Origin of the sequence: Actinospineispora spinosispora DSM 44797, assembly GCF_000429025.1 — a bacterium.
Lineage (GTDB): Bacteria > Actinomycetota > Actinomycetes > Mycobacteriales > Pseudonocardiaceae > Pseudonocardia > Pseudonocardia spinosispora.
In genome coordinates, this window is record NZ_KE386834.1 from 329950 (window position 1) to 445021 (window position 115072).

Below are 115072 nucleotides of genomic sequence, written 5' to 3' on the forward strand. Positions count from 1 at the left end.
CGTTACTTTGAAGAGTTCGAGGTCGGCGCGATCTACAAGCACTGGCCGGGCAAGACGGTCACCGAGTACGACGACCACCTGTTCTGCCTGCTGACCATGAACCATCACCCGCTGCACCTGGACGCGCATTTCGCGGCGGAGACCACCGAGTTCGGCAAGAACGTTGTGGTCGGCAACTACATCTACTCGCTGCTGCTCGGCATGTCGGTGCCGGACGTGTCGGGTAAGGCGATCGCGAACCTCGAGGTCGAGTCGCTCAAGCACGTCAAGCCGACGTTCCACGGTGACACGATCTACGGCGAGTCCGAGGTGCTGGACAAGACCGAGTCGAAGTCGAAGAACGACCGGGGCATCGTGTACGTGGAGACCCGGGGCCACAACCAGGACGGTGTGCTGGTGTGCGTGTACCGGCGCAAGGTGATGGTGCCGAAGCGTTCGTACGGCGAGGCGCGCGGCGGCGAGCAGCCGGGCCGTCCCACCCCGGTCAGCTAGTCCGGGGTCGCCCCGCGCGGTCGCGATCGCGAACAATCCGGCGACGGATCCGCGCGGGGCAGCAGGCGCCATTCGGCCAGCAGCTCGGTCAGACCCTCGACCATCGGCAACGCCGCGTAGTCGTTGGCGGTCACCCACCGGGCTTCCTCGGCGTCGGTCGCGGCGGTCAGAGCCGAGGGGCCGTCTAGCTCGCACCGGTACTCGGCGATGTCGAACACGTCGCCGTTCGGCGCGGGTCTGCGGACCCGCGCGAGCAGCTCGACCGGTCGAACCCGCAGGCCGGTCTCTTCGGCCACCTCACGGCGAACCGCCTGGTGATCAGTCTCACCCTGCTCGACCCGGCCGCCCGGAAACGACCAGCGGCCCTTGCCGGGTTCCTGTCCGCGCTTGATCAACAACAGCCGACCCTCACGATCGTGCACTATCGCGCCCACGCAGGCGACAAGTCGGCTACTGTCTGTCACAATGGACTCCTGTTAACTCTATTGGCGTATGCCCGCCTGTCGGATTCACAACCATGCCTTGCGTGCTGTAGAACAAGATCCGACAGGGCTGGGCGGGCGTCGCACTATCGGATGGTGGTTCACGGTGAATCTCAAGAAGCTCGTGGGCTTTGTTGTGGTCATCTTCGTGTTGTTCTGGATCATCTCGAAGCCGGCGCAGGCCGGTAGCTCGGTGAACGGGGTGCTCGGAAACCTGCGTGAAGCCGGCAACTCGGTCACGACCTTCATCACCAGCGTTCTCTAGGCCGGGCGGACTGAGCGTCCACCATGCTCGCACCCAGGGAAATCGACGAGTACATTCTGCCGACCGAGCGTCGGGTCATCAGGGTGCGCCAGCACTGGTCGGTGATGCTCAATCACATGACCCAGACCGCGCTGGTGCTCTTTGTCCTGGTCGCGCTGGACACCTACCTGCCGCCGAGTCTGATCCTCGACAACCTCACCTGGTACGGCGGCCTCGTCGCCGTACTACGTCTGACGATCTTCATCGCCGAGTGGTGGGTCGAGCGGATCGTGATCACCGACAAGCGAGTGATGCTGTCGAAGGGCATCCTGACGCACAACATCGGCATGATGCCGCTCGGCAAGGTCACCGACCTCACCTTCGAACGCACGATGACCGGCCGGATGATCGGCTACGGCACGATGATCATCGAGTCGGCCGGTCAGATTCAGGCGCTCAACCGGATCGACTACATGCCGCAGCCGGAGGAGATCTACGAGGCGCTCGCCGAGCTCATCTTCGGTGACAAGAAGCGGACCAGGTCCCACCTGCTGGCGAAGCCGCGTCGCCGGGGATAATCGGCTACTTGCGAATCGACCTGCACACTCATTCGGACAGATCCGACGGCACGGACGAACCTGCTGAGCTGATGCGTGTCGCGGCCGAGGCAGGCCTCGACGTCGTCGCGCTCACCGATCACGACACGACCGCGGGCTGGGTCGAAGCGGCCGAGGCACGCCCGGACGGGCTGCGGCTGGTCCGGGGTGCCGAGCTGTCCTGTGAGAGTCCGGACGGGCGTGGCGGCAGGGTGTCGGTGCACATTCTCGCGTACCTGTTCGACCCGGAGCATCCCGCGCTGCTCACCGAGCAGACGCGGTTGCGCGGCGAACGGCGTGAGCGGTTGACGACGATGGTCGGCCGGATGGCCGCCGACGGGTACCCGGTCGACCCGGAGACCTTCATGGCCGGGCTGCCGCCGGAGCTGCCGGCCGGTCGTCCGCACCTGGCGAGGGCGCTCGTCGAGCAGGGTGTGGTGGACAGCGTGAACGAGGCGTTCGCCAAGCTGCTGAACAACTCCAGCCGCTACTACATCCCCCGTGCGGACACCCCGGTCAGTGTGGCGCTGGAGATGATCGCCTCGGCGGGCGGTGTGTGCGTGTTCGCGCATCCGTTCGCCCGGCGCCGGGGCCGGATCGTCGAGCCGTCGGTCATCATCGACCTCGCCGTCGAGGGCCTCGCCGGGGTCGAGGTCGACCACCCCGACCACGCGCCTGAGGACCGGGCCGCCCTGCGGGCCCTGGCCGCCGACCTGAACCTGGTGACGACGGGCTCCAGCGACTACCACGGCACGAACAAGACGACGCCGATCGCGGCGGAGACGACGGCCCCCGACATGTTCGACCGCTTGGTTGCGAAGGCAACCGCAACTCCCGTCCTGGGCTGAGCTAGCGCGGTGCACGGGCCCACACCGCGCACCTTGCGTCCACACCGCGCCATGTGCACACCGCGCGGTGTGGACGCAAGGTGCGCGGTGTCATGGGCGGCGACGGGCCCGGGCCCGGGCGCGGTGCCAGCCGGCGGCGATCTCGGCGAAGTTGTCCAGGTCTGTCCAGGTCCAGCGCACCACCTCCCACGACTCCGCTCTGATCGCATCCTCCCGTCGCTTCTCTTCGAAGACCGCGTCGCCCGCCGACTGGCCCGGACGGAGCAGCCTGCCGTATTTTGTCCGGCCATCGAACTCACCGATGATTCCGTCCTCCGGCCACATGAAGTCGGTGCGGCCGACGAGCCGGCCGTGACGATCGCGGATCTCCCGCTGCAGCTCTGGGCGCGGCAGACCAGCGAGAGCGATCTTGATCCGGCTGAGTGACTCGCCCACACTCTCTGCGCCGCCGTCGGCGAAACCCGCGACGCGCCGCGCCTGGGGGAGCCCTTGCCGTCGTACCAGGTGCCCCAGCAGATCGGTCAGTTCCTCGTGGCCGACGCGGCCGGTCGCCAACGCCGAGTCAGCGATGACGACGGCCTGCTCGAACGACACGGTCCGTGCCAGGTCGATCACCGTCCTCGCAACCGAGGTGGTCGGCACTCCATTGACCAGCATGACGTCTGGCCCGTCGAGACGTGCCGTGTGCAGGTGCAGTGAGCGAGACCTCCTGCCGTGCTCGCGCCGGTCCTTGGTGACGTGCACCCGATCGAGCGGGACCGTCCAGGTCGCCAGTCCGTGCAGCACCGCGGCTGAGACGTGACTGACGACCGCGCCAGGGCCCAGCTCCCGCATCGCGCTCCGCACCACCAGCCGGTGGCGGGCATCGGGGCTGTCGGGAAGCACACCGCCGAAGTAGGTACCCCGCCGAACCGGCGACAGCTCACTGGCCCCGAGCAGGCGGCGAACGTCGTAGTAGGAGTAGCCGTTCGCGCGTAGTGCGCTCATCGAGTACAGATGATCGGTCACCAGGACAGCCTGGCTCGTCGGGCCGAGGCCCGAGCCCATCGCGGCCGCACCTGTGGACAACCCGCCTCAGGGGACGCCCAGTTCCGCCCGATGTGGACAACTGGACGCACACCGCGCACCTTGCGTCCACACCGCGCCATGTGCACACCGCGCGGTGTGGACGCAAGGTGCGCGGTGTGGCAGCGAGCTGCGCTGTGTGGCGGCTGGGCGCGCGGTGTGGCGGTGGGGTGCACGGTGTCGGGGCGGGTGCCGTCCTGGGGTTGTCGGGGGTGGGGGCTACCGTTGGTGGAGTGGATGGGCAGTTGAGCCTCGAGGGGATGCCTCGCAGGCTGTTCAAGGTCACTCCGTCGCGGCTGTCCACCTGGATGGACTGCCCGCGCCGGTATCGGATGACCTATCTCGATCGGCCCGCTCCACCTCGGGGTGGAGCGTGGGCGCACAGCACGCTCGGTGCGGTCGTGCACAACGCGTTGCGCGCGCTGTTCGACCTGCCGCCCGCGTCGCGTACCCCGGAGCAGGCCGCGCGGCTGGTCGACAAGCACTGGTCGGGCGAGGGTTTCCGGGACGACGAGCAGATGGCGCTGCACCGGGAGCGGGCGCGAGGCTGGGTGTCCGACTACGTGACGCACACCGACGTGAGTGATGACCCGGTGGGGCTGGAGCGCTGGGTCTCCACGCCGACCGGGCGGATCGTCGCCGAAGGGCGGGTCGACCGGATCGACGAGCGCGACGGCGAGCTGGTGATCATCGACTACAAGACCGGCAGGCACGCGTTGAGCGTCGACGACGCGCGTTCCTCCCAGGCGCTCGCGCTGTACGCGTTGGCCGCCAGACGCACCCTGCGCCGCCCGTGCCGCCGGGTCGAGCTGCACCACCTGCCGACCGGGGAGATCGCCGCCTGGGAGCACAGTGAGGCCTCGCTGCAACGGCATCTGACGCGCATGGAGGAGGCCGCGGACGACGCGGCTCTCGCCACCGACACGCTGGCCGCCGGGGGAGACCCGGAACAGCTGTTCCCCCCGGTCCCTTCCGGTCGTTGTTCCTACTGCGACTTCCGCCGAAGCTGTGCCGAGGGGCGGGACGCCGCACCGGAGAAGCAGCCGTGGGCGCTCCTCACCCCGTGACCCCGAGGGTCCTGCTGCGCGGGCTCGCCGGGGCACTCACCGCCGGCCTGGCCGTGCTGCTGGTCGTGCTGATCGGTTCCTGGGTGGCAGGCGTCGCCGCCGGCACCCGAGGGCCCGGTGGGCTGATGCTCGGTGGGCACGTCGCCGCCGTGTGCGCCGCGGTGGTGCTGCAGCGGGTCGCCGACCGGCGCGGTGACGGCGTCGGAGCGGCCGCCGCTGTGGGCGTGCTCGCCGTGACGGCCGTGGTGGTCATCGTGTTCTGGTGGAGCTGACCCACCCCTAGACGGGTCTAGTGCAGGGCCACCAGCGTGGGGCCGCGTTGCTCAAGGAGGATCGGGCCCAGCGCGGCTGTACTCACCGGACCCTGGTAGGCGCCCCGGTCGACCGGGATGGCGCGCACGACCGCGCCGGTGGCCGGGTTCACGACCAGCTGCGCGTTCGGGACCGGGATGAGCGGCGTGCCCGCCATGACCGTGCCGGGGCCCAGCGCGCCGGGCAGGGTCCACAGGGGATGCAGGTCGGTCGAGTCCAGGGCGATCGTGCTCGAACCGGTCCACCACAGCACCGCGCCGGGAACGGAGAACGTCGGGACGACCTCGCCGGGCGGGTCGCCGGCCAGGTCCTCGGGCGGCAGGGCCAACGGGTAGACGGCGGTCTCGGCTCCGCCCGCTCCCCGAATGCTGAGCCGGGGCGGGTTCGGCATCAGGATCGCCTCGCGGGCGCCGGAGTCGCTGCTGGTCACGGCGACCACGCGGGTGCCGGCCGACTGCAGGACGGTACTGAACTCCTGGACCGGCTTCTCGGACTCGTCACCGTCCGGGTGCAGCACGGTGAGCCGGTCGCCGGGCTCCTTCGGGCATCGCTCGACGACCGCGACCCGGCCACTCGTGACCGCGACGGAGGTGTGACGGCATTGGGGCCTCGGCTGGGTGTCCGGCTGGAGATCGGCACGCAGCGCGCCGTACTCCTGGGTCTTGACCAGGTCGGAGCGCCACGTCTCCAGGTGGTCCGACCCGGTCGCGGTGACCAGATAGCCGTCGTCGAGCAACCGGGTGTCCGGCCGGACGTCGGAGTTGCGCTGCGGACCCCTGGCGCCGGTGTCCGGCTGCAGCGCGGTGACCTCGCTGCAGTACTCACCGTTGCGAAACACGGCCAAGGCCATGTTCCACGCCGACCCGACCGTGCACAGCGGCAGATCCCGCCGGTAGCTCCAGCGCTCGGCACCGGTCAGCGGGTCCCGGCCGATCACCGACTCCCCGTCACCGGTCACCACGGCGGGACCGACCGCGACCGGGCCGCTCGTCGCCGCGCTGGGTGCCCGCCACGCCTCGGTGAGCGCGGCGGGCACCGCCGGCGGATCGGCGGGCGCCTGGAGCGGCGGAACAGCGGTGATCGACGTCGTGTGTGAGACAGGGGCGAGCAGCGCGATCAGACCCGCGCCGAGCAACACCACCGCCACCAGCACGGCGGCCGCCACCAGGTCACCCCGGCGGCGGCGCTCCGCACGGAGCACTGCGCAACAGTTCCTTTCGGGTCAGCTGGCTGCCGCGTCGGGAGCCGACTCGGACGACCCGCCGCCGCGACGGCGACGGCGCGGACGCCTGGTGCGGCCGGCGGTGGCCAGCTCCGGGACGTCGTTCTCGGCTCCCTGAACGTTCTCGACGACCTCGCTGCCCTCACCGCTGGACACGGTGGTCTCGGCGGAGTCCTCGCCCGCGATCGTCACGCCGGCGCGACGACGCCTGCGCTGACGCGGCGGGCGCGGCTTGCGGGGTGTCTCGTCGCTGTTGGCGCTCGACTCGGACCGCTGGCTACGGTCGACCGCGCTGTCACCGTCGTGGCGACCCGAGGTGCGCTTGGCGCCCCGGCCACGGCTGCGATCGCGCGAACCGCGCCTGCCCCGAGGACCGTCGTCCTCGATGCGTTCCGCGTCGAGACCCTCCCTGGTGCGCTGCGAACGGGGCAGCCGCCCGGTCGCGTCGGTCGGGATGCCCAGCTCGGCGAACAGGTGCTCGGACGTCGAGTAGGTCTCCACCGGCTCGTCGATACCGAGGGACAGCTCGTCGCTGATGAGCTTCCAGCGCGGGCACTCGTCCCAGTCGACCAGTGTGACCGCGACGCCCTCACGCCCGGCCCGACCGGTGCGGCCGATCCGGTGGATGTAGGTCTTGGAGTCGTCGGGGCACTGGTAGTTGACCACGTGCGTGACGCCGGTGACGTCGATGCCCCTGGCGGCCACGTCGGTGGCGACCAGCACGTCGACCTTCTCCGAGCGGAACGCGCGCAGCGCCTGCTCACGGGCACCCTGCCCGAGGTCGCCGTGGACGGCGGCGACCGCGAAGCCGCGCTCCTCCAGATCGTCGGCGACCCGCTGCGCGGTGCGCTTGGTCCGCGTGAAGATCATCGTGAGGCCGCGGTCGGAGGCCTGCAGCGCCTTGGCGAGCAGCTCGACCTTGTCCAGCGCGTGCGCCCGGTAGACCAGCTGCCGGGTGCGCTCGTGGATCGCGCTCGCGTCCGACTCCTCGGCGCGGATGTGCGTCGGCTGGGTCAGGAACGTGCGGGACAGCGTGATGATCGGGCCCGGCATGGTCGCCGAGAACAACATCGTCTGACGCTGTTCGGGCAGCATCCGCAGGATGCGCTCGACGTCGGGGAGGAACCCGAGGTCCAGCATCTCGTCGGCCTCGTCCAGCACGAGGGCCCCGATCCGGCCGAGCACGAGGTGACGCTGCTCGGCGAGGTCCAGCAGGCGGCCGGGGGTACCGACCACGATGTCCACACCGCGCTGCAGCTCGGCGACCTGCGGCTCGTACGGACGGCCGCCGTAGATCGCGGTGATCCGGGCGCCGAGGTGGCGGCCGGCGTCGGCGAGGTCGCGGGCGACCTGCACACACAGCTCGCGCGTCGGGACGACAACCAGCGCCTGCGGCACGTCACGGTCACCCGTCGACGGGTTCAGCCGCTGCAGCAGCGGGACGCCGAAGCCGAGGGTCTTGCCGGTACCGGTGCGGGCCTGTCCGATGACGTCCTCGCCGGCGAGCGCCAGCGGCAGGGTCAGTTCCTGGATGGCGAAGGTACGTTCGATGCCGACTTCGTTCAACGCTCGGACGATCTCCGGGCGCACGCCCAGCTCGGCGAACGTGGGGGCGTCCGGCTTCACCGGGGCGGTCGCCTGCAACGGCTCGGCGTCCGCCAACCCCTCTGCCGCGTCGGCCGCGGCGCTGATGGAATTATGCTCGATGGGCTCGTCTGTCGTGGTCTTGTCGGTCAGGGCAATCGCCTCTCTCCGGCGCGCGGAACCCGGGCTATCTCGTCGACCGCCGCCGCACAACTGCTAGAACTTCCAGTGCGGGCCGGGCGGGAGAGACGGCGAGGCGCTGCACGCGCACATGTCGTCGCGGGCCCGGACTGTCCGGAGCTCAAGGGCCCTGTATGGCGGCCCTGAGTCGGAATTTCGAGCTTCCGCCGTTACGCGCGCCGAGTGTCAGCGCCGCGTTGGCCCACATCATAGCGTGTGTCAATCGGTTTGGGACAGTGACGCTCCGCTCGCGTGGTGGCCTAAGGTCTCTTTCGTGGCGGACCAGGGCATGACGGCCAATTCGACGGACTCTCCCTCCGATTCCTCCGGCGAGGTCTGGCAGCCCAGCGATGCCGCGCTCGCCGACCTGCTCGGCGCGCTGGCCTACGGCGAACTGTCCGCGTTCGACCGGCTCGCCGAGGACGCCCGGACGGCGCCGACACTGGTGACCCGCGCCGCGCTGGCGAAGATGGCGGGCGCCGAGATCGGCCACTACCGCCTGCTCGAGGAACATCTGCGCACACTCGGCGTGGCGGCGGAGACCGCGATGGCGCCGTTCGTCACCGCGCTCGACGGCTACCACCGCTCGACCGCGCCGCACGACTGGCTGGAATCGCTGGTCAAGGTCTATCTCGGTGACGGTCTGGCCGCGGACTTCTACTCGGCCGTGGCCGGCTGGCTACCCGAACCGACCGGTTCGCTCGTGCGCAAGGTCCTAGCCGACACCGGGCACGGCGCCTTCGCCGAACGCGAGGTCGCCGCCGCGATCGAACAGAACCGCCAGGTGCGCGACCGGCTCGCGCTGTGGGGACGCCGGTTGCTCGGCGAGGCGATCACCCAGGCGCAGTACGTCGTGGCCGACCGCGACGAGCTCGCCGAACTGTTCGTCAGAGGATTCGGCGACATGAGCGGCATCGCGGTGCTGTTCAAGAAGCTCCAGCTGCAGCACAACCGCCGGATGGGGGCTCTGGGGCTGGCTTGATTTCCGGCTGGCCTCCGCGCGTCGAAAGTTTCCGGTCGGGACCCCGCTCCGCTTCGCTCCGGGGGCCCGCAACCGGAAACTTGGGCGGCTACGCCTCTCGCTTCGCTTCGGGCTTCGCTGCCCTCGCTTGACGCGCGCTTGTCTGGTTGCGTTCTGCTTCGCCCGTTGCGTTTTTTGCAGTGCTTCGCACTGAACCCCCTGCGGGGAGACTCGCGGAGCGGACGGAGCGGAGCGGGCGCACGTCGCAGGCCTTCTGGCGCACCTCGCAGAGGCTCGTGTTGTGTCGCAGATGTTGCAACATCTGCGACACAACACGAGCCTCTGCGAAGTCACCCAGCCCCCTCCCGGGGCGCGCTGCAGCAGGTGGGGCGCGGCGCAGCCGTGGCCCTGTGAGCGTGCAGTCTTCCCCCATCCCCGCGATCCTGGCCTGCACTTGGTGTGGTCGGGCGGGGTCAACCCTGGAACCTCGCCCCTGAACGCGTGCACCAGGAACGAGTGCGAGGCCGGCGAAGCCGGGGGTTGAGGCCGCCCGACCACACCAAGACACTTGACGGCCAGCGGGGACACCCCGAGAACCCGTGAAGCCAGCGGGGACACCCCGAGAACCCGTGAAGCCAGCGGGGACACCCCGAGAACCCGCGAACCGATGGCTGAGGTTGTGCTCTGGGCGAACCTTGCGGGTCCGCTCCCACCCGCCGGGCTCCGCTCGACTAGCCTGGCGAGCGGAGTAGTAGACGTGTGACGACCTGGAGGTTCGGCGTGGAGGTCAAGATCGGCGTCGCGGAAAGCCCGCGCGAGCTCGTGGTGTCCAGCGCGCAGTCGCCGGACGAGGTCGAGGCGCTGGTGAGTGACGCGCTGAAGAACCCCACCGGGCTGCTGAGCCTGGTGGACGAGAAGGGCAGGCGTTTCGTTCTGCCGTCGGCGAAGGTCTCCTACGTGGAGATCGGCCCGGCCGACACGCGTCGTGTCGGCTTCGCCGTGGGTAGCTGATTCACAGATCGTCGTCCAGCGGTACCGGTTCCAGCTCGAACGGTGGCTGGCCGGTGCCGCTGACGCGGTAGCGCCCCCACGGGTCCGGATCGCCGACCTTGCCGTCGGCCTCGCCGCCCGGGGTCGCCACCCGCACATCCGCGTTCGTCCCGTTCAGCAGCGAGTGCAGGGCCTTGTCCGCCTCGATCCGGCCGGACCAGTGCAGCTTGCCGTCCACCGGCTGGTGCACCGCGATCAGCCGCACCTGGACCGGGACGTCGTTCCCGTCGATGGTGATCGTCGCGGGTCCGGCGTAGTCCTCGTCATGATCCGTGTCGTGGTCCATGGTCATCCCTTCTGATCCTCGCCTGCCACCAGTCGCAGCGGTGGCTCATCCGATTCCGGCTTGTCCGCCGGTCGCTCGCCGAGAACGCCGACGAGGCCGCCCCAGATCAAGCTCGTGAGGTAGTCGGTCAGCGCCGCCCGGCTCATCGTGCGCCGCTGCAACCACCAGTCGCCTGCCGTGTAGACCATTCCGGCCAGCCCGTAGGCCCACGCCTCGGCGCCGCCCGCGTCCATGTTCCTGGCGCGCAGCTCGTCGACGAGTGTCGCGGTCAGCAGGCCCGCGACCAGCGAGATGTTGTGCGCGACGACGTCGCTGGCAGCCTCCCCGCCCGGGTTGTGCACGACGAACCGCCACAGTTCCGGCTCCTCCTCGGCTCCGGCGAGGAAGGCCTCCACGATCGATCGGATCCGCTCCGTCGGCGCGCGCTCCACACCCAGCTGGGGCAGCAGCTTGCTCAGCAGCAGCTGCGCGGCCTTGTCGCTGACCGCGCGCTGAAGGTCGGCGCGGTCGGTGAAGTGCCGGTACAGCACCGGCTTCGTGACACCGGCCTGCGCCGCGATCGTCGCGATGGACACACCGGCGCCGTGCTCGCGGATGGCGTCCATCGCGGCCTCGATCAGCTCTTCGCGTCGCTGCACGCGGTGCTCGGCCCACCGGGCGGAGCGGCCACGTGAGCCCTTGGGCTTGACAGGTCCTTCATTCACGTTACCCTTGGTAACAGTTACCGGCGGTAACGTCAAGCCGAGAGGAGCTACGCCGATGAGCACCGAGACGCTTCGGACAGCCACCAAGAACGCCACCAAGAGCAAGACCCCTGACCGTGAGGCCACCGCGCAGCGGCTGCTCCGCAGCTCGCTGGAGCACTCTTACGAGCCGAGCCTGGACATCGACTGGGACGCCCCGCTCGCCGACGGCGCCTACGGGATGCCGGCGCACCGGGTGTCGATCTACGGCACCGAGCTGTGGGACCAGCTGACCGAGGAGCAGAAGGTCACGCTGTCGATCCACGAGGTGTGCAGCATCGCGCGGGTCGGGCTGTGGTTCGAGATCATCCTGATGCAGATGCTGCTGCGGTACTCCTACGACCGCGACCCGCGCAGCCAGCACATCCAGTACGCGCTCACCGAGATCGCCGACGAGTGTCGGCACTCGATCATGTTCGCCAAGATGACCGAGCGCTACGGCGTGCCGGACTACCGGCCGAGCTGGCTCACCCAGCAGGCCGGGCGGCTGTTCAAGACCGTCGCCTACGGTCCCGCGATGTTCGCCGGCACCCTGGTCGCCGAGGAGATCACCGACCAGCTGCAGCGTGAGGGGATGAAGGACGAGAACGTCCAGCCGCTCACCCGGATGGTCAGCAAGATCCACGTCACCGAGGAGGCCCGGCACGTGCGGTACGCGCGTGAGGAGCTGTCCCGCATCATGCCGAAGGCCAACTTCGCGCAGCGGGTGATCGCCCGGTGGCTGACCGCGCTGTCCGCGCACCAGATCGCCACCAACCTGATCCACCCGGACGTCTACCGCAGTGTCGGTCTCGACCCGAAGGAAGCGCGCAAGGTCGCCCGCGCGAACCCGCACCACCAGGAGACGTTCCGCTGGACCGCGCGCAAGCTCGTGCCGTTCCTGCGCGAGCAGGGTGTGCTCGGCGGGATGAGCGAGGTCCTGTTCCGGAAGGCGTTCCTGGTCTGATGGGCAGCAACCACGCCGTGCGGACGAGCACCGGCGTCACCCTGCACGCCACCGTGGACGGACCGGCCGATGCGCCGTCCACGGTGGTGCTCGCGCACGGCTGGACCCTCGACTCCCGCAGCTGGGAGCCGGTCGCCCGGACGCTGACCTCGCCGAACGGCCCGGCGGCCAAGGTCATCCGGTACGACCACCGGGCGCACGGCCGCAGCGACATGGTCCCCCGCGAGGACATGACGATCGAGGCGCTGGCCGACGACCTCGCCGAGGTCATCGGTGAGCTCGCGCCGAGCGGTCCGCTGGTGCTCGGGGGGCACTCGATGGGCGGCATGACGATCATGGCGCTCGCCGAGCGACACCCCGAGCTGGTGGCCTCACGGGTCGCCGGGGTCGCGCTGGTGTCGACAGCGGCGGGTGGCCTCGCGGACACCACGCTCGGGCTCTCGGTACGGATGCTGGGCCTGATCCGCAAGGGCGAGGCTCGGCTGGCGAAGGCCGCGTGGGTGGACAGGCGTGCCGCGCTGAGCCGCCGTCCGTGGCTGCTGGCGCCCGGGATGCGGGCGCTGCTGGTCGGTCCGTACGCCGACCGGGGCGCCACGATGACCACCGCGCGGTGCGTTGCGGCGTGCCGACCGGCGACGATGGTCGGCTTCCGGCCGACGCTCGACGCGCACGAACGGGACGCCGCGCTCGCCGCGTTCGAGACCATCCCGACCGAGGTGCTGGTGGGCACCCGCGACAAGCTGACCCCGCCCGGTCAGTCCCGGCGGATCGTGGCCGCCGCGACGAAGGCCCGGCTGACCGAGTTCCCTGGTGCGGGGCACATGGTCCCGCTGGAGCGGGTGCACGCGGTCAGCTCGCGGATCTCAGGATTGGTCGAGGCGGCCCGCTGACGGCATCCTGTGCCGATGGCTCGCGACATCAGGATCAGTTTCATCGGAGACTCGCTGATAGCCGGGGTGGGCGATCCAGAGCACCTGGGGTGGGTGGGGCGCGTCTCGGCCCGCGCCGGGACCAAGGGGCTGCCGCTCACCGCGTACAACCTCGGGATCCGGCGGGACACCTCGGTCGATGTGGCGGCCAGATGGCGATCCGAGATCGGGCTGCGGGTCGCCGAGGGGGCCGACAACCGGGTCGTGCTGTCCTTCGGGATCAACGACATCCATCAGGGTCTGCCCGCCGAGGCGTCGATGTCGTCGTTGACCGACGTGCTGGAGGGGCTCGCCGGGTGGGGCTTACCCACGTTGATGGTCGGGCCCACCGCCGTGCTCGACGAGTCGGAGAACGCGAGCATCGGTGCGTTGAGTGCGCAGTTCGCCGCCGTGTGTCTGCGGCGTGGAGTTCCTTACGTGGAGACGGTTCATTCACTGGCGGGGGACCCGGTGTGGATGTCTCAGCTGGCTGAGGGCGACGGGGTGCATCCCGGGGCCGAGGCGTATGCGCAGCTGGCGGAGCTGGTGTTCGACCGGTGGTGGGAGTGGGTGGTCCGGTCTACTACCTCGTGAGTGGCGAGTGGTCCTATAGCACCACTCGCCACTCACGACGAAAAGCGTGTCGTGAGTGGCGAGTGGTGCTACGCCTTCGGCGCCGCTTCGCGGTAGAACCACTCGCCACCCACGGGGTGGGTCAGTCGTGGATCATGGGGAAGTGGGAGAGGCCTCGCCAGGCCAGGCGGTACATGAGCTCGACCGCCTCCTCCTTGGGGACCGAGTGGCCCGAGTCCAGCCAGTAGCGGGCCGTGACCTGGCTCAGACCCACCAGACCCACCGCCAGCAGGCGTGCCCGGTCGGCGTCGAGGCCCGCGTCCTGCGTGACCACACCCGCGACCAGGTCGATGCACTCGGTGAGGGCCTTGTCCAGGATCTCGGCCGCCTCGGGCTCGCTGCGCAGGTCGGACTCGAACACCAGCCGGTAGGACTCGCCGTCGCCGGTGACGAAGTCGAAGTACGCGGAGACCGCGGCGCGCACCCGCTGCTCGTTGTCGGTGAACTCCTCGATCGCACCGCGCAGGCGTCCGACCAGCTCGGCCGCGTAGGTGGTCAGCAGCGCCTGGTAGAGCTCCAGCTTGCTGGGAAAGTGCTGGTAGAGCACCGGCTTGCTGACCCCGGCCCGCTCGGCGATGTCGTCCATCGCGGCGGCGTGGTAGCCCTGCGCGGCGAACACATCCCGCGCTGCGCCGAGCAGCTGGGTGCGCCGCGCGTCCCGGGACAGTCGGGTGCCGCGTGGCGCGGAAGGTACGGCCTCCGTGGGAACGGGCGGGTGCGCGGTCTCGGTCATCCCGCTCAGCCTACCGGCGAGTTCGGTTATCGCCGGTCACCCTCGGAGCATTCGATGAATCAGGTGTCCAGTACATGGACGACCGACTATGAGACGGTGTACGCAAAGTGTGGCGAACGTGGCGCGTCTCCCGCATGCTAGAGGGATGGCGCTCCCCACTCTCCTCGGTACTTCGCGAACCGCCGCACCCGGACAGTCGGTGCCGGCTCGCGTTGCCCCGTTGGCCGACGCCGATCAGCTCCCCGAGCTCGATCTGCACCAGCGGCCGTGGCCGGGGCGTGAGATCGCCGCCGGCGGTATCACCATGCACGTCAGGGAAACCCCTGGTCCCGCTGGTGAGACGCCCGCCGTGTACCTGCACGGGCTGTCCGGCTCGGCGACCAACTGGACCGACCTCGCGGCGCAGCTGGCGCCGCACGCGCCGGGTATGGCGCTGGACCTTCCGGGTTTCGGTCACTCGCAGCCGCCGGCCACCGCCGTCTACGGTCCGCTCGCGCAGGCTGAGGCGGTACTGAGCTTCCTCGAGGGTCTGGACCGGCCGGTGCACCTGCTGGGCAACTCCCTCGGCGGGATGGTGGCGTTGATGGTCGCGGCGCGGCGCCCCGAGCTGGTGCGCAGCCTCGCGCTGCTCGCGCCCGCCATGCCGGACCGGCGGCCCGACCCCCGGCGGATGTCCGATCCGAGGATGGCGCTGGCCGCGATCCCGTTCCTGCGCGCCCGGATCGCCCGGCAGCTCGCTGAGATGACGCCGAGGCAGCGCGTCGAGCAGATGCTGCAGCTGTGCTGGGGTGATCCCGGCTCGGTGAAGGAGCACCGCATCGAGGAGGCGATCGCCGAGGGCGACGCGCGCATGCGGGTGCCGTGGGTCGGCGACGCGCTGTGGCTCACCACCAAGGCCATGGTGCGCGTGTGGTTCGCCGGGCCGAACCTGTGGTCGCTCGCCGCGAAGGTGAACACGCCCGCGCTCGTCGTCTGGGGTGGCCGGGACAAGCTGGTCTCTCCCCGCCTGGCCCGCCGGACCACGGCGACGCTGCCGAACGGCCGGCTGCTGGCGTTGCCCGAGGTCGGGCACGTTCCGCAGATCGAACGGCCGGTCCCGGTGGCGCGCGCCGTTCTCGGTATGTGGCAGGCGGTCGAGTCCGGACGCTGGTGAACAAGCTCCCACGGGGTACGGCGGTGCGTGGGAAGATTGGTACCGGTTCGGGCGTTACAGCCCGTAGGACGTTGTAGATCCGAAGGAGAGCGAGACCCCGATGTCACTACCGCCGCTCGTTGAGCCGGCCGCAGAGCTGTCCAAGGAAGAGGTCGAGCGCTACAGCCGCCACCTGATCATCCCGGACGTCGGGATGGCCGGTCAGAAACGGCTGAAGAACGCGAAGGTCCTCGTCGTCGGTGCCGGTGGTCTCGGTTCGCCCGCGCTGCTGTACCTGGCCGCCGCCGGGGTGGGCACGTTGGGCATCGTGGAGTTCGACGAGGTCGACACGTCGAACCTGCAGCGCCAGATCATCCACGGTCAGTCCGACGTCGGCCGTCCGAAGGCCGAGTCGGCGCGGGACTCCATCAAGGAGGTCAACCCGCTCGTCGAGGTGCGGCTGCACCAGGTCCACCTCGACTCGTCGAACGTGCTGGACATCTTCCGGGACTACGACCTGATCCTGGACGGCACCGACAACTTCGCCACTCGCTACCTGGTCAACGACGCCGCCGTGCTGCTGGGCAAGCCGTACGTGTGGGGCTCGATCTTCCGCTTCGAGGGCCAGGCCTCGGTGTTCTGGGAGGACGCGCCCAACGGGCTCGGCCTGAACTACCGCGACCTCTACCCCGAGCCGCCGCCCCCCGGCATGGTGCCGTCCTGCGCCGAAGGCGGCGTGCTGGGTGTGCTGTGCGCGTCCATCGGCTCGATCATGGTGAACGAGGCGATCAAGCTGATCACCGGCATCGGTGAGCCGCTGCTGGGCAGGCTGATGGTCTACGACGCACTGGAGATGAGCTACCGCACGATCAAGGTCCGCAAGGACCCGGCGACGCAGCCGATCACCGAGCTGATCGACTACGAGGCCTTCTGCGGCGCGGTGACCGAGGACGCGCAGAACGCCGCCGCCGGCAACACCATCACCGCCGCGGAGCTCAAGGAGATGATCGACGCGGGCAAGGACTTCGCGCTGATCGACGTCCGGGAGCAGAACGAGTACGAGATCGTGAACATCCCCGGTGCGGTGCTGATCCCGAAGGACCGCATCCTGTCCGGTGAGGCGCTGTCGGAGATTCCGCAGGACAGGCCGGTGGTGCTGCACTGCAAGTCGGGTGCGCGCTCCGCGGAGGCGCTGGCCTCGCTGCACAAGGCGGGCTTCAAGGACGCCGTGCACGTCGGCGGCGGGGTCCTGGCCTGGGTCAAGCAGGTCGACCCCTCGCTGCCCACCTACTGAGCGAACACGTCGAGGTCCGGCGCCGTCTCCCTCGGCGCCGGACTTCGCACATCTCGGTGTTGCTTCGCAGACGTTCGGACATGTGCGACGCGACACGAGCGTGTGCAAGGTGTCAGCGGGCGAGCTCCGCTGCCAGTGTCGACGTGGTCACGCCCGGGGTGTCGTGGGCCCGTAGTTCCGCGTAGGTGACCACCATGGTCGCGGCGATGTACACGAATGCCGGCAGCGACAGGAGCGAGGCGATGATCGCTCCGGCCGTGACCGCGACGGTCACCCCGACCGTCATGCCGAGACCCACACCGATCAGCCCCGCGATCAACGCGACCACCACGCCGTACCCCCACACGACCAGCATCATGATGGCGACCCGGCCCGCGGTCGCCCAGAACCGGCCCCGGGTCAGCACGAAACACCGGCCGATCCCCGCGCGTTCGACCACGACGACACCGGCGAGCGGGACCAGGAGCGCGACCAGCAGGTAGACGCCCGGAGCGATCAGCAGAATCATGCCGAGGTAGGTCAGGACCACGCCGAGAAGTGTCCAGCCGAGCAGCGGCGGATAGCGCTTCATGGCCACGGGCAGCGCATCCACGGCGGAGGTTCGCCGGCCCGATGCGTTGCGGATGATCACACAGTAGGACACGGCCGCCGCCGCCACGCCGAACAGGAAGATCGCCGCGTAGGTCACGAGAAAGCCGGGGCTGAGCGTCGCCAGCTGGTCGGCTCCCGGCTGCACGGCTGCGGGGTCGAACGCACCGGACCGAGCGGCCGCGGCATTGGCCTGTGCGACGGCCATCGCCCCGGTGAACTGATCGACGGCCAGGTTGCCGAGCATGACCAGGTAGACGGCGTTGGCGATCACCGGCAGGAACTGCACGATCGCGAGCTGGGTGAAGTGCTGCCTGACGATGGCGATACTGCGCTGGAACCAGCCGGAGAAGTCCGACGGCATCAGCGGGTCGTGCACGGTCGACGAGTTCCAGCCCGAGGGCGCGGCCGGCTGGACGGGGTGCGGGTACGGCTGATGTGGGTAGGTCTGCTGAGGGTGGGCAGGCTGCGCGTACGGGTGGACCTGATCGGGTGCGTTCTGCTCCGGGTGCGGCGTCGACATGGCGGGAACGTAGCGACCGACGGGCCGAGGCGTGGGCACTTCGGGCAAAATACGTCGGCACGGCGAGTAGGGAGCGTCCGTCACCTGCCCACTCCTTCGAGTGATCAGGCTTTTGCGTGGCGTGCCGCTGAAGTGGCATTTTCGCCGGTACCGTGGCTGACTGTGAGCACTGTGGCAGATCACCTTGCTGAATACGGCTTCGACGTCACCGAGTCGGGTTCCGATCGTGACGGATTGCCAACGCATGTGCACAACGCGTTCGGCGTGCGCGACATCCCGGCGGTGCCGGTGCGCATCGCCGGCATGCCCGCGTGGCACTGCGGGGACGTGCTCATCAGACCGGTGACCGACAACGCGCTCGCCTCCTGGTCGGCGCGGGTGCTCGACACGCTGGCACCGGACGGGCTGCGGGTGGCGCGGCCGCTGCGCAGCTCCGACGGCCGGTGGGTCGTGTCGGGCTTCTCGGCCTGCCAGTACCTCGGTGGCCAGGAGGAACCCCGCTACAGCGAGATGGTGGCGGCGTCGCTGCGGTTGCACGCCGCGACCGCGTCGGTCCGCAGGCCGAGGCTGCTCGACGACCGGGACGACCTCGTGTCCCGAGCGGACGCCGCGGCGTGGGGCGAACGGACCATCACACTGGACCCGGCGACCGGTGGGCTGCTGTTCAACGAGCTGGCCAGCTACCGGACGAAGCTGCGGCTGGCGTCGCAGGTCGTGCACGGCGACCTGTTCGGCACCGTGCTGTTCGACGGCAACGCCGCGCCGATCGTGTTCGACCTGCTGCCCTTCTGGCGTCCGGTCGAATGGGCCGCCGCCGTCATCGTGGTCGACGCGCTGGCCTGGGGCGGAGCGCCACCCGAGCTGGTCGGCGAGTGGTCACACCTGGACGCGTGGCCGCAGGCACTGCTCCGCGCACTGCTGTTCCGGGTCGCGCTGCACGCGCAGCACCCGGCCGCGACGACCGAGTCGCTCCGAGGCCTGGAGTACGCCGCTGACCTGGTGCTGGCCCGCCTGTAGAGCACGGGGTGGGGCTAGCCCCACCGGGGACCGGCGGGCGCACCGGATGGGAAAGAGCTGGCGCTGCTCATAGCGTCGGGCACCATGAACACCATGCCCGCATCGTCGGTCGCGCCCGGCGCCGAAGCCACGCTCGCCACCGCGCGGCGCCCCGCCCGAGGCCGCCTGGCCACCGTGGCGAGCGACTCCGCCTACGTGCTCACCGGATGGATCATCGCGGTCGTCGGCTTCGCGCTGATCATGCCGCTGTTCTCGGCGGGCCTCGGCACCGTGGTGATCGGTGTCGGCTTCCTGCTGCTGTTGCTGGTGCTGTTCGTCGCGCAGGGATTCGCGACGCTGGAACGGACCCGGATCCGGGTGGTGACCGGGATCGACGTCCCGGAACCGGCCTATCGGCGGTCACCGGAAGGCACACGGCTGCGTGGCCGGGTCTGGAACGTGCTGTCCGACGGCCGACGGTGGCTGGACCTGCTGTACGCGTTCCTGGCGCCCATCCCGAACCTCGTGGCGTTCCCGATCGCGCTGGCCTGGTGGGCGACGACGGTGGTCGGGCTCGCGTACCCGCTCTACGACTGGGCGCTGCCCTACGGGCCGGACAACCATAGCCTCGCCGACCTGATGGGGTTCGGGCATTCGGCGACCGCTCGGATCACGGTGAACTTCGGTGTCGGTCTGCTCGCGGCGCTCACCCTGCCGTTCGTGCTGCGGCTCCTCGCGGTCGTGGTGGCCTCGTTCGGCCGGGGTCTGCTGACCCGGCAGCGCGCGGCCGTCCTCGCGGAGCGGGTGTCCGCGCTGACCGAGAGCCGCGCGGCCGCCGCATCGGCGGAGGCCAACGCGCTGCGCCGGCTGGAGCGCGACCTCCATGACGGCCCGCAGCAGCGGCTCGTGCGGCTGGCGATGGACCTGGGCACGGCGCAGCGCAGGCTGCACTCCGACCCGACCTCGGCGGGACCACTGATCAGCGGGGCGATCGACCAGACCAGGGAGACCCTGGAAGAGCTCCGCGCGCTGTCGCGGGGGATCGCGCCGCCGGTGCTCGCCGACCGGGGGCTGCCCGCCGCGCTCGCGGCGCTGGCCGCGCGCTGCCCGGTGCCGGTCGCGCTGCGGACCGAGCGGGTCGAGGCCGGCCTGAGCTCCGCGACCGAGAACGGCGCCTACTTCGTGGTGGCCGAGGCGCTGACGAACGTCGCCAAACACAGCGCGGCCACCGAGGCGACCGTGCACGTCGTCGAGGACAACGGGGTACTGAGCGTGACGGTCACCGACAACGGCACCGGCGGGGCGCATCCCGCCAAGGGGCACGGGCTGGCCGGGCTGATCGACCGGGTCCACGCCCTGGACGGCGGCCTGCAGGTCCACAGCCCGCCAGGGGGCCCGACCGTGCTGGCCGCTCGGCTGCCGGTCGTCCCGGATCGGGCGCGCAGCTGATGCGGGTGGTGCTCGCTGAGGACTCGGTGCTGCTGCGGGAGGGTCTGATCCGGCTGCTGGAGGAGGCGGACTGCCAGGTCGTCGCCGCCGTCGCGGACGGGCCGGGCCTGATCGCGGCGGTCGGCGAGCACCGGCCGGACGTGTCCGTGGTCGACATCCGGATGCCGCCGACGCACACCGACGAAGGGCTGCGCGCCGCGGTGGAGGTCCGGCGGCGCCAGCCCGGCGCGAAGATGCTCATGCTGTCGCAGTACGTCGAGGTGACCTACGCCGGAGACCTGCTGGCCGACCGCGCCGGGGGTGTCGGGTACCTGCTCAAGGACCGGGTCGCCGACGTCGACGAGCTCACCGACGCGCTGCGCAGGGTCGCCGCCGGCGGCACCGTGCTGGACCCACAGGTCGTCGCACAGCTGTTCGCCGCGCGCCGCGACCCGCTCGCCTCGCTGACCCCTCGGGAGCGTGAGGTGCTCGGGTTGATGGCCGAGGGCAGGACGAACACCGCGATCTGTGCGCGCCTGGTGATCAGTGAAGGTGCCGTGGAGAAGCACATCGGCAACATCTTCGCCAAGCTCGGGCTCGCTCCGTCCCAGGGCGACCATCGCCGGGTGATGGCGGTGCTCACCTATCTCCGGATCGGTGAATGAGAACCACTTTTCACAGCTGTCACGTGGCGCCATCTGCCGGTAACGGCCGCTTCCTACCGTTCGCGCCATGACTCAAGCAGCAAAGAAGTCGGGGGCATTCGAGGACCGGAGCATCGCGCCACCGGTCCGTCGAGGACGGTGGATCGACCACTGGACGCCCGAGGACCCCGACTTCTGGGCACGCACCGGCGCGAAGGTGGCGAACCGCAACCTGTGGTTCTCCATCTTCGTCGAGCACGTCGGGTTCGCGGTGTGGTCCCTGTGGTCGGTGTTCGTGCTGTTCATGGGGCCCGAGTACCACATCGACGCGGCGGGCAAGTTCTTCCTCGTGTCCACCCCGACGCTGGTCGGCGCGGTGCTGCGGGTGCCCTACACGTTCGCCGTGGCGCGGTTCGGCGGACGCAACTTCACCGTGGTCAGCGGCCTGCTGCTGCTCATCCCGACCGTCGCGGCGGCGTCAGTGCTGCACCCCGGCACGTCGTACACGACGTTCATGCTGGTCGCGGCACTCGCCGGGTTCGGAGGCGGCAACTTCGCCTCGTCCATGACCAACATCAACACACTGTTCCCGGAGGGCCGCAAGGGGCTCGCGCTCGGGCTGAACGCGGGTGGCGGCAACCTCGGTGTGGCGGTGGTCCAGCTGATCGGGCTGCTGATCATCGCGGTCAGCGGAGCGGCACACCCGAGGCTGATGCTCGTGGTGTACATCCCGCTCGTGGTGGTCTCCGCGCTGTGCGCCGCCCTGTTCATGGACAACCTGAGCACGGTGCGCAACGACACCGGCGCGGCGAAGGCGGCGGTCAGCGATCCACAGACGTCGATCATGTCGCTGCTCTACATCGGGACGTTCGGGTCGTTCATCGGCTACAGCTTCGCGTTCGGGCTGGTCCTGCAGAGCCAGTTCGGGCGGACGCCGCTGCAGGCGACAGCGGTGACCTTCATCGGGCCGCTGCTCGGTTCGCTGATCCGTCCGGTGGGCGGCTGGCTGTCCGACCGGGTCGGCGGCACGCGCGTGACGTTCTGGAACTTCCTGCTCATGGGGATGGCGACGCTGGTCTGCATCCTCGCGTCGGGTTCGAAGTCGTTGGCGCTGTTCACGATCGGGTTCATCGCGCTGTTCGTGTTCTCCGGGCTCGGCAACGGGTCGACCTACAAGATGATCCCGGCGATCTTCCGGGCCAAGGCGCTCGCCGAGATCGACGCGGGGGAGTCCAGCGAGACGGCGCTGCTGCGGGCGCGGCGGATCAGCGGCGCGGCGATCGGGATCATCTCGGCGGTCGGCGCGCTCGGCGGGCTGCTGATCAACCTGGCGTTCCGGCAGTCGTTCGCCGTGGCGAAGAGCGGAGTGCCGGCGTTCTACGGCTTCCTGGCGTTCTACGTGCTGTGCGCGGCGGTCACCTACGTCGTCTACCTGCGCAAGGTCCGCACGGTCGCCGAGCCGTCCGGCGCCGCAATGGCCTACGCGAGCGTCTGAACACCCGTGAGTGGCGAGTGGTCCGATAGGACCACTCGCCACTCACGGGTTACAGGGCGTCGATGCTGTCGATCGAGGCCAGGATGTGCGGCGCGAAGCCTTCCGAGCGGGTGTGCGCGAGGCTGACCCGCAGCAGCTCGTAGGGCTGCAGCCGGCGCTCCGCCCGCAGCCGTTCGATGATCTTCCAGCGGAACGTCTCGAGTTTGCCGCCGATCGGGGTGTCGTCCCAGCGCTTGTTGAACCGGGGAAGCACCAGGTTCTGGAACGCCCCGGGGTGATAGCGCTCCTCGTGGATCGAGTAGACGCGCAGCGTGCGCAGGAGGCTGCCGTCGACGTCCTCCACCTCGACCTTCGTGCGCAGGTTACGGCCGCTGAAGCTGCGCTGGTGGTCGTCGGTGGCGCGGTCCTGCTGGCAGAAGTCCCGCACCGAGCGGGAGTTGCCCGCCGCGCTCGCGGTGAGCTTGGGGTTGTCCGCGACCAGGATCCAGTCGAGCGCCGCGACGGACGCGACGCGCAGGTCGATCGCGTACTCACCCTGGTTCGGTGCCCAGGCCATCGTCGGGTCCGGTTCGTCGGACCACATCATGATCCGCTGGGTGAACACGGTGTGCTGGTCGTCCAGGCCGCGTTCGCGCCAGATCCGGCTGCGCCGCTCCAAGGCGTCCAGGCTGGCCCGTGCGCTGCCGGGCAGCGTGGACACCGCGCTGAGCACCTCGTCCAGCCAGCTGAAGTCCGGGATCACGATCATGACGTCGACGTTGGTCGCCGCCGGCCCGCCCCGGACGCTGAAGTACCGGCCGTAGTTCATCGAGCCGCCCAGGATGCACGAGGTCGGTAGATCCCCGAGCACGCCGCGCAGCTGGTTCAGGTCGTGGTAGCGGCGTGCCGTCTCCACGAGCGTCTCGAACGGGCGCGGCCTGCGCCGTCCCTCGCTCGACCCCGGCCCCGGTGTGTACTGGACGAACCGGTCGAACCGGGTGTCGGTGTAGAGCTGGGTGAACAGCGCCGGCGTGATCTTGTCGGCGTGCTCGGCGTTGCCCAGGATGCTCAGGCCGTGCAGGATCAGCTCCTGCTCCCGGCCCTGGTAGTTCGACGAGATGCGCCCGAGTGCCTTGGCGAAGAAGCCCGGCAGGTCGTCCGGCATCAACCGGCCGTGGTGGTCCGTGGCGATGTCCACGCACTGCCGGTACACGCCCTCGACGAGGTCCCAGTCGGCGTTGGCGTGCGCGGTGCGCAGCAGGCTCGCCACGTGCTGCTCGCCGCTGAACACCTGGATTCGCGGCTTGTGCTCCGCGACCGGCTCCGGGCGGCGGATCGCGCCGGGCCGCTCACCGTGCTGACGGCTGAGCAGACCCAGGATCTCGGTCGCGATCTGGTCGATGAGCTCCGGTTCGTAGCTGCGGCGGAACCGCTCGACGCTCACCCCCTGCGCGCTCGCCGCGGACCGGCGTCGGTCCGCGGCCTTGGCCATCTTCATGCCGGTTCGCAGGCCGAACGTGCGCGCCGCCGGGTCGATCTCGGGACTCTCGCCCAGCCGCCCGACCGCCTCGCGCAGCAAGGCCTCGATCGCCAGGTCCGGCGGGACGTCCGCGTTCTGGTGACCGAGTGCGGCGGCCGCGCCCAGGAGGGCGGGGACTTCGAGCGTGCGGGTTCGGGGCACACCGTTCAGACGAACGAGGCGCAGGTCAGCACACAGATCCGCGTGTTGCGGCTGGGCGCCGTTGCCGTGTGTGCCGTTCGGTGCCCCCATGACCTGATGTTGCCTCAACCGGGACCAGCCTTCAACCGCTGGTCACCAGCCTTCGACCAGGTATGACCAACCTGTGACCAGCTTTTCCGGCTGGAATGGGACCCGGAGGTGGTTCCCATGGCACTGATCATCCTGGCCTTGGCCGCCGGCGCGATCCTGCTGCTCGGCTTCGCGGCCGGCACCCGGTTCTCCGAGATCAACCTGGAGCGCCGGGAGCGCGAGCTGGCACGCCAGCGTCGTGAGCTCACCGAGGCCGCTCGGGACGCCGCACGGCGCGCGCGTCGGGAGGACAGACCGACGGTGGGCGTCTGACGGCGGCCGTCCGGCCGAGCGAAAAGATTGGAGTCTTGAAGTATTGTTGAACGATAAGATATGGTCTATGTCACCACGCTGACAGCCGACGAGGAGGGGTGGTCCTCATGGCATTGACGATCCTGCTGGTGGTGGCGGGGGTGATCCTGGTGGTGGGGTTCGTGATCGGGGTGCGGTTCTCCGAGGTCAACCTGGAGCGCAGGGAGCGCGAGCTGGCGAGGCGTCGCCGGGAGCTGACCGAGGCGTCGCGCCGGGCCCGCGAGCCGCAATCCGGTGAGAACGGTCCCCGGACTCCGACCTGACGGGACGGGGGCGCTCACTGTGAGCGCCCCCGTGCACGTACGCAACAGCGTCGCAACATGTCGGTCATGCGAGGCGCCCAGGATGGGCGACCATGGCCGCCCCGACGATGATTCCGCTCCACCAGACGCGTGCCGCCGCCACGCACTGCCCCTACTGCGCGTTGCAGTGCGGCATGTCGGTGACCGCGCCGACCCCGGGTGCAGGTGGTCCGGCGATCGTCGATCCGCGCCAGTTCCCCACGAACCGGGGCGGGCTGTGCCAGAAGGGCTGGTCGGCCGGCGCACTGCTGGATCATCCGGAGCGGCTCACGACCCCGCTGCTGCACGGCACACCGGTCGACTGGGACCGGGCGCTCGAGTACGTCGTCGACCGGCTGGCCGCACTGCGATCCGAGCACGGTCCGGACTCGGTGGCGGTGTTCGGCAGCGGCGGACTCACCAACGAGAAGGCCTACCTGCTCGGCAAGTTCGCCAGGGTTGCGCTCGGAACGTCGCAGATCGACTACAACGGCCGGTTCTGCATGTCCTCGGCGGCTGCGGCCGGCAACCGGGCGTTCGGCATGGACCGGGGTCTGCCGTTCCCGGTGACCGACCTCGACGACGCCGAGGTCGTCGTGCTGGCCGGCGCGAACGTGGCGGAGACCATGCCGCCGCTGCTGTCCCACCTGCGCGGCGCCCGCCAGGTGGTGATCGACCCCCGGTACAGCGCCACTGCCCGGCAGGCCGTCGAAGCGGGTGGCCTGCATCTGAGGCCCGCGCCCGGAACGGACCTGGCGCTGGCTCTGGGAATGCTGCACATCGCGGTCGCCGAGGGGTACCTGGACCACGACTACCTGGCGGCGCGCACGAGCGGGGTCGACGCGGCGTGGCGGGCGGCGGCACAGTGGTGGCCGGAGCGGGCCGAACGGGTCACCGGGGTGTCGGTCGCCGACCAGCGTGCGGTGGTCCGGATGCTCGCCTCGGCACGCAGGAGATACCTGCTGACGGCACGCGGCGTCGAACAGCACGCGCGGGGCGTCGACACCGTCACCGCCTGGATCAACCTGTCACTGGCGCTGGGCATGCCCGGTACGCGCGGTAGCGGCTTCGGCACGATCACCGGCCAGGGCAACGGCCAGGGTGGGCGCGAACACGGGCAGAAGGCCGACCAACTGCCCGGCTACCGGCGTATCGACGACCCGGACGCGCGCGCTCACGTGGCCGCCGTCTGGGGCGTCGATCCCGCGTCCCTGCCCGGGCCCGGACGCAGCGCGGTCGAGCTGCTCGATGCGCTGGGACGCGACGGCGGACCGAGGGCGATGCTCGTGTTCGGCTCGAACCCGGTGGTGTCCGCGCCGGACGCGCGCGCGGTGGCCGAGCGGCTGGAGTCACTGGATCTGCTGGTGGTAGCCGACCTGTTCGTCTCCGAGACCGCATCCATGGCCGACGTGGTGCTGCCCGTCGCGCAGTGGGCGGAGGAGGAAGGGACCATGACGAACCTCGAGGGCCGGGTACTGCGACGGCGCCGGGCCATGCCTCCGCCGCCCGGGGTGCGGACCGACCTCGACGTGCTGGCCGGGCTCGCCGACCGGCTGGGTACCGCGCCGCAGGGAGCGTTCCCGACCGATCCGGAGACGGTGTTCGACGAGCTGCGCGCGGCGTCGGCCGGTGGGCCCGCCGACTACAGCGGCATCAGCTACGCCAGGCTGGACGACGGCGACGAGCTGTACTGGCCCTGTCCGTCGACCGATCACCCGGGCACACCCCGGGTGTTCCTCGACCGCTTCGCCCATCCCGACGGCCTCGCGAGGCTCGTCGCGGTCGACCACTCGGGCCCGGCCGAAGACCTGGACCAGGACCATCCGCTGTGGGCGACGACCGGTCGGGTGCTCGCGCACTACCAGTCCGGCACCCAGACCCGGCGGGTCGACGAACTGGCCGCCACCGAGCCGGAGTCGTTCGTCGAGGTCCACCCGGACACCGCCGCGCGCGCCGGTCTCGCCGACGGAGCGTGGGCCAGGGTGATCTCCCGGCGCGGCGTGGCGGTGGCGGTCGTCCGGTACACGGCGGGAATCCGGCCGGACACGGTGTTCCTGCCGTTCCACTTCGCGGCCGGGCAGTCGGCGAACCTGCTGACCAATCCGGCGCTGGACCCGATCAGCCGCATGCCCGAGTTCAAGGTCAGCGCGGTCCGCCTCGAACCAGCCTGACCCCGGCCGAAAGTCGGTCAGCAGCTCGCCTTCGCAGAGCTTCGTGTGGTGTCGCAGACACTGCAGCATCTGCGATACGACACGACGCTGTGCGAGGCGACGCTGACCCAGCCATGCGTGCTGTTCGTCACGGATCACCGCAGGTAGATGAGCGGAGTGACCGGAGCGTAACGCTGGCGTCACGTGAGGGAGCACGGACGAAACGTGGGCTTCCTAGCGTGAGCCCGTGCCCCGCCACATAGTTGTCATCGGCCACGGGATGGTCGGTGCCCGGTTCGTGGAAGAGGTCCGTCGCCGTGATCCTGACGGCGATCGCGCCAGGATCACCGTGTTCGGTGCGGAGCGGCATCACGCCTACAACCGGGTGCTGCTGTCGACCGTGCTCGCCGGCGGACTGACCCCCGAGTCGATCCGGCTGCACGACACCGAATGGGCCCAGACCCATCGCGTCGAGCTGCGGACCGGCGTCGCGGTGACCGGGATCGACGTCTCGACCAGGAGCGTGCACCTCGGCGACGGCGCTGGTCATCGGTACGACGAGCTGGTGCTGGCCACCGGCAGTCGCGCCTGGGTGCCGCCGATCGACGGGCTGCTGACCGACGACGGCGCGCACGCCGAAGGGGTCGCGGTGTTCCGGGATCTCGACGACTGCGCCCACATCCTGCGCCTGGCCCGGCCGGGTAGCCGCGTCGCCGTACTCGGCGGGGGGCTGCTCGGCCTGGAAGCCGCGCGAGGGCTGGTCGGGCGGGGCGTGCGGGTGAGTGTTCTGCACCCGGTCGGGCACCTGATGGAACGTCAGCTCGACGCGGGCGCCGGGGCGGTCCTCGGCGCGACCATGGGCAGGCTCGGTGTGGACGTGCGGCTCGGTGTCATGGCCAAGCGGTGGACGCCGGAGGTCGGTCTGGAGTGCGACGACGGGTCGCTGCTGTCGGTCGACGCGGTCGTCGTGGCGGCGGGTGTGCGCGCTGAGACGTCGCTGGCAGCCGAAGCGGGCGTCGAGGTCGACGGCGGGATCGTCGTCGACGACCGGATGGGCACGTCGAACGACCGGGTGCACGCGATCGGTGACTGCGCGCGGCACCCGGGCACGGTGTCCGGGCTGGTACAGCCGGGATACGAGCAGGCCGCCGTCCTCGCCGATCTGCTGACCGGGACGGACCCGTCGGCCCGCTACCGGGGCACCCCGGTGGTGACCAGGTTGAAGGCCAAGGACATCGACCTGGCGGCCGTGGGTGACGCGCACGCCGAGGACGACGGCACGTCGGAGGTGCTGCGGCTCGAGGACCCGCATCGCGGCCGCTACGCGAAGATCGTGGTGCGCGACGACCGGCTGATCGGCGCGATCATGGTGGGTGTCCCGGACGCGGCGGCCTCGGCGATCCAGCTCCACGACAGTGGCGCACCCGTGCCGTCCGACCGGCTGGCACTGCTGCTCGGCCGGGCGCTGCCGTCCGAGGCAGGCGGCGCCATCCGGCCGGACTCGCCGGCGCGGCTGCCCTCGGCGGCGGTGATCTGCCGGTGCAACACGGTCAGCAAAGCCAAGTTGGTCGCCGCGTGGCGGGCCGGAGCGAAGGACGTCGACGCGCTCAGTCGCGTGACCAGGGCAGCCACCGGCTGCGGGAGCTGCCGGGACGCGGTGAGCGGGGTCTGCGACTGGCTCAATGCCGCCGAGCCCGGCGAACCGGAACAGGAGGGAGCGGCGTGAACAACCCGAGAACGCTGGTCATCGTCGGTCACGGCATGGTCGGGCACCGGCTCGTGGAGGCACTGCGCGCCCGCGACGACGCCGATACGTGGCGGATCGTCGTGTTCGGTGCGGAGACTCGCGCCGCCTACGACCGGGTCGCCCTGTCCAGCTACTTCGAAGGCGTCGGCGAGGACGAGCTGAGCCTCGTCGGCGACGACGTCCACGCCGACGAGCACGTGGACCTGCGGCTCGGCGAGCAGGTACTCGACATCGACATCGACGCCAGAACGGTGCGCAGCACCACGGGCACCACCCGGTACGACGCGCTGGTGCTGGCCACCGGCTCCACACCGTTCGTGCCGCCGGTGCCAGGGCGTGAGCTGGACGGCTGTTTCGTCTATCGCACGCTCGACGACCTGGATGCGATCAAGGCGGCGGCGTCGGCGGCGGTCGAGGCCGAAGGGCCCGGTCGTCGTTCCGGTGTGGTGATCGGTGGGGGGCTGCTCGGGTTGGAGGCCGCTCGGGCGCTGCGGCTGCTCGGACTGTCGCCGCACGTGGTGGAGATCGCGCCGAGGCTCATGCCCATCCAGGTCGACGAGGGCGGCGGCGCGCTGCTTCGGCGGCTGGTGTCCGAGCTCGGTGTGGCGGTGCGCTGCGGAACGTCGGTCCGGACGATCGAACGGGGACCGAGAGGGCTGGTGGCCACACTGTCCGACGGCGTCGAGCTGGACGCCGACGTCGTGGTGTTCTCGGCCGGCATCCGGCCGGCCGACGAACTGGCCAGGGCCGTCGGGCTGCCGATCGGCGAGCGCGGCGGTGTGCTGGTCAACGAGTACTGCCGCACGACCGACGACCGGATCTACGCGATCGGCGAGTGCGCCGCGCTGGGTTCGTCCGGCGGCCGCACCTACGGCCTGGTCGCTCCCGGCTACGCGATGGCCGAGGTGGTCGCCGACCGGCTCCTCGGCGGGAACGCCTCGATACAGGACAGCGACCTGGACATGTCCACCAAGCTGAAGCTGCTGGGTGTCGACGTCGCCAGCTTCGGCGACGCGCACGCGGCGAGCGAGGGCGCGTTGGAGGTCGTGCTCAACGACCCGGTCGCGGGTTCGTACCAGAAGCTCGTCGTGTCCGACGACGCGACGACGCTCCTCGGCGGGGTGCTGGTGGGCGATGCGTCCCGCTATGCCACGCTGCGCCCGCTCGTGGGGCAGCCGTTGCCGGCCGATCCGGTGGCGATGATCGCGCCCGGCGGTGTGGAGCTGGGCGCCGACGCACTGCCGGACAGTGCCCAGGTCTGCTCCTGCAACACGGTGACCAAGGGCGCGCTGCGGGCCGCGATCGCCGATGGCGCGCACGACGTGCCGGCGCTCAAGTCCTGCACCCGGGCGGGCACGAGCTGCGGCTCCTGCGTCCCGATGCTGAAGACGCTACTGGCGAAGGAAGGCGTCGAGGTGTCGACCGCGCTGTGCGAGCACTTCACGCACAGCCGCGCCGAGCTGTTCCAGATCGTGGCGAGCACCGGCATCCGGACGTTCTCCGAGCTCATCGCCGCGCGGGGGACCGGGCAGGGCTGCGACGTCTGCAAACCGGCGGTGGCGTCGATCCTGGCGTCGGTCGGGTCCGGGCACATCCATGACGGCGAGCAGGCATCCCTGCAGGACACCAACGACCACTTCCTGGCGAACCTGCAGCGCAACGGCACCTACAGCGTCGTGCCGCGCATCCCCGGCGGCGAGATCACGCCGGAGAAGCTCATCGTGATCGGTGAGGTGGCACGGGACTTCGCGCTCTACACGAAGATCACCGGCGGCCAGCGGATCGATCTGTTCGGCGCGCGGGTCGAACAGCTGCCGGCGATCTGGCGCAGGCTGGTCGATGCCGGGTTCGAATCCGGTCACGCGTACGGCAAGGCGCTGCGCACGGTCAAGTCGTGTGTGGGCACCGACTGGTGCCGCTACGGCGTGCAGGACTCGGTCAGCATGGCCATCGCGCTGGAGCTGCGGTACCGAGGCCTGCGCAGTCCGCACAAGCTCAAGTCGGGGGTGTCGGGCTGCGCGCGGGAGTGCGCTGAGGCACGGAGCAAGGACTTCGGGGTGATCGCCACCGACACCGGCTGGAACCTCTACGTCGGCGGCAACGGTGGCTTCACCCCCCGGCACGCCGAGCTGCTCGCGTCCGACCTGGACACCGAGACCCTGGTGCGCACCATCGACCGGTTCCTCATGTTCTACATCCGGACCGCCGACCGGCTGCAGCGCACCGCGCCCTGGGTGGAGTCGCTGGGCCTCGACCACCTGCGTGAGGTGATCATGGACGACAAGCTGGGCATCTGCGCCGAGCTGGACGCCGCGATGCGGCGACACGTGGCGAGCTACGCCGACGAGTGGCGCGGTGTGCTGGAGGACCCGGAGAAGCTGGCCAGGTTCACCTCGTTCGTGAACGCGCCGGACACCCCCGATCCCAGCATCGAGTTCGTCGACCGCAGAGGGCAACGGGTGCCCGTCGGATACGACCGGGGCAGCCAGCCGGTGCTGATCGCCGGGCCGGACCTGGAGGTGGCGCGATGACCCGGACGTCGGAGCTGACCGGACCCGGATGGGTGGACGCGGCGAGCGCTCACTGGGAGACCGTCTGCCGGGTGGAACGGCTGCAACCGGGACGCGGTGTCGCCGCCCTGCTCGGTGACCGTCAGGTGGCGTTGTTCCGGCTGGACTCCCGCACCGAGGCCGGGGCTGAGATAGTCGCCATAGACAACGTGGATCCGATCAGTGGCGCCTCCGTGCTGTCCCGGGGCATCGTGGGAGACCGGGGCGGCGAGCCGGTCGTCGCGTCGCCGATCTACAAGCAAGCGTTCAGCCTGGTCACCGGCCGGTGCATGGACGAGCAGGGCCAGGAGGTCATGGTGTACCAGGTGCGGGTCGTGGACGGCTGGGTTCAGGTCGAGCTGCCATGACATCGGGGGTTCCCTCGCTGGCCGGGTTCACGGTCGGTGTCACAGCGGCCCGGCGGGCCGAGGAGCTGTGCGCACTGCTGGAACGGCGAGGCGCGACTGTCGTGCACGCGGCCGCGCTGCGTATCGTGCCGCTGCCGGACGACGCCGAGCTGGAAGCGGCCACGCGGTCGCTCGTGGCCCGCCCGCCGGACCTCGCGGTCGCCACCACCGGTATCGGCTTCCGCGGCTGGATCGAGGCGGCCGACGGCTGGGGCGTGGGGGAGGAACTGCTGGCCGCGCTCCGTCCGGCGACCGTGCTGTGCCGCGGCCCGAAGGCGCGAGGCGCGGTGCGCGCGGCCGGTCTGATCGACGCCTGGTCGCCGCCGTCCGAGTCGTCGGCGGAAGTGCTGGAACACCTACTGGACATGGGTGTGGACGGCAAACGGATCGCGGTGCAGCTGCACGGCGAGCCGCTGCCCGACGTGGTCGAGGCGCTGCGTTGCGCGGGCGCTGAGGTGGTCGAGGTCCCGGTGTACCGCTGGGTTCCGCCTGCCGACATCGCGCCGCTGGACCGGTTGATCGAGTCGGTGCTGCACGGGGGAGTGGACGCGCTGACGTTCACCAGCGCGCCCGCCGCGGCGAGCATGCTGGCGAGGGCGACCGAGCTGGGTTGCGTCGACGAGCTGGTGACGGCGTTGCGCGGACCGGTGCTGGTCGTGTGCGTCGGACCGGTGACGGCGGCGCCGCTCCAGGCGCGCGACATCCCGACCGCCCAGCCGGAGCGGTCACGGCTGGGCGCGATGGTGCGGACGCTGGAGGCCGAGGCACCGAGGCTGGCGCGTTCGTACCCGGTCGCCGGGCACCGGCTGGAGCTGCGCGGACACGCCGCGCTCGTGAACGGGGAGCTGCGCACGGTCCCGCCGGCGGGTATGGCTCTCCTGCGTGCGCTGGCCCGCCGTCCCGGTCGGGTGGTCACCAGGGCCGAGCTGCTGCGCTGGCTGCCCGGCGGCGGCGACGACGAACACGCCGTGGAGACCGCGATGGCCCGCCTCAGGTCGGCGCTGGGCGAGGCGAAGCTCGTGCAGACGGTCGTGAAACGCGGCTATCGCCTGGCACTGGACCCCGGCGCCGCCCCCGCCGGCGGTCACTGCCTCTCCGGGGACAACCGCCTGTACGGCTAGTCCCGGCCCCTCTGGCGCCGAGCCGCCACCCGCCTCGCAGACCCAGCTGTCGCGTCGCAGACGCTGCAGCGTCTGCGACGCGACCCGAACCTCTGCGAGGAGCCACGGATGTGGCGGGTGGGGTGAGCGTGGGGTCTTCGCGAACTGTTGAGAACTCTTCCATCGTCCGGAATATCCAGACATCGAGTGGACTGAATTTGTAAAAGCAGTGTGAGGATCGCAGTCCATCGGCACTCGAACGGCGGCGGGGCCGGGCGCTGTCGAACCGGCCGGAGCGTCCACACTTTTCTTAGCTCTAACGTAACGTTCGGTCCGGCCGCGTGATCGATTCCCGCAGACTGGGGCTAGGAGCATCTGCTAGCTAGATATATCGAACATTGCAGGTCATTGCCTATGTGCTGGGAAGACGTGGTCAGCGGTGTGGCAGACTCGGCTGGGTCGGAGCACGTTATGGCAAAGGTCTCGGGTTCACTCGTTCGGGGTGTAACAGATGGGACTGTCCTGGCGGTACTTCATATGGCAAACACGTGTTGTCTCGCGTACGGTTGCAGACACCCGTGGTGAATTGAGTGCACTGAGATGCTGGAGTCCCGGTGCACCGGACACTGATTGGTGAGGGCTGAGGGGCCATGAGTAGCTCGGATCAGGTGTGCGCACTGCCCGGTTGTTCCAACCTGATCGAGGAGATCCCCGGCCGGCCGGTCCGCCGGTACTGCTGCTCGGACCACCGCACCGAAGCCAGGAAGATCCGGCTCGGCCAAGCACGTCGCGACTCCGAGGCCATGGCCGGCTGGGTCGCGGCCGAGTCGCCGGAGCCTGCCGAGCCGGTCGCTCCCGCCGAGTTCGTGCCCACCGACTTCGTGCCCACCGACTTCGTGCGAGGCGGCAACGCCGCCGAGGTCACCGGCCCCGTGCGGTCGCCGTACCAGCGCCCGGAGCCGGGCGAGGCGGCCGCGGTGTTCGAGCCACTGCCCGAGGCCAACTACGCGGAACGCCGGCCTTCGGAGTCCTACTCGCCGCTGCCGTCAGAGCCCCCTCTCTCCGACGGATGGGCCGCCGACGCCGGCCCGACCGACTCCTACCGGCGCCTGGTGCCGGACCCGCGCAGCGTGCGCCGCTCCCGCAAGCGTTCGGGCAAGGCCCGGATCAGCGAGGCGTTGCTGGGTGGCGCCCACAACGAGGCGCCGGCGCGGCCGGTGCGCCCGCAGCTACCCGACTGGCGTCAGCCGCCGGTGACCACGTTCGACGAAGGCCCCGCCGGTTCCGAGTCGTGGTGGCCGACCTTCTCCGCGCCGCCGCCGACGGATGTCGCGGCCGCGAAGACCCGTCGCAAGCGCAAGGAGGCCGCGCAGCTGGCCCGGCGCAGGGCGGTCGCCGTCCTCGGGGCGTTCGGCATCCTGGCCGGCGGCGGTGGCTTCGTCGCCACCACCAGCGGAAACGGCCAGCCGATCGCGGCGCAGCCGCTCCAGCAGAACCAGCCCGGTCTGGGTGCCGCGCCGAAGGTCGACCTCGTCGCATGGGCGACCCAGGCGCGCGAGGCGTTGAGCTCGGTCAACCAGCAGCTCGATCTGATCGCCAAGACCGAACAGATGTGGGCGCAGGACCCCATGTCGACGACGTTCGGCAACACACTGGAGCCGCTGCGCGCGCTTGCCGCCCGCAAGGACGCCCTCCAGCAGCAGAAGGCGGAGCTGCAGACGCAGCTCGACCGCTACCAGAAGCTCAACCAGGCCAGCAGCGACCTCGCGGCCGCACAGCAGCAGCTCGCCGCGCTCGACAGCCAGCTGCAGTCGGTCCCGCCGAGCACGGACCCCGCGCAGCAGTCGAGCCGGGCCCAGCTGGTCCAGCAGTGGCAGGCGGCGGTGAGCCACCGTGATGCCAAGCAGCAGGAACTCGCGGCGCTGCAGCCCACGGTCGACACCGCGGTGTCCGCGCCACTGCCGGCCGACGCCCCGGACCGGACCACCTCGGTCGTGCAGTCCGTGGTCGGTCTCACCGAGAGCCATGACCCGGCAGCGGCCCAGGGCGGCGCCCCCGGCCAGGCTCCCGACGCGGGATCCGCTCCGCTCGCACAGGGCGCGCCGCAGGCAACGGACCAGACAGGCGGCCAGGTGCTGGCTCAGGCACCGAGCCAGGCGGTGAGCGACGTCGGCGGCGCGGTCGGCAACACCGCGTCGCAGGTGGCCGACACCGGCGGTGGCGTCGTGCAGCAGGCCGGTGGCGCGGTCCAGGACGTCGGCGGTGCCGTCGACGACACCGCGGGCAGCGTCGGTGGCGCGGTGCAGGACGTCGGGGGCTCACTCGGCGGCGCGGACGACGCCGAGCAGGACACGACCGTCCCGGCCCAGGAGACCGAGCCGTCCGATGTCGTGCCCGGCGAGCAGGTCGGCGTGACCCCGCCCGGGCAGACGGTCACTCCGCCTGGACAGGTCGTGACTCCGCCTGGGCAGGTCGTGACTCCGCCTGGGCAGGTCGTGACTCCGCCTGGGCAGACCGAGGTCCCCGACCAGCCCCAGGCGCCCACGGACGAGCAGACGCAGGCTGTCATGTCGTGGCTGGCGAACTTCGCCCAGCACGGCATCACGGACGCGCTGGCGCCCGGCGCAACCGGGGGTGCCGTCGGGCAGGCCATCAGCACCGCGGTCGGTCAGGCGCTGCAGAACGCGAACACGTCGGCTCCCACCCAGGTTCAGCAGGCCGCGGCGACCACGACGGCCCCGCAGTCCGCCAAGCAGGTCCAGCAGGCTGTCGACCAGGTCATCGGGAAGGCGCTGCAGGCCGCTGACCAGGCCAGCGGTCAGGCGCCCACTCAGGTCGCGGGGCAGATTCAGCAGGCCGTTCAGAGCGCCACTCAGCAGGCGCTGCAGGCCGCGAAGCAGTCCGGCGGGCCGGCGTCGAGCCAGCTCGCCGGTCAAATCCAGCAGGCCGTCGACAAGGCCATCGGGCAGGCGCTGGACGCCGCCGACAAGCCTGCCAACCAGGTCTCCGGTCCGGTCGCTGCCACGACCGCCGGCCAGACCGCCACCCAGCTCGCCTCGCAGATTCGGCAGACCGTCGACTCGATGACCGGTGAGGCGTTGCGGAAGGCAGGGGCGGCGTCCGCCCAGGCGCCCGCTGAGCTGGCCGGTCAGATCACTCGGGCTGTCGGCGAAGCGACCGGCAAGGCGTTGTCCGGCGCCGTGCCGGGGCAGGTCGCCGCTCAGGTGCAGCAGGCCGTGAGCACGGCCGGCGGCAAGCTCGACGCCGATCTGTCCGGCCAGATCCAGCGCGCCGTGGACACGGCCACCGATCAGGCCCTCGCGTCCGCCGACAAGGCGGGACAGCAGACCGCCACCGATCTCGCCGCGCGGGTCGAGCAGGCGGTGGGGAAGGCGACCAGCCAGATTCAGCGGGCCGCGCAGCAGACGGGCGGCCAGGTGCCCGACGGTCTGGCCGGCCGCATCCAGCAGGCCGTGCAGAACGCGACGGACCAGGCACAGCAGGCGGCGGGCAGCGGACAGAGCGCGCAGAAGGTCCAGCAGGCCGTGCACAAGGCCGTCGGCACCGCGCTCTCCACCGCACGCGTCGCGGGCGAGCAGGCCTCGTCGCACGCAGTGCAGCAGGTCGCGCAGCAGGCCCAGCAAGCGGTGCGGGACGCGGGCAACACGCCAGGGGTCGAGCTCGCCGGTCACATCGAGCAGATCGCGCAGAAGTCGGTCGGCCAGGCTCAGCAGAACGCGGACAAGGCGGTCAGCCAGGCCAAGCAGAGCGCGGACCGGGCGGTCAGCCAGGCGGCCAAGGACACGAAGCAGCTGGTGACGCAGGCCAGGCAGACGGCCGACAAGGCAGTGACCTCGGCAGGCAAGGCAGCGGACAAGGCGGTGTCCGACGCGAACAAGGCGGTGGCGGCCGCGAACAAGACCGCGTCGGAGGCGGGCAAGGGCGCGGCGCAGACGGCGCGTCGTGGCGCGGCCGACAGCGCCTCGGCCGCGCAGTCGTTCGGGAAGGCCGTACGGTCCGCCGCGGCGAAGGCCGGCTCAACCGAGCGCTCCAGCACCTCGACCAGGTCCGAGGCGAAGCCGAAGTCCGAGAAGAAGTCCTCGGACGGAAACGGGTCGGTCGTGAACAGCGTGAAGACCAACAAGTACCGCTCCTCCAGCGACTCGGGCAGCCGAGCGTCCGCGGGAAGGGGCAAGAGCTACGGCAGTTCCTCGAACGAGTCCACGTCGTCTCGTCGGAGCAGCTCGTCCAGCCGCGGCTCGTCGAGCGACAGCTCGAGCGGCAGCAGCCACAAGAGCAGTAGCGGCAGTAGCCACAAGAGCAGCAGCGGTGGCAGCCACAAGAGCAGCAGCGGTGGCAGCCACAAGAGCAGCAGCGGTGGCAGCCACAAGAGCAGCAGCGGTGGCAGCCACAAGAGCAGCGGCGGCGGTAGCAAGGGTGGCGGCCACGGTGGCGGCGGCGGGGGCAAGGGCAAGTAGACAGCGAGTCACAGACCGTCGGTACCCGCACAGAGGGCCCAGACTCTGTGCGGGTACCGACGGTCTGTGCGGGTTACCGGGAGTCGCGGCGGACCCGGCCGTTGACCACGTCGACGCCCTCCGCGCGTAGCCGCGCGGACTGTTCCTCGACCAGGTGCGGCGCGAAGCTGCCGTCAGCCCGGTGTACGCGGTGCCACGGCAGGTCCTGGCCGTCCTCGGACAGCAGCCGTCCCACCTGCCGCGCCGAGGGCAGGCCCGCCCGCGCGGCGACCTCGCCGTAGCTGAGCGTGGTCCCCGGCGGGATCGCCAGGATGAGTTCACGTACCCGGTCGGCGGTCTGTTCGTCCACAGCGGCATTCTCCCCCGCGCGCGGATCCGCGTCAGCCATCCGGGGTTGCCGCCGAGGCTGTCGCCGGGTCGTGGTTCCATGCCGGACGTGACCCGTCCACTGCTGGTCCGAGCGCCCACCCCGGTCCGAGGGGAACCACGCTGGGACGACTCCGCGCGCGCGGTGCTGAGGCACGAGTCGGGTCTGCTGCGGGTACTCGGTGGCCCGGGTACCGGGAAGACGTCGTTGCTGGTGGAGTCGGTGCGCAGGCGCATCATGGCGGGCGCCGACCCGGAGCGGCTGTTGGTACTGGTCGGCAGCCGCAGGGCTGGTGTCGAGCTGCGGGAGCGCATCGGTGCTCTGGTCAGTGCGGATCGTGCCGCGCAGGGCAGCGACGCCGGTTTCGGGACGATCCGCGAGCCGCTCGTGCGCACCGTGCACTCGTACGCGTTCGGGCTGCTGCGGTTGCACGCGGCGCGGATCGGCGATCCGCCGCCCCGGCTGCTCGCCGGTCCGGAGCAGGACGCCGTGGTCCGGGAGCTGCTGGCCGGTGAGGCGGCGGGTGATGTGCCGGGCTCGGGGTGGCCGGAGCGGTTGCTGCCCGCGTTGGACGTCCCCGGGTTCGCCGCCGAGCTGCGTGAGCTGCTGTTGCGTGCCGCCGAACGTGGGCTCGGCCCGTACGAGCTCGCCGAGCTCGGTGCCCGGCTGGACATGCCGGAGTGGGTCGCGGCCGGCCGGTTCTTCCTCACCTACGAGCAGGTGAACCTGCTGCGTGGCGCGGCGGGTATCGAGTCGGCGAGGGCCGCCGCGCCCGCGCTGGACGCCGCCGAGCTGGTCGCCACGGCGCTCGACGTGCTGACCACGGACCCCGAGCTGCTGGCGGCGGAGCGTGAACGGGTCCGGCACCTGTTCACCGACGACGCGCAGGACCTCGATCCGCAGCAGATGCAGCTGGTGACCCTGCTCGGCTCGACGGCGCGGACGTTCGTGCTCGCCGGTGACCCCGATCAGGCCGTGCTCGGCTTTCGCGGCGCGGACCCGAGCGCGCTGCGCGACGCCGACCCCGGCGGCGACCGGACCGTCGTGCTCACCTCGGACCATCGGGCCGCGCCCGCGTTGTGCCGGGCGACGGCACGGCTCGCGGCACGGTTGCCGGGTGCGGGTCCGGCGAGGGCCCGGACGTCGGTCGTGGACAGCGCGGTGGGTGAGGGCACGGTGTCGGTCGAGGTGTTCGCCTCCTCGGCGCAGGAGGCGGGTTGGGTCGCGGACCGGCTGCGGCGCGCGCACCTGAGCGACGGTGTGCCGTGGTCGGAGATGGCGGTGCTGGTGCGGTCGACGACGCGTTCGCTGCCCGCGTTGCGCCGCGCGATGCTGGCGGCGGGTGTCCCGATGGCGGTTCCCGGCGACCAGCTCCCGTTGGGCCGCCAACCCGCGGTGGTGCCCCTGCTGCTCCTCCTGCGCGCGGCCGCCGACCCCGAAGATCTGGACGCCGACGCCGCGCTGGCCCTCCTGAGCTCCCCCCTAGGGGCGGCGGACCCCCTGAGGCTGCGCCGCCTGAGAAGGGGCCTCCTGCGCCTGCACGCGGCGGCAACCCCCCCAACCACGACCACGACCACGACCGGACCGAAGCCGAGCGAGGACCCGGAAGACCCCGGCCCCCAGGAGCCACCCCCCGACGACCCGATGCCGGAGGACTGGGACCTGGACGACCCAGGCCCGGATGAGCCGGACCTGGAAGAGCCGCCCCCGGAGGGTGTGCTGAAACCCCCGACTCGGGGTGCTGAAACCCCCGACTCGCGGGGGGTTGACCCGGGCGAACAAGACCGGCCGATGGTGCCGACGTCGGAACCGGACCAGGGCGAAGCCGGCTCCGCGAGTCTCCGAAGGAGTTCCGGCGAAGGCCGGCGCAGTGAATGTCCGCACCCAGAGTCGCCAACTAGTACGGCGGCTCCCCAGGTGAGCACAAGCGCGCGCCCGGGCGACGAAGGAGCCTTGTTTTCTGAGGGGGCCCCCGACCGCGAAGCGGAGGGGGTCCGCGAAGAAAACTCCGCGCGAAACAGGCCAGAAGATTCAGACACCCTCCTGGTCCAGGCGCTGCGCGACGGCGCGTACGGCAATCCCGACCCGCTGGCGGCGCTGCCGCCGAAGGACACGGCGGCGCTGCGCAAGGTCGCCGAGCTGCTGGGGCTGGCGCGGGCGGCGGACGAGCGTGGCGCGAGCGCCGAGGAGGTCCTCTGGCAGGTCTGGCAGGCCAGCGGCCTGGCGACCAAGTGGGCGGCGGCGAGCAGCTATCCGGGGCCGGTGGGGGCGCAGGCCGACCGGGATTTGGACGCGGTGGTGGCGTTGTTCGAGGCGGCCGCCCGCTACACCGACCGGATGCCGGGTGGTGGTGACATCGCCGGGTTCGTCCAGTACATCGCGGACCAGCGGATTCCGGGTGACAGTCTGGCGCCGAGGGCCCCGAAGGGTGAGTCGGTCGCGGTGCTGACCGCGCACGCCGCGCGCGGGAGGCAGTGGCGGGTCGTCGCGGTCGCGGCCGTGCAGGAGGGCAGCTGGCCCGACCCGAGGCTGCGCGGCACGTTGCTGGGTGTGGAGCGGCTGGTGGACGCGATGGCCGGCATCGGGCTGGATCCGACGTTCGACGGGCGGCCCGGTGAGGTGCTGCGTGACCAGCAGCTGTCCCGGGTGGCGCCGCTGCTGGCCGAGGAGCGCAGGCTGTTCTATCTGGCGTGCAGCAGGGCGAGCGAGCGGTTGTACGTGTCCGGCGTGCGGGGTGAGGACGAGCAGCCCTCGCGTTTCCTCGACGAGCTCGATCCGGAGCCGACGGACGCCGAACCGGATGCGCCCAGACCGGTGACGAAGCCGCCGAGGGCGCTGATCCTCGCGGAGCTGGTCGGTGAGCTGCGCAGGGCGGCGTGCACGCCGCCGGAGGACTCACCTCCGGGGCGCGCCGAGCGCGCCGCCCGGCAGTTGGCCAGGCTGGCGGCGGCCGGGGTTCGTGGCGCGCACCCCGACGACTGGTACGGCCTGGCCCCGACGTCGACGGACAAGCCGCTGCGGGACCCGGCGGAACCGGCGCCGGTGTCGCCCTCGGACCTCGAGAAGATCATGAAGTGCCCGCTGAAGTGGGTGCTGGAGCGGCACGGTGGCGACGACGGTGCCCTGCTGCCGTCGATCACCGGCTCGTTGGTGCACGCTCTCGTGCAGGCGACGGCGGGCGGCGCGACGACCGGCGAGGTGGACACCGCGCTGCGTGCCGCGTGGTCCTCGGTGGACGCGGGCGCGCCGTGGTTCGGTCGTCGTGAGCTGGACCGGGTGCGTGGCATGCTCACGGCTTTCCGGGGCTGGCTGGAGGAGAGCCGCCGGTCGGGGCTGTCCGAGGTCGAGGTGGAGAAGGGTCTGCAGCTGGCGCTGCCGGGTGGCGAGGACGGGCCCGATGTCCTGCTGCGGGGACGGGTGGACCGGCTGGAGGTCGACGCGGAGGGCCGGCCGGTGATCGTCGACGTCAAGACCGGGAAGACGGCGGTCAGCAAGCAGGACGCCGAGGCGCACCCGCAGCTCGCGGTGTACCAGCTGGCGGCGGTGCTCGGCGCGTTCCGGGACGTGCTGCGCGGGCCGGCGCCGGTCGAGCCGGGCGGCGCGCGCCTGCTGTTCCTGGCGGACCGGGGCGCGGACGGCCGGGCGAAGGAACGCATCCAGCCCGCGTTGACGCCGGAGGACATCACGACCTGGCGGCAGGAGCTGCACTCGGCGGCGAAGGAGACCGGGTCGGCGGCGTTCACCGCGCGGGAGAACTCGGACTGCGAGCGGTGCGGCGTGCGTACCAGCTGCCCGGTCACCGACGACGGTCGTCCGGTGACGAAACCGTGACGGCGACGACGAGCCCGGTGCGCCCGACACCGGCCGGGTGGTTGACGCCCGCTCGCCTGGCGCACGCGCTGGGGGTGCCGCCGCCGACCGAGGAGCAGGCCGCGGTGATCGCCGCTCCCGCCGAGCCCGCGCTCGTCGTGGCCGGTGCCGGCGCCGGCAAGACCGAGACGATGGCGGCCAGGGTGGTGTGGCTGGTGGCGACCGGCGCGGTGCTGCCGGAGCAGGTCCTCGGTCTCACGTTCACCCGCAAGGCGGCGCAGCAGCTGGCCGACCGGGTGCGGTCCCGGCTGCGCAGGCTCGCCGGGTCGCGCCTGCTGGACGATCTGGACCCGACCGGGGCGCGCAAGGCCGCGCTGGTCGGTGAGGCCGGTGACGTGACAGTGGCGACCTACCATGCGTACGCGGGTCGCCTGGTCGCCGAGCACGCACTGCGGTTGCCCGCCGAGCCGGGCGCCCGGCTGCTGTCCGAGACGGCGTCCTGGCAGCTCGCGCACCGGGTGGTCTCGACGTGGGCGGCCGACCTGGACATCGAACGGGTCCCGGCGACCGTCACCGGCTACCTGCTCGCGCTGGCCGGCGAGCTCGGTGAGCATCTGGTCGCTCCTGACCAGCTCAGGGAGCACGCCGAGGCGTTCGTCGGGCTGGTGGAGAACGCGCCGAGGGCGCCTCGGCAGCGGGCGGCGCTGGCACAGGACTTCCAGCGGATGGTGGACAACCAGCGGCTGCGCGTGGCGATGCTGCCGCTGGTGGAGGCGTTCACCGCGCGCAAGCGGGCCGAACGTGCCGTGGACTTCGCCGACCAGATGGCGATCGCGGCCCGGATCGCCGCGCAGCACCCCGACGTCGGCGCCGGCGAACGGGAGCGCTACCACGCGGTGCTGCTCGACGAGTACCAGGACACCGGGCATGCGCAGCGGATTCTGCTGCGTTCGCTGTTCCGGGCCGACGCGGCCGACGCGCAGCCGGTCGCGGTCACCGCGGTGGGTGACCCGTGCCAGTCCATCTACGGCTGGCGCGGCGCGAGCGCGGCGAACCTGCCCCGGTTCAGCACCGACTTCCCGAGGCTGTCGATCGGTGGTGACCCGCAGCCCGCGACGCGCTACGGGCTGCTGACCAGCTTCCGCAATCCCGCGGAGGTGCTGACCCTGGCGAACGCGGTGTCCGCCGAGCTGCGCGCCGGTGACGTCGAGGTCGACGAGCTGCGTCCCCGGGAGGACGCACCGGCCGGCTCGGTCCGTCTGGCGCTGTGTTCCGATGTGACGACAGAGGTCGCCTGGGTGGCCGACGCGGTGGCCGCGCGGTGGCACGCCGGTCTGGAGCTGGACACACTCCCGACGGCCGCGGTGCTGGTGCGTCGCAGGGCGGACATGGCGGCGATGGCGTCGGCGCTGCGTGCGCGGGACGTGCCGGTCGAGGTGGTCGGTCTGGGCGGTCTGCTGGCCGAGCCGGAGGTCCGGGACCTGGTCAGCGCGCTGCGACTGGTGTCGGATCCCCTGGCCGGCACTGCCGCGATCCGCCTGGTCACCGGAGCGCGGTGGCGGCTGGGCGCCGCCGACCTCGCCGCGCTGTGGGCCAGGGCCAAGGAGCTGGCCACCCCCCTGGAAGCGCCGGCGGCACCGGGCATGGAACGGGAGATCGCCAGAGCGCTGCCCGGTGAGCTGGCCGAGCAGGCCGGTCTGGTCGACGCGCTGGACGACCCCGGCGAGCCGGAGCGCTACTCCGAGGCCGGCTTCCGGCGGATTCGACGGCTGGCCGGCGAGCTGACGTACCTGCGGGGCAGAGCCGGTCACGGTGGCGCGGGTCTGCCCGACCTCGTCGCGGACACCGAGCGTGCGCTGCTGCTGGACACCGAGACCGCATCGCGGCCCGGCCCGGTCGGGCGGGCGCACCTGGATGCGTTCGCCGACGTCGTCGCCGACTTCGCGGCGGGCGCCGAGGTCCCGACCCTGCCGGCGCTGCTCGACTACCTGGCCACCGCGGAGCAGGCGGAGGACGGGCTGCGTCCCGGTGAGGTGGAGGTGGCGGCCGACCGGGTCCAGATTCTGACCGTGCATGCCGCGAAGGGCCTCGAATGGGAGGTCGTCGCGGTACCGCACCTGGTGAAGAAGGTGTTCCCGGGTGCGCCGAAGAGCGGTTCGTGGCTGACGAACCCCGCCGAGCTGCCGGTCGTGCTGCGCGGCGACGCGCCGGACCTGCCCGACCCCCGACTGCCAGCCGACGGTGACCGCAAGGAGGTCACCGACGCGCTGAAGGACCACAAGGACGCCCTGGAGCAGCGGCGGCTGTCCGAGGAACGCCGGCTGCTGTACGTGGCGATCACCAGGGCCGAGCGTGAGCTGCTGCTGTCCGGGCACTGGTGGGCGGCGAGCGGCGACACCCCGCGCGGCCCGTCGAGCTTCCTGGAGGAGCTGCACGAGATCGCCGGGCAGCACCCCGGCATGGTCGTCGAGCAGTGGGCGGACGAGCCGGAGGACGGCGAGCCGAACCCGGTCACGCTCCAGGCGCGCACCGAGCGGTGGCCGGTGGACCCGTTCGGTGCCCGCCACGACGCGGTGCACGCCGGTGCCGCGCTCGTCCGCGCGGCGCTGGCGAAGCTCCCGGCGACCGACCAGATGGAGCTGTTCTCCACCGAGGAGGAGCCTCCGGAACTCGACCCTGGCGAGGACCCCGACGACCCGGAGGGCTGGGCGGCGGACGTGACGGTGCTCCTGGCCGAACGGGCCAGGGCACAGGCGGCGCGCCCCGAGGTCGCGTTGCCGTCGGCGTTGTCGGTCAGCCAGCTGGTGGAGCTGGCCGCCGACCCCGAAGCGCTCGCGGCCCGGCTGCGCAGGCCGATGCCGTTCCCGCCGAACCCGCACACCCGTCGCGGCACCGCGTTCCACGCCTGGCTGGAGCAGCTGTTCGGGGTGACCCGGCTGCTGGACATCGACGAGCTGCCCGGCGCGGGTGACGAGGGCGCGGCGGCCGACCACGAGCTGGAGCAGCTGCGGACCGCGTTCCTGGCCTCGGAATGGGCGCAGCGGCGGCCGGTCGAGGTCGAGGTGCCGTTCGAGACACTGGTCGACGGAATCAGCGTGCGCGGCCGGATGGACGCGGTGTTCGCCGACCCCGACGGCGGCTGGACGGTCGTGGACTGGAAGACCGGAACGGTGCCCGACGAGGCCCGGGTGCCCGCGCTGTCGGTGCAGCTGGCGGCGTACCGGATGGCGTGGGCGGCGTTGGCCGACGTCCCGGTCGAGCGGGTGCGCGCGGCGTTCCACTACGTGCGGGCCGATGTCACCCTGCGTCCCGCCGACCTGCTGGACGCGTCCGGCCTGCGAGCCCTGTTGCGCAGCGTCCCGTCCCCGCTCACCGACCGGGGCGGTTTTTCTTGATCACCACCGTCTGAGGGCTGTTTCCGGGCCCGAAAACAGCCCTCAGACGGTGGTGATCAAGGTCTGGTGGTGAGCGGCGCTCTGTGCGAGCGGATGCAGGGTGGGTGGCCGTTAAGCTCGGGCCATGAGTTCGAAGATCGTGCTGTTCGGCGCGACCGGGTACACCGGTGCGCGCACCGCCGAGGCGATGACCAGGCGGGGTCTGCAACCGGTGCTCGCCGGGCGGGACAAGGCCCGGCTGGACACGATCGCGCAGCGGCTCGGCGGGTTGTCCACCGCGCGCGCCGACGCCACCGACCCGGCCTCGGTCCGGGCGCTGATCGACAGCGGTGACGTGCTGGTCAGCACGGTCGGACCGTTCCAGAAGCTCGGCGAGGCGGTGGTCGCGGCGGCGGTCGACGCCGGCGCGGTCTACTTCGACTCGACGGGTGAGCCGCCGTTCGTCCGGCGTGTCTTCGAACACCACGGACCGGCCGCCGCCCGCACCGGTGCGGCACTGATCACCGCGTTCGGCAACGACTACGTGCCCGGCACGCTCGCCGGGGCGCTCGCGCTCACCGAGGCGGGCGTCGCCGCGTCGTCGGTGCACATCGGCTACTTCATCACCGGCGGCCGTGGCCAGGGCTTCTCCAAGGGCACGCTGAACTCGCTGGTCGGCGTGCTGCTCGAGCCGATGTACAGCTGGCGCGACGGCGCGCTCGTCGACGAGCCAGCCGGCCGCAGGTACCGGACGTTCCAGGTCGCAGGCAGGGCCCGCCCCGGGGTCAGCATCGGCGCGACCGACCAGTTCGCGCTGCCTCGCCTCGCCGCGACCGGCGTCGCGCCGCGACTGCGCGACGTCGACACGTACCTGGGCTGGTTCGGCCCGGCCAGCCGCGCGGTGCACCTGGGATCCCGGGGTACGCCGCTGCTCGCCAAGTTCCCGCCCGCGGCCAGGGCGTTGACCGCGGCGGCCGGCAAGGTCGTCGCGCGGGCGTCCGAGGAGCCGAGCGCGGCGGCACTGGCGAGCTCCACGTCGTACTTCGTCAGCGAGGCCTACGACGCGTCCGGTGGCCTGCTGTCCAGGGTTCTGCTGACCGCGCCAGACGGCTACGCCATCACCGCGGAGCTGCTGGCCTGGGGCGCCGGGCACGCGCAGGAGCACGGCGTCATCGGTTCCGGCGCGCTCGACGCGGTCAGTGCGTTCGGGCTGGACACCCTGAAGAAGGGCGCTGAGCAGGCCAACGTCGTCGTGCAGTCCTGATACTCAGGCTTCGCGGCGGACCTTCAGCGCCCACCGGATCATCGGGATCTGCAGCGGCAGCCGCCCGTAGACGAGCGCGCGCTGCCACAGCGGGCGGTCCGACCAGTCGATCGCCATCTTGACGTTCGCCGGGAAGACCCCGATGAACAGTCCGGCGGCGAGCAGGCCACCGGTGCGCCGGGTCCGCGGTGACGCGACCGCGGCGGCGACCCCCAGCTCGGCCACCCCGGACAGGTAGGTCCAGGTGCGGTGGCCGCCGGGCAGCGACTCGGGGACGATCGCGTCGAACTGCTTCGGCGCGACGAAGTGCAGGATGCCCATGACGGTGAGAAAACCCGACATGGCTGCCGCTGGGCTGGGACGTGAGGCCATGTAGTCAGCGTCTCACCGAGAAACCCGGTCCGTCGCCGGGCCACGCCGGGAGTCACACCTCTAGTCTGTCCGGGTGACAGCGCCCCGACACCAGGTGGAGCCGACGCTGCCCGGGTCCATCCGGCTACCGGACCGGGGGACCAGCCCCGCCGCCGCGATCGCCCGACGGCTCGGCGTGGCGACCTTCGCGTTGGCGGTCACCGTCGCGGTGGTCTACCTGGGCCGCGACGGCTACCGGGACCTCAACGAGGACGGCATCTCGCTGCTCGACGCGATCTACTACGCGACGGTCTCGTTGTCGACCACCGGCTACGGCGACATCACCCCGGCGACGGACTCGGCCAGGCTGATCAACATCCTGGTGGTGACGCCACTGCGGCTGCTCTTCCTGATCGTGCTGGTCGGTACGACCCTGGAGCTGCTCACCGAGCGTTCCCGGCAGGCGTTCAAGGCACAGAGATGGAGGTCCCGCGTGCGTGACCATGTGGTGGTCGTCGGCTTCGGCACCAAGGGCAACGCCGCGATCGACACGATGCTCGGCGACGGCGGCGACCCCGGGCGCATCGTCGTGGTCGACACGGATCCGGAGCGTCTGCGCCTGGCCGGCAACCGCGGCCTCGTGACGGTCAGCGGAAACGCCGCCCGGTCCGAGGTTCTGCGCGCCGCCGGCGCCGAACGTGCGGCGTCGATCGTGGTGGCCCCGTCCCGGGACGACACCGCGGTGCTGGTCACCCTGACCGCCCGCGAGCTCGCGCCGAACGCGACGATCGTCGCGTCGGTGCGGGAGACGGAGAACGTGCACCTCGTGCGCCAGTCCGGCGCTGACTCGGTGGTGGTCTCCTCGGAGACGGCGGGGCGGCTCCTCGGCATGGCGACCACGACGCCGAACGTGGTGAACGTGATCGAGGACCTGATCACGCCCGACGTCGGGTTCTCGATCGCGCAGCGCGACATCGAGGTGTCCGAGGTCGGCGGCTCGCCGAGGCACCTGTCCGACATCGTGCTCGGTGTCGTCCGCGGCGTCACGCTGCACCGGGTGGACGCGCCCGCGGTGGACGCCCTGGAGCACGGCGACCGCCTCCTCTACGTCAAGAAGGTCACCCCGCCCGAGGGCAGCTGACGCCGCGCACGGTACGTCCACACCGCGCGCTGTGCGCGGCGCGCGGTGTGGACGGGAGGTGCGCGGTGTCAGGCTTGGAGCGGTGTGCGGCCGCGCAGACGGTGCAGCGCGTGCGCCGCTGCCGCGGTCAGCAGGGCCAGCGCCATCAGCAGTGCGCTCACCCACGGCGGCGCGCGGAAGCCGAAGCCCGCGGTGATCGCCGCGCCACCGAGCAGCGGGCCCACCGTGGCGCCGACGTTGAACGCGGCCGTGGCGAAGCCACCCGCCAGCGTCGGCGCCTCGGTGGCCAGGTAGAACACCCGAGAGATCAGCGTCGAGCCGGTGGCGAACGCGAGCGTCCCCAGCACGAGGACACCCACGACGGTCGTCACCGTGCTGCCCGCGGTCAGCGCGAACAGCGACCAACCCAGGGTCAGCGCCGCCCCGCCGGTCACCAGCAGCGGGATCGGGCGGGTGTCGGCGAGCCGTCCGCCGATCGTGACCCCGAGGAAGGAGCCCACCCCGAACAACGCCAGCATGACCGGCATCCACCTGGAACCGATCCCGGTCACCTCGGTGAGCAGCGGGGTCAGGTAGGTGAAGGTGCAGAACGTCGCACCGTTGACCAGCGCGCCGAGCAGCAGGTAGGTCAGCAGACGGGGGTTACGCAGCGCCCGCAGCTCGTGGCGGGCACCGGGGGCGGCCGCACCGGGCGTCTCCGCCGGTACCGCCAGCAGGATCCCGACCACCGCCGGCACCGACAGCAACGCGACCGCCCAGAATGCCGACCGCCAGCCCCACAGCTCGCCGAGCAGCGCCCCGGCGGGCACGCCGGCCACACACGCGACGGTCACGCCGCTGACCACGATCGACGTGGCACGGCCTTTCAGGTTCGGCGCGACCAGCGTCGTCGCGGTGGCCAGGGCGGTCGCCCAGAAACCCGCGTTGGCCAGCGCCCCGGCGACCCTGGTGGCGAGCAGGATCGCGTAGCTCTCGGTGAGCGCACCGAGGATGTGGACGGCGATGAACGCCGCGAGGAAGCCGACCAGCGCTCGCCGACGCGGCCAGCGCAGGCTCAACAGCGCCATCAACGGCGCCCCGACGACCATGCCGACGGCGAACGCCGAGGTCAGCGAGCCGGCGGCGGGAATGGACACGTGCATGTCCCTGGCGATGCCCGGGACGAGACCGGACAGCATGAACTCCGAGGTGCCCTGGGTGAACACGGCCAACCCGAGCATGTACACAGCGAATGGCATGAGAAGACGCTCCGAGCCCGCGCCGAGACGACGGCGCGGTGATCGATCCCGGCTCAGCGGGAGAAGTGAACAGGGCGCGGCGCGGCGGCGGTGATGCCAACGATCGACGAGAACGAATGCCGTTGGCCACCGGATCACCGGTGGCTAGGCTCTAGACGCCTCGGGGCTGTTCACAGCGGTGACACTAACAACGGCCGCGGCGCGGTGTCCACAGCGATTGGCGGAGGCGCCAACTTCGTGCCGGTTCCGCGATTCGGCTGCCCGGATCGCCTCTCGACTGGAAGTCTTCGGCACTATGACGAACCCGCAGGAGCGGCCCGAGCCGACCCCCGCCGACCAGCCGCATCAGGAGCAGCAGCAGTACCAGGGCCAGGCCTACCCCCCGCCCCCTCCGGGCTACTACCCGACCCAGGGCGTCGAAGCCGGGGCACCGACGCCGTACCCGGGCGCTCCGCAGGGCTATCCCGGGCAGGCCCAGTTCGCTGGTCCGCCGCAGTACGGGAGCCAGCCCTACCCGGGCCAGGCCCAGTACCCGTCCCAGGCGCCGTACCCGGAGCCGGCACAGCAGCCGTTCCCGCCGCCGCACCAGCCTCACCCCGGCCAGCCGTTCGCCGCGCCGACAGGCCAGTTCCAGTACCCCGGTCAGGCCCCGTACCCGGGCCAGGCCGAGTTCCCCGGCCAGACGCAGTACCCGGGTCAGGCCCAGCCCCAGTTCCCGGGCCAACCTCAGTACCCAGGCCAACCTCAGTACCCAGGCCAACCTGAGTACTCAGGCCAACCTCAGTACCCAGGCCAACCTCAGTACCCAGGTCAGCCCCAGCCCCCCGGCCAGCCCCAGTACCCGGGCCAGAACCAGTACGCCGGCCAGCCCTACCCGGCGATGCAGCAGTACCCGCCGGGCTACGGCTACCCGGGTGCGACGAGCCAGGGCGACCCGACCGACGTGCTCGGCAAGCGGTGCTGGCAGCACATCCTGGACGGCCTGGTCCTGTTCGGTCTGGCGCTCGTCGGCATCGGGATCGTCGTGGGCGCGGGCATCGCGGGACTCGACCCCACGGCCACGTTCATCCTCGGCGGCCTGATGTACCTCCTGCTCGCCGTCGCCTCCTGGGCGTCGCAGGCGTGGTGGCCGATCAAGCACAACGGTCAGACACCGGCGATGCAGTGGACGAACCTGCGGATCGTCACCGAGGAGGGTGGCCGGCCGACCATGGGTGCACTGACGATCCGCTGGCTGCTGCTGATCATCGACGGTGGCCTGATCGGGCTCATCCTGATCGCCTCCACGGCGAGGCACCAGCGGCTCGGCGACATGGCCGCCAAGACACTCGTGGTCAGGACCGACTGACGGTCGGCAGGGTCAGCTCGAACACCGAGTCGTCCGTGCAGCGCAGGGTGCCACCGTGCGCCACGGCGATGCCCCGGGCGATGGCCAGCCCCAGCCCGGCGCCACCCATGCCGCGAGAACCGGCGTCGCGGCTCCTGGCCTCGTCGAGCCGGACCAGCCGGTCGAAGATGCGCTCACGATCGGCCTCGGGGACGCCCGGCCCGCTGTCGGTGACCCGGACGGTGGCGATGTCCGGGTCGGCGTGAGCGACCGTCACGGTGATCTGCCCACCGGACGGCGTGTGCCTGCGCGCGTTGTCCAGCAGGTTCGCCAGCACCTGGGCGAGGCGCTGCGGGTCGCCGGACACGGTCACTCCCGGCCCGACGATGTGCACGGACAGACTCGGCGCGAGCAGCTGGAGCCTCTCCACCTCGGCCTCCACCAGACCGCGCAGCTCGACCGGTTCGCGGACCAGCCGCAGACCGGCGTCGATCTGGGCCATCGCCAGCAGGTCCTCGACGAGCCGTCCCGCCCTGCCGGCCTCCCTGATCAGCAGCAGCTGGAGCCGGTCTCGTTCCTCGCCGGTCGCTCTGCTGCTCAGCGCCGCCTCGGCGGCCGCGCGCAGTCCGGTGATCGGCGTCCGCAGCTCGTGGGCGGCGTCCGCGACGAACTGCCGGGTCCGTTCCTCGGACGCGCGGGCGGTCGCCTCGGCCGCGCGGGCCTGACGTTCTGCGCCCTCCAGCGCGTCGAGCATGTCGTCGAACGCCGACGCGGTCCGGCCCAGCTCCGTGTCGGTACGGGTGGGGGCAAGCCGTCTGCCCCGGTCTCCCGCCGCGATCGAGCGGGCCAACGCGGTCATCGTGTCCAGTGGACGCAGTGCCATGCGGGTCCCGGCGAGCAGCGCGAGACCGGCGATCGCCAGGCCGCCCACACCGAGCATCGCCAGCAGCCTGCTGAGCCGCCGCTGGATGGCGGTCAGCTCGTCGGAGTCGCCGAACAGCGCGAGCCGGGAACCGTCGACCAGCGTCCGGCGCAGGACTGGCCCGGAGCCCGGGGCCCGGACTGCCCAGGGCGGTCCCTCGTCGGCCGGGCCGCCGGGCGGCATGTCCATCGGCGGCGGCGGGGCGGGTGGGCCCGGCGCGCCCCGGTGCGGCCTGCCGCGGCGCACCCCGTAGACCGTGCCGTCCGGGGTGACCAGCCGGACCTGCACACCGGGGCCGTCCAGCCGGTCGAGCAGGTCGTCCGGCGCGACACGCTGCGCCGCGAGCTGGTCGGCGAGGATCGCCCGCTCGTGCAGCCGCCCCACCAGATCGGCGCGGGACTGGATACCGACGAACACCTCCGCGAGCACGCTGACCAGCACCAGGACGATGCCCAGCACGACCAGGCTGTACACGACGACCCGTCGTCGCAGCGACACCGTGCGCAGGCGGGGTGCGTCGTCGGCGGTCCCCGGTCTGCTCATGCTTCGGCGCGCAGCACGTAGCCCATGCCGCGCACCGTGTGCAGCAGCCGGGGTTCACCGAGCTTGCGGCGCAGCGCGGAGATGTGCACCTCGACGAGGTTCGGGTCGAAGTCCTCGTAGCCCCACACGGCGGTGAGCAGCTGTGTCTTGCTCAGCACCTGCTCGCGGTGCGCCGCGAGGTGGGCGAGCAGCCGATGCTCGGTCGCGGTCAGCTCGATCGGTCGCCCGCCCCGCTGGACCGTGCCCGTGGCGCCGTCGATCATCAGGTCTCCGATCTCGACCAGCGTCGGGGTCCGGCCCAGTCTGCGCAGCACCGCTGTCACCCGAGCCACCAGCTCGGCCAGCACGAACGGCTTGACCAGGTAGTCGTCTGCGCCGCCGTGCAGGCCGCGCAGCCGGTCGGAGATCCCGTCCCGCGCGGTCAGCAACAGAACGCCGGCGGAGCTGTGCCTGCGCACGACGTCCAGCAGCGCGAAACCGTCCCTGCCGGGCAGCATGACGTCGAGGACCACCAGGTCCGGACGGAACTGGGCGAGGTCACGTTCGAGCTCCCGGCCGTCCGGGCGGCCGGTGACCCCGAACCCGGCGTCGGTGAGCCCGACCAGCACGGCGGCCCGGATCGCCTCGGCGTCCTCGACCACCAGCACCCTCGCCTGCTCGCTCACCCGGCCATTCTGCGCCGAGCGGGGCGCCGGGCAGGACCGGCGTGGCTGAAGATCAGCTGAAGGTTGCCGTCAGAGGCCGAATTACTCAGGACGCGCACAGCTTTTCGGTGGACCGTCGACCAGGAGGAAGACAGCAGGAGAAGGAGCGCACATGAGCACGACAGAACCCCCGAAGCCGGAAGAGCCCAAGAACGTCGGCGAGCCCAGGACCGAGCCAGAGGCCACGCCGGAGCCCGCCGCCACGGTCTCTCCCGCCGCACCGGCGTCGCGACGCTGGCGGCCCACCGGGCGCGGAGGGTTGATCCTCGGCGGCATCGGCGTGCTGCTGGTCGGCCTGGTGATCGGCGGCGGCATCGGGTTCGCGGCCGGTCACCACGGCGGTGGACCGCACCGGATGATGATGAAACACCACGGGATGGGACATCCCGGAATGCCCGGCGCGCCGGGTGGTCCCGAAGGTCCCGGTGCCCCCGGCGGTCCGGAGGGCTGGGGCCCTCCCGGAGCGGAAGAGGGCGGCGGCCACGGGTGGGGTCCGGGAATCCGGTTCAAGGAGGGCCGCATGGGCGACTCGGGCGCCCTGATCGGTTCGGTCGCGTCGGTGAACGGCACGAGCGTCGCCGTCACCGAGGACGGCGGCGCGCCGGTCACCGTGACCACCACCGACCGGACCAGGGTGTTCGGCGTCCAGAAGGCAGCCGTCACCGACCTGAAGCAGGGCGACCGGGTTCTGGTGCGGGTCGGGCCGGACAAGACCGCGATCGGCATCCGCGCACTCAACGCGTCGGCCAGGGGTACGGTCACCGCGCTCAACGGTACGAGCGCCACTGTGACCAGGCCGGACGGCCTGACCCAGACGGTCGACACGTCAGCCCTCACGACCCAGCCGAAGGTGGGCGACAGGGTCCAGATCGAAGGCACCCCGGCCGACAACGGCGCAACCCTCAAGGCCCAAACCCAACGAATCCTGCCCAAATCCAACTGACCCACCCCAGCTCACGGGCACGAATGTGGCTTTAGGGACGTTCAGCGTCCCTAAAGCCACATTCGTGCCATCGGTGGGACATGGCGGGGCGCGCGGCGGGCAACCGCGGTGACGGGAGGTGACCGGGTGTGATCGGATGGGTACGTGAGTGCCTCTGTTGATCATCCGAACGTCCAGGCCGTGACCGCCGCCCTGCGTAGCGGAGGAGCGGCGAGCGGCAGCATCGAACGGATGCGGGTACTGCCGGACGCGGTGAGCACCGCCCGCGCCGCGGCGGACGCGCTCGAGGTCGAGGTCGGGCAGATCGCCAACTCCCTGGTGTTCGACGCGGACGGCGAACCGCTGCTGGTCCTCGCGTCCGGCGCGCACCGGGTGGACACCGACCTGCTCTCCGCCCAGCTCGGGGCGACGACCATCAGCCGCGCCGACGCGAAGTACGTCCGGCGGGTGACCGGCCAGGTCATCGGCGGCGTCGCGCCGCTGGGCCACCCGGCGCCGCTGCGCACCGTCGTCGACACGGCTCTGGCCAGCTACGACGAGGTATGGGCGGCGGGCGGCATCCCGCACGCGGTGTTCCCGACCAGCTACCGCGAGCTACTCACTGTGACCGGCGGTACCGCCGCGGTGGTAGCCGGAGAGCGTTAGGGTCCAAGGGTGTCTAGTGCCCCGACTCTGACCGTCACTCCGCAGCTGCACCGGTTCACCCTGCCCAACGGGTTACGGGTGCTGCTCGCGCCCGATCCGAGTACGCCCGTGGTGGCGGTCTCGGTGCACGTCGACGTCGGGTTCCGCTCCGAACCGGAAGGCCGGACCGGGTTCGCGCACCTGTTCGAACACCTGATGTTCCAGGGCAGCGAGAGCCTGGAGAAGCTCGCGCACTTCCGGCACGTGCAGGGCTCGGGCGGGGTGTTCAACGGCTCGACCCACCAGGACTACACCGACTACTTCCAGGTCCTGCCCTCCGCCGCGCTGGAGCGGGCACTGTTCCTGGAGGCCGACCGGCTGCGCGCGCCGATGCTGACCGAGGAGAACCTGCGCAACCAGGTCGACGTGGTCAAGGAGGAGATCCGGCTCAACGTCCTGAGCCGGCCCTACGGTGGTTTCCCGTGGATTCTGCTGCCGCCGGTCCTGTACGACACGTTCGCGAACGCGCACAACGGCTACGGCGACTTCTCCGAGCTGGAGCAGGCCACGGTCGAGGACGCGGCGAGCTTCTTCGACAGCTACTACGCGCCGGGCAACGCGGTGCTGACCGTCGCGGGCGACATCGCGGTCGACGAGACGATCCGGCTGGTGGAGAAGCACTTCGGCGACATCCCGGCCCGACCGGTGCCGGCCCGTCCCTCGTTCGGCGAGCCGCTGCCGACCGGCGAGCGGCGACAGTCGGTCGCCGACGCACACGCCCCGCTGCCCGCGTTCGCGCTCGGCTACCGGCTGCCCGACCCGACGACCGACGTCGACGCCTACCTGGCGCACACGCTGCTCGGCTCGGTGCTGACCGACGGTGAGGCCGCGCGGCTGCAGGAGCGCCTGGTCTACGGCGACGGCATCGTCACCGACATCGGCGCCGGCTGCGGCCTGTTCGGTTCGCCGCTGGACTCCCGCGACCCGGACACCTTCACGGTGACCGCCATCCACCCGCCGAACGTCGACCTCGACCAGGTCGTGCGCGCCGTCGACGAGGAGCTGGACCGGCTGGTCGACGGCGGGCCGGGCGTCGAGGAGCTGGCACGCATCTCAGCTCGGTGGGCGTCGTCGCTGTACCACGAGCAGGATCGGGTCATGAGCCGAATGTTGGCGATGGGCTCCCGGGAGCTGCTCTACGGCCGTGCCGAGCTCGCGGTCGAGCTGCCCGCCCGGCTCGCCGCGATCACCCCGGCGCAGGTCGCCGAGGCGGCCGCGACGCTGCGCGGCCAGGGCAGGGCGGTCCTGGTGATCGAGCCCGCCGCATCCGAAGACAGTGACACGAACGCGGGAGAGCAGCAGTGACCGTCACGGCAGGGGCCGCAACCGGACAGAAGCAGCACCGCAGCGCCGCCGAGATCGGACGGACCGAGCAGGGACCGCGCCCGCTGCCGCCGCTGGGTGGACCGCGCACCGGCGCCGAGCTGCAGATCGCGGACCGCACGCTGCCCTCGGGGCTGCGGGTCGTCGCGGTGGCCAGGCGCACCGTCCCGACGGTCGAGCTGCGGCTGCGCATCCCGTTCGCCGGCACCGAGCAGACCCACCCGGCGCGCGCCGAGCTGGTCGCGTCGACGCTGCTCACCGGTACCGCGAAACGCGACCGGGTCCAGATCGACGACGAGCTGGCCACGATCGGCGGTGAGATCGCCGCGGGGGTCGACCCGGAGCGGCTGCTGGTCTCCGGCAGCGCGCTGTCACCCGGTCTGCCGACGCTGCTCGACGTGCTCGCCGACCTGCTGACCTCGGCGGCCTACCCGGAGGCCGACTTCGCGCGTGAGCGGGAACGGCTCGCCGAGCGCATCGCCGTGGCCCGTTCGCAGCCGCGCACCGTCGCCAGGGAGGCGCTGCAGCGCAGGTTGTACGGCGACCACCCGGTGGCGCGCGAGATGCCGCTGGCGGAGGACGTCGCGGTCGTCACCCCGGAGCAGGCGCGCGACCTGCACCGCGCCGCGGTGCTGCCGAAGGGATCCACGCTGGTCCTGGTCGGCGACGTCGAGCCGGAGCGGGCGATCGACCAGGTCGGTGAGGCGCTGGCCGGCTGGTCGACCGACGGCACCGCCACCGAGCTGCCGCCGCTTCCGCTGCTCGCCGGGCGTGACTTCCTGCTGGTGGACCGCCCCGGCTCGGTGCAGTCCCAGCTGCGGTTCGCCGCGGCCGCGCTGCCCCGCACCGACCCGAGGTACCCGGCGTTCCAGCTGGCGAACCTGGTGTTCGGCGGCTACTTCTCCTCCCGGCTCATGGAGAACATCCGCGAGGACAAGGGCTACACCTACGGGGCGTCGTCGCACCTGGAGTTCACCCCGTCCGGCGCGACGCTCGCGGTGGAGACCGACGTGACGACCGAGGTCACCGCCGCCGCCGTACTGGAGACCCGCTACGAGCTGGCCCGGCTGTCGGCCGTGCCGCCGACCGAGGCCGAGATCGAGTCCGCGCGTCGCTACGCGATCGGCGCGCTGCTGATCTCGCTGGACAGCCAGCCCGGCCTGGCCGCGACGCTGTCCGGCCTGGCCGGGGTCGGTCTGGACGCCGAGTGGTTGCGTGGACATCCCGCGCGACTGGAAGCGGTGACGGCGGACCAGGTGGCCGCAGCGGCCGCCGAGTTCTTCACCCCGACGGCGTTCACCGGGGTGGTGGTGGGCGACGCGTCGGTCATCGGCCCGAGAATGCGCGCCCTCGGCGGGATCGAGCTGCCGTGAGCTTCGAACTGGTCGAGCCGCCCCGGTTGTCCAGGGCGACCGTGTCGCGTGAGGAGCCGTTGCGGCTGGACGCCGAACGGCTCGCGTCGAGCTGGCCGAAGGCGCGCGTGCTGGTGGTGGACGAGAAGGCCCGCACCCCGATCCGGCAGGGGGCGGACGGCTCGTTCCAGATCGTCACCAAGTCGGGCACCGACGTCGCGGCCGAACCACCGGCCGGAGCATGCCTGCTCGGCGAGCAGGACGGCGTCGCCTACTGGGCGGTGCGGGGCGCACCGTCGCTGATCGACGGCGACGACCCGTCGGAGTGGCAGGACCTGCGCACCCGGGGCGGTGACCTGGACGCCACCGGTGCCGGTCTGATGGTCACGGCCGTCGCGGTGCTCGGCTGGCACGACAACGCCCAGTTCTGCGCCCGCTGCGGCTCGACGACGTCCTCGACGCACGCCGGCTGGATGCGCGTCTGCGACAAGTGCGCGCACGAGGAGTACCCACGTACGGACCCGGCGATCATCTGCCTGGTCCACGACGGCGGCTCGGGCGACGCGGCCAAGGTGCTGCTGGCCCGCCAGCCGGTCTGGCCGCCCGGCCGCTACTCGGTGCTCGCCGGGTTCGTCGAGGCGGGTGAGTCCCTGGAAGCGTGTGTCGCCAGGGAGATCGGCGAGGAGGTCGGGGTCGACGTCACCGACGTCCGGTACCTCGGCAGCCAGGCGTGGCCGTTCCCACGGTCGCTGATGATCGGCTTCTCCGCGGTCGCGGACGCCGCCCAGCCGCTGGTACCGGCGGACGGCGAGATCGCCGAGGCGTTCTGGGTGACCCGCGCCGAGCTGCGTGGCGCCCTCACCGAAGGCGACTGGACCACCCAGGGCGGCCAGCAGTTGCTGATGCCCCCGTCGGTCTCGATAGCCCGCTCCATGCTCGAGTCCTGGGCCGCGCACACGTCCTGAACCCGGCGACCTCGCAGAGCGTCGTGTCGCATCGCAGACGCCGCAGTGTCTGATCCGACAATAAGACCGGGGACGGGCGAACGGGATCGGCGCCCCGGCGTGGTGCGCGGAATCTGCCTTCGCCGCAGCCTGTGTGCTCACGCCGCCAACTCAGTGTGCCCACGTCCCCGACTCGCGCAATGTCGGCGCCCGTTCCTTCCGCGAGTCGGGCGTCTGAGCACAGCGAGTCGGGCGTTTCGACACACCGATTTTCTGCGAGGAAGGCGCGACCCACAGGGATCCACATGCTGCGACGCAACATCAAGGTCTGCGAGGTCGCATCAGGGCCGCCGTGGCGAAGGTCGCCGTGACGAGCGCGGCCGCGACCGTGAACGCGAGCTGGGCTCCGGAGAGGGCCGAGCCGGAGGCCAGGCCTCGGAAGAACAGTTTCCCCAGCACAGCCACGCCCAGCGTGCCGCCGAGCTGCTGCACCGCGTTGATCAAACCGGCCGCCGATCCGATCTCCGTCGGCCGCAACCGGTGCAGCGCGGTCGAGAAGAACGCGGGGCTGAACAGCCCGACCCCCAGGCCGGTCACGCCCAGCGCGGGCAGCAGCAGCGTCGGATAGCCGGTCGGCGCGGCCATGGCGTACACCGCGACGGCCGCGCCGAGACCCACCAGCAGGACGGCCAGCCCGGCGAACATGACGCGGTGCCCGTACCGGGGGATCAGGTACCTGCCGGCCACCCACGACGTGACCGCCATGCCGGCCGACCAGGGCAGGAGGCTCAGCCCGGCGGCGCGGACGTCGGCGCCCGCACCGAGCTGCAGTTGCAGCACCACGACCAGGGTCAGTCCTGACGTGACGGCGAAGAACACCGTGGACGTGACCAGCGCGGCCGCGAACGCGCGGTCGACGAACAGGCTGACCTCGATCAGCGGTCGCGTGGCTCGGCGCTGGTGGAGCCCGAACGCGACGAGCACCAGAGACCCGACACCGATGTCGGCCCAGCTGGATCCGGTATCGCTGATCAGCGGATAGATGACCAGTCCGGAACCGGTCATCACCAGCAGGGTGCCCATCGGGTCGAGCCCCGGTCGTCTCGGCGCCCGGTCCTCGATGATCAGCGGTGTCAGCGCGAGCACGAGCAACGACAACGGGATGTTGACGCCGAACACCGCCCGCCAGGACGAACCGAACAGGTCGGCATGGGTCAGCACACCGCCGAGCAGCGGACCGCACACCGCCGCCAGACCCATGACCGGACCGATACTGCCCAGCGCGGTGGACAGTTCGGCACCGTCGAACATGGCTTTGACCAACCCGATGGTCTGCGGAATGATCACGGCCGCCGCGGCGCCCTGCACGATCCGGAACCCGATCAACGCACCCGAGGACGGCGCGAGCGCGCAGGCCAGCGAGGCGAGCGCGAAACCGGCGACGCCGACCCGGAAGACCCGCCGACGGCCCGCGATGTCCCCGAGCCTGCCACCGGTGATCAGCAACAGCGCGAACGGCAACGTGTACGCGGTGCTGAACCACTGGATGTCCACGATCGAACCGCCGAGGCCGGCGTGGATCACCGGTGCCGCGACCGCGACGATCGTGGTGTCCAGCAGGTTCATCGCCTCGGCGACCAACAGGGCCGCCAGCGCTGCCCACCGCCAGCGATGACGCACTCTCGAACCGACGTGAACCATGTGCTCTCCCTCTGTCTCAGCTGACTGGGGCAGAGCGTGCGACCGCCGAGCCGATACATCCATCCGACGGCCTGAACTCGCAGATTTCTTCCATCTATGGCGGATCCATGCAGAATATCTTCATGCTCGACGATCTGGACCGTGCTCTCGTCCACGCATTGCACATCGACGGGAGGGCGACGTTCAGCCGGATCGGATCGGTGCTCGGTGTGTCGACGCAGACCGTGGCCCGCCGCTACCAGCGGCTGCGGGAACGGGCGTCACTCCGGGTGGTCGGGCTGGCCGGGCCACACCGGGCAGGCCGTGCCCAGTGGATGCTGCGGCTCACCGCGAGCCCGGCCACGGCGCAGACCCTCGCTGTCGCGCTGGCCAGACGGGCGGACACGTCGTGGGTGAAGCTCGCCTCGGGTGGCACCGAGATCGTGGCGATCGTCGACACCCCTGCCGACAGCGACCACGCGCTGCTGATGCACGACATCCCGCGCGCGGCCAGCGTGACCGCGGTGTCCGCGCACTACCTCCTGCACATCTACCTCGGCGGCCCGACCGCGTGGCCGGGCCGGTTGCACGTCCTGACCGATCAGCAACGGCGCGACCTGACGCCGGGGCTCGACCACGCCGATGGTGCGCTGACCTCGGCGGACGACGCCCTGCTCGCCGCGCTGGGGCGGGACGGCAGGGCCACGCACGCCGAGCTGGCCTCGGCGACCGGCTGGTCCGCGTCCACCGTCGCCCGCCGCATGGCCGAGCTACGCGCGTCCGGGGCGCTCTTCTACGACCTGGAGGTTGACGACTCGCTGTTCGGCGCCACGACGAAGGCGCTGCTGTGGATGTCGGTCATCCCTGGCCGTCTCGACGAGGTGGCGACGGCGTTGACCGAACACCAGGAGCTGGCGTTCGTCGCCGCCACCACCGGTCCGACGAATCTGGTGGCCGACGCACTGTGCACGGACCCGGCCGCGCTGCACCGCTACCTGGTGCACCGGATCGGTCCCCTGGACGGTATCCGCCACCTGGAGACCGCCCCGGTCCTGCGCACTGTGAAGGCGGCCGGACCGCTGAGCCGCGCCTAGGCCACCGGGGTGAGCAGGACGATCGGGATCGTCCGCTCGGTCTTCTGCGCGTACTCCTCGTACAGCGGGAAGATCCGGGCCATCCGGGTCCAGAGGGGTGCGCGTTCGGCCTCGGAGGCGACCCGGGCGTGAGCGGTGAACCGGTCGGTTCCGGCCTGCACCCCGACGCTCGGGTCGGCCAGGAGGTTGGTGAGCCAGTCCGGGTCCTTGTCGTCGCCGCCCTTGGAGGCGACGACCACGTAGTCGTCACCGGAGCGGCCGTAGATCAGGCAGTTGCGGCGGGGCCGCCCGCTCCTGCGGCCGGTCGTGGCGATCACCAGCACGTGCAGTCCGTTGTTCTCGTGCCCCTCGGTCCCACCCGAGGCAAGGTAGGCGCGGGTCTGCTCGGCGACCCAGTCCCACTGTGAGTCGACGGCGCGGTCCAGGTCTTCTGCGACGGCCATGGTGGCGGTCCCTTCCAGGTGCGGTGTGTGGTTCGGCCCTGGGACGGAGCCGGCGGACCGTTCTCGACATCCTCTCCCGGACGAGTTTCGCGGTCAGGGGAGCAGACGCTTGGCGATGATCTCGTTCATGATCTCGTTGGTGCCGCCGCCGATACCCAGGATGCGCGCGTCCCGGTAGTGCCGTTCCACCTCGGACTCGCGCATGTAGCCGAGGCCGCCGTGCAGCTGGACCGCCTCGTTGACCACGAAGTCGCACGCGTACACGGCGGTGTTCTTGGCCATCGCGACCTCGGTGATCACGTCTTCGCCGCGCAGGTGCCGCAGCGCGATCTCGCGCGTGTAGCGCCGGGCCACGTCGGTCTGCCGGGCCATCTCGGCGATCTTGTGCTGCACCACCTGACGCTTCGCCAGCGTCCTGCCGAAGGTCTCTCGCTGCCGCACCCAGTCCAGGGTCAGCTCCAGGCACCGTTGCGCGATCGCGTACGCCTGGACCGCCAGCGCCAGCCGCTCCGCCGCGAACTGCGTCATGATCTGCAGGAACCCGCTGCCGGGCTCACCGACGAGGTTCTCCGCCGGCACCCGCACGTCGACGTAGGACAGTTCCGCGGTGTCCGACGAACGCCAGCCCATCTTGTCCAGCTTGCGGCTGACCGTGAAACCCGGCGTGCCCTTCTCGACGACCAGCAGCGACACTCCGCCGTAGCCGGGATCCCCGGTGCGGACCGCGGTCGTGACGAAGTCCGCGCGCACACCCGAGGTGATGTAGGTCTTCGCGCCGTTGACGACGTAGTGATCATCGTCGCGGACCGCGCGGGTCCGCAGGTTCGCCACGTCCGAACCGGCGTCCGGCTCGGTGATCGCCAGCGAACCGATCTTCTCCCCGGCCAGGGTCGGCTTCACGAACCGCTCGATCAGGTACTCGTCACCCGAGGCGGCCATGTGCGGCACCGCGATCCCGTGGGTGAACAGCGACGCGCACACGCCCGTGGGCGCGCCGGCCAGGATGAAGTTCTCCGTGACGATCAGCGAGTCGATCAGGTCACCGTCGCCGCCGAGCGACGCATCGAACCCCGCGCCGATCAGCCCCACGTCCGCCGCCGCCCGGTGCAGCTCACGGGGCAGCTCGCCGAGCGTCTCCCACTCCTCGACGTGCGGCACGACCTCCTTCGCGGCGAACGTCCGAGCCAGCTCGGCCAGCGCAACACGATCCGGCGCATCCCACGGTTCGATGGCGGCTGAGTCCACGGTGATCTCCCGTCACAGAAGTTACTCGCCAGTATGGTCTATCCGCCATGATCATGGAATGTGCCGCCCGTTCCCGGGTGGGTCAGGCGACCTCACCTCGGAGGATCTTCGCCGTTGCCGTGTCTGCGGGGTAGAAGGCCTCCAGGACCAGCTCGGCGATCGTGATGTCGAGGGGGGTGCCGAACGTCGTCACCGTGCTGAAGAAGGACAGGTCGCCGTCGGGGTGGCGCATGCGCAGCGGGACCAGGACGTCGCCGGGGCCGGGCAGCTCGATCGCCGGGACCTCGTCGTCGCAGGGCAGCGCGGTCAGCTCGTCGAGCAATGCCACGAGCTTGGGATCCGCCGTCTGCTCGACCTGGCGGCGCAACCGGCTGAGCAGGTGACCGCGCCACTCACCGAGGTTGATGATGTGCGGCGCCATCCCGTCCGGGTGCAGGCTCAGCCGCAGCGCGTTCACCGGCGGCTCCAGCAGCTGGGGCGCCACGCCGTCGAGCATGATCGCGATCGAGCCGTTGCTGTCCACCATGTTCCAGTACCGGTCGACCGCGACCGCCGGGTACGGCTCGTGCCCGGTCAGGACCTGGCGCACCGCGTCCCGCACGGCGGCCATCGGCGGCGAGTCGAGGGTGTTCTCCGGGTAGATCGGCGCGTAACCGGCGGCGACCAGCAGCTGGTTGCGCTCCCGCAGCGGCATGTCCAGCTCTTCGGCGAGCAGCAGCACCATGTCCCTGCTGGGCACCGACCGGCCGGTCTCCACGAAGCTCAGATGCCGGGTCGAGATGTCCGCCTGGATCGACAGGTCCAGCTGGCTCAGCCGCCGGTGCTGACGCCATTTGCGCAGCAGATCACCTACGCTTGCTCCGGACTGCACCGAAGTACTCATCGAAGGTGACGGTACCGCCTCGTCCCCTACCTGTGTGTCATCCACAGCTGACACACAGAAATCACTCACCACTCTCATAGTTCGTCGGCTGATAGTGAGATCATGTCCAGGATGAGGCTCACTCCGACACCGGGGAGCGCACTGAACAACTCGGGCCTACCGCGTGACGCCCAGGCGGCGCCCTCGCTGCGTTGCGCAGCCGGGCCGATACAACAGCGGTATCGGCCCGGCTGCGCGCCTTGCGATGACGTCACCTGGCCGCCACGCGCCACGGCCGGAGTTGTTCAGCACGCTCCTGGCGCGCTGTCATGAACGCACCGGCGGCTTCCGAGGCGGGCAGGGGCCAGCTCCGCCGGCCGGACGGTAGTCCGGTGCGCGTTCTCGTCGTCGACGACGAGGCCACGTTGACCGAGCTGCTGTCGATGGCGCTGCGGTACGAGGGCTGGGACGTGCGCGGCGCGGGCGACGGCCTGAGCGCGGTGCGGCTGGCCAGGGAGTTCCGCCCGGACGCCGTGGTGCTGGACATCATGCTGCCCGACATCGACGGGCTCGAGGTGCTGCGCCGCATCCACGCCGAGTCACCGGACGTTCCGGTCCTGTTCCTGACTGCCAAGGACGCGGTGGAGGACCGGATCGCCGGGCTCACCGCGGGCGGCGACGACTACGTGTCCAAGCCGTTCAGCCTCGAGGAGGTCGTGGCCAGGCTGCGCGCGCTCATGCGCCGCTCCGGCCGCAGCTCCGTGCGCGCCGACGCGCTGCTGGTGGTCGGCGACCTGACGCTGGACGAGGACAGCCGCGAGGTGCACCGCGCGGGTGACGCGATCACCCTGACGGCCACCGAGTTCGAGCTGCTGCGCTATCTGATGCGCAATCCGCGCCGGGTGCTGAGCAAGGCCCAGATCCTGGACCGGGTGTGGAACTACGACTTCGGCGGTCAGTCCAACGTGGTGGAGCTGTACATCTCCTACCTGCGCAAGAAGATCGACGCGGGACATCCGCCGATGATCCACACGTTGCGCGGCGCGGGCTATGCGCTGCGTCCGGCGGAGTGACGCCCACCCGATGATCCGGCCGAAGGGCGGACTGGTCGAGCGACTGCGCGACCGTACCTCCGCCCTGCCGCTGCGTACCCGGATGTTGGTCGCCATGATGGCGATGCTGTTCGCGGTGTCGATGGTGGTCGGCGCGATATCCCTGGTGCTGCTGCGCCAGTACCTGATCGGACAGCAGGACCGGCAGCTGCAGGGCACCGCCACGAACCTCCTCGCGGCCGCCGACCACCGTCCGCCCCGTGACCAGGACTCGCGGGATCACAACGGGAGCGACAACGGCCCGTGGTTCCTGAACAGTCCTCGGCTGCCGGAGGAGACGATCGGTGCCCGCATCGTCGACGACGAGGTCCGCCAAGCAGGGGTACTCGACAAGTCCGGCGTCACGCAGCTGCTGGGTGATGACGCTCGACAGACCTTGCGCGACCTGCCGCAGGACAAGCACCAGCACACCCGCTACATCGACGGCCTCGGTGACTACCGGTTGTTCGCGGTGGCGAAGTCCGACCGCACCGTCTACGTCACCGGGCTGCCGCTGAGGTCGGTCAACGAAACGCTGCTGAACCTCGCCAAGATCGAGATCCTGGTGGCGCTCGGCGGGCTCATCGCGGCCGGCCTGATCAGCAGGTTGATCGTGCGCGCCGCGCTGCGCCCGTTACGGCGGGTCGCCGGGACCGCGTCCCGGGTGGCGCAGCTGCCGCTGGACCGGGGTGAGGTCGCGCTCGCCGAGCGGGTCGGGGCGAGGGACACCGACCCCCGGACCGAGGTCGGGCAGGTCGGCGGTGCGTTGAACCAGCTGCTGGAGCACGTGGCCTCGGCGCTGGAGTCACGCCAGGCGAGCGAGACGCAGCTGCGGCAGTTCCTCGCCGACGCCAGCCACGAGCTGCGCACGCCGCTGGCCGCGATCCGAGGTTACGCCGAGCTGACCCGCCGCAGCGCCGAGGACAGCATGCCGCCGGACGTCGCCCACTCGCTGCGCCGGATCAGCTCGCAGGCCGAACGCATGACCTCGCTCGTCGAGGACATGCTGCTGCTGGCCCGCCTCGACGCCGGGCGACCGTTGGCCCGCGAGCTCGTCGACCTGTCCCAGCTCGTGGTGGACGCGGTGAGCGATGCGCACGCGGCCGGTCCGGAGCACCGCTGGACGCTGAGCCTGCCGGACGAGGCCGTCACGATCACCGGGGACGCCGCGCGCCTGTCCCAGGTACTGGCGAACCTGCTGGCCAACGCGCGGGTGCACACACCGCCGGGGACGACCGTGCGCGCGGAGCTGAGCGGAACCCCGATGGAAGCGGTGATCAGGGTCCTCGACGACGGGCCCGGCATTCCGCCCGGGCTGATCCCGCACGTGTTCGGACGCTTCGCCCGGGGCGACAGCTCCCGGTCGCGCGCGGCGGGCAGCACCGGGCTCGGCCTGGCCATCGCGCACGCCGTGGTCGTCGCGCACGGCGGCTGGGTCGGGGTGGAGAGCGTGCCCGGCCGGACCGCGTTCACCGTCCGGTTGCCGGTCAACGGCTATCCCTGGGGACGGCCCCCGGCAGCGAACCCGTCGGTGGCGCCGACGCAACCGGTGCGCAGGCCGCTCGCGCCGCACCGGGTTCCCGCCGAGCAGAAGTCGATCGCCAACCCCGAGGCACCTGTCTGAACACCCCATGGGGGTACGGTGGGGACGTGGCCGCCCGGCAGACGCTCGTTGTGCGCTGGCTGCTGATCCTCGTGATCGGCGCCGGTGTGGTCGCCATGCACAGCGTCATGGGACCCAGCCTCATGGATCACCGCGGCGCCCCGCATCCGCCGAGCCACTCGATGGCGCACCACGCGCCGGACCAGTCGGGAGACATGCCCGGGCACAGCGGGCACGACGGCGCGTCCATGCTCGGGCACCTGTGCCTCGCGGTGCTCGGGGTGTTCGGGCTCGCGCTGCTGATCCTGCCGATGCTGCTCGCGGTGCTGCGCCGCCGCCAGGTGCGTCCCGCTCAGGAAGCACTCGGGTCGGTCGTGTCCGTCCGCCCGCGTGCGCCGCCGGCGCCGACCTCGCTGCGGCTCGCCGAGCTCTGTATCTCGCGGCGCTGATCCGCACCGGACTTTCGGTGCAGACCAACGCTCGTCAGATACGGAGAACCCCCGTGCAGATCACTCGAAACACCCGAAAGATGCTGACGGTGACGCTCGCCCTGATCGTCGCCACCCTGGTCGGCGGCTGTGGTGCGGCCGGACCCGACCACAACGCGGCGGACGTGACGTTCGCGCAGCAGATGATCCCGCACCACGCCCAGGCCGTCGAGATGGCGAAGGACGCCCCGGCCAAGGCGCAGTCGGCGCAGGTCAAACAGCTGGCGGCGGCGATCGAGGCAGCACAGCAACCGGAGATCGACCAGATGACGGCGATGCTGACCCGGTGGAACGCCCCGGTCCCGAAGGCCGACGACGACATGGCCGGCATGGACCACGGCTCGATGAACCACGGCTCGATGCCGGGCATGATGTCCGACCAGCAGATGGACCAGTTGGAGTCCGCGACCGGCGCGCAGTACGACCGCGAGTTCCTGACCATGATGATCGGTCACCATCAGGGTGCCGTGGACATGTCCGCGACCGAGCTGCGCGACGGCAGCGACGCCGAGGCCAAGGCGTTGGCGCAGAAGATCACCGACGCCCAGCGCACCGAGATCGCCCAGATGCAGGCGATGCTGCGGTAGGCCTGTGGTCCGGTTGGGTCCGTGAGTGTTGCGGCCGCCTATAGCCGGTCTACGCACTCACGGCGGAAAAGCTGTCGTGAGTGCGTAGACCGGCTACGCTTCGCGCCCCTTCGGGGTAGACGGCCGCAGCACTCACGAGGGGTCAGGTGATGGCGGGGTGGCGGCGCAGCGAGGAGCGCGCCACCGAGAGCTGGTGCGCGACCTCCGCCGTGATCACCTCGGCGGTGATGTCGGCGTGCTCACCACCTCTGGACAACGCTCGATAACGCCAGACGACGTCCTCCAGCGCGGTGAGGAAGTGCTCGGTGATCGCCTGGCGCTGGAACTGGCGGCTGTCAGCCGACACCGGAGCGGCGGCAGGCTGAGTACTGATGACGGACATGGCTATAGCTCCTGAGGGTGAACGGGATGTCAGCGGTGGGATGAGGTCTGACGATCCCGTCGACACAGGGCACTGGCCGTGCGCTTGTAGTCGAGGTGGCGGCGGCTCACGAGCTGCGGGTTCGTCGCCATACCTAACTAATACAGTCAAAATTCGGTTACTTCAAGCAGGTGTGCCGAGGTCGTGCAGATTCCGCTGGCGGTTGAAGCCCCCGGTGCACGCGCTTACTCTCGACGAAGTGGGAGACGGGATACGCACACAGTGGCTCGTGTCGCGTCGCCATGTGGATCTCTGTCGCACCGCCACCGCGATCTGTCCGGCCTGACCCCGGCGGTCGCCGCTTCGGCTGGTGCGCCGCCGCACGTGCAGTTCTCGTGACGTCCACCCCACCCGCCGAGAGGTTCCGATGACCGATCGATCGATCCCGCTCTCCGTGCTCGACCTGTCCCCGGTGCCGGCCGGCGGCACCGCGACGGACGCGCTGCGCAACACGATCGACCTCGCGCAGGCCGCCGAGCGGGCCGGCTACCACCGCTTCTGGGTCGCCGAGCACCATCTGGCCGAGGGCGTGGCCTCGGCGGCGCCCGCCGTGCTCGTGGCGCTGATCGCGGGGGCGACCGACCGAATCCGGGTCGGCTCGGGTGCGGTCCAGCTCCCGAACTCGCCGCCGCTGCTGGTCACCGAGCAGTTCGGCACGATCGCGGCGCTGCACCCGGACCGGGTGGACCTCGGTCTCGGCCGCTTCGACCTGCGCAAGATCCTCAACAAGCGGACCGGTGGCGGGCCGCCGGACGTGCCGGACCGCGAGGTCGACGGCCTGGTGCTGCCGCGTCCGAGCAGCTACCCGGGTGATCCGGCGACGTACGAGATCCTGGGCCGCTTGCTCGACTACCGGCTCGACGAACCCGCGCCGGACTACACCGAACAGATCGCCGACGTGCTCGCGTTCATCGCGGGCAGCTACCCGGGCGCGCACGGCGAGCGGCTGCACGTCCTGCCGGCCGAGGGCTCCGACATGCAGATCTGGGTGCTGGGGTCGAGCCCGGGGGAGAGCGCGAAGGCCGCCGGTGCGGCCGGGTTGCCGTTCGCGGCGAGCTACCACATCCAGCCGAGCTTCGTCCTGGAGACGGTCGAGGCGTACCGGGTGGCGTTCCGGCCCTCGGACCGGTTGGCCGCGCCGCACGTCATGGTGTCCGCCGACGTGGTGGTCGCGGACGACGACGAGACCGCGCGCGAGCTCGCCGCGCCGTACGGGGAATGGGTCCTGGAGATCAAGTCCGGGCGCGGCGCGAAGCCGTACGTCACCCCGGAGCAGGCGCGGGCCCGGCAGTGGACCGACGAGGAACGGGCCGGCGTCGCGGACCGCCTCGCCACCCAGTTCGTCGGCTCGCCGAGCACCGTCGCGGACCGGCTGCACGCTCTGGCCAGTGCGACCGATGCCGACGAGGTGCTGGTCACGAGCGTCACGACCGACCACACCGACCGGGTACGCAGCCACGAGCTGCTGGCCAAGCACTGGAAGGGGGCGTCGGCATGACCCATCTCGCTGTCGAGCTGGATGGTGCCGGCAGGCACCCCGCCGCGTGGCGGTTGCCGGACGCCCGTCCCGCCGAGCTGCTGCGCGCCGGCTACTGGACGGACCTCGCGCGCCTGGCCGAGGCGGCGCGGGTGGATTTCCTGGCGATCGGCGACTCCTTCGTGCCACCGGCGACGGGTGAGGAGCAGCTGGTGCGCGGCCGCTTGGACGCGGTGGCGATCGCGGCCAGGATCGCCCCGCTGACCAGCACGATCGGTCTGGTCCCGACCGCGACCGTGACCCACACCGAGCCGTTCCACCTGTCCAAGGCGATCGCCACGCTGGACTTCGTGAGCCTCGGGCGGGCCGGCTGGCAACCGGCCGTGTCCCGCTCGCAGCGCGAAGCGGACCTGTTCGGCCGTAAGGACGCCGCCCCACCCGAGACGCTGTGGCGGGAAGCCGCCGACGCGGTCGAGGTGGTGGCCCGGCTGTGGGACAGCTGGGAGGACGACGCGGTCATCCGGGACGTCACGACCGGCCGTTACGTCGACCGGGACAAGCTGCACTACCTGGACTTCAGCGGCGAGTTCTTCTCGGTCAAGGGCCCGTCGATCACGCCGCGTTCGCCGCAGGCCCACCCGCCCGTGGTGATCAGGGCCGACGAGCGGGAGGCTCTCGAGGTCATCGGCCGCTGGGCCGATGTGGCACGGGTGTCCGCACCGGATCTCGCGGGTGCCGCTGACGCCCGGGACCGGATCCGGGACGCGGTCGCCGCCGCGGGTCGGGATCCGGACTCGGTCGCCGTCCTGTGGGACATCGAGGTGCTGCTCGCCGCCACGGCGGACCGGGCCGCGCGGGTGCTGGCCCAGCTCGACGACTGGGACGGCGGCGTCTCGGAGCCGGCCGGTGGAACGGCCCAGCTGATCGGCACCGCGGCGAAGCTGGCCGACCTGATCGGTGACGCTACCCTCGGCGGTGCCGCGGACGGCGTCACGCTGGTCCCGCTGGCGTTGCCGAACGGGCTGCGCGCGGTGGCGGACGACCTGGTCCCGCTGCTGGTCGACCGTGGGCTGCGCCCGGCGCAGGCGCCGAACGGCACGCTGCGAGAGCGCTTCGGGCTGCCCCGCCCGGCCAACCACTTCACCGCCGCGGAGGTCTCCGCGTGAGTGCGAAGAAGCAGGTGCACCTCGCCGCGCACTTCCCCGGGGTCAACAACACCACGGTGTGGGGTGACCCGGAGTCCGGCAGCCAGACCGACTTCTCCTCGTTCGTCCACTTCGCCCACACCGCCGAACGCGGCCTGTTCGACTTCCTGTTCCTTGCCGAAGGCCTGCGGCTGCGCGAGCACCGGGGCCGCATCCACGACCTGGACGTCGTCGGGCGCCCGGACACGTTCACCGTCCTGAACGCACTCGCCGCGGTCACCACTCACCTGGGGCTCGGCGGCACGATCAACACGACGTTCAACGAACCGTACGAGATCGCCACCCAGTTCGCCTCGCTCGACCACCTGTCCGGCGGTCGCGCCGCGTGGAACCTGGTGACCAGCTCGGACGCGTTCACCGGGGAGAACTTCCGGCGCGGCGGCTTCCTGAAGCCCGAACAGCGCTACGACCGCGCGGCCGAGATCCTGGAGGTGGCGAAGAAGCTGTGGGACAGCTGGTCGGACGACGCGGTGCTCGCAGACCAGCGCGCCGGGGTGTTCGCGGCGGACTCGTCGATCGGCTGGGTCGCCCACCACGGTGAGCAGTTCGACGTGCGCGGACGGTTCGGGGTGCCGCGCAGCCCGCAGGGCTACCCGGTGCTGCTGCAGTCCGGCGACTCCGACGCGGGCCGCGAGTTCGGTGCCGCGACTGCCGACGCGATCTTCTCCCGGCACGGCACCCTCGAGTCCGGTCAGGCGTTCTTCAAGGATCTGAAGGGCCGCATGCCGCGCTACGGCAGGCATCCGGACGACCTGAAGATCCTCCCCGCCGCGACCTTCGTGCTCGGCGACACGGCCTCGGACGCCGAGGAACGCGCCGATCACGTCCGTCGCCAGCAGGTCGGAGGACAGACCGCGATCGCGTTCCTCGAACAGGTGTGGGGCCGCGATCTCTCGTCGTACGACCCGGACGGCCCGCTGCCCGACGTCGACCCCGACCCGGAGGGCGTGTCGATCACGCGGGGCCGGGTGCGGCACGAGAAGGACACGGTCGCGCTGGGCAAGCAGTGGCGGGAGCTGGCCGAGTCACGCAACCTGAGCATCCGCGAGCTGATCATCGAGACCACCGCGCGGCAGTCGTTCATCGGCACGCCGTCGCAGGTCGCGCAGCAGATCGACGACTACGTGCAGGCCGACGCCAGCGACGGTTTCATCCTGGTGCCGCACCTGACCCCGGGTGGCCTGGACGACTTCGTCGACAAGGTGATCCCCGAGCTGCAGAACCGGGGCAGCTACCGCACCGCCTACACCGGCGACACCCTGCGCGACAACCTGCTCACCTGACCCGTGAGTGATTTCGGCTGCCTTGGCAGCCGAAATCACTCACGGGTCTGTTCGGCGGCGGTCAGCCAGAGGGCACCGGCCACGCCGAGGACCGAGGCGCCGGTGAGCCACCAGAACACCGTGTGGAACGCGGCTGCGGCGCCGAGCGGGAGTGTGCCGGTCAGGACGACGGCGAACAGCGCGCCGCCGAGTGCCCCGCCGATCCGGGACAGGATGTTGACCAGCGTCGTCGCATCGGGCAGCTGCTCGGCGGTGACCGCCCGGAACGCCGAGACGGTCGGCGGCATCATCGCGGCGGCGATCGCCACGCCCCGCAGGACCAGCAGCGCCTGCACCAGCACGTCGCCCGCGTGCAGGTCCATCAGCGCGAACGGCAGCGTCGTGACGACGGAACCGATGCCGCCGGCCACGCACACCCGGCCGCCGCCGAAGCGGTCCACCCACCGCCCGACGAGCGGCAGCGCCACGACGTTGCCGACGCTCATCGAGATCAGCAGCAGACCGGTGTTCAGCGTGTCCTCGCCGCGACCGACCTGGAAGTACAGCGGGAACAGCAGCCCGGCACCGAACATCGCGGCGCTGGCAAACGCGCTGGTCACACCGGCGGCGGCGAAGCGCGGGACCACGAACAGCCGCAGATCCAGTACCGGCCGGGCGTGCCGGACGCTCCGGACCGCGAAACCGGCGAGTGCCAGCAGACCGATCGCGAGCGGCACCCCGACCGCCCAGGGGCCGCCCCCTTCGCCCCACCGCGCGAATCCGTAGACGACCAGCGGGACCGCGGCGCTGATCAGCGTCAGGCCGGGCCAGTCGAGCCGCCCGCCGTCGACGTCGGCGCCCCCTCCGGGCAGGTAGCGCAGGCCCAGCGCGATGCCGAGGGCCCCGATCGGCACGTTGATCCAGAACAGCCACGGCCAGGGCGCGAACCGCAGCAGGAGCCCGCCGGCGGCGGGACCGAGCGCGGGCGCGAGCGTCATGACCACGCCCAGGGTCGCCATGACCCGGCCCAGTCGTCCCGGCCCGACCGACCGTCCGATCACGGTCAGCCCGGCAGGCACGACCAGCCCGGCGAACAGTCCCTGCAGCACCCGTAGCGCGATGAGCCAGCCGAGCGAACCGGCCAGCGCACACAGCGCGGACGCGACGGTGAAGCCGGCCAGTGCCAGGAGCCACAGCCGGGACGGTCCGAGCCCGCGGGTGAGCCAGCCCGAGGCGGGCAGGGAGACGGCGAGCGCCAGCAGGTAGCCGTTCGCCAGCCACTGCACGGCGTCCAGGCCTGCGCCGAGGTCCCTCGCCACGGTGTCCAGGCCGACGTTGACGACCGAGGTGTCGAGCTGGCCGGTGAACGCCCCGAACGCGATGATCGCGGCGATCCGCCACACGTGGCGGGGGATCGGACCGGTGCCCTCGGCGGTGTCCGGTGCGGCCGAGGTGGTCATCGGACCGTGGCCATCCGTACCGATCGCAGCGCGCCCGACCAGCTCAGCAGCTCGTCGAGCAGCATGTCCAGCTTCTGCACCTGGAACGCGCGTGGGGTCGGCTCGCCGTCGGTGAAGTCGTCCATCAGCGACAGTGCGGCGGTGGACCGGACGTCCGCGATCCTCAGTTCGCCGAGGATGCAGCGCAGGTGCTCGGCCGCCCGCGCGCCACCGGCGTCCACACCGTAGCTGACGATCCCGGCGGCCTTGTCGTTCCACTCGCGGTACAGGTAGTCAAGGGCGTTCTTCAGCGCCGCCGGGACCGAGCGGTTGTACTCCGGCACCGCGAACACGAAGCCGTCGAACCCCTCGACGGTCTCCGCCCAGGCCTTCGTGTGTGGCTGCAGGTAGTGGCCGTGGATGGCGGGATCCGGCTCGTCGAGCAGCGGCAGGCGGTGGTGGGCGAGGTCGACGAGCTCGAACTGGGCCGTCGACCGGGACCGGGCCCGGCCGAGCACCCAATCGGCGACGGTTCCGGCTCGGCGACCGGGTCGGGTACTGCCCAGCACGATGGCGATCCTCAGCGGTTCCATGCAAAGTAAAGTAAAACGTGTATGGCAGAAAAGCAAGGGATAGGGTGACGCGCCATGGAGGAGGACAGTCGGCCCCGGCGTGGCCGGGCACCCAAGCGCGCGGCCATCCTGGACGCGGCACGCAGGGTGTTCGGCAGGGACGGCTACTCGCGGACCAGCATCGACGCCATCGCAGGCGAGGCCGCGGTGTCGACCAGAACGATCTACAACCACTTCGAGGGCAAGGAACAGTTGTTCGCCGTCGTCCTCAAGTCCAGCGCCACCCAGGTCGCCGAGACGTTCGAGACCACGCTGCGCTCCGAGCTGGGCGACGAGCCGTCGAGCGCCACCAGGCTGGAAGCGGATCTCGTGGTGATCGGGCGTGCTCTGCTGCGGCAGTCACTCGACCACCCCGAGCACTTCGCGATGATCCGGCAGATCACCGCCGAGGCGCCGCACTTCCCGGACGCGGTGCTGCGCGACTGGCGCGATGCGGGTCCGCTCCGGGTGCGGCGGGCGGTCGCCGACCGGCTGGCGGCCTTCGCGCGGCAGGGGTTGCTGCGGGAGGTGGAGCCGTTCCGGGCCGCCGGTCACCTGGTCGCGCTCACCTCGGCGGAGCTGACCTCGCAGTACCGGCCGTGGGGCGACCCACCGACGGACGCCGAGGTGGACGATGCGCTCCGTGCCGGGGTCGCGGCCTTCCTGCACGGGTATGTGTCCGACCCGACGCCGACCGGTGCGGCGCCTTCGGACTGAGCTCGGGCAGAGTGGTGCCATGGAGCAATCGCGCGACGAGTCCTACTGGTTCCGGATCTCCGCGATCGCCGAGGCGATCTCCTGGACCGGGCTGCTCATCGGCATGGTGTTCAAGTACCTCGTGGTGTTCGACGAGATCGGCGTGAAGATCTTCGGGCCGATCCACGGGGTGCTGTTCCTGGTCTACGTCGCCCTGACGATCGTGGTCTGGCGCCGTCGCAACTGGTCCACCGGCGTGGGCCTGTGGGCGCTGTTCTCCAGCATCCCGCCCTACGGAACGATCGTCTTCGAGCGCTGGGCGACCCGCCACGGCAAGCTCGCACAAGCGACCGGCGCGCTCAGCTAGCCTCGTCGGCCGACACCGCGCACCGCTCGTCCACGCCGCGCGGTGTGCACATGGCGCGGTGTGGCCGCATGGTGCGCGGTGTGCGAGGAGGGGTTGGCCTTCACAGGCGGCCGGACGACGTACCGAGGTCGATCAGGCGGGTGAGGGCGGGCAGGGCGGCCATGATGCTGCGCTCGTCCTCCGGCGGCAGTGCCGCGAGCAGGTCGGTCAGCTGGGCCGCCCGGTACTGCTGACGGTGACGCAGCATCTGCAGACCGGCCTCGGTGATGTGGACCATCACGACGCGGCGGTCGTCCGGGTGGTCGCGCCGCTCGGCGAGACCCTGGCGCTCCAGCCGTGACACCAGCTGGGTCATGGCCGGCTGGGTGACGCCTTCGCCGATGGCGAGATCCGACAGCCGGCCCGGCCCGGCCGTGGCCAGTCGGTACAGGGTGGACGCCGTGGTCAGGCTGACTCCACCGCTCGGGCTGAGCAGTCGTAGCAGCGAGATCAGGCGTTCGAGCCCGGCGGCGATCTCGTGATGATCGACCGAGGAGACCGGAGTTTCTGTCACGTCACAAAGTCTATCAGTAACTTATGAAAGAGAGTTATAGTATTGGCATGTCCAACGTGACGCCGAACCACTGCTCCGGCGACGGCCCCGGGGTGATCCTGGTAGCCATCGACGGCTCCACCACATCCAGCCGAGCGGGAGCGTGGGCCGCCGGGCTCGCGCGCCGGCAGGGGTCACGACTGCTCTGTGTGTACGTAGCGAACCAGCCGGCGTTCGCCAGCATGGCAATGGGCATGGGTGGCGAGATACCGGTCAACTTCGGTAACGACGAGGTGGCCAAGGAGATTCTTGAGGATGTCCGGGCAAATGCCAAGGCCTACCAGGTGAGTGCCGAGTTCCTGGTGCGCTCCGGCGACCCGGTCACCGAGATCGAACGGGTCGCGGACGAGGTGAAGGTGGACGCCGTGGTGGTCGGGGCGTCGACCCAGGCGGGGCACCGGCTGATCGGCTCGGTCGCGGTACGTCTGGTCCGTGCCGGTCGGTGGCCGGTCACGGTGGTCCCGTGATGTCCGCGATCCGTGCGCCATTCGGCGGCTGAACCGGGGACCGCGATCAACGGCATGTGTGCTGCGCCATTCGGCTCTTGATCGGCCGTTCGCCGCGCCAATATGTGCGATGGCCTCACTGACCGCAACCTTTTGCAGCGGTGGGTATCACCCATCCGATACCTTTCCTCACGGATCAGCGAAGGTCAGGTAACAAAATGGGCGCGGAATCCCCAGTCCGCACGGCTGCCCACACCCCGATGGGTCACAGCCGGAGCCCATACCGACCGGTGGTCCGGAAGGTAGGACATGTCACGGCACCGCTCCCCAGGTGGCCGTCGTCGGGCGCCCAGCGCGCCCCGACGAGCGGCATCGCATGCCCGGTTAGTGAAGGCCGGCCTGGCCGCCATCGCCACGGGTGCGCTTCTTGTGGCCGGCACCGCGCTGGTCGGGTCGTTGCGACACGACCCGATCGGGCCGTTCGGCGACTCGACCCAGGCAGCCGGACTGGAGGGCGAGCAGCCCCAGGCCGCGCCGATCCTGCCACCCGTTCCGGACCCCGCCGCCGAGGCGGCAGCCAAGGAGGAGCAGGAGAAGGACGAGGCCGCCGCCAAAGCCAAGAAGGAGGCCGCCGCCAAGAAGAAGGCGGCCGCGGCCGATGACGGCGGCACCGTCTCGTTGGTCAACTGCACCAAGCAGGTGACCTCCGGGGCCGCGCTGACCCAGGCCATCTCCGCCGCGAAGGCGGGCGACAAGATCTGTGCCACCGGCAACATGGGAGCCAGCAGGCTCACCGTGTCCAAGGGCGGAACCGCGACCAACCCGGTGCAGATCGTCGGCAACGGCACCACCGCGATCAAGGGCATCACGATCGACGCGAGCAACGTCGTGGTCAGCGGATTCACCTCGATCGGCCCGAAGGCCCCCGGCATCGAGCTGACCGGCAACAACATCACCGTCTCGAACAACACGGTGAAGCACCCGACCGGCGGTGACTACGACGGCCTGCGGTTCTTCGGCAACAACCTCAAGATCCTGAACAACACGATCACCGACATCAGCCCGGACGGCAGCGGTGCGCACGCCGACTGCATGCAGACCTTCGCGAGCGACACCCCCGCCAGCCAGAACGTGTTGATCAGCGGCAACAAGTGCCAGCGCATCGACAACCAGTGCCTCATCGCGGAAGGCCCGAACGACGGCGAGGGCGACGGCAAGGGCACCACGTCCAACATCACCTTCGCCAACAACGTGTGCGAGGCCAACGCGTCGCAGGCGCTGATGATCGAGGACGTCAAGAACATGGTCGTCCGCAACAACACGATCAGCGGCAAGGTGGACAAGGCGTTCGCGTTCGACATCGGATCGACCGGCGCGAAGGTGCTGGGCAACAAGCTCGCGTCCGGTATCGGCTACGAGGTCGGGATGGATGCGACCTCGAAGTCGGGTTACCAGGGCCCGGCCGTGGGTGGCGGTCCCTGACCCGATGGCCGGTAGACGACGACGGTCCCCCTCGGCGGTCCGCGGAGCTGGTCGACAGCTCGGCGGGCCGCTGGTCATCCTGTTCATCCTGGTTCCCGCGCTCGGGCCCGCGGGGATTCCGGCGCTCCTCACGCTCGATCGACCCGCCGTCGTCGACAGTGCCGACGAGGCCGTCGTGCCGGTGGAGGCTCAACGTCTGGTCCCGGCACCCGACGAGAAGCTGGACGCCGCGGGTTTTCCGCTGACCGATCGCACGGCGGCCGAGCCGGCGAAACAACCTTCGGTCACTCTCGCCGCGTCCGGCAAGCCCGGTTGCGTCGGCTCCTCGAGCGGCGCATTCACCTCGGGCTCGACGGCCGGGAGCACCGGCGACACACCGGTCGCCGTGCCGCGCTCCGGCGGGCGCAGGGTGCCGGTCTCGACCGCGTCCGCGCTGACCGCCGCCCTGTCCTCGGCGCGTCCCGGCGACACCATCGAGCTCGCCGACGGCCGATACTCCGGCAAGTTCGTCACCACGGTGGCCGGTACGGCGGCCAACCCGATCACCCTCGTCGGGTCCTGCGCGGCGGTGATCGACGGCGGTTCCGGCAGCGGCTACGCGCTGCACCTCAACGGTGCGAGCTACTGGCGGCTCGCCGGGTTCACGATCACCGGCGCCGACAAGGGCGTGATGACCGACCGCACCGGCCACGCCGTGCTGTCACACCTGACCGTGGGAAACAGCGGCTCCGAAGCAGTGCACTTCCTCAACTTCAGCTCCAACAACGTGATCCAGCACAGCCTGATCCACCACACCGGCAAGACGAAGCCGCAGTTCGGTGAGGGTGTCTACTTCGGGTCGGCGAAGTCGAACTGGGGGATCAAGTCCGGCGGCAAACCAGACCTGTCGAATGGCAACCGGGCACTGAACAACCAGTTCCGCTCCACCACCGCGGAGAACATCGACGCGAAGGAGGAGACCAGCGGTGGCGTCATCGCGGGCAACTCCTTCGACGGGTCCGCGATCAGCGGCCAGAACTCGGCCGACTCGGTGGTCGACGTGAAGGGTGTGCGCTACCGCGTGGTGAACAACCGCACGAGCGGCGCCAGCAGCGCACTGAAGGACCTGATCCAGACCCACGTGATCACCCAGCCCGCCACCTCGGGCTGCAACAACACCTTCGCCGGCAACACCTTCACCGGCTCAGGCTTCACCGGCAACGAGGTCCTGGAAGACAAGAAATGCACAACCTGACCTCGTGAGTGATGAGGGCGTCTACCGCGAAGCGGCGCCGAAGGCGTAGCCGGAGTGGGCACTCACGACAGCTTTTCCGTCGTGAGGGTCCAGTCCGGCTATAGGCGGCCTCAGCACTCACGAGGACCCCGAGGCCGTGCACTCTGTGCACGCGGTCGGGACCACGGCCCCGTGCCCGGCTTAGCCCGTGCCCGGCTTCAAGGCATCTCGGCTTCGCCGTCGACTCGTGAGTGGCAAGGGCGCCTATAGGCGCCCGGATCACTCACGACGGAAAAGCTGTCGTGAGTGCTCCGAGCGCCTACGCCTGCGGCGCCGCTGCGCGGTAGACGCCCTTGCCACTCACGAGGGCGCCGCTGCGCGGTAGACGCCCTTGCCACTCACGAGGGCGCCGCTTCGCGGTAGACGCCCTTGCCGCTCACGGGACTCACGAGCAGATTGCTCCGTGGGCTGCTGAGCCGACCAGCTTCACGTACTTGCCCAGGACGCCTGTGCGGATCGCGGGGGGCAGGGGTTCCCAGCCTTCGCGGCGGCGCGCCAGCTCCTCCTCGGGGACGTCCAGCTTCAGCTCGCGGGTCGTCATGTCCAGGGTGATCTGGTCGCCGTCCCTGACGAAGGCGATCGGGCCGCCTTCCGTGGCCTCGGGGGCGATGTGGCCGATGCACAGGCCCGTGGTGGCGCCGGAGAACCGGCCGTCGGTGATCAGCAGGACGTCCTTGCCGAGGCCGGCGCCCTTGATCATGCCGGTGACCGCGAGCATCTCGCGCATCCCCGGCCCGCCGCGCGGTCCCTCGTAGCGGATCACCACGACGTCGCCGGCCGTGACGGTGCCGTCTGCGACCGCGTCCAGCGCGCCCTGCTCCCGCTCGAACACCCGGGCGGTGCCGGTGAACACCGCCGAGTCGAAGCCGGCGCTCTTCACCACGGCGCCGTCGGGGGCGAGCGAGCCGCGCAGGATCGTCAGACCGCCGGTGGGATGGATGGGGTTGTCCATCTTGTGGACGATCTTGCCGTCCAGGTCGGGCGGGGCGAGGTCGGCGAGGTTCTCCGCGAGGGTGCGGCCGGTGACGGTCAGCACGTCACCGTGCAGGACACCCGCGTCCAGCAGCGCACGCATCACCACCGGCACGCCGCCGACCTGGTCGACGCTGGCCATCACGTACGAACCGAACGGCTTGACGTCGGCGAGGTGCGGGACCCGGTCGCCGACCCGGTTGAAGTCGTCCAGGGTCAGGTCGACCTCGGCCTCGCGGGCGATCGCCAGCAGGTGCAGCACCGCGTTCGTCGAGCCGCCGAACGCCATGACCACGGCGATCGCGTTCTCGAACGCCTCCTTCGTCAGGATCTGGCGCGCCGTGATGCCCTTCGCGATGAGGTTCACCACCGCCTCACCGGACGCCCTGGCGATGCCGTCGCGGCGCCGGTCCACGGCGGGCGGGCTCGCCGAACCGGGCAACGCCATCCCGAGCGCCTCGGCCGCCGAGGCCATGGTGTTCGCGGTGTACATGCCGCCGCAGGCGCCTTCGCCCGGACAGATCGCCTTCTCGATCTCGGTCAGCTCCTCGCGCGTGATCAGGCCCTTGTAGCAGGCGCCGACCGCCTCGAACGCGTCGCTGATGTTGACCTCGCGTTCACCGACCTTGCCGGGCATGATCGAACCCGCGTAGACGAACACGCCGGCCAGATCGAGCCGCGCGGCGGCCATCAGCATGCCGGGCAGGCTCTTGTCGCAGCCGGCCAGCAGCACCGTGCCGTCCAGCCGCTCCGCCTGCACGACGGTCTCCACCGAGTCGGCGATGATCTCCCGGCTGACCAGCGAGTAGTGCATCCCGACGTGACCCATGGAGATGCCGTCGGACACCGAGATGGTGCCGAACTCCATCGGGAACCCGCCCGCGCGGTGCACACCCTCCTTCGCGGCGAGACCGAGCCGCTGCAGCGACAGGTTGCACGGGGTGATCTCGTTCCAGCTGGACGCGATCCCGATCTGCGGCTTGTTGAAGTCCTCGTCGCGCATGCCGACGGCGCGCAGCATGCCGCGCGCCGCGGTGCGCTCCAACCCGTCGGTGACGTCGCGGCTGCGCGGCTTCAGGTCGTGTGCTGTCGTTGATCCGCTGGTCGGAGCAGACATCAGTGCCTCTCGGTGGCGGGTGGGTGAGTCCGGGAGGTGCCAGTCTGCTCCGACCGGATCAACTCAGCGAGGTGAAGCCCGTCCGCCAGGTCGGGTACCTCGGGGTCCAGCCGAGCTTGTTCCTGGCCAGGGCGTTGGTGGCGCCGCGCTGCCAGCCCGCCCGGGTGTCGTCGGTGGCGACCGGGGGAGCGGGTTCACCGAGCGCCTCGGCCAGCGCGGGCAGCCAGTCGCGTGCCGCCGCGGGTTCGTCGTCGACGACGTTGACCGCGCCTGCCGGCCAGTCCAGCGCGGCGAGGGCGGCCAGCGCCGCGTCCTCGACGTGCACGAACGAGCTGACCGCCGCGTCCGCCGTCAGCTCGCCGGCACGCAGCTGCCTGGCGACCTGCTCGTCGGCGGAGTACCAGGTGCCGGGCCCGTAGAGCAGGCCGTAGCGCAGGATCACGTGGTCGTCGAGCTCGGTGACCGCCTCTTCCAGCGCCCGCACACTGCCGATCGTGCCTGACCGGGGCGCGGGGGCGTCGACGTCCAGCGGGGTCGTCTCGTCGGCGGGTTCGCCGCCCGCCTCGTACGCCCAGGCGATCGACTGCGCGAGCATGCGGGTGACCCCGGCGGCGCGGGCCGCGTCGACCAGGTTTCGGGTGCCCTCCCTGCGGACCCGGCCGTGCGCGGCGAAGTCCAGCTCACCCAGAGCGGTCAGCTGATGCACGATCACGTCGGGCGCCGCCGCGCCGACGGCCTCGTGCAGCCGCTCGGCGTCGAGCGCGTCGGCGAGCACCCCCTCGGCGCCGAGCGAGTTCACCAACGCCACGCCGTGCCCGGACCGCGACGTTCCGGTGACCTGGTGGCCCTGTTCGACCAGCAACGGCACGAGCTGGCGTCCGATCGCGCCGGTTGCGCCGGCAACAAAAATCCTCATGCCGTCACGCTAGGACCCGGCACGCACGTTCGGCAGGGCCACACCGCACCATCCCCAACGGTCCACTTCCCCCACCACCCACCTCCGGATGGCACGAATGTGGCTATAGGGACACTGAGCGTCCCTATAGCCACATTCGTGCCATTGGGGGTGAGGTGATCGGGTGGGCCGCGGGGTGGTCGGGTGGGTGGTTTGAGAGAGTGGGGGTGATGCCTCGACGTGAATCGGTGTGCCTGAAGTCGGCCGTGCTGGCTCTTGTTCTGTTCGCGACGGTGGTCGCCTCGGGCGGAGCCGCCCGTCCGGTCGAGCTCGCCGGGCACGTCACGCCCGCCGTCACGGGGCTTCCACCTGGAGTGAACGCGCCGGAGGGCAGCAACCAGCTGGTCACCGTGCTCGTCCCGAACGGCGCCAGCACGTCGGGCACGCTGCAGGCCTGGTCCCGGGGCCCCGGCGGGGCCTGGACCTCGGCGCTCGGTCCGGTGCGGGTGCGGGTCGGCACGCAGGGCGTCGGCACGACCAACGAGAGCCTGAACCGGACTCCGCGCGGCACCTTCGACCTGCCGAGCGCTTTCGGCCGCCAGGCGAACCCGGGCACGAAGATGCCCTACCGGAAGGTCGACAACAGCGACTGGTGGGTCAGCGACTCGCGCAGCGCCGCCTACAACACCTACCGCCGCTGCGCCCCCGGCAGCTGCACGTTCGACGAGAAGGCCGGGGAGAACCTGGGGCGCGCCGGCGCCAGCTACGACTACGCCGTGGTGATCGGCTACAACACCGCGCCGGTTCGCTCCGGGGCGGGTTCGGCGTTCTTCGTGCACGTGGACGCAGGCGTCGCGTCGGCGGGCTGTGTGGTGACGCCGCGCGACTCGGTGATCGCCCTGCTGCGCTGGCTGGACCCCGCGCAACATCCGCGCATCACGATCGGCCTCGGCTGACGTCATTCCCAGGCTCTCAGGAGTCTCCTAAGCAGCGTCGATACCGTGGGACCAATGAGGTTCGCCGACGGATTTCTGCTGCTGTCGCTGGTCATCCTGCTCGCGGTGGTCTCGGCGGGCATCCTCACGGTGATCGCCAACCGGGCGGGCCGCCGGGTTCCCTCGGTGCCGCCGCTGTTCTGGGTGGGCGCGGGGATCACCGCCGTGCTGCTGGTGGCCCAGTCGGTGGTCGTCGACGCGGTGGAGGACAGCACCGAGGGCGCCACCGGTGGTCTCGGTGCGCTGGACCAGCCGGTGCTGGACTGGTTCGTGGCGAACCGGACGGGCTTCTGGACCGGCGTGGCGCTCGTGCTCGCGGCGATCGGCGGCACCGCCGCGATGAGCCTGCTGACCCTCGCGGCCACGGTGATCCTCTGGCGTACGGACCGGCGGGACCAGGCTGTCGTCGTCGCACTCACGGCGGCAGGCTCCGGGCTGCTCGTCCTCGGGTTCAAGACGCTCTACCGCAGGCACCGGCCGCCGCCGATCGAGCAGGTCGTCCACTATGCGGGGCACTCGTTGCCCTCGGGGCACACGCTGGGCTCGACCGTGGTGCTCGGCGTCATCGCGGCCGTCGCCTACCTGAACCTGCGCAGCGCGTCGCACCGGCACCTGGTGATCGCCGGCGCGGTCGTTCTGGCATTCGCCATCGGGGTCAGCCGCATCTACCTGGCGGCGCACTGGCTGACCGACGTGCTCACCGGATGGTTCCTCGGCGGCGCCTGGCTGGCGGCCGCGGTGACGGTCCTGGCCTGGCTGCGCACACTGGACCGCAGCGAGGCTAGCCGCCGGTGAGCGCGCGGGCGTTCCACACGACCACGCCGTCGCGGCCCTGACCCGGACCGAGCAGCTGGTCCACCGTCGTGCGTAGCGCTTCGAAGTTCGGCTGGGCGGCGGCGAGGACCACCGCGTCGGCGTTCCAGTAACGCAGATCGGCGACCGCCTGCGCCTGGTTCGCGGTGGTGAGCGCCGGGACGGCCCCGGTCTGGGCGACACCGGTGAGCAGCGCCGAGGTGGGCGTGGGCACGGCACCGTAGGTGCCGTCCTTCGACGGGCCCGCCGGTCCGACGAAGTAGCCCTCCGCGATCGGGAAGCGCAGCCCCGCAACGACCTGCCAGTGCAGCGGACTCGCATACCCGGCGGCCGGCAGCGGCACGGTGACCAGTGTGTGGCCGGGTCGCACGTACTGCTCCCACGCGCCGTCGGTGAAGAACGCGGGTGCCGCCGGTCGCGGCTCGACGGTGAACCGCACCGGCAGGATCGGGATCACCGCGAGCGACAGCGCCACGAACCACAACCGGCGCGGGGTCAGCCAGCCGAGACCGCGCACCGGGTTCGGCATCGAGGCACGCAGCATCTGGTCGCTGGCCAGCGCGAGCAGCATCCCGATCGCGGGCAGCGCCGCGAACGTCATCCGCGCTTCGATGAGCGACTCGAACAGCGGCAGCTTGCCCATCAGCAGCCACGGACCGGGAATGCCGGTGGGCTGACCGTAGAGCAGGGCGTGCCCGCCGTAGGACATAGCGAAGATCACCAGGACGGTGATGCCGGCCAGCCGCGCCGGGATCTCGCGCCACAGCCACACCATCACGATGGCCAGCAGCCCGATCAGCGGCCAGCCGAAGAACGAGTTCTGCTCGGTCGGGTTGTCGACGTACTGACCGGGGTTGACGAGCTGACCGCCGAAGGACTGCCGGGGCAGCGAGACGAACGCGCTCAGGTCGTTGCCCGCCGGTCCGTGCAGCAGCGACTTGTAGCTGGCCGGCCCGAAGAACTGCATCCACAGCGGATAGCCGACCAGCCACACCGCGATGAGGGCCCCGAGACCGATCCCGGGCAGAGCACGCCGGGCGGCGGCGAGCACCTGCGCCGGGCGCATGACCAGCCAGGCCAGCACCATGACCAGGAGACCGGTGGCCAGGATGAGCAGCGGCTCCTCACCGATCAGCACCTGCAGGGCGACCAGCAGCCCCAGGATCAGACCGTCTCGCAGCGTGCGGCCGCGCTCGGCCAGCCGCAGAAGCCACAGCACGATGACGGGCAGGACGAACATCGCGGTGAAGTTCGGGTGCGCGTGGGCGTGCGAGATGACCGGTGGTGCGAACGCGCAGCACGCCCCGCCGATCCCGGCGGCCCACCGGGACTGCACGAGGTGCCTGGAGAACACCACGTACCAGCCGGTCGCGGTACCGGCGAGCCCCGCGGTGAGGATGACCGCCCAGGTGACGGTCGGGCCGAACAGCCAGGTCAGCGGCGCGAGGGGAACCGCGAGACCGGGCATCGCGGTGTTGCCCATCAGGTTCACGCCGAGCGGGTAGTTCTGCAGCGTCGAGAACAGCGGGACGTGCCCGTGCGCGAGACCCTGGGCCTGCACCGCGAAGAACCACTCGAAGAGGTTCTGGTCCTCGCCGCTGTCCACCAGGTAGCCGTGGCTCAGGTCGAGCCACAGGTCCACGTACAGGACGAAGGCCACCAGGAAGTAGGCGAGGACGATGATGCCGTCGAGTACCCGGGGGCGGGCCAGCGGCGGCATCTTGGTCGGCTCGGCGGACGCGGTGACGGTCAACGAACGATCACATCCCCGGGGCCGGTGTTACGGCTGGCCACAAGGTGCGAACCTTACCCGGCCATCGCCCGTTCGGCCGAAGCGGTTACCAGGTCCCTGGCCCTGGACAGGTCGGCGACCAGTCGGCCGCCCCGTTTGACGGTTCGACCCGCCACGATGACCGTGTCCACCATCCCGGGGTGCGCGGCGAGTACGACCGCGTCGGCGGCGTCGTGGACCGGGAAGAGGCCGACCGAGCCCGCCCGCAGCAGGATCAGATCGGCCGCCTTGCCCGGCTCGAGCGACCCGATCCGGCCGCTGAACCCGACGGCCTCGGCGCCGTAGGTGGTGGCCATCCGGAGTGCCTCGCGGGCTGGCAGCGGCGTCTCGTCCTCCGGGGCGCCGGTGCGGTGCGCGGCGAGCGCGAACCGCATCTGGGTGAACAGGTCCGAGGCGGCGACGGTCTCCGAGTCGACGCTGAGGCTGGGCCGCAGCCCGGCGGCGAGCATCCGGCGCAGCGCGACGCATGCGCCGAGGCCCGGCATGGTGAGCTCGATCTGCGGACTGATCGAGACGCTGCCGCCGTGCTCGGCCAGCAGCCGCAGGTCGGCCTCCGGGGCACCGTTGGCGTGCACGATCGTGAGGTCGGGACCGAGCAACCGGGCACTGTGCAGCGCGGCGATCCCGCGCCGCATCGAGTCCGGCCTGCCGCCCGCGACGTGCGCGGTGATCGGGACGTCCAGCTCCCTGGCCAGCGCGAAGTCCGCGGCCGTGGTGTCCAGGTCGGTGAAGTCGGGGCCCAGCGCACCCATCGCGAGCGTCACCGGCGCGCCGTCGTCGGCGAGCAGTTCCGCGCGGACCCGACGGATGTCCCCGGGGTGGCCGGCATACGGCTGACCGGCGCGGATCGGCCCGCAGTGGGCGAAGACCGCTCGGATGCCGGCGTCGCGCAGCGCGGCGACGGAGGCGTCGGAGTGCGCGGGTGAGGTTTGGATGTGTGCCCAGTCGACGAGTGTCGTGATGCCCGCGTCCAGGGCGGACAGCGCACCCCACAGTGTGCCCGCGTAGACGTCCTCGGGACGGAATCGCGCGCCGATCCGGCCGAGCAGCTGCTCCAGGTAGTCGCCGAGCGACCACTGCGCGCCCTGGTGCCGCAGTGGTGTCTGCCAGGTGTGGCGGTGGGTGTCCACCAGCCCGGGCAGCACCAGCATGCCGGTCGCATCGAGCTCCTCGGTGCCCGGCGCAACGGTCACCTGCTCGTCGACGGCGCTGATGATCCCGCCGTCGAACAGCACGTCACCGACTGCGAGCTCGCGGTCTCCGCCGTCCATGGTGACCACCCGGCCGCCCCGGATCACGGTTGCCATCAGAAGTCCTCTCAGTAGAAAGCTTTTGAGAAAGCTTACTGAAAAGCTTGGTGTAAAGCTATCGGATAGGTGGCGATACGCTCCGGTCATGAGTGCCAGCCCCGGGTTTCGTGACGTGGTCGACGATGTGGCGGCGGCGTGGCGGACCGAGCTGCCGGCGGTCGCCGGTCTCCCGCTCGAGCTGACCAAGCGCGTCGCCCGGCTCGCCGGGCTCGTCGACGCGGCGACCGAGATCGAGCTGGAGCGGCTGGGACGGACCAAGGCCGAGTACGAGGTCCTGTCCAAGCTGCGTTCCGCCGGCCACCCTTACCGGCGCAAGCCGCACGAGCTGGCGTCCTCGCTGCTGCTGTCCTCGGGTGGGACGACAAACGTCCTGCACCGCCTGACCGCGGCCGGGCTGGTGCGCAGGGAAGCCGACCCGGACGACCGCCGCAGCGTGCGGGTCCAGCTCACGCCGGAGGGTGTGCGGGCGGCCGAGGAGGTCGTGCTCGCGGCGAACGCCGCTCAGGCGGCGCTGCTCGGTCGGCTGCCCGACGACACCGCTCGCACCCTCGCGGACCTGCTGCGCGACGTCCTCGCCGTCCTGGATCCGGGGGGCGTGCGGACCCTCAGCTAGGTCCGGCCATGATGGGCCGATGAGCGAATCGGGTTCGGCCCGGCTCCCGAGACGGGCGCTCCTGCGGGGCGGCGTCGCGGCGGGAGCACTACTGGGGCTGGCGGCATGTTCACCCGCCGAGCCGGAACCGGCCCCGCCGCCTCCCGCCGCGCCCCCGACGACGACAGCGGCCGCCGCGCCGCCGCCTTCGGCAGCCCCGACCGGTCCCGCCGAGGAGCTGGTCCACGCGACCACCGGGCGGCCCGAGGTCGCGCTGACCTTCCACGGCGCCGGCAACAACACGCTCGACCGCAAGGTACTGGAGGCCCTCGCGAACGGCGGTGCGCACGTCACGGTGCTCGCCGTCGGCACCTGGCTCGCGCAGTACCCCGACCTGGCGAAGATGGTCACCGACCTCGGCCACGAGCTGGGCAACCACACGTGGTCGCACAAGACCATGACCAAGCTCAGCGTCGCCCAGCAGCGCGCCGAGATCGAACGGTGCCGCGACCAGATCGACAAGCTGACCGGCGGCCCCGGCGCCTGGTTCCGTCAGTCAGCCGCCCAGCACGCCACGCCTGAGCTGCTGAAGCTGGCCGGCGCGGCGGGCTACCGCCGGGTGCTGTCCTACGACGTCGACTCCCTCGACTGGACCGACCCGGGCCCCGCGACGGTGCGCACCCAGCTACGCAAGGCGAAGGCAGGCAGTGTCGTGAGCATGCACCTGGGCCACCAGGGCACGCTGACCGCGATCCCCCAGATCCTGGCCGACCTGAAGCAGCGGAACCTGACTCCGGTCACGGCGACCACCCTGTTCGCCTGATCCCACGTAGCGAGCCGCACTTCGCACACTCGGCCTGCACCTCGCATACCGCACAACCCGTGCGAAGTGCGGGCGCGCCGTGCGAAGTCAGCCCAGCTCGAGTGGTCCGTAGGTGGGCAGGTCCACCGCGTTGACGACCTTCCTCATCTGGTACCGCGCCAGCCAATTCGTCGGTGGGTACGGCATGAGCCGGAACGCCTGAAGCAGGATCCACAGGCCGATCCAGCTGCTCGTGGCGTGCTGCTTGGCGCCGCTCCGCCCCATCCTCTGCGCGGCTGTGACGGACCCGCGCATGATCTTCTGGTACTTGGTGAACGCGGTCGCGTGGTCGTCGGGCGAGCCGGCCAGCTCGCCCGCGAGCACGTAGGCGCCGACCACCGCGAGGCCGGTGCCCTGGCCGGAGCTGGGCGCGGAGCAGAACGCGGAATCGCCGAGCAACACGACCCTGCCCTTCGACCAGGATTTCAGTTTCACCTGGCTGAACGAGTCGAAATAGAAGTCCTGCGCCTCGTCCATCCGGTCGAGCAGCCAGGGCACCTCCCACCTCATGCCCGCCAATCGGGAGCGCAGCAGTGCCTGCTGGCCCTGAGTGTCGCCCTGGTCGTAGTCCGCGCGGGTTCCGGCGAAGCTCAGCATCGCCGTGGCCTCGGAGTTGGCGTGGCTGCCGCGGATCATGGCGGTGCGGTTCGGCTCGCAGTAGGCGAGTATCCAGCTGTCCAGCTCGAGCCGGTTCGGGACGGTGAAGGACGCCGAGCACACGCCTAGATCGGTGACGTGCTCGGACTCCGGGCCGAACACCAGCTCCCGCAGCCCGGAGCGCAGCCCGTCCGCGCCGACGACCAGGTCGACGCGCAGCTGGCCGCCGCTGGCGAGGACCACGTCGACGCCGTCGGAATCCTGGTGCAGCGCCGTGACGTGATCGCCGAAGATGTATTCGACGTCGTCCCGGGTGGCCTTGTGCAACACCGAGGACAGATCGCCGCGCAGGATTTCGATCTCCGCGATCAGGTCGTCACCGCGGTACAGGTCCGCCGACACGCTGGCGAGCCGCTTGTTGCTCGCGTTCACCACCGACATCCCTCGGGTATCGATGCACGCGGCGCTGACCGCGCCCGTCAGGCCCATCCGCTCGACGGCCTTCCGGGACGTGCCGCGCAGGTCGATCGCCTGGCCACCCGGGCGCGGCGCGGGCGCGCGTTCGAGCACGGTGACCGTGAAGCCGTAGCGGTGCAGCCAGTGCGCGAGGGCGGGACCGGCAATGCTGGCGCCGCAGATCAGGACGTGCTTGGTCATCCGTGCTCCGAACTTGTCGGTGGTGGCGGCTAGCTTCCACCCCATGGCATACGACTTCCAAGTGACATTCGACTGTTCGCGCCCGCACGCGCTCGCCGAGTGGTGGGCCGATGCCCTCGGCTGGAGCGTCGAACCGACCGACGGGGCGTTCGTCCGCCGGATGGTCGAGGAGGGCAAGGCGGAGGAGTCGGACACGATGGAATGGCGCGGGGAGTTGGTGTGGCGCGTCGGTTCGGCGATTATCAGCCCGGAGCTCCCCGGCCGCCGCTTGCTATTCCAAGAGGTGCCCGAGAAGAAGAGTGTGAAGAACCGGATTCATCTGGATGTCCGGGTCGGTTCGGAGCGGATCGAAGAGGAATCGGCGCGGTTGATCAAGAAGGGGGCGACGGAGCTTTATCGCGGCTCCCAGGGGCCGTTCCGGTGGATCACACTCGCTGATCCGGAAGGCAACGAACTCTGCCTGACCTGAGCCGGGAACTCCCCGGTCACCTAATGGAGTGGACCTTTTGCCGACGCCGAACGGTATCTGATGGGTGACGCAGGTTAACCTCAACCAGGCGTAACCGTTGGGAGTAGACAGATGCGTCCTGGTGGCTCCAATGCTGTGGCTGTCGAATCCACTGGCCGCTCCGATGAATTCGGTCGGGGCATCTTGCTGGCCGATGGACATCGCGAGCGGATCGTCGCTCTGCTGGACGAGGTACGGGCGGCGCTGGCCGACGTCACGTTGCCCACGGCCGACCAGCTGTTCGACGTGCCGACCGCGCGGGCGGCGCTGGACCACTCGTGGACGCGGGTGTTCGCGGCGGCCACGTCCGCGGTCGGTCACGGTGGCGTCGCCGCGAACTCGGCCGGTCTGGTCGCGCTGCTCGGCGAGATCAAGCAGGTCGACGAGCTGCTGACCGCGGAGAACCTGCGCAGCCGGGATGCCGCGTTCGGCCGGGTGCGCGAGGCGCTGTCCACGCTGCGGGGCTGCGATTCCACCGCCACGCTCGTCGAGCAGGCCGCCGCCGCGGTCTGCATCGCCGGCTTCGACCGGGCGATCCTGTCCCGCATCGAGAACTCCGCCTGGATCACCGAGAACGTGTGTGTCGTCCGCGACCAGAAATGGGGCGAGGAGATCCTGGAGATCGGCCGGACCAACCCGCAGACGTTGGACGGCTCGATCGTCGAGACCGAGATGGTGCGCCGCAAGGTGGGCATCGTCGTGCACGACGTACAGGGGCGGCCCGCGGTCAACCGGCCGATCGCCGACGCGTCACTGTCCCGCTCGTACACGGCGGTTCCGCTGATGACCGAGGGCGCCGTCGTCGGGTTCGTCCACGCCGACCGCTACTACCAGCAGCGCGACGTGGACGGGTTCGACCGCCAGCTGCTCACGTTGTTCGCCGAGGGCCTCGGCCAGGCGCTGGGGCGAACCACGATGCTGGACCGGCTGTCGGCCATCCAGGTCGGCTTCGACCACGTCGCCGGTGCGCTCGCCTCGGCGAAGAGTGACCGCGTCCGCCTCGGTGCCGCGGCGCCGAGGAGCATGGGCTCGATGTCGGTCAGCTTCCGGGGCCGCGCAGCTCATTCCGGCCACGACGACCGGTTCCCGACCGGTGGCGAGGGAACGAACCTGACCCGCCGCGAGATCGAGGTGCTGCGGCTCATGGCCTCCGGCGACACGAACGGGCGCATCGCGCGCCGGTTGGTCATCTCGGAGGGCACCGTGAAATCCCACGTCAAACACATCCTGCGCAAGCTGGGTGCGGCGAACAGAGCGGAAGCGGTTTCCCGGTGGCTGGGTATGGAACACGATCGACCTGGACGGGACGGCTGAGCGCGACTTTCCGGCGGCGGTACTGTTCGCCCGATTGAGGTCGGCCGAATAGCCGCCCGACGGTCAATAATGTCGAATCGGCCGGAGGAGTCCTGTGGTATTCGTGGCAGTGGTTTTCGGATTTCTCGGCGTGCTGCTGATCCTGCTCGGTGTGTGGGGGACCCGCAGGAACGAGCGGCTCGGCGTGGTCCCCGGATGGGACGAACGTTCGATCGAGCGCCGCAGCGCGACACTGCGCAGAGGTGCCTACGCATGTATCGGGGCGGGCGTCGTGTTCATTGTGTTGGCGGTCGTATCCCTGGTATACCGACCGGACACCACGAATTGCCCACCAAACTCCGTGCAGTGTGCCGCCGAATGTAGTGCAACGCATCAGTGTGCGTTCCCGCGTCCGAAGAACTGACCCGGGCACGAGTGGAGGTCGCCATGGAACCTGACGTACCCGGCACCATCCGGCCGGTACCGGATGTCGTGCTCGACAACATCACCACGATCCTCGACGACACGGCCGTCATGCACCGGCTCTGGCTGGAGATACCCGCGGGCAGGGTGACGGTGCTCATGGGCCCGTCCGGCGTGGGTAAGACGACCCTGATTAAGCACGTCGTCGGGCTGCTGGAGCCGGACGGCGGCACCGTGCGGATCGACGACCGCGACATCTGGGACTCCTCACCGGACGAGTGGAAGGACATCCGCAAGGGCATGTCCGCGATGCTCGGCGGCAGCTACCTCTTCAGTACCTCGACGTTCAGCTCGATGACGGTGCTGGAGAACCTCACCTACAGCCTCGAGGTCCACGGAGTTCCGGCCGAGCTGCGGCACAACCGGGCGATGGCCCGGTTGGCGGAGCTCGATCTGCTGGACCACGTCGACCGCAAGCCCGAAGAGCTGCCGGCCCACGCGACGAAACGACTCGCGCTGGCGAGGGCCCTGGTCGCCGACGCTCCGTTCACCGTGCTCGACGAGATCGACCTCGGCCTCGACGGTCAGCACTCGGCGATGATGCTGGACGCGGTGCGCGGCCTGCGCGAGCGGACCAACTGCACCCTCCTGGTGACGACACACAACCTGGAGCTCGCCCGCAGGCTCGCCGACAACCTGGCGATCATGGTCAACGGCCGGATCGTCGCGCACGGCCCGCCGCACGAGGTCCTGCACGGCATCGAGACGACCGATGACTTCGACGCGCGGTTCGAGTTCTCCGACTACACCGGCCCGCCCCGCCTCGACGAGGCGGAAGCCTCGGCCGAACGCCGCAGGCCGCCCGCGGTCAAGCCGAAGTCCTGGTTCGGCGTCGACCCGCAGTGGACCTGGATCGCGCTGGTGGCGATCCTGGTGATCGTGGCGTTCCTGCTGGTCGCCCGGGTCGGGCTCTTCTAACCGCGTTTCGATGATCACCACGGGCTGGTAGCTGATTTTCTGCGAGAAATCAGCCACCGGGCCGTGGTGATCATCGAGAGAGTGCCCGGCGGATGTCGGCGACGATGCGTGCGGGGCGCTGGTAGACGTCGCGGGCGTAGTAGCGGTAGACCCGCCAGCCGGCGTCTGCCAGGCGGGTCGCGCGGTGGCCGTCCTGGATGGTCTGCTGCTGTGTGAAGTGATCCGCGCCGTCGTACTCGATCGCGATCGATCGCCGCGGGTACGCCAGGTCGACCCGTGCGATGAACCGGCCGGCGCTGTCCAGCACGGTGTGCTGCACGGTGGGGCGCGGTAGGCCCGCCAGGACGAGCAGTACTCGCAGTCGTGACTCCATGGGTGACTCCGAGGCGGGCTCGGCCAGGTTCACGGCCTGGGGCAGCCGCAGTGAGTGGCGGTAGCCGGGGTAGCGCTCGGCGAAGGTGAGGAGGTCGGTCGGTTCGAAGCCTCCGACCCTGGCCAGCGAGTCGACCGCGACCACGGCCTCGGCGAGTGGTTCACGGCGCGCCAGGTCGTAGGCCGTGCGTAACGCAGTGGTGAGCTCGACACCGTCGAACTCCAGCAGCTCGTCCTCGGCCAACGCCACCTGTTGGGCAATTACGCCCGGGGGAGCGTCAGCGTGTGCTTCCCAGAACACCAGCTCCGCGGCTGCGTCAGCGGGTGCGCATCCGGCACCGAGCAACTCGGCGGCCGAATAGCCGGACAGAACGCCCTTCCCGTCCGCCCAGCGGTACGCGGCACGTGAGCGGAGTGCCAGGTCCGGGGTGAGGGACGCGCATGCGTACACGTCGGGCATGAGCCGCTGGTAGCGCGGCCCTCGCAGCACGCCCCAGGACAGCCCGGCCGCACGAGCTTCGCTGCCTCGGAAGATCGGGTCCACCATCAGCTCAGCTTCGGGCCCAGACCTCACTCCCACGCCAGAACAGGCGATTTCGTTCGCGATCGACCGGCTCCCCCTTGATCACCACGGGCTGGTAGCCGTTCTCGCGCGGAAACGCAGCCATCAGCCCGTGGTGATCATGGGGAGAGGCGGGCTAGTTCAGGAGGTCGGCTGCCAGGGCCCGCCACATGGGGAGGTGGGGGTCGCTCGCCCGGTCCCGCTTCTGGTCGAACGAGTACGTCATCGCCACGCCTCGCATGCTGCTCAGCAGGATCTCGCGGACCAGCGGGTAGCGGGGATGGCGGCAGAACGGGCCGAACAGGGAGTCGATCGCGTTACGGACCGCGGTGCCCAGGCGGCGTTCCTCGGGATGCAACGTCGCACGCAGCTGGGGGTCGGTGCGGGCGGCGGTCCAGAGTTCCATCGAGCCCCAGAAGTACCGCTCGTCGAACGTCGACCAGAACAGGTCGATACAGCGGTCGAGACGTTCGGCGTCGGAGTCCAGGTCGTCGAGGGAGTAGGCACCCCAGTTGGCGAGCTCGGCGAGGTGGTTGCTGGCCAGGTGCTGGCACGCGGCGACGAGCAGGCCTTCGCGGGACGGGAAATGGTGTAACAGTCGCCCCCTGGACACGCCGGCGCGGGCCTGGATGGTGAGTGTCGTCGCGCGTGCGTAGCCGTCCTCGACGAGGCAGTCGAGAGTCGCGTCCAGGATGAGCTGGCGACTGTCGGCGGTGCGTTCGCTGCGGCTCCGACGTAGGGGTCTGTCCGGTTCAGCCACCCGGTGAACCTATCGTCGACCCACCGATCACGCTGTGCTGCTGGTGGGCCGGCTGAACAGCCGGGGGAGATCGTCCTGACCGGTGTCCTTGGCCGAGGCGGTGCGCTCGGTCAGCGCCACCGACCCGGAGAAGCCGTCGACCTGCACGGACGCGCCGGTACCCAGCCTGCTCGTCGCGTCGACCGTCGCGACGACGCAGGCCACGCCGAGGTCCCGGCAGGCGACCGCGACGTCGCACAGCGCCGAGCCACCGTCGACGACGACCGCGCCGGCGACCGGCAGCAACGGGACCCAGCCGGGCCCGCCGGTCGGCAGGACGAGAACGTCGCCGGGGCGCACCTCGCTGGGGGAGGCGGGGGTGGCGAGCACGACGGTGCGACCGGCGCTGAGCCCCGGCCCGGCCGCTGTTCCGGGCAGAATTCGGCGCCCGCTCAGCTGCTTGGGGCTGGGACGCGGCTGCCACCGCACGACCGGCGGCGGCGCCCCGATGGTGACGAACGGCGGCTGATAGGCGGCCAGGGCGCGGTAGTCGTAGGCCCGCATGCGCAGCGACTCGCCGTGCGCGGACGGGTCGGAGAGGAACGACCCCAGCTCCGGTTCCAGCAGCATGAAGATCTGGTCGACCTCGTCGAGCAGGCCGCTCTCGGTGTGTCTGCGGCCCAGCTCCCGCGCCGCGAGACGTTGTTCATGGTGTAGCCCGGAGACGATCCGCCGTAGTCCGTGGCGGGCCGGCAGCCAGCGCGCGCTCGCGGTCAGCGCCTCGTCGAAACGGGCCGACGCGACCGGTGAGCCGCGCAGCGAGCCGCGGATCGTCGACGCGGTCTGCGCGCTGAGGTTGGCCCGCGAGCGGGCCCGGGACGCGGGATCGGGTTGATCGGTGCCCCGGCGCAGGACATCGACCAGCCGCACCATCAGGTGGGCGTCGGTGCCCCACGTGTCGGCCGACAGTTCCCACTCGGCGGGCCCGAAGTGCCCGTTCTCGGCCAGGAAGGACCGAAGGTTCTCCGAGCAGGTGGTGCCGAGCTCGACGGCGGCGGCGGACACGCCCTTGTCGAACAAGCGGGTCAGCCGGTCCGAGGCGCTGACCCGTTTCGCCAGCTGCCACAGCCCGTCGATCGGGGCGGTCGCCGAACCACCGTGCCCGGCGACGAGCGCGCCGGTCAGACCGGGGAAGCCGGCCTCCTCGGTGGCCCTGGTGAGCAGGTCGCTGGTGACGGCGGTCGCCAGCTCCGCCTCGGCGAGGAACCGGAGCGTCTCGCGCAGTGGGGCACGCAGGGCGGTGATCCGCGCGACCAGGTCGGCATCGGAGCATCGGCGCAGCTGGGGACGTCCGGCACGCAGCTCGGTGAACCGCCGCGCCGCGCCGGAGTGGTCGGTCTGGCCGGACAGCACCGAGGCCGTCCAGCTCCGCAGCCGCTCCGCGGTCGCTTCGAGCGTGGGACGTTCGTCGCGCTGGCGCGGCACGTCGGGCCGCTCGCCCAGGTACTGCCTGGCGAACGCCATCGGGTCGGCTCCGCTGGCGTACACGCCGAACAACCGCAGCAGCGAGGTGTTCAGGTACAGATGGGCACCGAACAGTGCGGCGGGGTGGTGCGCGGCCTCGGCTCCCGGCTCCGGCGCGGGACGCAGCCCGGTGTCGGTGTACACCCGCGCCCACGCGGGTCCGAGCTCGGCGCCGACGCCCACGGTGGCGGTCAGCGGGCTGACCGGGGTCGGGCAGAGATCACCGACCACCGCACGCGAATACAGCGGGTAAAGGGACGACGCCAGGTCGTCGAACTCCCACTTCATGCGGCCCGCTTCCTATACCCCTCAGCGCTGAGTGGCGCTAGTGTGCAGCGCGAAGTACTTACCAGTCAATCCTGACCGTTTGTTCTGGCAAGAATTACAGGACGAACGTTGGCCCGCGATAGCCAAGAGGTCATCTTGGCCGGGTAGGTTGACCGCAACTCGGCTCTTGTGGGGGTATCCGATGAAGCTGACAGAGCTGGTCGCCAAGGTTTACGCGGCTCCTCGCGGCCCCGAGATCGCCGCGTGTTTCGACTACGACGGAACGGTGATCTCCGGTTACTCGGCGATGGCCTTCTACAACAAACGGTTCAGGGAACGCGATATCGGCCCGACCGAGCTGGCGAAGATGACCTGGGCCAGCGTGCGCGGCGTCAGCACCCAGAAGGAGTTCGCCGAGCTGCTGGACATGTCGCTGGGTGCCTGGCGCGGCCGCACACCCGACGAGCTGATGAAGCTCGGTGAGTCGCTGTTCAAGCACGAGATCGCCGCGCAGCTGCACAACGAGGTGTGGGAGCTCGTCCAGGCCCACCACGAGATGGGCCACACCGTGCTGCTGGCCTCGTCGGCCACCCGTTTCCAGGTCGAGCCGATGGGCCGCGACATCGGCGCGGCGCACGTGCTGTGCACCGAGGTCGAGGTCGTCGACGGGGTGATCACCGGACGGCCGGCGGGCACGCCGCTGTGGGGTCTCGGCAAGGCCCGCGCGGTGCGCGCGCTCGCCGAGGCGCAGAACATCGACCTGACCAAGTCCTTCGCCTACAGCAACGGCGACGAGGACGTCATGTTCCTGGAGACGGTGGGCAACCCGGTCGCCGTGCAGCCCGACCACGGCCTGGCGCAGGAGGCGGAGCGGCGCGGCTGGCCGGTCCTGCACTGCGTCCCGCGCGGCGGCATGCCCAGCCCGGTGGACGTGCTGCGCACCGTCGGGTTCTACGGCGGGTTCGCCGCCGCCGTCACCGCGGGCATCGGCGTGGGGCTGCTGCGCCGGTCCAAGCGCGACATGCTCGACGTGAGCACCTCCCTCGGCGCCGACCTGTCACTGGGGCTCGCCGGCGTCGACGTCGACGTGGTCACCGGCACCGAGTACCTGACCTCGCCTCGGCCCGCGGTCTTCGTGTTCAACCACCAGAGCAAGATCGATCCGATCATCGCGATGAAGCTCGTGCGCGGGAAGCTGACCGGGGTGGCCAAGAAGGAGGCCAAGAACATCCCCGGCTTCGGTCAGCTGTTCCAGCTCGCCGACGTGGCGTTCGTCGACCGGGGCAACACCGCACAGGCCAAGCAGGTGCTCGAACCCGCCGTGGCCAAGGTCCGCGACGAAGGCATCTCGCTGATCATGGCACCGGAGGGCACCCGCTCCGCGACCCCGAAGCTGGGCCCTTTCAAGAAGGGCGCATTCCACATCGCCATGCAGGCCGGCGTGCCGATCGTGCCGATCGTCATGCGCAACGCGGGCGAGGTCATGTGGCGCGGTGCGCAGGCGATCCGGTCCGGCACCGTCGAGGTCGCCGTCCTGCCGCCGGTCGACACGAGCGGCTGGCAGGCGAAGACCGTCACCGAGCACGCCAAGCAGGTACGTGACATGTTCGTCGAGACCCTGGCGCATTGGCCGAGCAACAACACGAACGGCAAGGGACACGCGTAATGGCAGCTCAGGACGGTCGCAGCCCGGACGCTCCACTGGACTGGGGTTCCGGCGAGGAGATGAACGCCTTCGAGGCGGTCATGTGGCGGGCCGAGGCGGACCGCACGCTGCGGTCGCCGGTCGTGGCGATCGAGCAGCTCGACGTCGTGCCGGACTGGGACCGCTTCCGCGCCGCGCACGACTGGGCGGTGCGGATGGTGCCCCGTTTCCGGCAGCGGGTCGTCGAGGCGCCGCTGGGTCTCGGTGCGCCGAGATGGACCGTCGATCCCGACTTCGACCTGCGCTTCCACGTCCGCCGCCAACGGCTTCCCGAGGGCGGCGGCTGGGCCGAGCTGCTGGACGCTGCCGCGCAGATCGCGATGACCCCGTTCGACCGCACCCGCCCGCCGTGGGAGGCGGTCCTGTTCGAGGGCCTTCCGGACGGCCGGGGCGCCTACGTGCTGAAGATGCACCACTCCGCGACCGACGGCATGGGCGCGCTGCAGCTGCTCAGCCAGCTGCACTCCAAGAAGCGCGAGCCCAACCCGGACAAGCCGCAGCCCGCGTTCGAACCGGCCGAGGCGCTCAGCTCTCTCGACGTGCTGCTGTCCCAGGTCCGAGGTGACGTCGAGTCGGTGCCGGGCGCGCTGCGTGAGGTCGGATCCGGGGCGTTGCGCGCGCTCAGCGACCCGAAGGGCGCGCTGGGGGAGGCCACCCGGTACGGCCGCTCGCTGCGCCGCGTGCTGACCCCGCCGGACGCGCAGGGCTCGCCGCTGCTGGCCAAGCGCAGCATGAGCTGGCGGTTCGCGGCGCTCGACGTGCCGTTCGCCGATCTCAAGGCCGCCGGCAAGTCGGTCGGCGGTTCGATCAACGACACCTACCTGGCCGCGCTCCTCGGCGGCTACCGCCGCTACCACGAGGCCATGGCCGTCCCGGTCGTCGACGCGATCCCCATGGCCATCCCGATCTCGGTGCGCAAACCGGGGGACACCTCCGGTGGCAACAAGATCGCGTCCGCGCGAATCTCCGCGCCGGTGTCCACGATCGATCCGAAGGCGCGGATCGAGGAGGTGCGCGCTCTGATCCTGTCGGCGCGCGCGGAGCCGGCCGTCAACATGATCGGCCTGATGTCGCCGGCGCTGGCCAGGCTGCCCGGTTCGGTGATCGCGCAGCTCGCCGGTCCGATGACCAAGGGCAACGACCTGCAGGCCAGCAACGTGCCCGGCATCGGGGACCAGGTGTACCTGGCCGGCGCGCGGATCGAGCGGATGTACCCGTACGCCCCGCTGCCCGGCTGCGCCGCGATGATCACGCTGGTGACCCACGGGGACATCGGCTGCGTCGGGGTCAACTACGACGCCGCGTCGTTCACCGAGCCGGAACTGTTCATCGAGTCGCTGCTCGACGGGTTCACCGAGGTACTGGCGCTGAAGCCGGGCGCGGGGAAACCGGTGTCGCGGTCCTGATGTGCCACCTGTCACCTCGATTCCCGCAAGCGGGGTGTCATAGGTTTTAATTGGCCGTTAGAAAAAGTAGTGCTGTCGTCTCGGTGAGGAGCGCCAGGTGCGGGTAGGAATGACGCTGAACTACAGCGGCGGGTTCAGCGAAGCCGTGGACGAACTGGCGGACTACGAGCGCGCCGGTCTCGAGGTGCTGTACGTACCGGAGGCCTACAGCTTCGACGCGGTGTCGCAGCTCGGTTTCATCGCCGCGCGCACCGAACGCGTGCAGCTGGCCTCGGGCATCCTGCAGATTTACACCCGTACCCCGTCGCTGACCGCGATGACGGCGGCCGGGCTGGACTACGTGTCCGGCGGCCGGTTCATCCTGGGCATCGGTGCGTCCGGGCCACAGGTCATCGAGGGCTTCCACGGCGTGCCGTACAACGCGCCGCTGGGGCGGCAGCGCGAGCTGGTGGAGATCTGCCGGCAGGTGTGGCGCCGCGAGCCGGTGCGCCACGACGGTAAGTACTACAAGGTGCCGCTGCCCGCTGAGCAGGGCACCGGGCTGGGTAAGCCGCTCAAGCTGATCAACCACCCGCTGCGTGCGGACATCCCGATCGTCATCGCCTCGATCGGGCCGAAGAACGTAGAGCTCACCGCCGAGGTCGCCAACGGCTGGCAGCCGCTGTTCTACCTGCCCGAGCGCGCCAAGGACGTGTGGGGCGACGCGCTGGCCGCCGGAGCCGCGAAGCGTGACCCCGAGCTGGGGCCGCTCGACATCGCACCGCAGATTCCGGTCGCGATGGGCGACGACCTGGACGCCATGCGCGACGTCATGCGGCCGAAGCTGGCCCTCTACGTGGGCGGCATGGGCGCTCGTGGCAAGAACTTCTACAACGACCTCGCCTGCCGCTACGGGTTCGAGGCCGAGGCCAAGACCTGCCAGGACCTGTACCTGGACGGGAAGAAGGACGAGGCCGCCGCGTCGCTGCCGGACGAGCTGCTGGACGGGCTCGGCCTGATCGGCCCGGAAGGGCGGATCAAGGAGCGCCTCGAAGCGTTGGCCGAAGGTGGCGTGACCACCATCAACCTGTCCCCGACCGGTCCGCACGCACCGGCGACGGTGAAGCAGGTCGAGCGGATCGTCGAGTACGCCTCGGCGCTCTAGAGCCGTCTCCCTCGATTGGGGCACGTTCCCACTCTGAGCGGGAGATGACGCCGCGCTGGCCGCCGAGGAAACTGATGTGAAATCTGGAGACGTGTTTCCGACCCGATCTCCTGGGCAATGACTAGTATTTCGAAGTTCGAAGCAGTGAGCCATGTCTCAAGGCTGCGAGCTTCGTACCTGGCGTGAATGAGGTGCCTTTTCGGCTCACGCCAGGAGGACCAAGGGAGGCGGATACATGCGTATCGTGGTCGATCACAACAAGTGCACCGGGCTGGGCATGTGTGAGGCGGAGGCGCCCGAGCTGTTCGAGGTGCAGGACGACGGCTCGTTGGTGATCTTGAACGAGAAGCCGGACGAGGATGCCCGTGCCGAGGCCGAGGCGGCTGTGGAGTCGTGCCCGACCGAGGCATTGTCCATCGTCGAGGACTGAGGGGTTTTCGTGTCGGATCGTCTGGTCATCGTCGGTGCTTCGCTTGCCGGTCTGCGTGCGGCGCAGGCCGCCCGCAAGGCGGGGTTCGAGGGCGAGCTGACTCTGGTCGGTGGGGAGGTGCACCTGCCCTATGACCGCCCACCACTGTCGAAGGCGTATCTGGATGAGGGGGAGGACCCCGACACCCCGGTGTTCCGGTCCGAAGCCGAGCTGCGTGACGAGCTGAAGCTCGACCTGCGGCTCAACACCTGGGCGACCGGTCTCGACGCGGAGCGCAAGGTCATCGCGCTGAGCGACGGCTCCGAGCTGGAGTACGGGTCGGTGATCATTGCGACGGGTGCGGCGGCGCGGACGCTGCCCGGCGCGGACAAGCTGTCCGGGGTGCACACCCTGCGCACCCTCGACGACGCCGTGGCGATCCGGGACGCTCTGGAGTCCGGGGCACGCACCGTTGTCGTCGGTGCCGGGTTCATCGGCTCCGAGGTGGCCTCCGGCGCCCGCAAGCGCGGCCTGCCGGTCACCATCCTGGAAGCGCTGCCGGTGCCGCTGGTGCGCTCGGTCGGCGAGGACATGGGCCGGGCGTGCGCCGCGCTGCACGAGGCGAACGGCACCGACCTGCGTTGCGGCGTCAAGGTCGCCGGGCTCGTCGGCGAGGACGGCAAGGTGACCGGCGTCGAGCTGGAGGACGGCGAGATCCTGCCCGCCGACCTGGTCGTCGTGGGTGTCGGCGTGGCGCCGAGCACGGACTGGCTGGCCGGCTCCGGGGTGACGCTGCACGAGCGCGACAAGGGCATCGTGTGCGACGAGACGCTCAACACCGGGCTGCCGGGGGTGTACGCGGCGGGCGACGTCGTGCATTTCCCGCATCAGCTGTTCGACGGCATGGTGATGCGGCTCGAGCACTGGACCAACGCGGCCGAGCAGGGCGCGCTGGCGGCCAAGAACGCGCTGAACCCGGACGAGGCCAAGCCCGCGCTCGGCGTGCCGTACTTCTGGTCGGACTGGTACGGCAGCCGCATCCAGTTCGTCGGGACCCCCGCCGCCGACGAGATCCGGGTGATCAGTGAGGAGCTGGGTGAGGACAAGTTCCTCGCGCTGTACCGCAGGGGCGACCGGATCACCGGATGCATCACGATCGACCGGCCGACACAGGTCATGAAGTACCGCAGGCTCATCGCGCAGTCGAAGAGCTGGCAGGAAGCACTGGAGTTCGCCGGTGTCTCGTAGGCGCCATAGATGTTCGAAAGGGCCCGGTCTGAGAGGACCGGGCTCTTTCGTGCGTTTGATCTGCGGTTGTGGTCCTGCCTACCGCGGCCTGGACCGGGGCCGGTTGGGGCCGAAGTCGTCGGGTGGCCGGGTGGCGGTGGTGCGCGCGGGCTGCGCCCGGGGGCCAGCTGTGCACAGTCCCGCGATGTCGTCGCACTGGCTCCAAACGCCCCAAGGCTCCCACTTCGCATACGTTCGTGCTGTGTCGCACACGTCCGGACGTGTGCGACACAGCACGAAGGTGTGCAAAGTCGCCCTCGGGCGCGGCCCGCGCCACCACCGCGCCACTACGCGGACGTGCTCGCCCACACACCCCGGATGCCACAAGGGCCCGGTCCATGAGGACCGGGCCCTTTGCGTGGGATGAGTCGGTGACTCAGTAACCGATGTAGCCGCCGTGCGAACCGGTGCGGCCACCGGCCTTCAGCGTGCTGATGCCGTAGTTGGCGATCATGTACCGCACACCGGCGGTGATGTTCGCAACCGGGTCGGTGATCGGCCGGTTGGCCAGCTCCGGCAGCACGTACGCACGGAACGTGCTGGGGATCGTCTGCATCAGACCCTGCGAAGGACGGCCGGCCATCGCGTTGCTGTCCGTGCGGTTGATCGCGTGCGGGTTGCCCCGCGACTCCGACATGATGATCTTCTTCAGGCCCCTGGAGAGGGACTGGTCGAGGCCCAGCTTGTTCAGGGCCACGCTGATCCAGTCGTCCAGGTTGCCGCCACCCGCGAGGATGTTGGCCTCCTTGACGGCCGCCGCGTGCAGGGAGGCGGCTTCGAGGGCCAGCTTCTCGCCCTTGTGCAGCTGCTCGACGTCACGCTTGTCGACCGAGCTCTCCCGCTCGGTCGGGACCACGGCGGGGATCAGCGCCGTGGACGCGGGGGAGGAATCCATGAAGTCGGCTGCCGTGATGGTGGCGCCGTCGCTCACCGGCTTGATCGACAGCGACTGCGCCGCCGACGCGAGCTGCGTGTGCTGCGGAGCGCCGGCCTCGGCTGCGTCCGCGAAAGCGTTCATCGCGGCCGGCTGAGCGGCCATTAATCCACCGGTGACCACGGCACCCAGTGCGGCGGTCGCGCTGACCACCGGGTTGCCGCGCACGGTCGGCCTGGTCGCGGCGCGACGACGGCCTTCCTGGCGACCATCCGGAGATGGGATCCGGATCACGCTGGTCGGCTCGAATGCCGGCGCGGGCGCTGGCGTTGGAACTGACCGGGGCGGTACCGGGATCGAGACGGTCGGCGCGACGGGTGTCGCGTCGAATGACGGCACGGCGGTGTGTCTACCGTCGTGCGTGCGGCGCGCGTCCGGACTCGGCAGATACGCCGAAACCGTGCCGCGGCCGCCTGGGGAGCGGTGACGAGCCACGAAAACTTCTACCTTTCCGCGACCGGCGATCTGACCTTGGGCGCCCGGTCGGGGTCCGGTGAGTCGGTGGGGAGCCAACTCATAGCCCTGGTCGAAATCGGATCGTGATGTACGGCGGAATCATACGAAAGAACTAGATGCTGTGCCAAGCGGCCCGTAAGCGTGTCGTCGCAGGTTGTACAGGCTTTTTTCGCTGCTCTTAACCTGTTCGGCCCCTCTTCGTCGCGTTGAACGGCAACGTTCCTGCGTTGAATGGTTGATCTAGGTCACAGTCGGGCCCTCGGGGCGTCCCACTGACGCCAGATCGCCAGCAGCCGCAGCCCGGCGACCAGGATCGCCGCGGCTATTGCGATCGGTGTGCTCGGCCAGCTCAACCGGTCCGCCAATGCGACCAGCATCGCGCCGAGCAGTGCCGGCACCGCATAGATCTCGCGGTGCAGCACCAGCGGTACCTCACGCAGCAGGATGTCCCGCAGGACACCACCCCCGATGCCGGTGATGGCGCCGACCAGCGCGGACGTCACGGCCGGTGCCCCGGTCGCCAGCGCGGTGGAGGTACCGGTGGTGACGAACAGGGCGAGCCCGAGCGCATCGGCGACCAGCACCAGCCGGCGCGCGTGCGCCCGGGACCGGGGCGCGCCACTGGGCCTGCGGAGCAGGAAGACCGCGAGCCCCACCAGCAACGGCACCAACAGGTAGGGCCAGCGGCGCAGGCTGCTCGGCGGGGTGATCCCGAGCAGCACGTCCCGGATGACACCGCCACCGATGGCGGTGATGACCGCGAGCACCATGACACCGAAGACGTCGAACCGGGCTCGGATCGCGGCGAGCGCGCCGGACACCGCGAACACCGCGATGCCGAGCAGGTCCAGTACGAGGAGCAGCACGGTCCTATCTCACCCTGTGAGCAGTGCGGCCATTCGTTCGCGTAGCTCCGTGGCCGCCGAGTAGGGACGAACCAGCACGGTCAGCTCGGTGAGCAGGTCGTCAGGGCCCTCGCCGGTGCGCACGATGTCGACGCCTTCCAGCTGTCGCCCGCCCACGTCGGCGCGGAACACCAGCACATGGCCGTCGGGTCCGCTGTACTCGGCGGTGTAGTGGAAGTTCTCGAACACCGTGCCGACCGCGCCCAGGATGGCGGCGAGTGCCTCGCGGCCCTGGTAGGGCTTGTGCACGACCGGGCTGTTGAACACGACGTCGGAGGTGAACAGGTCGACCGCGCTGGCCGGGTCACCCGACTCGACGGCGGCCCTGAACCGTTCGGCGGTGCTCATGAGCGCTCCAGGACGATCAGCGGGATCTCCCGATCGGTGTGCTTCTGGTAGTCACCGAAGCCGGAGTAGGTCTCGAGCACCTTGGGCCACAGCCTGGCCCGTTCGGTCGGATCCGCGACCTTCGCGCGGACCTTCCGGCGCTCGCCGCCGACCTGGATCGTGGTGTCCGGGTTGGCGCGCAGGTTGTGGTACCAGCCCGGGTGCTGCGGGTAGCCGCCCTTGGACGCGACGATCACGATGTCGTCGCCGTCGGTGAGGTACACCAGCGGTGTCGTCCGGCGGGTGCCGCTGCGCGCGCCGACGTGGTCGAGCAGCAGCATGGGCGGGCTGAACGGGATTCGGTGGCCGAGCAGACCGTTGGTCGCCCGGTAGACGGCGGTGTGCGTCGACGCGAAACGCCGAAGGATCGGCCAGTTCCGCTCGGCGATGTCGAGGTAGTCCACCTACTGGACAGTAACCCATCGACGGGCCATTTCTGTGAATCGCTGGCAGACTTCGTCGCACACGCCCCGTCCGTGTTAAGGAGACTTGATCAATGTTGCTCGATGTCGGCACCGGTGCCCGTCTCGACGTGGTGGAGAGCGGTGATCGCGCCAACCCGTCGCTGCTGCTGATCTGCGGCACCACCCAGCAGTACGCGCTGTGGGGTGCGCTGTCGGTCGGTCTCGCCGAGCACTACCACGTGATCAGCTTCAACCACCGCGGAATCGGTGAGTCGCTGCGCGGTGACGGACCGCTCAGCATGGCGAGCATGGCCCGCGACGCCGCCGCGGTGCTCGACGCCGTGGGTGTGTCGAGTGCGCACGTGCTGGGCTGGTCGCTGGGCACCGCGGTCGCGCAGGAGCTGGTGCTCGCCGAGCCGGACAAGGTGGACTCGCTGGTCCTGTGGGGCACCTGGCCCGAGCTCGACGGATTCCAGGCGTGCGGGCTCGCTGCGCTGCGCTACCCGTGGACGCAGGGCAACCTGCAGGTCGCGCTGGCCTCGCTCGGTCTCGCGTTCTCGCCGGAGCTGCTCAACTCCCCGGACTTCGGCCTGATGATGCAGCAGATGCTGCCGCTGTTCCCGCAGACCGAGGAGCAGATGAAGGTCGTCGTCGAGCAGTGGGACGCCGATATGCAGCACAACACCACCGACCGGCTGCCCGGCATCGACAAGCCCACCCTCGTCATCGGCGGCGAGCAGGACCTGCTGACCCCGCCGTGGCAGTGCCGCAAGGTGGCCGAGCTGATCCCCGGCGCCAAGCTCAAGATCTTCGAAGGGCCCGGCTCCAGCCACGCCCTCGGACTGGAGCGCACCGAGGAGTTCCTCGCCGAGGTGCTGCCGTTCCTCGCCGAGCAGCACGCCCCAGCCGCGGCCAGGTGAGTCGACGGTGACCGAGCACCCGCCCGGCCGAGGCGCCGACTCCGTCTTCACGACACAGCTGACCCCGTTGTCCTACCTGCGGCGCAGCGCCGAGGTGTACCCGGACAAGACCGCGATCGTCTACGGGGAACGGCGGGTGACCTACGCCGAGTTCGCGCGGCAGGTCACCCAGGTCGCGAACGCGCTGCGGGCGTCGGGGATCGGGCCGGGTGACCGGGTCGCCTACCTGATGCCCAACCTGCCGGCGATGTTGCTGGCGCACTTCGCCGTGCCGCTGGCCGGCGGGGTGCTGGTCGCGCTCAACACCCGGCTCGCGGCCGAGGAGATCCGCTACATCCTCGACCACAGTGGATCGAAGCTGCTGGTGGTGGACTCGGTGCTCGCCGAGCCACTCGCCACGGTCGCCGCCGAGTTCCAGACGGTCGCCGAGATCGTCACCCTGACCGACGCGGCGGCGCCCGGGTCCGGCACCGGGCCGGCAGGCCCCACCTACGCCGAGTTCGTGGAACGCGGCGCGGACGGTCCGGACCTGCCCTGGGAGGTCGAGGACGAGACCGCCACGATCTCGATCAACTACACCTCGGGGACCACCGGGCGGCCCAAGGGCGTCATGTACACCCACCGGGGCGCGCACCTGAACTCGTTGTCCGAGATCGTGCACTCCGCGCACAGTCCCGACTCGGTGTACCTGTGGACGCTGCCGATGTTCCACTGCAACGGCTGGTGCACGCCGTGGGCGCTCACCGCGATCGGTGGCACCCACGTGTGCCTGCGCGAGGTGCGCGGCGACGCGATCTGGGGGCTCATCTCCGAACACGGCGTGACCCACCTCAACGGCGCGCCGACGGTCGTCAACACGATCATGAACGCGCCGGAGGCGGTCACCCTCGACTACCAGCTGGTGATCACCACCGCCGGCGCCCCACCCAGCCCGACCACCATCTTGCAGATGGAGCGGATGGGTTTCCGGATCGTGCACGTCTACGGTCTCACCGAGACCTACGGCCCGTACTCGGTGAACCAGTTCCAGCGCGCCTGGCTGGAGCTGGACGCCGAACAGCGCGCGGCGCTGCAGGCCCGCCAGGGTGTCGGCATGGTGACGGCCGACCGGCTGCGGGTCGTCGACGACGAGATGCGCGACGTGCCGGCCGACGCGACGACGATGGGCGAGATCGTCATGCGCGGCAACAACGTGATGGCCGGCTACTTCGCCGATCCCGATGGCACCGAGAAGGCGTTCGCGGGTGGCTGGTTCCATTCCGGCGACCTCGGGGTCATGCATCCCGACGGGTACGTCGAGCTGCGTGACCGGGCGAAGGACGTGGTCATCTCCGGTGGGGAGAACATCTCCACGGTCGAGGTCGAACAGGCCGTCGTGTCGCATCCGGCGGTACTGGAGGCCGCGGTGATCGGCGTACCGGATGAGCGCTGGGGTGAGCGGCCGAAGGCCTTCGTGGTGCTGAGGACCGGTGCGAGCGCCACGGAGGACGAGGTGCTCGAGCACGTGCGGTCGAAGATCGCCCGGTACAAGACGCCCAGGGCGGTCGAGTTCGTCGAGGAGCTGCCGAAGACCTCCACCGGCAAGGTGCAGAAGTTCGAGCTCCGAGAAAAGGAGTGGGCCGGCGAGCAAACCCGCATTCGCGGTTGATGCCCGCCGGCCCCAAGCCGAAGGTCGTGCCGGTGGATCAGCCGGCGCAGCTGTTGGTGATCTTCTCGATCTCGGCTTCGACGTCGATCACGGTGGACTCGGCGCCCGCCGCGACGATCTCGTAGGTGGCGTCGAGGAACCGCTCGATGAGGTCGCGGTCGAACTCCAGCGATGCGAAGCCCTCGTCGTCGCCGATCTTGACTTCGAGGACGTCGAACTCGTCGTCGGTGAACGGCGTCAGACGCACGTCACCGATGCCGGCGGGGGCGGTTAACCCTTCGTCGACCAGGTCCCGTGAGATCAGCCAGTCGATCCAGCGGCCGCTCGGGCGGGCGATGGACATCATCACGGCGAACGGGTCGTCCGCGCGGTAGGTCCACCGGGTCAGCAGCGGCGTCTCCTGCCCGTGCAGCACGGCGAACATGTCTTGCTGGACGCTGTCGGTCTTGGTGTTCTCGGTCATCCTCCGGCCCTCCTGATGCTCGCTGCCAGCTTGGCGCCGGCTTCATAGATGTCATCGCCGCGGCAGGCCGAAGTGCTCCACTATTTTCACTGATTCACCTGAATCGGGCAGTGCTGTAACGGCGTTCGGCTTAACAGCGACACCGCGCAACTATCGGCCAGATGGCGGTATAGCGGCTGTTCGTCACGTGTTGTCGCTGGTCTTCCACGGTCAGTGACTGAGCAAGTAACTCTGGGCTCGGCTCATTACGCTCCTGGGTATGAGCTCCCCGGACTTCTGCGCCGCGTTACTCGACCAAGCCGGCCGGTTCGCCGCCTCGGCCAGGGGCGTTGACCCGGCGAGCCGGGTACCCAGCTGTCCGGACTGGGACGTCGCGGAGCTGGTCGTGCACGTGGGTCGCGCCTACCGCTGGGCGGGTGACCTGGTGGGCCGGACCGTCACCGACCCCACCCAGATGGCGGACACCGCCGCCTTCACCCCGCCGGACGGGCTCGACGCGCGGCTCGACTGGCTCCTGGAGGCCGCCGATCAGCTGGTCGCGGCGGTTCGGCGCGTCGGTTCCGACACGCCGGTCTGGAACTTCACCGGACGCGAGTCGCCGGTCGCCGCGTTCTGGCCACGCCGGATGACGCACGACACGGTCGTGCACCGGGTGGACCTGGCGCTGGCGGTGAACGGCTCCTTCGACGTGGACCCGGAGCTGGCCGCCGACACGATCAGCGAGTTCCTCGACCTGGTCACCGCGCCCGGTGCCGCCGCCGCCCGGCCCGATCTCGCGGCGGAGATGCGCGGCACCGGTCAGATCATCCACCTGCACGCCACCGACTCACCGAGCCTCGGCGAGGCGGGCGAATGGGTCATCACCCGGGGCCCGGAGGCCGTCACCTGGGGACACGGACACACGAAGGGCGACGTCGCGGCGCGGGCGAAGGTCACCGACCTGATGCGCATGCTGTTCAACCGCACGAACCCCGGCGACCCGACGATCGAGGTGTTCGGCGACGCCGAGCTGCTCGGTCACTGGTGCCGCAACGTCACGTTCTAGCCGTTCAGCGAGACCCGGCCGGCTTCGGCCAGCGTCACGGAGTCGGTGGGCTGCTCGAACAGCACCTCGGCCGTGCGGCCGTCGATCACCAGCGTGGCGATCGTGTTGCCGAACATCGGGCCGCACACGTTGCGCCAGCGCACCGCCAGCGGCGCGGAACCGCGCGCCCGGGCCCACGCCCTGGTCAGCCAGCCAAGCCGGCGTGACCAGCCGAGCCGGAACACCTGCCGCAGGAACGCCGGGACCTCGTTGTGGACCGGTGAGCAGACCAGCTGGTGCACGGTGGCCGAGGAGCTGTCGCCCTGGGTGAGGGTCGCGCGGGCGGCATAGCTGTGGTGGACGTCGCCGGACAGGACACTGATCGTCGCCGGCCCGGCACCCGCCAGCCTGCGCAGCAGCTCGGTGAGGCGGTCGAACGACTCCCGGAACGCCGCCCAGTGCTCCAGATCGGCGCCCTGCCGGATCTTCTCGCCGAGCCGGCCGCGCCAGCCGGGCTTCTCGGCGGCGAGCTCGTTGACGCTCTGCACGTCGGAGATCACGTAGGGCAGCAGCCAGGGCAGCGACGAGCCGAACACCAGGTGGTCGAGCCCGTCGACGCCGTCCCGGGCCTGTTCACTGACCCATTTGAACTCGCGGTCACCGACCATCATCCGCTGACCGGACTCCAGCATCCTGCCGTTGCGCGAGTCGACCATCAGCAGCCGGCTGCGGCCGAGGTCCCAGCGGAAGCTGAACCGGACACCCTTCGCGGCGCTCTGTTCGCGGTCCGCCAGATCGGCCATCTCGACCAGCAGCGGCCAGCAGTCCCCGGTCTCGGCGAGAACCTCGCGGTAGTGCTCGTCGGCGTCCAGCTCGGCCGGGCTGAGGTTGCCCAGGTGCTGGTACACCCAGTACGAGGCGAGCCCGGACCGGAGGCGCTCCGGCCACCACGACTCGCCCGTCATCTGGGCGCGCCACGCGGCCGAGGTGTTCCAGTCGTCCCGCACATCGTGGTCATCGAAGATCATCGCGGTGGGCACGGTCGACATGATCCAGCGGATCTCCGGGTCCGACCAGGACGCGCGGTACAGCCGTTCGTACTCGGTGAAGCTGACCACCTCGTCCGGCGGCCTGGAGCCGTGCTTGGCGCTGCGCCGACCGGCCAGCCGCCTGCGGGCGTCCGGGGTCAGCTCGTCGGCATACACCTGGTCGCCGAGCAGGATGAGCGCGTCCGGCCAGTCGTGCACCGGCCGGGTCGCCATCCGGGCGGCGTAGCAGTCCAGCGCGTCCAGCCCGAGCGCCGCGTCCAGCTTCCGGTCGCCGGTCTTGGGATAGCGGCAGGAGCCGAACACCGCGCGCAGCCGGTGCGCGCTCCCCGGGCCCCGGGTGCGGATCACGCTGGGCGGGAACGCGTGGACCGGCGGCGGCCAGACCTGCTCGCCGTCCAGCGCGACCTGGTACTCGGTGGTGCTGTCCGGCTGCAGACCGGTGACCCTGACCAGGGCGAAATGATGCCCCCGGACCTCGAAGGTCCGCGCCTCACAGCCCAGTACGGACACCGCGGCGGCCCGTTCGGTCTGAACCCAGACCAGCGCCGTGGTGTCGTCGACGTGCCGCAGCACCGGGCCGAGCAGCAGAGTCACCGGGGCAGCCTGCCCCGCGCCGGGCTCAACCGGCAATAGCTGAGGCCGAGGTGAGCTGCGCAATCTCGTCGGTGGACAGCGTCAGATCGGCCATCGGCAGTAGTCCGCTGAGCTGTTCGCGGGTACGTGCGCTGGCGATCGGGGTGGAGACGGTCGGATGCGCGCTGAGCCAGGCCAGCGCGACCGCGGCTTGGCTGACGCCGTGATTCCCGGCGACCTCGTCGAGCGCGGTGAGCACCTTCCGGCCTCGGTCGTCGAGGTACTCGAGCGCTCCCTCGGCGCGGACGCTCTCGACCTTCGTGTCGGCGCTGTACTTGCCGGTGAGGAAGCCCTTGGCCAGTGCGAAGTAGGGCAGGCAGGAGAGCCCGCGTTCGGCGAGCAGCGGCGCCAGATCCTGCTCGTAGTCGCGTTCCATCAGGTTGTAGTGCGGTTGCACCGCCTTAAAGCCGGCGAGACCGTTCGCCTCGGCGAAGTCGAGCGCCTCGGTCAGCCGTGCGGCGCTGTAGTTCGACGCCGCGACGTGCCTGACCTTGCCCGCCTTCACCAGTTCGTCGAAGGCCGTGACCGTTTCCTCAACCGGGGTGTCGGGGTCGTCCCGGTGTGCGTAGTAGAGGTCGATGTGGTCGGTCCGCAGTCTCCTCAGGGAGCCCTCGACCGCGGTGGCGATGTTCTTCTTGCTCAGGCCGGGCTGTTCTGGCCAGGATCCGACCTTGGTCGCCAGGACGATGTCGTCGCGGTTGCCTCTGGCCGTCATCCAGTCGCCGAGGATCCGTTCGGAGTCGCCGCCCTTGTTGCCCGGAACCCGCCACATGTAGGAGTCGGCTGTGTCGATGAAGTTGCCGCCCGCCGCGGTGTAGTCGTCCAGGACCTCGAAGGATTCGTCTTCGTTCGCGCTCCAGCCGAAGACGTTGCCTCCTAGACAGAGGGGGTGGACTTCGAGATCCGTGCCTGGGAGTTCGATCCGCATGGCTTTTACGGTAGTTGTGGGGTGTCTTCCTTGCTGGGTTCTGTCTTGGGGTTTCCTCGATGGCTCATGGTGTGTCTTGGCGACTTCCCCGCTGGCTCATGGTGTGTCTCTTGGGGCTTCCCCGCTGGCTCGAATTGTCTTGGCGTGGCCGCCCGCTATCAACCCCCGGCTGGCGCCGGCCTCGCGCGGGTTCTTGGTTGCACGTAGTTCGGGGGCGAGGTTTCAGGGTTGACAGCGGGCGGCCACGCCAAGTGCTTAGCCAGGATCGCGGGGATGGGGGTGGTGTGCGTGCACGCCGTAGGAGGTGTGCGGCTCGCTTCGCGTTGTGGCTGCCTGGCCTGGATATATCACCCTTTTGGTCTAGTCTGTGGCGCCGGTTTTTGTCGGGGGTCGGCCGTAGCGTGCTTGATATGGCAGCGGCTGGTGTGGTTCCGGAGGGGTTGGCGTCGATGGCGCCAGGCCCGGAACTCGCCGCTGCCCTGGCTGGGATTGATCGGTCCTCGGTGTCCAACGGTGACCTCGTCGAGGTGCTGAAAGCCCGCTACCGGCTACAGGCGCATGTAGCTGCCCAGCTCGCCGCGGACATCGCGGCGTTGGGTGGGCGCGACCCTGAAGCCGATCCGCGTGAGGTTGCTGTGGTGGCTGAGCCGGGTCGGTATGTGGCTGATGAGTTGCGGGTGGCGTTGTCCTGGACTCGGCGTAAGTCGGATGCGGAGTTGGATTTCTCCTGGCTGCTGCTCTCGCGGCTGCCGCTGGTGTTCAATGCCTTGGATTCGGGGTGGATCGATCTTCCCAAGGCTCGCATCTTCGCTACTTACCTGGCTGATCTGCCCGAGGATCGGCGCGCCGAAATCTGCGAAGCGGTGCTGCCCAAGACCCCGCCGTGGACGACCGGGAAACTGGCCGCGTATCTGCGCAAGCTGGTCATCGGCTCCGATCCCGACCGCGCCCAAGACCTGTACGAGAAGGCCTTCGACCGCCGCACTGTGGTCGGGTATCTGAACGAGGACGGCACCGCGACTCTCTCCGCCTCGGGCATCGCTCCGGAGGACATGGCCGCCGCCTGCACCCGAGTCCATGCTCTCGCCCGGGCGATCAAACGAGCTGGGTATCCGGCGCGGGTGGATCAGATTCGCGCGGATGTGTTCTGCGGGCTGCTCGACGGCACCCTGCACGGTCTAGATCGCGCCGGGATCGTCGCCTTCTTCCGCGATAAAGCCCCGGCAGGAAAGCCGCAAGGTGTCGAGATCCGCGCTGAACTCGCCACCCTGCTCGACCTCAGCGAACGCCCGGGTGAGCTACCGGGCTGGGGGCCGATCCTGGCCGCCAACACCCGCCGCACCGTCCTGCAACAACGCGGCGGGTCGTGGACCTTCGCCGTCTGCGACGAACACGGCTACCTGCTCGTTCCCGGTGTGCTGCGTTCCCGCCCGACCCAGGCCACCCACGAGCGTGCCGGTGGATCGGTCGAACTACAACTCACCGCGAGCCTGCTGGCGCAACTGGCACAGAACCCGCCACCAGGGTGGGAACGAGTCGTCGCTGACATCGTGGCCCAGTGCGCCGCCTGGCCAGAGACCCGGAATGCGATCAACGCCCGCCCGAACCGGCGCTTTCCCACCGCAGCACTCCGGCTCTACAGCCAGATCCGCGACCGCGGCTGCCTCGGCCCTGGTTGCCGACGCCCAGCCCGGGAGTCCGAGTTCGACCACACCATCGACTTCCACCACGGCGGACCCACCACCGACACCAACGGAGGCCAACTCTGCGCCCACGACCACGACCTGAAAACCCGGGGCCGATGGCGCCTCCAACAACCGAAACCGGGCGAGTTTCGGTGGACCAGCCCATTCGGCCAGACCTACCGGGCCCGAGGCGACCCGATCATCACCCCACCACCCTCCACACCAGGCGGCGACGACCTCCCACCTTTCTGACCGGCACCGTTGGGCTGCTTTGCGCCCGGTGCTTGTTTGGCCGGGGCGGCTTGTGGGCATTTACCGTGCATGCTGCTACGTCGTCTAGCTCGTCCGCTGCTTGCCGGAATTTTCATCTCGGGCGGGGTGGCTGCCCTGCGTGACCTCGAAGGACACGCCAAGGCGGCCAGCCCGGTGCTGGACCAGGTAGCCGGTTACGTCCCGGTGCCGGAGGCGCCGTCGAACGTGACGCTGGTGCAGATCGACGCGTCGGTCAAGATCGGCGCGGGTCTGCTGCTCGCCACCGGTAAGGCGCCTCGCCTCGCCGCCGCGGCTCTCGCCGGCAGCCTGATTCCGACGACCCTGGCCGGTCACCGGTTCTGGGAGATGGAAGACCCGGAGCAGCGGGCCGATCATCAGGTCCACTTCATGAAGAACCTCGCGCTGCTCGGCGGGCTCATGCTGGCCTCGGCCGACACCGCGGGTAAGCCGTCCTTGGCGTGGCGCGCCCGCAAGGCGGGCCGCACGAGCGCCGCTACCGCGGAGCTGTTCCACCGGGACATCACCGAAGGTGTCGGGGAGTTGTCCAAGCGCGCGGGTGTGATCGGGGGTCAGGCCGCCGAGGTCGCGGGTCGTTACGGCGAGCAGGCCGGTGACGTCGTCGGACGCACCGGCGAGCGGGTCGTCGACCTCGCGGGTCGGTACGGGCCGCAGGCCGCCGAGACGGCGGGACTGTTCGCCGGGCGGGCCGGCGAGGTCGCCGGGCGAGCCACCGAGCGGGCCGGAGAAGTGGCCGGTCGTGCGAGCGAGCGGGCCGCTGACCTGGCCGGACGGTACGGGCCGCAGGCCAGCGAGCTGGCCGAGCGGGCCGGAGAGCGGCTCGCCGAGCGGACCGAACGGTTCCGCGCCGAGGCGGAGAAGCTGAGCAGGCGCGCCGCCAAGCGTGCCGACAAAGCTGCCAAGCGGGCGCAGGAAGCCGGCAAGCACGCGCAGAAGGTCGGCAAGAAGGCACGCAAGCGGGCCGCCAAGCAAGCGGACCGGGCGCGCGCCTCGATCCCCAGCTGGTAGCCCACACCCACGTGATCCACCCCACACCGGGCCGCTGTCACAGCGGCCCGGTGTGTGTTGTCTACCCATCGTCAGAGACACACGGCGATGGGAAGGACACGCGATGAGCGAGCGGATGCAGCTGGAGAAGGTTGTCCCGGCAGCGTTCAGGGCCGTGCTCGGTATGGAGAAGTACAGCTCGGCGAACGTCGAACCGGCGGTCTACGAGCTGGTCAAGCTGCGCGCCTCGATGGTCAACGGATGCGCGTACTGCGTGAACATGCACAGCCACGACGCGATGGCCGCCGGTGAGGACCCACAGCGGCTGTTCCAGGTAGCAGCCTGGCACGACTCGGCGGTCTTCACCCCGAAGGAGCGCGCCGCGCTGGCGCTGACCGACGAGGTCACCAAGATCGCCGACGGTGGAGTGCCGGACGAGGTGTGGGCACAGGCCCGCGAGCACTGGTCGGAGGAAGAGGTGGCGAACCTGATCATCGCCATCGCCACGATCAATGTGTGGAACCGGATTCAGATCACCACCCAGCGCGTGCCGCAGTCCTACGCGACCACGCCGGCCTGATCTCAGCGGCTAGACTTCCGGGATGCGGAAAGTTCGTCTCGGAAAGCTGGGATCATGACCGAGGGTGGCCGGCCGGCGGCCGGTGGGGTGCAGTCGATCGAGCGGGCGTTCGGCCTGCTCGAATCGATGGCCGACGCGGGCGGCCTGGTCGGACTGTCCAGGCTCGCCGCGTCCTCCGGGCTCCCGCTCCCGACCATCCACCGGTTGATCCGCACCCTCGTCGCGCTCGGGTACGTCCGGCAGGAGCCGTCCCGGGAGTACGCGCTGGGGCCCCGGCTGATCCGGCTCGGCGACAGTGCGAGCAGCCTGATCGGGGTCTGGGCGAAGCCCTACCTCGCGCGGCTCGTGGACGTGGTGGGGGAGAGCGCCAACCTGGCGATGCTGGACGGCGGTGAGGTCGTGTACGTGGCACAGGCACCCGGGCGGCACGCGATGCGGATGTTCACCGAGGTCGGGCGCCGGGTCTCGCCGCACTGCACCGCCGTCGGCAAGGCGCTTCTGGCCAGGATGGACGACGCCCAGGTGACCGACCTGCTCAGCCGGACCGACCTGGTGCAGCACACCGAACACACGCTGACCGACCCCGGCGCCTACCTGCGCGAGCTGGCCAGGGTGCGGGAACGTGGCTACGCCACCGACGACG

The 115072-nt window shown here is 70.6% G+C and carries 104 protein-coding genes and 1 pseudogene (2 of these 105 running past the window's edge); 68 read left to right on the forward strand and 37 right to left on the reverse strand.

What is annotated here, in order from left to right; all coding sequences use genetic code 11:
- On the forward strand, positions 1-492 hold the 3' portion of the coding sequence (locus G406_RS0131030; RefSeq protein ID WP_028936817.1) for a MaoC family dehydratase. It extends 12 nt beyond the left edge of the window; 492 of the gene's 504 nt are visible here — the last part of the coding sequence; its start codon lies off the left edge, out of view; it ends in the stop codon at positions 490-492.
- Here G406_RS0131030 and G406_RS50970 read toward each other — a convergent pair.
- Complete coding sequence (locus tag G406_RS50970; RefSeq protein ID WP_051342926.1) at positions 489-956, reverse strand: NUDIX hydrolase; 468 nt, start codon at positions 954-956, stop codon at positions 489-491. The genes G406_RS0131030 and G406_RS50970 overlap by 4 nt on opposite strands.
- Positions 957-1080: 124 nt before the next feature.
- Between G406_RS50970 and G406_RS57420 the strand changes: the two genes are divergently transcribed.
- Genes G406_RS57420 through G406_RS0131050 form a run of 3 tightly spaced genes read left to right on the forward strand, consistent with a single transcriptional unit; the run spans position 1081 to position 2662 of the window.
- Positions 1081-1239, forward strand: coding sequence for a hypothetical protein (locus G406_RS57420; RefSeq protein WP_156935246.1), 159 nt, complete (start codon positions 1081-1083; stop codon positions 1237-1239).
- 23 nt (positions 1240-1262) lie between these two features.
- Positions 1263-1796, forward strand: a complete 534-nt coding sequence (locus G406_RS50975; protein ID WP_037079415.1) for a PH domain-containing protein — start codon at positions 1263-1265, stop codon at positions 1794-1796.
- Between the two features lie 8 nt (positions 1797-1804).
- Entirely contained in the window at positions 1805-2662 is an 858-nt protein-coding gene (locus G406_RS0131050) for a PHP domain-containing protein (RefSeq protein WP_028936818.1), read from the forward strand.
- 90 nt (positions 2663-2752) lie between these two features.
- On the opposite strand, the gene G406_RS0131055 is transcribed toward G406_RS0131050, so the two are convergent.
- Positions 2753-3670 (reverse strand): type IV toxin-antitoxin system AbiEi family antitoxin domain-containing protein, encoded by a 918-nt coding sequence (locus tag G406_RS0131055; RefSeq protein ID WP_156935247.1) that lies wholly within the window; start codon positions 3668-3670, stop codon positions 2753-2755.
- Between the two features lie 317 nt (positions 3671-3987).
- Here G406_RS0131055 and G406_RS0131060 point away from each other — a divergent pair, with 317 nt between their 5' ends.
- On the forward strand, positions 3988-4794 hold the full coding sequence (locus tag G406_RS0131060; protein WP_051342928.1) for a RecB family exonuclease: 807 nt from the start codon (positions 3988-3990) through the stop codon (positions 4792-4794).
- Positions 4791-5066, forward strand: a complete 276-nt coding sequence (locus G406_RS50980) for a hypothetical protein (RefSeq protein ID WP_051342929.1) — start codon at positions 4791-4793, stop codon at positions 5064-5066. The genes G406_RS0131060 and G406_RS50980 overlap by 4 nt, the downstream gene beginning before the upstream one ends.
- Before the next feature lie 17 nt (positions 5067-5083).
- Here G406_RS50980 and G406_RS0131070 read toward each other — a convergent pair whose 3' ends face one another.
- Together G406_RS0131070 and G406_RS50985 are read right to left on the reverse strand one after the other, a co-directional pair.
- The gene (locus G406_RS0131070; RefSeq protein ID WP_028936821.1) at positions 5084-6307 is read right to left on the reverse strand and encodes an Rv3212 family protein; all 1224 of its coding nucleotides are present in this window, start codon (positions 6305-6307) and stop codon (positions 5084-5086) included.
- A 21-nt stretch (positions 6308-6328) separates the two neighbouring features.
- Positions 6329-8020 (reverse strand): DEAD/DEAH box helicase, encoded by a 1692-nt coding sequence (locus tag G406_RS50985; RefSeq protein ID WP_425414651.1) that lies wholly within the window; start codon positions 8018-8020, stop codon positions 6329-6331.
- A 361-nt stretch (positions 8021-8381) separates the two neighbouring features.
- Here G406_RS50985 and G406_RS0131080 point away from each other — a divergent pair, with 361 nt between their 5' ends.
- Positions 8382-9074 carry a ferritin-like fold-containing protein gene (locus tag G406_RS0131080; RefSeq protein WP_028936822.1) on the forward strand — a complete coding sequence of 231 codons (693 nt, stop codon included), beginning with the start codon at positions 8382-8384 and terminating at the stop codon, positions 9072-9074.
- A gap of 759 nt (positions 9075-9833) precedes the next feature.
- Positions 9834-10064 carry a DUF3107 domain-containing protein gene (locus G406_RS0131085; RefSeq protein ID WP_028936823.1) on the forward strand — a complete coding sequence of 77 codons (231 nt, stop codon included), beginning with the start codon at positions 9834-9836 and terminating at the stop codon, positions 10062-10064.
- Position 10065: 1 nt separating this feature from the next.
- Here the strand turns inward: G406_RS0131085 and G406_RS0131090 are convergent, their stop codons facing one another.
- Both G406_RS0131090 and G406_RS50990 read right to left on the reverse strand, forming a co-directional pair.
- Complete coding sequence (locus tag G406_RS0131090; RefSeq protein WP_245607275.1) at positions 10066-10395, reverse strand: DUF4873 domain-containing protein; 330 nt, start codon at positions 10393-10395, stop codon at positions 10066-10068.
- Positions 10392-11093 (reverse strand): TetR/AcrR family transcriptional regulator, encoded by a 702-nt coding sequence (locus G406_RS50990; protein WP_156935248.1) that lies wholly within the window; start codon positions 11091-11093, stop codon positions 10392-10394. Before G406_RS50990 ends, G406_RS0131090 begins: the two co-directional genes overlap by 4 nt.
- A gap of 55 nt (positions 11094-11148) precedes the next feature.
- Here G406_RS50990 and G406_RS50995 point away from each other — a divergent pair, with 55 nt between their 5' ends.
- Genes G406_RS50995 through G406_RS0131110 form a run of 3 tightly spaced genes read left to right on the forward strand, consistent with a single transcriptional unit; the run spans position 11149 to position 13580 of the window.
- Positions 11149-12078, forward strand: a complete 930-nt coding sequence (locus tag G406_RS50995) for an AurF N-oxygenase family protein (RefSeq protein ID WP_051342931.1) — start codon at positions 11149-11151, stop codon at positions 12076-12078.
- The gene (locus G406_RS0131105) at positions 12078-12968 is read left to right on the forward strand and encodes an alpha/beta fold hydrolase (protein ID WP_028936825.1); all 891 of its coding nucleotides are present in this window, start codon (positions 12078-12080) and stop codon (positions 12966-12968) included. The genes G406_RS50995 and G406_RS0131105 overlap by 1 nt, the downstream gene beginning before the upstream one ends.
- A 15-nt stretch (positions 12969-12983) precedes the next feature.
- Positions 12984-13580, forward strand: coding sequence for a GDSL-type esterase/lipase family protein (locus tag G406_RS0131110; protein WP_028936826.1), 597 nt, complete (start codon positions 12984-12986; stop codon positions 13578-13580).
- 121 nt (positions 13581-13701) lie between these two features.
- Here the strand turns inward: G406_RS0131110 and G406_RS0131115 are convergent, their stop codons facing one another.
- Positions 13702-14352, reverse strand: a complete 651-nt coding sequence (locus G406_RS0131115; protein ID WP_028936827.1) for a TetR/AcrR family transcriptional regulator — start codon at positions 14350-14352, stop codon at positions 13702-13704.
- A 199-nt stretch (positions 14353-14551) separates the two neighbouring features.
- On the opposite strand from G406_RS0131115, the gene G406_RS0131120 reads away from it, so the two are divergent.
- Positions 14552-15505, forward strand: a complete 954-nt coding sequence (locus tag G406_RS0131120; RefSeq protein WP_028936828.1) for an alpha/beta fold hydrolase — start codon at positions 14552-14554, stop codon at positions 15503-15505.
- Positions 15506-15605: 100 nt separating this feature from the next.
- Positions 15606-16778, forward strand: coding sequence for an adenylyltransferase/sulfurtransferase MoeZ (moeZ, locus tag G406_RS0131125; RefSeq protein ID WP_028936829.1), 1173 nt, complete (start codon positions 15606-15608; stop codon positions 16776-16778).
- 112 nt (positions 16779-16890) lie between these two features.
- Here moeZ and G406_RS0131130 read toward each other — a convergent pair whose 3' ends face one another.
- A complete protein-coding gene (locus G406_RS0131130) occupies positions 16891-17889 on the reverse strand; it encodes a hypothetical protein (protein ID WP_028936830.1) in 999 nt (332 codons plus the stop codon).
- A 162-nt stretch (positions 17890-18051) separates the two neighbouring features.
- Between G406_RS0131130 and G406_RS56220 the strand changes: the two genes are divergently transcribed.
- From G406_RS56220 to G406_RS51000, 4 genes are all read left to right on the forward strand, one after another.
- Positions 18052-18906: a TIGR02569 family protein gene (locus G406_RS56220; RefSeq protein WP_245607276.1), complete on the forward strand. Its 855-nt coding sequence runs from the start codon at positions 18052-18054 to the stop codon at positions 18904-18906.
- A gap of 84 nt (positions 18907-18990) precedes the next feature.
- Complete coding sequence (locus G406_RS0131140) at positions 18991-20334, forward strand: sensor histidine kinase (RefSeq protein ID WP_211241326.1); 1344 nt, start codon at positions 18991-18993, stop codon at positions 20332-20334.
- Positions 20334-20978, forward strand: coding sequence for a response regulator (locus G406_RS0131145; protein ID WP_028936833.1), 645 nt, complete (start codon positions 20334-20336; stop codon positions 20976-20978). Before G406_RS0131140 ends, G406_RS0131145 begins: the two co-directional genes overlap by 1 nt.
- 67 nt (positions 20979-21045) lie before the next feature.
- A complete protein-coding gene (locus G406_RS51000) occupies positions 21046-22452 on the forward strand; it encodes a nitrate/nitrite transporter (protein ID WP_051342932.1) in 1407 nt (468 codons plus the stop codon).
- 49 nt (positions 22453-22501) lie between these two features.
- Here G406_RS51000 and G406_RS0131155 read toward each other — a convergent pair whose 3' ends face one another.
- A complete protein-coding gene (locus tag G406_RS0131155) occupies positions 22502-24202 on the reverse strand; it encodes a hypothetical protein (RefSeq protein WP_028936834.1) in 1701 nt (566 codons plus the stop codon).
- A gap of 117 nt (positions 24203-24319) precedes the next feature.
- Between G406_RS0131155 and G406_RS0131160 the strand changes: the two genes are divergently transcribed.
- The 8 genes from G406_RS0131160 to G406_RS0131200 all read left to right on the forward strand — a co-directional run bounded on the left by G406_RS0131160 (position 24320) and on the right by G406_RS0131200 (position 37265).
- Positions 24320-24514: a hypothetical protein gene (locus G406_RS0131160; protein WP_028936835.1), complete on the forward strand. Its 195-nt coding sequence runs from the start codon at positions 24320-24322 to the stop codon at positions 24512-24514.
- 107 nt (positions 24515-24621) lie between these two features.
- On the forward strand, positions 24622-24816 hold the full coding sequence (locus G406_RS0131165; RefSeq protein WP_156935249.1) for a hypothetical protein: 195 nt from the start codon (positions 24622-24624) through the stop codon (positions 24814-24816).
- Positions 24817-24908: 92 nt separating this feature from the next.
- Positions 24909-27005, forward strand: a complete 2097-nt coding sequence (locus G406_RS0131170) for a molybdopterin oxidoreductase family protein (protein WP_245607277.1) — start codon at positions 24909-24911, stop codon at positions 27003-27005.
- Between the two features lie 226 nt (positions 27006-27231).
- Positions 27232-28710 carry an FAD-dependent oxidoreductase gene (locus tag G406_RS51005; RefSeq protein ID WP_051342933.1) on the forward strand — a complete coding sequence of 493 codons (1479 nt, stop codon included), beginning with the start codon at positions 27232-27234 and terminating at the stop codon, positions 28708-28710.
- On the forward strand, positions 28707-31262 hold the full coding sequence (gene nirB / locus G406_RS51010; protein ID WP_084216497.1) for a nitrite reductase large subunit NirB: 2556 nt from the start codon (positions 28707-28709) through the stop codon (positions 31260-31262). The genes G406_RS51005 and nirB overlap by 4 nt, the downstream gene beginning before the upstream one ends.
- Entirely contained in the window at positions 31259-31648 is a 390-nt protein-coding gene (gene nirD / locus G406_RS0131190; RefSeq protein ID WP_211241327.1) for a nitrite reductase small subunit NirD, read from the forward strand. The genes nirB and nirD overlap by 4 nt, the downstream gene beginning before the upstream one ends.
- Positions 31645-32808, forward strand: a complete 1164-nt coding sequence (locus G406_RS0131195; protein WP_028936839.1) for a uroporphyrinogen-III synthase — start codon at positions 31645-31647, stop codon at positions 32806-32808. Before nirD ends, G406_RS0131195 begins: the two co-directional genes overlap by 4 nt.
- 629 nt (positions 32809-33437) lie before the next feature.
- Complete coding sequence (locus G406_RS0131200; protein WP_028936840.1) at positions 33438-37265, forward strand: hypothetical protein; 3828 nt, start codon at positions 33438-33440, stop codon at positions 37263-37265.
- 73 nt (positions 37266-37338) lie between these two features.
- Here the strand turns inward: G406_RS0131200 and G406_RS0131205 are convergent, their stop codons facing one another.
- Positions 37339-37614: an MGMT family protein gene (locus tag G406_RS0131205; protein WP_028936841.1), complete on the reverse strand. Its 276-nt coding sequence runs from the start codon at positions 37612-37614 to the stop codon at positions 37339-37341.
- A gap of 78 nt (positions 37615-37692) precedes the next feature.
- On the opposite strand from G406_RS0131205, the gene G406_RS59125 reads away from it, so the two are divergent.
- The 3 genes from G406_RS59125 (at position 37693) to G406_RS0131220 (ending at position 46080) form a co-directional block, all read left to right on the forward strand.
- Positions 37693-41463 carry an ATP-dependent helicase gene (locus G406_RS59125; RefSeq protein ID WP_051342934.1) on the forward strand — a complete coding sequence of 1257 codons (3771 nt, stop codon included), beginning with the start codon at positions 37693-37695 and terminating at the stop codon, positions 41461-41463.
- On the forward strand, positions 41460-44837 hold the full coding sequence (locus G406_RS0131215) for an ATP-dependent helicase (RefSeq protein WP_245607278.1): 3378 nt from the start codon (positions 41460-41462) through the stop codon (positions 44835-44837). Before G406_RS59125 ends, G406_RS0131215 begins: the two co-directional genes overlap by 4 nt.
- Positions 44838-44961: 124 nt before the next feature.
- Positions 44962-46080, forward strand: coding sequence for a saccharopine dehydrogenase family protein (locus G406_RS0131220; protein WP_028936843.1), 1119 nt, complete (start codon positions 44962-44964; stop codon positions 46078-46080).
- 3 nt (positions 46081-46083) lie between these two features.
- On the opposite strand, the gene G406_RS0131225 is transcribed toward G406_RS0131220, so the two are convergent.
- Positions 46084-46452: a DoxX family protein gene (locus tag G406_RS0131225; protein ID WP_028936844.1), complete on the reverse strand. Its 369-nt coding sequence runs from the start codon at positions 46450-46452 to the stop codon at positions 46084-46086.
- 73 nt (positions 46453-46525) lie between these two features.
- Between G406_RS0131225 and G406_RS0131230 the strand changes: the two genes are divergently transcribed.
- The gene (locus G406_RS0131230; protein ID WP_028936845.1) at positions 46526-47572 is read left to right on the forward strand and encodes a potassium channel family protein; all 1047 of its coding nucleotides are present in this window, start codon (positions 46526-46528) and stop codon (positions 47570-47572) included.
- 68 nt (positions 47573-47640) lie between these two features.
- Here the strand turns inward: G406_RS0131230 and G406_RS0131235 are convergent, their stop codons facing one another.
- Positions 47641-48810, reverse strand: coding sequence for a Cmx/CmrA family chloramphenicol efflux MFS transporter (locus G406_RS0131235; RefSeq protein WP_028936846.1), 1170 nt, complete (start codon positions 48808-48810; stop codon positions 47641-47643).
- A 295-nt stretch (positions 48811-49105) separates the two neighbouring features.
- Here G406_RS0131235 and G406_RS54720 point away from each other — a divergent pair, with 295 nt between their 5' ends.
- Positions 49106-50158, forward strand: a complete 1053-nt coding sequence (locus tag G406_RS54720; protein WP_028936847.1) for an RDD family protein — start codon at positions 49106-49108, stop codon at positions 50156-50158.
- Here G406_RS54720 and G406_RS0131245 read toward each other — a convergent pair.
- Complete coding sequence (locus tag G406_RS0131245; RefSeq protein WP_037079426.1) at positions 50145-51602, reverse strand: HAMP domain-containing sensor histidine kinase; 1458 nt, start codon at positions 51600-51602, stop codon at positions 50145-50147. The two genes, G406_RS54720 and G406_RS0131245, sit on opposite strands and share 14 nt — an antisense overlap.
- Positions 51599-52267: a response regulator transcription factor gene (locus G406_RS0131250; protein ID WP_028936849.1), complete on the reverse strand. Its 669-nt coding sequence runs from the start codon at positions 52265-52267 to the stop codon at positions 51599-51601. The genes G406_RS0131245 and G406_RS0131250 overlap by 4 nt, the downstream gene beginning before the upstream one ends.
- A 151-nt stretch (positions 52268-52418) precedes the next feature.
- Here G406_RS0131250 and G406_RS57425 point away from each other — a divergent pair, with 151 nt between their 5' ends.
- The 5 genes from G406_RS57425 (at position 52419) to nudC (ending at position 57573) form a co-directional block, all read left to right on the forward strand.
- Complete coding sequence (locus G406_RS57425; RefSeq protein ID WP_037079428.1) at positions 52419-53249, forward strand: DUF5666 domain-containing protein; 831 nt, start codon at positions 52419-52421, stop codon at positions 53247-53249.
- 144 nt (positions 53250-53393) lie between these two features.
- Positions 53394-53894 (forward strand): YbaK/EbsC family protein, encoded by a 501-nt coding sequence (locus G406_RS0131260; protein ID WP_028936850.1) that lies wholly within the window; start codon positions 53394-53396, stop codon positions 53892-53894.
- A gap of 9 nt (positions 53895-53903) precedes the next feature.
- Entirely contained in the window at positions 53904-55238 is a 1335-nt protein-coding gene (locus tag G406_RS0131265; protein ID WP_084216501.1) for a M16 family metallopeptidase, read from the forward strand.
- On the forward strand, positions 55235-56629 hold the full coding sequence (locus G406_RS0131270) for a M16 family metallopeptidase (protein WP_051342935.1): 1395 nt from the start codon (positions 55235-55237) through the stop codon (positions 56627-56629). The genes G406_RS0131265 and G406_RS0131270 overlap by 4 nt, the downstream gene beginning before the upstream one ends.
- Complete coding sequence (gene nudC, locus G406_RS0131275; RefSeq protein ID WP_028936853.1) at positions 56626-57573, forward strand: NAD(+) diphosphatase; 948 nt, start codon at positions 56626-56628, stop codon at positions 57571-57573. Before G406_RS0131270 ends, nudC begins: the two co-directional genes overlap by 4 nt.
- 300 nt (positions 57574-57873) lie before the next feature.
- Here nudC and G406_RS51030 read toward each other — a convergent pair whose 3' ends face one another.
- Entirely contained in the window at positions 57874-59253 is a 1380-nt protein-coding gene (locus tag G406_RS51030) for an MFS transporter (RefSeq protein WP_037079429.1), read from the reverse strand.
- A gap of 122 nt (positions 59254-59375) precedes the next feature.
- On the opposite strand from G406_RS51030, the gene G406_RS0131285 reads away from it, so the two are divergent.
- A complete protein-coding gene (locus tag G406_RS0131285; RefSeq protein WP_028936854.1) occupies positions 59376-60326 on the forward strand; it encodes an Lrp/AsnC family transcriptional regulator in 951 nt (316 codons plus the stop codon).
- On the opposite strand, the gene G406_RS0131290 is transcribed toward G406_RS0131285, so the two are convergent.
- The 3 genes from G406_RS0131290 to G406_RS0131300 all read right to left on the reverse strand — a co-directional run bounded on the left by G406_RS0131290 (position 60323) and on the right by G406_RS0131300 (position 62897).
- Positions 60323-60769 carry a nitroreductase family deazaflavin-dependent oxidoreductase gene (locus tag G406_RS0131290; protein ID WP_028936855.1) on the reverse strand — a complete coding sequence of 149 codons (447 nt, stop codon included), beginning with the start codon at positions 60767-60769 and terminating at the stop codon, positions 60323-60325. The genes G406_RS0131285 and G406_RS0131290 overlap by 4 nt on opposite strands.
- 93 nt (positions 60770-60862) lie before the next feature.
- Positions 60863-62014, reverse strand: coding sequence for an acyl-CoA dehydrogenase family protein (locus G406_RS0131295; protein WP_051342936.1), 1152 nt, complete (start codon positions 62012-62014; stop codon positions 60863-60865).
- Positions 62015-62096: 82 nt separating this feature from the next.
- Positions 62097-62897 (reverse strand): helix-turn-helix domain-containing protein, encoded by an 801-nt coding sequence (locus G406_RS0131300; RefSeq protein WP_028936857.1) that lies wholly within the window; start codon positions 62895-62897, stop codon positions 62097-62099.
- A 308-nt stretch (positions 62898-63205) separates the two neighbouring features.
- On the opposite strand from G406_RS0131300, the gene G406_RS0131305 reads away from it, so the two are divergent.
- From G406_RS0131305 to G406_RS0131320, 4 genes are read left to right on the forward strand one after another with little or no spacing between them, the layout of a single operon-like run.
- A complete protein-coding gene (locus G406_RS0131305) occupies positions 63206-63949 on the forward strand; it encodes a response regulator transcription factor (RefSeq protein WP_028936858.1) in 744 nt (247 codons plus the stop codon).
- Between the two features lie 10 nt (positions 63950-63959).
- On the forward strand, positions 63960-65591 hold the full coding sequence (locus G406_RS51035) for a sensor histidine kinase (protein ID WP_084216566.1): 1632 nt from the start codon (positions 63960-63962) through the stop codon (positions 65589-65591).
- Positions 65592-65617: 26 nt separating this feature from the next.
- Positions 65618-66019, forward strand: a complete 402-nt coding sequence (locus tag G406_RS0131315) for a DUF6153 family protein (RefSeq protein ID WP_028936859.1) — start codon at positions 65618-65620, stop codon at positions 66017-66019.
- A gap of 53 nt (positions 66020-66072) precedes the next feature.
- The gene (locus G406_RS0131320; protein WP_245607279.1) at positions 66073-66645 is read left to right on the forward strand and encodes a DUF305 domain-containing protein; all 573 of its coding nucleotides are present in this window, start codon (positions 66073-66075) and stop codon (positions 66643-66645) included.
- Positions 66646-66787: 142 nt separating this feature from the next.
- On the opposite strand, the gene G406_RS0131325 is transcribed toward G406_RS0131320, so the two are convergent.
- Positions 66788-67027, reverse strand: a complete 240-nt coding sequence (locus tag G406_RS0131325; protein ID WP_028936861.1) for a hypothetical protein — start codon at positions 67025-67027, stop codon at positions 66788-66790.
- Positions 67028-67067: 40 nt separating this feature from the next.
- On the opposite strand from G406_RS0131325, the gene G406_RS59880 reads away from it, so the two are divergent.
- The 4 genes from G406_RS59880 to G406_RS51040 all read left to right on the forward strand — a co-directional run bounded on the left by G406_RS59880 (position 67068) and on the right by G406_RS51040 (position 71031).
- Positions 67068-67352: a putative leader peptide gene (locus tag G406_RS59880; protein ID WP_425414652.1), complete on the forward strand. Its 285-nt coding sequence runs from the start codon at positions 67068-67070 to the stop codon at positions 67350-67352.
- Positions 67353-67433: 81 nt separating this feature from the next.
- Positions 67434-68564, forward strand: a complete 1131-nt coding sequence (locus tag G406_RS0131330) for an LLM class flavin-dependent oxidoreductase (RefSeq protein WP_028936862.1) — start codon at positions 67434-67436, stop codon at positions 68562-68564.
- Complete coding sequence (locus G406_RS0131335) at positions 68561-69709, forward strand: LLM class flavin-dependent oxidoreductase (RefSeq protein ID WP_028936863.1); 1149 nt, start codon at positions 68561-68563, stop codon at positions 69707-69709. The genes G406_RS0131330 and G406_RS0131335 overlap by 4 nt, the downstream gene beginning before the upstream one ends.
- Entirely contained in the window at positions 69706-71031 is a 1326-nt protein-coding gene (locus G406_RS51040) for an NtaA/DmoA family FMN-dependent monooxygenase (protein ID WP_051342937.1), read from the forward strand. The genes G406_RS0131335 and G406_RS51040 overlap by 4 nt, the downstream gene beginning before the upstream one ends.
- A 35-nt stretch (positions 71032-71066) precedes the next feature.
- On the opposite strand, the gene G406_RS0131345 is transcribed toward G406_RS51040, so the two are convergent.
- Together G406_RS0131345 and G406_RS0131350 are read right to left on the reverse strand one after the other, a co-directional pair.
- Complete coding sequence (locus tag G406_RS0131345) at positions 71067-72470, reverse strand: DHA2 family efflux MFS transporter permease subunit (protein ID WP_245607280.1); 1404 nt, start codon at positions 72468-72470, stop codon at positions 71067-71069.
- Positions 72467-73042 carry an NADPH-dependent FMN reductase gene (locus G406_RS0131350; RefSeq protein ID WP_028936865.1) on the reverse strand — a complete coding sequence of 192 codons (576 nt, stop codon included), beginning with the start codon at positions 73040-73042 and terminating at the stop codon, positions 72467-72469. The genes G406_RS0131345 and G406_RS0131350 overlap by 4 nt, the downstream gene beginning before the upstream one ends.
- A gap of 54 nt (positions 73043-73096) precedes the next feature.
- On the opposite strand from G406_RS0131350, the gene G406_RS51045 reads away from it, so the two are divergent.
- On the forward strand, positions 73097-73777 hold the full coding sequence (locus G406_RS51045; protein ID WP_051342938.1) for a TetR/AcrR family transcriptional regulator: 681 nt from the start codon (positions 73097-73099) through the stop codon (positions 73775-73777).
- Positions 73778-73796: 19 nt separating this feature from the next.
- On the forward strand, positions 73797-74123 hold the full coding sequence (locus G406_RS0131360; protein ID WP_028936866.1) for a DUF3817 domain-containing protein: 327 nt from the start codon (positions 73797-73799) through the stop codon (positions 74121-74123).
- Between the two features lie 100 nt (positions 74124-74223).
- Here the strand turns inward: G406_RS0131360 and G406_RS0131365 are convergent, their stop codons facing one another.
- Positions 74224-74676: a MarR family winged helix-turn-helix transcriptional regulator gene (locus G406_RS0131365; protein ID WP_028936867.1), complete on the reverse strand. Its 453-nt coding sequence runs from the start codon at positions 74674-74676 to the stop codon at positions 74224-74226.
- Between the two features lie 47 nt (positions 74677-74723).
- Here G406_RS0131365 and G406_RS0131370 point away from each other — a divergent pair, with 47 nt between their 5' ends.
- From G406_RS0131370 to G406_RS54725, 3 genes are all read left to right on the forward strand, one after another.
- On the forward strand, positions 74724-75182 hold the full coding sequence (locus tag G406_RS0131370) for a universal stress protein (protein ID WP_028936868.1): 459 nt from the start codon (positions 74724-74726) through the stop codon (positions 75180-75182).
- Between the two features lie 366 nt (positions 75183-75548).
- The gene (locus tag G406_RS51050) at positions 75549-76643 is read left to right on the forward strand and encodes a right-handed parallel beta-helix repeat-containing protein (RefSeq protein WP_245607281.1); all 1095 of its coding nucleotides are present in this window, start codon (positions 75549-75551) and stop codon (positions 76641-76643) included.
- Complete coding sequence (locus G406_RS54725; RefSeq protein WP_169736822.1) at positions 76591-77877, forward strand: right-handed parallel beta-helix repeat-containing protein; 1287 nt, start codon at positions 76591-76593, stop codon at positions 77875-77877. Before G406_RS51050 ends, G406_RS54725 begins: the two co-directional genes overlap by 53 nt.
- Positions 77878-78301: 424 nt before the next feature.
- Here G406_RS54725 and ilvD read toward each other — a convergent pair whose 3' ends face one another.
- Positions 78302-80005 (reverse strand): dihydroxy-acid dehydratase, encoded by a 1704-nt coding sequence (ilvD, locus tag G406_RS0131385; RefSeq protein WP_028936869.1) that lies wholly within the window; start codon positions 80003-80005, stop codon positions 78302-78304.
- A gap of 58 nt (positions 80006-80063) precedes the next feature.
- The gene (locus tag G406_RS0131390; protein WP_028936870.1) at positions 80064-80921 is read right to left on the reverse strand and encodes an NAD-dependent epimerase/dehydratase family protein; all 858 of its coding nucleotides are present in this window, start codon (positions 80919-80921) and stop codon (positions 80064-80066) included.
- A 209-nt stretch (positions 80922-81130) separates the two neighbouring features.
- On the opposite strand from G406_RS0131390, the gene G406_RS0131395 reads away from it, so the two are divergent.
- Together G406_RS0131395 and G406_RS54730 are read left to right on the forward strand one after the other, a co-directional pair.
- Positions 81131-81856 (forward strand): L,D-transpeptidase family protein, encoded by a 726-nt coding sequence (locus G406_RS0131395; protein WP_245607282.1) that lies wholly within the window; start codon positions 81131-81133, stop codon positions 81854-81856.
- Between the two features lie 54 nt (positions 81857-81910).
- Positions 81911-82690, forward strand: a complete 780-nt coding sequence (locus tag G406_RS54730) for a phosphatase PAP2 family protein (RefSeq protein WP_051342941.1) — start codon at positions 81911-81913, stop codon at positions 82688-82690.
- Here the strand turns inward: G406_RS54730 and G406_RS51065 are convergent.
- Together G406_RS51065 and G406_RS0131410 are read right to left on the reverse strand one after the other, a co-directional pair.
- Positions 82677-84461 carry a hypothetical protein gene (locus tag G406_RS51065; protein ID WP_037079430.1) on the reverse strand — a complete coding sequence of 595 codons (1785 nt, stop codon included), beginning with the start codon at positions 84459-84461 and terminating at the stop codon, positions 82677-82679. The genes G406_RS54730 and G406_RS51065 overlap by 14 nt on opposite strands.
- A 53-nt stretch (positions 84462-84514) precedes the next feature.
- The gene (locus G406_RS0131410) at positions 84515-85807 is read right to left on the reverse strand and encodes an amidohydrolase family protein (protein WP_028936872.1); all 1293 of its coding nucleotides are present in this window, start codon (positions 85805-85807) and stop codon (positions 84515-84517) included.
- A gap of 88 nt (positions 85808-85895) precedes the next feature.
- On the opposite strand from G406_RS0131410, the gene G406_RS51070 reads away from it, so the two are divergent.
- Positions 85896-86423, forward strand: coding sequence for a MarR family winged helix-turn-helix transcriptional regulator (locus G406_RS51070; protein WP_037079431.1), 528 nt, complete (start codon positions 85896-85898; stop codon positions 86421-86423).
- 19 nt (positions 86424-86442) lie between these two features.
- A complete protein-coding gene (locus G406_RS0131420) occupies positions 86443-87225 on the forward strand; it encodes a polysaccharide deacetylase family protein (protein WP_028936873.1) in 783 nt (260 codons plus the stop codon).
- Positions 87226-87312: 87 nt separating this feature from the next.
- Here G406_RS0131420 and G406_RS0131425 read toward each other — a convergent pair whose 3' ends face one another.
- Complete coding sequence (locus G406_RS0131425) at positions 87313-88518, reverse strand: FAD-dependent monooxygenase (RefSeq protein ID WP_028936874.1); 1206 nt, start codon at positions 88516-88518, stop codon at positions 87313-87315.
- 43 nt (positions 88519-88561) lie between these two features.
- On the opposite strand from G406_RS0131425, the gene G406_RS0131430 reads away from it, so the two are divergent.
- From G406_RS0131430 to G406_RS0131440, 3 genes are all read left to right on the forward strand, one after another.
- Complete coding sequence (locus G406_RS0131430) at positions 88562-88987, forward strand: VOC family protein (protein ID WP_028936875.1); 426 nt, start codon at positions 88562-88564, stop codon at positions 88985-88987.
- Positions 88988-89170: 183 nt separating this feature from the next.
- On the forward strand, positions 89171-90340 hold the full coding sequence (locus G406_RS59130) for a LuxR C-terminal-related transcriptional regulator (RefSeq protein WP_051342942.1): 1170 nt from the start codon (positions 89171-89173) through the stop codon (positions 90338-90340).
- Positions 90341-90766: 426 nt separating this feature from the next.
- Positions 90767-91720: an ATP-binding cassette domain-containing protein gene (locus G406_RS0131440; RefSeq protein WP_156935253.1), complete on the forward strand. Its 954-nt coding sequence runs from the start codon at positions 90767-90769 to the stop codon at positions 91718-91720.
- A 70-nt stretch (positions 91721-91790) separates the two neighbouring features.
- Here the strand turns inward: G406_RS0131440 and G406_RS0131445 are convergent, their stop codons facing one another.
- The 3 genes from G406_RS0131445 to G406_RS0131455 all read right to left on the reverse strand — a co-directional run bounded on the left by G406_RS0131445 (position 91791) and on the right by G406_RS0131455 (position 95205).
- Complete coding sequence (locus tag G406_RS0131445; RefSeq protein ID WP_037079433.1) at positions 91791-92639, reverse strand: endonuclease domain-containing protein; 849 nt, start codon at positions 92637-92639, stop codon at positions 91791-91793.
- 151 nt (positions 92640-92790) lie between these two features.
- Complete coding sequence (locus G406_RS0131450; protein ID WP_028936878.1) at positions 92791-93414, reverse strand: TetR/AcrR family transcriptional regulator; 624 nt, start codon at positions 93412-93414, stop codon at positions 92791-92793.
- Between the two features lie 27 nt (positions 93415-93441).
- Positions 93442-95205, reverse strand: coding sequence for a PEP-utilizing enzyme (locus G406_RS0131455; RefSeq protein ID WP_028936879.1), 1764 nt, complete (start codon positions 95203-95205; stop codon positions 93442-93444).
- Positions 95206-95386: 181 nt separating this feature from the next.
- Between G406_RS0131455 and G406_RS0131460 the strand changes: the two genes are divergently transcribed.
- The 5 genes from G406_RS0131460 (at position 95387) to G406_RS0131480 (ending at position 101096) form a co-directional block, all read left to right on the forward strand.
- Positions 95387-96850, forward strand: a complete 1464-nt coding sequence (locus G406_RS0131460; RefSeq protein WP_028936880.1) for an HAD-IB family hydrolase — start codon at positions 95387-95389, stop codon at positions 96848-96850.
- Positions 96850-98295, forward strand: coding sequence for a wax ester/triacylglycerol synthase domain-containing protein (locus tag G406_RS0131465; protein WP_028936881.1), 1446 nt, complete (start codon positions 96850-96852; stop codon positions 98293-98295). Before G406_RS0131460 ends, G406_RS0131465 begins: the two co-directional genes overlap by 1 nt.
- Positions 98296-98392: 97 nt before the next feature.
- Positions 98393-99439: an LLM class F420-dependent oxidoreductase gene (locus tag G406_RS0131470; RefSeq protein WP_028936882.1), complete on the forward strand. Its 1047-nt coding sequence runs from the start codon at positions 98393-98395 to the stop codon at positions 99437-99439.
- Positions 99440-99674: 235 nt separating this feature from the next.
- Positions 99675-99869, forward strand: a complete 195-nt coding sequence (locus G406_RS0131475; protein WP_028936883.1) for a ferredoxin — start codon at positions 99675-99677, stop codon at positions 99867-99869.
- 9 nt (positions 99870-99878) lie between these two features.
- The gene (locus G406_RS0131480; protein ID WP_028936884.1) at positions 99879-101096 is read left to right on the forward strand and encodes an NAD(P)/FAD-dependent oxidoreductase; all 1218 of its coding nucleotides are present in this window, start codon (positions 99879-99881) and stop codon (positions 101094-101096) included.
- A 415-nt stretch (positions 101097-101511) separates the two neighbouring features.
- On the opposite strand, the gene G406_RS54735 is transcribed toward G406_RS0131480, so the two are convergent.
- The 4 genes from G406_RS54735 to G406_RS51085 form a co-directional block, all read right to left on the reverse strand.
- Positions 101512-102303: a transglycosylase SLT domain-containing protein gene (locus tag G406_RS54735; protein ID WP_245607283.1), complete on the reverse strand. Its 792-nt coding sequence runs from the start codon at positions 102301-102303 to the stop codon at positions 101512-101514.
- Positions 102304-102770: 467 nt separating this feature from the next.
- Entirely contained in the window at positions 102771-103391 is a 621-nt protein-coding gene (locus tag G406_RS0131490) for a trimeric intracellular cation channel family protein (protein WP_028936885.1), read from the reverse strand.
- A gap of 9 nt (positions 103392-103400) precedes the next feature.
- On the reverse strand, positions 103401-103778 hold the full coding sequence (locus G406_RS0131495; RefSeq protein WP_028936886.1) for a nuclear transport factor 2 family protein: 378 nt from the start codon (positions 103776-103778) through the stop codon (positions 103401-103403).
- On the reverse strand, positions 103775-104221 hold the full coding sequence (locus G406_RS51085) for a nitroreductase family deazaflavin-dependent oxidoreductase (protein ID WP_037079435.1): 447 nt from the start codon (positions 104219-104221) through the stop codon (positions 103775-103777). Before G406_RS51085 ends, G406_RS0131495 begins: the two co-directional genes overlap by 4 nt.
- A gap of 92 nt (positions 104222-104313) precedes the next feature.
- On the opposite strand from G406_RS51085, the gene G406_RS51090 reads away from it, so the two are divergent.
- Together G406_RS51090 and G406_RS0131510 are read left to right on the forward strand one after the other, a co-directional pair.
- Positions 104314-105141 (forward strand): alpha/beta fold hydrolase, encoded by an 828-nt coding sequence (locus G406_RS51090; protein ID WP_037079436.1) that lies wholly within the window; start codon positions 104314-104316, stop codon positions 105139-105141.
- 7 nt (positions 105142-105148) lie between these two features.
- A complete protein-coding gene (locus tag G406_RS0131510; protein WP_037079440.1) occupies positions 105149-106789 on the forward strand; it encodes an acyl--CoA ligase family protein in 1641 nt (546 codons plus the stop codon).
- Positions 106790-106826: 37 nt separating this feature from the next.
- On the opposite strand, the gene G406_RS0131515 is transcribed toward G406_RS0131510, so the two are convergent.
- Positions 106827-107252, reverse strand: coding sequence for an SsgA family sporulation/cell division regulator (locus G406_RS0131515; RefSeq protein ID WP_028936888.1), 426 nt, complete (start codon positions 107250-107252; stop codon positions 106827-106829).
- A gap of 259 nt (positions 107253-107511) precedes the next feature.
- Here G406_RS0131515 and G406_RS51095 point away from each other — a divergent pair, with 259 nt between their 5' ends.
- A complete protein-coding gene (locus G406_RS51095) occupies positions 107512-108297 on the forward strand; it encodes a maleylpyruvate isomerase N-terminal domain-containing protein (protein ID WP_051342944.1) in 786 nt (261 codons plus the stop codon).
- Here G406_RS51095 and G406_RS0131525 read toward each other — a convergent pair.
- Complete coding sequence (locus G406_RS0131525; RefSeq protein ID WP_028936889.1) at positions 108294-109919, reverse strand: alkaline phosphatase D family protein; 1626 nt, start codon at positions 109917-109919, stop codon at positions 108294-108296. The genes G406_RS51095 and G406_RS0131525 overlap by 4 nt on opposite strands.
- Before the next feature lie 25 nt (positions 109920-109944).
- The gene (locus tag G406_RS0131530) at positions 109945-110886 is read right to left on the reverse strand and encodes an aldo/keto reductase (protein ID WP_028936890.1); all 942 of its coding nucleotides are present in this window, start codon (positions 110884-110886) and stop codon (positions 109945-109947) included.
- Positions 110887-111296: 410 nt separating this feature from the next.
- On the opposite strand from G406_RS0131530, the gene G406_RS0131535 reads away from it, so the two are divergent.
- The 4 genes and pseudogenes from G406_RS0131535 to G406_RS0131550 all read left to right on the forward strand — a co-directional run.
- Entirely contained in the window at positions 111297-112823 is a 1527-nt protein-coding gene (locus G406_RS0131535) for an HNH endonuclease signature motif containing protein (protein ID WP_169736823.1), read from the forward strand.
- 69 nt (positions 112824-112892) lie between these two features.
- A pseudogene (locus G406_RS59885) lies at positions 112893-113348 on the forward strand (DoxX family membrane protein); the annotation flags it as partial.
- Between the two features lie 625 nt (positions 113349-113973).
- A complete protein-coding gene (locus G406_RS0131545) occupies positions 113974-114429 on the forward strand; it encodes a carboxymuconolactone decarboxylase family protein (protein WP_037079445.1) in 456 nt (151 codons plus the stop codon).
- Positions 114430-114483: 54 nt separating this feature from the next.
- Positions 114484-115072 carry the 5' portion of an IclR family transcriptional regulator gene (locus tag G406_RS0131550; RefSeq protein ID WP_028936894.1) on the forward strand. It continues 188 nt past the right edge of the window, so 589 of the gene's 777 nt are visible here — the first part of the coding sequence; its start codon is at positions 114484-114486; the stop codon falls past the right edge of the window.

Bases quoted from the DNA above. Each gene is read 5' to 3' on its own strand.
- G406_RS51095 (WP_051342944.1), top strand. From the start codon at position 107,512: ATGAGCTCCCCGGACTTCTGCGCCGCGTTACTCGACCAAGCCGGCCGG.
- G406_RS0131090 (WP_245607275.1), bottom strand. From the start codon at position 10,395: ATGACCATGGACCACGACACGGATCATGACGAGGACTACGCCGGACCC.
- G406_RS50995 (WP_051342931.1), top strand. From the start codon at position 11,149: ATGAGCACCGAGACGCTTCGGACAGCCACCAAGAACGCCACCAAGAGC.
- G406_RS51000 (WP_051342932.1), top strand. From the start codon at position 21,046: ATGACTCAAGCAGCAAAGAAGTCGGGGGCATTCGAGGACCGGAGCATC.
- G406_RS0131535 (WP_169736823.1), top strand. From the start codon at position 111,297: ATGGCAGCGGCTGGTGTGGTTCCGGAGGGGTTGGCGTCGATGGCGCCA.
- G406_RS0131455 (WP_028936879.1), bottom strand. From the start codon at position 95,205: ATGAAGTGGGAGTTCGACGACCTGGCGTCGTCCCTTTACCCGCTGTAT.
- G406_RS0131370 (WP_028936868.1), top strand. From the start codon at position 74,724: ATGTCCAACGTGACGCCGAACCACTGCTCCGGCGACGGCCCCGGGGTG.
- G406_RS57425 (WP_037079428.1), top strand. From the start codon at position 52,419: ATGAGCACGACAGAACCCCCGAAGCCGGAAGAGCCCAAGAACGTCGGC.
- G406_RS0131235 (WP_028936846.1), bottom strand. From the start codon at position 48,810: ATGCCATTCGCTGTGTACATGCTCGGGTTGGCCGTGTTCACCCAGGGC.
- G406_RS0131165 (WP_156935249.1), top strand. From the start codon at position 24,622: ATGGCATTGACGATCCTGCTGGTGGTGGCGGGGGTGATCCTGGTGGTG.
- G406_RS51030 (WP_037079429.1), bottom strand. From the start codon at position 59,253: ATGGTTCACGTCGGTTCGAGAGTGCGTCATCGCTGGCGGTGGGCAGCG.
- G406_RS50975 (WP_037079415.1), top strand. From the start codon at position 1,263: ATGCTCGCACCCAGGGAAATCGACGAGTACATTCTGCCGACCGAGCGT.
- G406_RS0131465 (WP_028936881.1), top strand. From the start codon at position 96,850: ATGGCAGCTCAGGACGGTCGCAGCCCGGACGCTCCACTGGACTGGGGT.
- moeZ (WP_028936829.1), top strand. From the start codon at position 15,606: ATGTCACTACCGCCGCTCGTTGAGCCGGCCGCAGAGCTGTCCAAGGAA.
- G406_RS54730 (WP_051342941.1), top strand. From the start codon at position 81,911: ATGAGGTTCGCCGACGGATTTCTGCTGCTGTCGCTGGTCATCCTGCTC.
- G406_RS51090 (WP_037079436.1), top strand. From the start codon at position 104,314: ATGTTGCTCGATGTCGGCACCGGTGCCCGTCTCGACGTGGTGGAGAGC.
- G406_RS0131170 (WP_245607277.1), top strand. From the start codon at position 24,909: ATGGCCGCCCCGACGATGATTCCGCTCCACCAGACGCGTGCCGCCGCC.
- G406_RS0131495 (WP_028936886.1), bottom strand. From the start codon at position 103,778: ATGAGCACCGCCGAACGGTTCAGGGCCGCCGTCGAGTCGGGTGACCCG.
- G406_RS0131140 (WP_211241326.1), top strand. From the start codon at position 18,991: ATGAACACCATGCCCGCATCGTCGGTCGCGCCCGGCGCCGAAGCCACG.
- G406_RS0131345 (WP_245607280.1), bottom strand. From the start codon at position 72,470: ATGACCACCTCGGCCGCACCGGACACCGCCGAGGGCACCGGTCCGATC.
- G406_RS0131390 (WP_028936870.1), bottom strand. From the start codon at position 80,921: ATGAGGATTTTTGTTGCCGGCGCAACCGGCGCGATCGGACGCCAGCTC.
- G406_RS0131305 (WP_028936858.1), top strand. From the start codon at position 63,206: ATGAACGCACCGGCGGCTTCCGAGGCGGGCAGGGGCCAGCTCCGCCGG.
- G406_RS0131290 (WP_028936855.1), bottom strand. From the start codon at position 60,769: ATGGCCGTCGCAGAAGACCTGGACCGCGCCGTCGACTCACAGTGGGAC.
- G406_RS0131545 (WP_037079445.1), top strand. From the start codon at position 113,974: ATGAGCGAGCGGATGCAGCTGGAGAAGGTTGTCCCGGCAGCGTTCAGG.
- G406_RS0131145 (WP_028936833.1), top strand. From the start codon at position 20,334: ATGCGGGTGGTGCTCGCTGAGGACTCGGTGCTGCTGCGGGAGGGTCTG.
- G406_RS51070 (WP_037079431.1), top strand. From the start codon at position 85,896: ATGAGTGCCAGCCCCGGGTTTCGTGACGTGGTCGACGATGTGGCGGCG.
- G406_RS0131110 (WP_028936826.1), top strand. From the start codon at position 12,984: ATGGCTCGCGACATCAGGATCAGTTTCATCGGAGACTCGCTGATAGCC.
- G406_RS0131130 (WP_028936830.1), bottom strand. From the start codon at position 17,889: ATGTCGACGCCGCACCCGGAGCAGAACGCACCCGATCAGGTCCACCCG.
- G406_RS0131245 (WP_037079426.1), bottom strand. From the start codon at position 51,602: ATGAGCAGACCGGGGACCGCCGACGACGCACCCCGCCTGCGCACGGTG.
- G406_RS0131330 (WP_028936862.1), top strand. From the start codon at position 67,434: ATGACCGATCGATCGATCCCGCTCTCCGTGCTCGACCTGTCCCCGGTG.
- G406_RS0131105 (WP_028936825.1), top strand. From the start codon at position 12,078: ATGGGCAGCAACCACGCCGTGCGGACGAGCACCGGCGTCACCCTGCAC.
- G406_RS0131420 (WP_028936873.1), top strand. From the start codon at position 86,443: ATGAGCGAATCGGGTTCGGCCCGGCTCCCGAGACGGGCGCTCCTGCGG.
- G406_RS0131195 (WP_028936839.1), top strand. From the start codon at position 31,645: ATGACATCGGGGGTTCCCTCGCTGGCCGGGTTCACGGTCGGTGTCACA.
- G406_RS0131160 (WP_028936835.1), top strand. From the start codon at position 24,320: ATGGCACTGATCATCCTGGCCTTGGCCGCCGGCGCGATCCTGCTGCTC.
- ilvD (WP_028936869.1), bottom strand. From the start codon at position 80,005: ATGTCTGCTCCGACCAGCGGATCAACGACAGCACACGACCTGAAGCCG.
- G406_RS0131080 (WP_028936822.1), top strand. From the start codon at position 8,382: ATGACGGCCAATTCGACGGACTCTCCCTCCGATTCCTCCGGCGAGGTC.
- G406_RS0131115 (WP_028936827.1), bottom strand. From the start codon at position 14,352: ATGACCGAGACCGCGCACCCGCCCGTTCCCACGGAGGCCGTACCTTCC.
- G406_RS54720 (WP_028936847.1), top strand. From the start codon at position 49,106: ATGACGAACCCGCAGGAGCGGCCCGAGCCGACCCCCGCCGACCAGCCG.
- nirD (WP_211241327.1), top strand. From the start codon at position 31,259: ATGACCCGGACGTCGGAGCTGACCGGACCCGGATGGGTGGACGCGGCG.
- G406_RS0131410 (WP_028936872.1), bottom strand. From the start codon at position 85,807: ATGGCAACCGTGATCCGGGGCGGCCGGGTGGTCACCATGGACGGCGGA.
- G406_RS0131285 (WP_028936854.1), top strand. From the start codon at position 59,376: ATGCTCGACGATCTGGACCGTGCTCTCGTCCACGCATTGCACATCGAC.
- G406_RS51045 (WP_051342938.1), top strand. From the start codon at position 73,097: ATGGAGGAGGACAGTCGGCCCCGGCGTGGCCGGGCACCCAAGCGCGCG.
- G406_RS0131360 (WP_028936866.1), top strand. From the start codon at position 73,797: ATGGAGCAATCGCGCGACGAGTCCTACTGGTTCCGGATCTCCGCGATC.
- G406_RS0131430 (WP_028936875.1), top strand. From the start codon at position 88,562: ATGGCATACGACTTCCAAGTGACATTCGACTGTTCGCGCCCGCACGCG.
- G406_RS0131225 (WP_028936844.1), bottom strand. From the start codon at position 46,452: ATGGCCTCACGTCCCAGCCCAGCGGCAGCCATGTCGGGTTTTCTCACC.
- G406_RS0131300 (WP_028936857.1), bottom strand. From the start codon at position 62,897: ATGAGTACTTCGGTGCAGTCCGGAGCAAGCGTAGGTGATCTGCTGCGC.
- G406_RS0131425 (WP_028936874.1), bottom strand. From the start codon at position 88,518: ATGACCAAGCACGTCCTGATCTGCGGCGCCAGCATTGCCGGTCCCGCC.
- G406_RS0131200 (WP_028936840.1), top strand. From the start codon at position 33,438: ATGAGTAGCTCGGATCAGGTGTGCGCACTGCCCGGTTGTTCCAACCTG.
- G406_RS0131350 (WP_028936865.1), bottom strand. From the start codon at position 73,042: ATGGAACCGCTGAGGATCGCCATCGTGCTGGGCAGTACCCGACCCGGT.
- G406_RS59125 (WP_051342934.1), top strand. From the start codon at position 37,693: ATGCCGGACGTGACCCGTCCACTGCTGGTCCGAGCGCCCACCCCGGTC.
- G406_RS0131335 (WP_028936863.1), top strand. From the start codon at position 68,561: ATGACCCATCTCGCTGTCGAGCTGGATGGTGCCGGCAGGCACCCCGCC.
- G406_RS0131515 (WP_028936888.1), bottom strand. From the start codon at position 107,252: ATGACCGAGAACACCAAGACCGACAGCGTCCAGCAAGACATGTTCGCC.
- G406_RS0131060 (WP_051342928.1), top strand. From the start codon at position 3,988: ATGCCTCGCAGGCTGTTCAAGGTCACTCCGTCGCGGCTGTCCACCTGG.
- G406_RS0131395 (WP_245607282.1), top strand. From the start codon at position 81,131: ATGCCTCGACGTGAATCGGTGTGCCTGAAGTCGGCCGTGCTGGCTCTT.
- G406_RS0131460 (WP_028936880.1), top strand. From the start codon at position 95,387: ATGAAGCTGACAGAGCTGGTCGCCAAGGTTTACGCGGCTCCTCGCGGC.
- G406_RS0131445 (WP_037079433.1), bottom strand. From the start codon at position 92,639: ATGGTGGACCCGATCTTCCGAGGCAGCGAAGCTCGTGCGGCCGGGCTG.
- G406_RS0131530 (WP_028936890.1), bottom strand. From the start codon at position 110,886: ATGCGGATCGAACTCCCAGGCACGGATCTCGAAGTCCACCCCCTCTGT.
- G406_RS54725 (WP_169736822.1), top strand. From the start codon at position 76,591: ATGCGACCTCGAAGTCGGGTTACCAGGGCCCGGCCGTGGGTGGCGGTC.
- G406_RS51035 (WP_084216566.1), top strand. From the start codon at position 63,960: ATGATCCGGCCGAAGGGCGGACTGGTCGAGCGACTGCGCGACCGTACC.
- G406_RS0131325 (WP_028936861.1), bottom strand. From the start codon at position 67,027: ATGTCCGTCATCAGTACTCAGCCTGCCGCCGCTCCGGTGTCGGCTGAC.
- G406_RS0131440 (WP_156935253.1), top strand. From the start codon at position 90,767: ATGGAACCTGACGTACCCGGCACCATCCGGCCGGTACCGGATGTCGTG.
- G406_RS0131475 (WP_028936883.1), top strand. From the start codon at position 99,675: ATGCGTATCGTGGTCGATCACAACAAGTGCACCGGGCTGGGCATGTGT.
- G406_RS0131155 (WP_028936834.1), bottom strand. From the start codon at position 24,202: ATGGGGGCACCGAACGGCACACACGGCAACGGCGCCCAGCCGCAACAC.
- G406_RS59880 (WP_425414652.1), top strand. From the start codon at position 67,068: ATGAGGTCTGACGATCCCGTCGACACAGGGCACTGGCCGTGCGCTTGT.
- G406_RS0131220 (WP_028936843.1), top strand. From the start codon at position 44,962: ATGAGTTCGAAGATCGTGCTGTTCGGCGCGACCGGGTACACCGGTGCG.